Here is a 114,812-nt window from a genome sequence, read left to right as displayed (position 1 = left end):
GCACACGGCGCTGGACGCGGCCCACGCCGCCTACGAGACCCGATTCGGACACGCGTTCGTCATCTGCCTCGACGGTGTTCCCCAGGAGGAGTCCCTGGACCACGTCCTGGCGGGTATCCGGTCACGATTGGCAAACGATCCCGAGGACGAACGGGTCGTGGCGGCCGAGGAACTCAGGCGACTGGCGAGGCAACGGCTGATGCGCCTCGCCTGAGGATCGGGGCGGTGGGCATGGGGCTCCGCCGCCGGGCGCGACCAGCCACGACGGCGCCACATCCGGACCCAAACGGGACACTCCGCCCCAGATGCCGCAACGCTCACCCATCTGCGTGCCACTTTGATCACACAGGTAGGCCCGACGTAAGCCGAGCGCCAGTGCCTCGCTACGATGCTGGGGGCCGGTGGACCGTACCCGGCCGGGCCCGTCCGACACCCCAAGCCGGCAGGCCCCAATCCCCGCTCCCGGAGGGTTCTTCCGTGCCGGCTGGAACGCTGTACCGCGGCCGGGAAGGAATGTGGTCCTGGGTGGCTCATCGAGTCACCGGCGTCCTCATCTTCTTCTTCCTGTTCGTTCACGTGCTGGACACCGCCCTCGTGCGTGTCTCCCCCGAGGACTACGACAAGGTCGTAGCCACCTACAAGACGCCGGTCGTGGCGCTGCTGGAGTACGGCCTCGTGGCCGCCATCCTCTTCCACGCGCTCAACGGCCTGCGCGTCATCGCCGTCGACTTCTGGTCGAAGGGCCCGCGCTACCAGAAGCAGATGCTCTGGAGTGTCGTGGGCCTGTGGCTGCTGCTGATGCTCGGGGCGATCTACCCCGTGCTCGGCCACGCCGCTCGTGAACTGTTCGGGAGCTGAGACCGATGGCCACCACTGAAACCACCGCGGCCGGGATCGGCCCCGTCGAGGGCGGCTCCGTCTACGACGTGGACAACCCCGCGCCCCTCATCGAGGCCCCGCGCCGGCGCACCAAGAAGACCCCCCGGTCCACCCGGGGCAATTTCGAGATGGGCGCCTGGCTGTTCATGCGCCTGTCCGGCGTCGTACTGGTCGTCCTGGTCCTGGGCCACCTGCTGATCCAGCTCGTCCTGGACGGCGGCGTCTCCAAGATCGGCTTCGCCTTCGTGGCCGGCCGCTGGGCCTCCCCGTTCTGGCAGGTCTGGGACCTTCTGATGCTGTGGCTCGCCATGCTGCACGGGACGAACGGCCTGCGCACGGTCATCAACGACTACGCGGAGCGCGCGAACACCCGGCTGTGGCTGAAGGGCCTGCTCTACACCGCCGCGGTGTTCACCATCCTGCTGGGCACGCTGGTGATCTTCACCTTCGACCCGAACATCCGCTAGGCGCACGGGACCGAGGGACTGAGAGAAACACTCATGAAGATCCACAAGTACGACACAGTCATCGTCGGCGCCGGCGGCGCCGGTATGCGCGCCGCGATCGAGTCGACGAAGCGCAGCCGCACCGCCGTGCTGACCAAGCTCTACCCCACCCGCTCCCACACGGGCGCCGCGCAGGGCGGCATGGCCGCCGCGCTGGCCAACGTGGAGGAGGACAACTGGGAGTGGCACACCTTCGACACGGTCAAGGGCGGTGACTACCTGGTCGACCAGGACGCCGCCGAGATCCTGGCGAAGGAGGCCATCGACTCCGTCCTCGACCTGGAGAAGATGGGCCTGCCGTTCAACCGGACGCCCAACGGCACGATCGACCAGCGCCGCTTCGGCGGTCACAGCCGCAACCACGGCGAGGCCCCGGTCCGCCGGTCCTGCTACGCGGCCGACCGCACCGGTCACATGATCCTCCAGACGCTGTACCAGAACTGCGTGAAGGAGGGCGTGGAGTTCTACAACGAGTTCTACGTCCTCGACCAGCTGATCACCGAGGTCGACGGTGTGAAGCGGTCCGCGGGTGTCGTCGCGTACGAGCTGGCGACCGGCGAGATCCACGTCTTCCAGGCGAAGGCCGTCATCTACGCCTCCGGCGGCACCGGCAAGTTCTTCAAGGTGACCTCGAACGCGCACACGCTGACGGGTGACGGCCAGGCGGCCGTGTACCGGCGCGGGCTGCCGCTGGAGGACATGGAGTTCTTCCAGTTCCACCCGACCGGCATCTGGCGCATGGGCATCCTGCTGACGGAGGGCGCCCGCGGTGAGGGCGGCATCCTGCGCAACAAGGACGGCGAGCGCTTCATGGAGAAGTACGCGCCGGTCATGAAGGACCTCGCGTCGCGTGACGTCGTGTCCCGCTCGATCTACACGGAGATCCGGGAAGGCCGCGGCTGCGGCCCCGAGGGCGACCACGTCTACCTGGACCTCACCCACCTCCCGCCGGAGCAGCTGGACGCGAAGCTCCCGGACATCACGGAGTTCGCGCGCACCTACCTCGGCATCGAGCCGTACACGGACCCGATCCCGATCCAGCCCACCGCGCACTACGCGATGGGCGGCATCCCGACGAACGTCCAGGGCGAGGTCCTGAGCGACAACACGACGGTCGTCCCGGGCCTGTACGCGGCCGGCGAGGTCGCCTGTGTGTCGGTGCACGGCGCCAACCGTCTGGGCACCAACTCGCTGCTGGACATCAACGTGTTCGGCAAGCGGGCGGGCATCGCCGCCGCCGAGTACTCGCAGAAGGCGGAGTACGTCGAGCTGCCGGAGAACCCCGCGCAGCAGGTGATCGACCAGGTGGAGCACCTGCGCTCGTCCACCGGCACCGAGCGGGTGGCGGAGCTGCGCCGCGAGCTGCAGGAGACCATGGACGCGAACGTCATGGTGTTCCGCACCGAGCAGACGATCAAGACGGCGGTGGAGAAGCTCGCCGAGCTGCGCGAGCGCTACCGGAACGTCTCGATCCAGGACAAGGGCCGACGGTTCAACACGGACCTGCTGGAGGCCATCGAGCTGGGCAACCTGCTCGACCTGGCCGAGGTCATGGCGGTGTCGGCGCTGGCCCGCAAGGAGTCCCGCGGCGGTCACTACCGCGAGGACTACCCGAACCGCGACGACGTCAACTTCATGCGCCACACCATGGCGTACCGCGAGGTGGGCGACGACGGCACCGAGTCCATCCGTCTCGACTACAAGCCGGTCGTCCAGACCCGCTACCAGCCGATGGAGCGTAAGTACTGATGGCAACTCCCGTTCTGGACAAGGTCGAGGCGGAGTCCGCGGCCTCTCCGTACATCACGGTCACCTTCCGGGTCCGCCGGTTCAACCCCGAGGTCTCCGCGGAGGCCGTCTGGCAGGACTTCACGCTGGAGATCGACCCGAAGGAGCGCGTTCTCGACGGTCTCCACAAGATCAAGTGGGACGTCGACGGCACGCTGACCTTCCGGCGTTCCTGCGCCCACGGCATCTGCGGTTCGGACGCGATGCGGATCAACGGCAAGAACCGCCTCGCGTGCAAGACGCTGATCAAGGACATCAACCCCGAGAAGCCGATCACGGTCGAGCCCATAAAGGGCCTGACGGTCCTGAAGGACCTGGTCGTCGACATGGAGCCGTTCTTCCAGGCGTACCGGGACGTCATGCCCTTCCTCATCACGAAGGACACGAACGAGCCCACGCGCGAGCGCTTCCAGACCGCCGAGGACCGCGAGCGCTTCGACGACACGACGAAGTGCATCCTCTGCGCCGCCTGCACCTCGTCCTGCCCGGTGTTCTGGAACGACGGCCAGTACTTCGGTCCGGCCGCGATCGTCAACGCCCACCGCTTCATCTTCGACTCGCGCGACGAGGCGGGTGAGCAGCGCCTGGAGATCCTGAACGACAAGGACGGCGTCTGGCGCTGCCGTACGACGTTCAACTGCACGGACGCCTGCCCGCGCGGTATCGAGGTCACGAAGGCGATCCAGGAGGTGAAGCGAGCGCTGATCACGCGCCGCTTCTGAGCCTCCCGGCTCCCTGGTTCCGCACACGGCGAGGGCCCCGCTCCTTCAAGGAGCGGGGCCCTCGCCGTTGCCGTGCCGATGTCGGCCGGTGTCAGCCGCGCAGGACGCGACCCTGCTTGTCCGTGCGGTCGTTGCTCGTGAGGAACAGGATGCCGTCGATCAGCGCCCAGATGCCGAGGCCGCCGCAGGTGAAGAGCTGCGCGACGCCCACGCCGACGGAGCCGACGTAGAAGCGTCCGATGCCGAGGGTGCCCAGGAAGAGCTGGAGGATACCGGCGACGATCTTGGACTTGTCGGAGTACGGACGACCAAGCGGGTCGACCCCGTAGGGGGCCTGCGGGGTGGGGACGGTCATGAGAACTGCTCCTGAAATGCCTGCGGGAGGCCGGTGCGGCCTGCTCCGAAATGGGGAGTCCAGGAGGGACGCGACGCGACAACCACACGCGTCGACCGACGTCGACCGATCTCGACCCACACCCTCGCACGGCTCCGCCATGCCAGGACGTCCCCCCTGTGACTGGTGAGCCTAGAGAAAACAGAGGGTAAAAAGGGAGTACAGATGATCCATCGTTCCTGATCCGTGATCAAAATCAGTCAACTACGTTCCGGAGCACCGTCCATGCCACCGCGACACCGAGGACGACCGTCATACCCCTCGGCCCCAGGCGTGGATTCCAGGTGCGGCCGTGCAGGCCCGCCCACATCCAGCGGACCAGCAGAGCGAGCGCGTACGGCGAGGCGAGCAGCAGGACACGGTTGTCGAGCCAGGCCTGCGCGAGGTGACCGTGCATCAGGTCGTACACCATGCGGGTACCGCCGCAGGCGGGGCAGAGCAGGCCGGTGACGAGCCGGAACGGGCACCTCGGGAGCCAGTGGCCGGGCTGGTGCGGGTCGGTGACGTAGAGATACGCGGAGCCGGCCGCGCCGGCGGCGAGCACCGCGACGGGAGCCGTCGCCGGGTGCCGCAGGACGGCCGGGCACCTCGCGGAGAGGCGCTCCGCGTCAGCCACGCAGGATCCGCCCGTTGGAGTCGGTCTTGTCGTCGCTGACCAGCAGGATGATGCCGTCGATCAGCGCCCAGATGCCGAGGCCGCCGCAGGTGAAGAGCTGGGCGAGGCCGATGCCGACGTCACCCATGTAGAACCGGCCGACGCCGAAGCTGCCCAGGGTGAGCTGGAGAACGCCCGCGACGATCTTCGACTTCTCGGAGTAGGGACGGCCCAGGACGTCGTACCCGTAAGGGGCCTGGGGGTCGCCGGTGAAGGTGCCGGGAGGTATGTAGCCGGGAGCGGCATAGCCCGGGCCCGGGTAACCGGGGTGGGCGTAGCCCGGGTACGGCTGGCCGGGCTGGGGATAGCCGTAGGGGCCGGGGTCCGGCTGACCCGGACCCGCGTCCTGCGGGCCGCCGGGGTACCCGTAGCCGGGCGGGGGCGCCTGCGGCGGCTGCTGGGGTTCCTGCGGCTGCTGTGGCTGCTGTGGCGTTTCGGACAAGGTGAGTTCCCCCGAGGTCTGGTGATCGGATGATCCGCTGATGAGACGAGTGCGGATGAATGCAGAACATCTTGCAGCAGAAAACCCGCCACGCGGAGACCGGGGTGCTCTTGACCGGTTTTCGGGCCCCCTACACCTAATCTGACGGCATGTCAGATGACCAGTCGTACGAGCTGCTCGGATTCGACAACCTCCTGCTGCCCGTCGGGGACCTCGGCGAGGCGGTCGACTTCTACGAGCGGGCCGGGTTCACGGTGGGGCTGCGGTTCGACGAGGCCGGGATCGCGCTGCTGAAGGTCGGAGTCGAGACACCGGGGGTCCTCCTGCGGTACGAGGAGGCCCTGGGACACCGGCCGCCGCCCTGGCCGTCGCCACGCGTCTGGCTGGAGGTGCCGGACGCGCGGGCGGCGGCGCGACGGCTGACCGAGGCGGGCGTCACCCCCCTGGACCGGCCGTTCTCCACGGCCACCGGCTGGACCGTCGAGATCGCCGACCCGTGGGGGAACGTCCTCGGGTTCACGGACTACCTCAAGCGGCCCGAGCTCGCGAGGCGTTAGGGCGGACAGACGGCGGCATCCCGCCCGCCCTCCTTCAGTTGAACGTGTTCAAAACAAGCGCTACAGTCAACTCCGACAGCGTTTTGAACGCGTTCAAGAAAAGGTGGGGAACATGGACCGCACGGTCATCGCCTACGTCGTCTACCTGATCGTCAGCATCGGCCTGACCGTCTGGGTGGCCAGGACCCTCAGCAGCAACGGACGGATCTTCCTCGCCGACGTGCTCCAGGGGAACGAGAAGCTCGCCGACGCCGTGAACCACCTCCTGGTGGTCGGCTTCTACCTCGTCAACCTGGGCTTCGTCGCCCTCTACCTGAGCGGCGACGACACCATCGAGGACACGCGCGGCATCTTCGAGGCCCTGTCGACCAAGGTGGGTGTGGTGCTGCTGGTGCTCGGCGCCATGCACCTGGCCAACGTGTACGTGCTCAACCGGATCCGGCGGCGCGGGGTCATGGAGCGGGAGCAGGTCCCGCCCGTCGCCCCCCAGGCCTGGGCCGCCCCCTCGGCGCCCACCGCCGGGGCGTGAGCACGATGGCCGCCGACCGGGCCGCCGCCGACCGGGACGCCCGACGCGTCCCGGTCCGCCGGCTCACCGTGCTCCACGACGCCGAGTGCTCCCTGTGCGGCTTCCTGCGCGACTGGCTGGGCCGGCAGCCGCAGTTGGTGCCGCTGGAGTTCGTCCCGGCGGGGTCCGCGCAGGCCGCCGCCCGCTTCCCCGGCCTCGATCATCGCGCGACCCTCGACGAGATCACCGTCGTCGGCGACTCCGGCCAGGTCTACCGCGGCACCGCCGCCTGGATCGTCACGCTGTGGGCGCTGCGCGAGTACCGCGCGCTGTCCCACCGGCTGAGCACCCCCGCCGGGGCGAAACTGGCGCGGGGCGCCGTTCTCGCCGCCGCCAGGTGGCGCGATGGGCAGGGGCGGTCCGTGGGCTGGGGCGGGGGCGTCTACCGCCGCGGCGACGGCTGGTCGTACGACCCGCAGCTGGGCTGGAGCTACCAGCCGCCCACCTGTGCGGACGGCACCTGTTCCACTGGCTAGGCTCCTGTACGTGCCCGCGAACAACGACGGTCCCGCCGAGGCCGCATCCCCGTCCGAGCCCCATGAGGCCGCCGCCGCGACCGAACGCCCTGAGGCCGCCCCCACGTCCAAGTCCGAGCAGACCCGCGCTCTGATCCTGGAGACGGCGATGCGGCTCTTCCAGGAGCGCGGCTACGACAAGACGACGATGCGGGCCATCGCCCAGGAGGCCGGCGTCTCGGTCGGCAACGCCTATTACTACTTCGCCGGCAAGGAGCACCTGATCCAGGGCTTCTACGACCGGCTCGCCGCCGAGCACCGGGAGGCCGTCCGGGACGTCCTGGCCCGGGAGAGCAGCCTGGAGGCCCGGCTGGCGGGGGTGCTGCGGGTGTGGCTGGAGGTGGCCGAGCCGTACCACGAGTTCGCGGTCCAGTTCTTCAAGAACGCCGCCGACCCGGACAGCCCGCTCAGCCCCTTCTCCGCCGAGTCGGAGCACGCGCGCGTGGAGGCCATCGCCGTCCACAAGGAGGTGCTCGCGGGGTCGAAGGCGAAGGTCCCGGAGGAGCTGCGGGAGGTGCTCCCCGAGCTGATGTGGCTCTCCCAGATGGGCCTCGTCATGTACTGGATCTACGACCGTACGGAGGGACGCGAGCGCAGCTACCGGCTGGCCGGCCGGGGTGCCCGCCTCACCGCGCGGGGCGTGGCGCTGGCCCGGTTCCGGGTGCTGCGGCCGCTCGTCCTCGAGGTCCACGACCTGTTCACGGACTTCCTGCCCGGCATGACCAACGCCCTGCCGGACCCCACGAAGAAGAGCCCGCCGGGCCGGGCGGGCTCTTCGGGCGCTGCGGGCGCTGCGGGCGCCGCGGGCGCTGCGGGCTCTGCCTCGGACTGAGTCAGCCGACCTCCGCGCCCTCCTCCAGTTCCACGTCGTAGACCAGGGGCTCTCCCTCGACCGTCAGCCGGCGGGCACGCTTCAGCAGGGGCGGCGCGGCCGTCGTCGCCAGCAGATACGTTCCCGGGGCCGGGACGGAGAGGATGTACGAGCCGTCCGCGAGGGAGGTCACGCGGTCCAGTTCCCGTCCGCCCCGCGACAGCAGGGTGACGGTCGCGTCCTCGACCGGTTCACCGGCCGTGTTGCGGACGAAGCCGTGCACGACCGAGGCCGGCCCCTCGCCCGCCGAGGCCGTCGCCGGCGCCACCGCCTCCTCCTTGGGCTCGACCGCGAGATGCGGCAGCCGCTTCTCCAGCCACCCGGGCAGCCACCAGTTGGAGTCGCCGAGCAGGTGCATCGCGGCCGGGACCAGTGCCGTACGCAGGATGAACGCGTCCAGCGCGACCGCGGCCGCGAGGCCGACGCCCGCCATCGCCGCTCCGGCGTCGCCGCTGAGCACGAAGGCGAGGAAGACGCAGACCATGATCAGGGCGGCGGAGTTGATGACCCGGCTGGTCTCCGCGAGGCCCACCCGGACCGCTCGCGCGTTGTCCCTGGTGTGCACCCATTCCTCGTGCATCCGGCTGACCAGGAAGACCTGGTAGTCCATGGACAGGCCGAAGAGCAGGGACAGCATGATGACGGGCAGGAAGGCGTTGATCGGCCCCTCCTTGCCGAGGCCGAGCAGGTCGAGGCCCCAGCCCCACTGGAAGACCGCGACGAGCACACCGAAGGAGGCCGCGGCCGCGACCAGGTTCATCACCGCGGCCGTCAGCGGCACCACCAGGGAACGGAAGGCGACCAGCAGCAGCAGGAAGCCCAGGCCGATGATGGTGGCGATGAAGAGCGGCAGACGGTCGCCGGTGACCGTGGCGAAGTCCTTGGACACCGCCGTGACGCCACCCACGTGCGCCTGGGCCCCGGCCTCCGGGATCACGTCGTCCCGCAGCCGGTCGATCAGCGTGTCCGTCTCCTCGGACTGCGGCGAGGTCTTGGGCACCACCTGGATGACCGTGACCCCGCTCGCGGGCGGCAGGGCCGCCACCCGGGCGACACCGGGCGTGTCCTTGATGCCCCGGGTCAGGGCGGTGGCGTCACCGCCGTCCACGACCACCTGCAGGGGGCCGTTGAACCCCGGACCGAAGCCCTCGGCGAGCAGGTCGTAGGCCTTGCGGGTGGTCGTCGAGGCGTCGTCGTTGCCCTGGTCGGTGGCGCCGAGGCGGAGCGACAGCACCGGGAGCGCCAGGACGGCCATGACGACCAGCGCGAGCGCGGCGATCGTCCGGGGCCTGCGCTGCACACCCGTCGACCAGCGGGCCGCGGGACCGCTCGCCTTCTCCGGCTCCGGGCCGGTCGCGGCGAGCACGCGCCGCTGCTTGCGGCTCAGCACGCGCGCGCCGAGGAAGCCGAGCAGCGCGGGCAGCAGGGTCGTCGCGGCGAGGACGCTCAGCACCACCGTCAGGGAGGTGCCGATGACGACGCCGTCGAGGAAGCGCAGGTTGGTCACCAGCATGCCGGCGAGGGCGATGCACACCGTGCCGCCCGCGAACAGCACCGCCCGGCCGGAGGTGTTGAGGGCGACGACCGTCGACTCCTCCGGGTCCAGGCCGCGCAGGACGCCCTTGCGGTGCCGGGTGACGATGAACAGGGCGTAGTCGATGCCGACGCCGAGGCCGATCAGCGAGGACAGCAGCGGGGCCAGGTCCGGGATGTCGGTGACATGGCTGAGCAGCTGGGTCGAGAACAGGCCCATGCCGACGCCGAAGACCGCCACGGCGAGCGGCAGCAGCATCGCGTACAGCGAGCCGAAGGCCAGGAACAGGACCACCGCCGCGGCCGCGAGGCCGACCATCTCGGCGAGGCCGGTGGGCGGTTCCTGCACCCGCTGGATGGCCTGGCCGCCCACCTCGACCTCCAGGCCGTCCTGTCCGGCACCCCGCGCGGTGTCGACGACGTCCTGGACGAGTTCCTTGGGTACGGCGTTCGCCTGCTCGGTGAAGGTGATCTGGGCGTAGGCGATCCGCCCGTCACCGCTGATCTGCGCCGCGCCCGCCCCGCCCGCCGCGCCCGCCGCGTAGGGGCCGGTGACCCCGCCGACGCCCTTCATGGCCGCGATCTCGTCGAGCGCGGGCTGGATCCGGGACCGCACGTCCTGGTCCCGTACCGAGCCCTCGTCGACCTTCCACACGACCGTGTCGGTGTCGCCGGCGCTCGCCGGGAACGCCTTCTCCATCAGGTCGTACGCCTTCTTGGAGTCCGTGTCGGGGAGGGAGAAGACGTTCGCGTAGTCCGTACCCGCCGTCGAGGCCGAGAATCCCAGCCCGAACAGCGCCCCCACCCAGAGCAACAGGACCACCAGCCGGTGCCGATAGCACCAGCGTGCCAATGCCGCCACGCTCAATCTCCTTCACCAGATCGTCGGTCGGTCCCCCAGGTCCTGGGCAACAGGATCGGTGGCGCCACGCGTGCGGGGACATGTGATGACCATGACTCTCAAGGAACTCCAAAGCGTGAACCGGCGCGATCGTCGGTGGGTCCGCCGATACTGGGGGCATGACGACGGCTTCCGGCACCGTGCTGGTCGTGGAGGACGAACCGAGCATCGCGGACGTCCTGGCCATCGCCCTGCGCTACCACCGCTTCGAGGTCATGATCGCGGGCACCGTCCGCGAGGCCCTCGCCCTCGCCGACCGCACCCGGCCGGACGTGGCCCTGCTGGACGTGATGCTGCCGGACGGGGACGGCCGGGCGCTGGGGCGTGAACTGCGCTCGCGCAGGCCGGATCTGGCGCTGGTGTTCCTCACCGCGCGGGACGCGCCGACCGAGATCGTCGGCGCCCTCGGCTTCGGCGACGACTACATCACCAAACCGTTCGACATCGACGTGGTCGTCGCCCGCATCACCGCCGTGCTGCGCCGGACCCGGCCGGCCGACGTCCTGCCGCAGCGGCCGCCACTGCGGTACGGCGACCTGGAGCTCGACGAGACGACGTACAGCGTGCGCCGCGCGGACCGCTCGGTCGAGCTGACCCCCACCGAGTACGCGCTGCTGCGGTTCCTGGTGCGCAACGGCGGCCGGATCGTGCCCAAGGACCAACTCCTGCGCCATGTCTGGCAGTACGAGCACACCCCGCCGGAGTCGACGGTCGTCGAGACCTACATCAGCTATCTGCGGCGCAAGCTGGACGTCCTGGGACCGCCGGTGATCACCACCCGGCGGGGCGTCGGATACGGGCTGGCGTGAGGCGGATCCACCGGCACGGCATCCACTCGCTGCGGGCCAAGCTGACGGCGGCGAACGTGGGGCTGCTCGCGCTCGGCATCGTCGTGGCGACCGCCGTCAGCCTGATGGGGATGCGGCACTACCTGCTCGACCAGGTGGACGCCGAGCTGACCAAGATGCGTGACTCGCTGGGCAGTTCGCAGCTCACCCTGCGCCAGATCGACTCGCTGTCCGTGCTGAGCGTGGTCAGCGACCGCCTCGTGCCGCAGGACACGGACGACCGGCCGGCGCCGGACTCGATCTTCACCGCCGTCGACGGCCGGGGCACCGCCCTCACCATCTTCGACGTCAAGCCCACCGACGCCCAGCGCGGCCTCGCGGACGCGGTGCACGACCCGCTCGCCCTCACCACCGACACCGAACCGCACGACGTCACCGTGCACGGCGACACGTACCGCGTGACCGCGACCCGGCTGCCCGACGGCACCTACATCCTGCTGGCCACCTCCACCGAGGCCCTCCACCAGGGCATAGCGAAGGCGCTGAGGCTCGACCTCGCCGTCGGCACGCTGCTGCTGGCCCTGCTCGCCTGTCTGACCCTGTTCAGCGTGCGGCAGCGGATGCGGCCCCTGGAGGACATGGTGGAGACGTCGTCGGCGATCGCCGAGGGGGACCTGACCCGGCGGGTGCCGTCCAGCCACCACCCCACCCAGGAGGTCGAACAGCTGCGGCTCGCCCTGAACTCCATGCTCCACCAGGTGGAGACGGCGTACCGCACGCGCGAGCACAGCGCGGCCCAGCTGCGCCGCTTCGTGGCCGACGCCTCGCACGAACTGCGCACCCCGCTCTCCGCGATCCGCGGCTATCTCCAGCTGTACGACCAGGGCATGCTGGTCGAGCCGGAGGAGCGCCGGCGGGCCTGGGACCGGATGAACGGCGAGGTGGACCGGATGGGCCGGCTCGTCGACGAGCTGCTCACGCTGGCCCGCCTCGACCAGCGGCCCGAACTGCGGCTGCGGGGCGTCGACGTGAGCCGACTGGTGCGGGACTCGGCGCAGGACCTGCGCGCGCAGCAGCCCGGACGGCCGGTGACGGTCGAGGCCGCGGGGGCCGTACTGGTGCGGGCCGACGAGTCGGGGCTGCGTCAGGTGCTGGGCAACCTGGTGGCCAACGTGCGCACGCACACGGCGGCCGAGGTGCCGGTGCGGCTCGGTGTGGAGCGGGTGGACGGGGTCGTACGGCTGTCGGTCGAGGACGAGGGTCCGGGGCTGGGACCGGAGGACGCGGCGCGGGTCTTCGACCGCTTCTTCCGGGCCGGGGGCGGCGCAGGAAGCGGCCTCGGCCTGGCGATCGTGCAGGGGGTCGTCCGGGCGCACGGCGGCGAGGTGAGCGTGCGGACGGCACCGGGCGAGGGGCTGGCCGTCACGGTGACCCTGCCGGCCCGGCCGAAGGCCTGCGTCTGAGCCCCTGCCGGCGTGCGGCCGGCCCGGGGGCCTGCCCGAGCGGTCGGCTCCCGGAGCTGACCGAAGGGGCCTGCCCGAGCGATCGAACCGCGGAGTCGGCCCGAGGGGCTCGTCCGAGCGCTCTGCCCGTGGGGGCGGCTCAAAGCATGGGGCCGGGCCAGGTCGGGGTCGTGACCAGGGCCCATACCGTCTTGCCGTGTCGGCCCCTGCTCCAGACGCCCCAGGCGGCGGCGAGGTGCTCCACCAGGTGCAGCCCGCGGCCGTGTTCCTCCGCCTCCCCGACCTGCCGCGGGCGGGGTTCGAGCCGGCCCTCGTCGGAGACCTCTATGAGACAGGAACCGTCACCGAGGGCGGTGACGGCCACCTCGAACTCCCGCTCCAGGAGAGGGCCGTGGCGTACGACGTTGGTGGCCAGCTCGGACACGACGAGGACGGCGTCGGCCAGCGCCGGGGCGTCGGGACCGTGTCCCCAGTCCACGAGATGGTCCCGTACCCGGCGCCGGGCGAGACCGACGGACGCCGGATGCCGGGGCAGCCGGAAGGAGTTGCGTCTCAGCACGTCTGCTCCTCATCCCGTACACACCTCCGTCACATGGTGCCGCTTCGGGTGCCTGCCCGGTGCGACGGGGGCGCATGCCCGGCTCGCGGGATCAAGTCCGCGAGCCGGGTGGGTACTCCGGATCAGATCCAGTCGAGTTTCCAGAGGCGGAACACGCCGTTGCCGTCCGCCAGGAACTGGCCGCCGCCGATGTCCGCGCTGGTGACGATGTACTCCTTGCGCTGCCACAGCGGGACGACCGGCACCTCCCGGGCGATGACCTGCTGGAGGTCGCGGAAGTCGCCGGCGGCCCGGCTGCGGTCGGCGAACTGCCGGCTGCCGGCGATGTACTTGTCGACGGCCTCGCTGCTGTAGCCGGTGTTCATGGTGGAGCCGGTGCCGACGAGCGGGCCCGCGAAGGTGTCGGGGTCGGGGTAGTCGGCGACCCAGCCGACCGCGTACGCGTCGAGTCTGCCGGTGGCCCACCGCTTCTGGAAGTCGGTCCACTCGTAGCCCTTGACGTCCACCTGGAACAGGCCGCTCGCCTCCAGCTGCCGCTTGAGCTCCTGGGCCTCGGCGGCCGCGGCGCCGCTGCCCAGGCCGTAGCCGTAGGTGAACTTCACCGGGATGCTCACGCCGGCCGACTTCAGCAGCTTGCGGGCCTTCTCGGCGCTCCGGTCCGGGTAGCTGTCGAAGAACGAGGTGGCGTGCCCGGTGATGCCGGTCGGGATGAGCGAGTACAGCGGGTCGACGGTCCCGTCGTACACGCTCGCCGCCAGCTGCTCGCGGTCGATCAGCCAGGCCACCGCCTTGCGGACGTCCGTCTCGTGCAGCGGGGAGCCGGAGCGGGTGTTGAAGTACAGGTTGCGGGTCTCGGAACCGTCGGCCTCGTAGACGCGCTGGCCGGGGTCGCTGGTGTCGAGGGCGGCCAGCACCGCGGGCGGCAGCTGACGGGCGGCGGCCTTGATCTTCTTGGCCTTCCAGGCCTCCTCCAGGGCCTCGGGGTCCGCGTAGTAGCGCAACTCGATCGGGGAGCCGGTCGACACGGCGCCCTTGTAACGCGAGTTGGGCGACAGCAGGACCTTCTTGCCCTTCGTGTAGCCGGTCAGCCGGTACGGGCCGGTGCCGTCCACGCCGCTGCCGACCCGCAGCCCGTCCGCCGGGTAGCGGGTGTGGTCGACGATCGAGCCGGCTCCGGTGGCCACCTTGAACGGGAAGGTGGCGTCCGGCGACGACAGGTGGAAGGTGACCTTCAGGCCGCTGGCGTCGACCGACTTCAGGGTGGAGAAGAGGTCCGCCGGGCCGACATCCGAGTTGATCTTCTTGACCCGGTCGAAGGAGTACTTCACGTCCTCGGCGGTCACCTTGGAGCCGCTGTCGAAGGTGAGGTCGTCACGCAGCTCGCAGCTGTACGTGACGAGGCTGCCCTTGTCGAAGGCACAGCTCTCGGCCGCGTCCGGTACGGGCGAGACGCCGCCCGGCTCGTAGGTCAGCAGCGACTGGAAGACGTTGCTGAACAGTGCCCAGGATCCGGCGTCGTAGGCGCCCGCCGGGTCGAGCGAGGTGACGGTGTCCGTGGTGCCGACCGTGATGGTCGCACCACCGCTGTCCTGCGACGGCAGCAACTGCCAGCCGCCCACTCCGACGACCGCGAGAACCAGCAGCGTCAGGAGAATCCGCATGCGAACAGATCGCATGGTGATGCCCTGCCTCCCCAGGCCCGCCGGACGGGCCCAGTCCACAGAAGAAAGCGCCGCCCCCCTTGGCGGCGGGCTCACCTAATCACACGTGTTTCGCCAGGGGGAAGAGGATTCTGACGAGATGGGAAAGAAGTTGCCGTCGCCTTGTTTCGGGCGGGTTTCACAGCCTGTCCACAGGCTTCTGACCGACCGTCAGGCGTGCGGGGAGGCCAGTTCGACGACGGTGATGTCGGAGGGGGCCCCGACACGGGTGGGCGGGCCCCAGGCGCCCGCGCCCCGGGACACGTACAGCTGGGTGTCGCCGTAGCGCTCCAGCCCCGCCACGGTCGGATTCGCGGCGGCGGCGAGGAGGCTGCCGGGCCACAGCTGGCCGCCGTGCGTGTGCCCGGAGAGCTGGAGGTCGACGCCATGGCGTACGGCGTCATGGATCTGGACGGGCTGGTGGGCGAGGAGGACGCACGCGCGCGTGGTGTCACGGTCGCCGAGCGCGCCGGCGAAGTCGGGCCCCTGGCCCTCGCTCTCGCCCGCGATGTCGTTGACGCCGGCCAGGTCGAACCAGGGCAGCTCCGTGCGGGCGTTCTCCAGCGGGTTCAGGCCGAGCCGCCGCACCTCCTCGACCCACTGTTCGGCGCCCGAGAAGTACTCGTGGTTGCCGGTGACGAAGAAGCTGCCCTGCCGGGCCCTCAGCCGCGCGAGCGGGGCCGCCGCCGGGCCCAGGTCCTTCACGCTGCCGTCGACCAGGTCGCCGACGACCGCGATCAGGTCGGGCTGCGTCGCGTTGATCGTGTCGACGACCTTCTGCGCGAAGTCCCGGCCGAGGACCGGGCCCAGATGGATGTCGCTGACGACCGCGATCCGGTAGCCGTGGGCGCCGCGCGGCAGCTTGGCCAGGGGTACCGTCACCCGCTTGACCCTGGGGCCGCGCAGCACGCCGTAGGTGCCGTGGCCGACCGTGCCGACGGCGGCCGCGGCCGCCGCACCGGCCACGACCCGGGACACGAAGAGCCGGCGGGAGGGAGCGGAGGCGGGCGGTACCGGGGCCTCGGGCTCCGGTGCCCCGGGGGCGGGCCCGCCGACCGGGAGCGGGCTGGGCTCGGGGTGCGTCGCGGGCGCCTGTGCGGGTGCCTCGGCGGGTGCCCGCTTCGCCCGCTTCTCCAGGACTCGGCGCAGCAGTGGCCGTACGGCCTCGCCGACGATCAGGGCCAGCAGCAGGTAGACCGACAGGGCCAGCCAGAGGAAGCCCGGCCAGGCCAGTACGCGCTGGAGCCAGAAGGGGGCGCCGGTGCGTTCGGCGACCAGGGCCCCGATCGCCAGCGCCCAGCCGCCCGCGACCAGCACCGCGCCACCGCGGCGCGCCAGGCCGGGGCCGCGGGTGGTGTCGCGGAACAGCCGCCGCCACAGGTACCAGTTGGCCGTGACCAGCACGGTCAGGGCGAGCAGGGCGAAGACGATCACCATCGCTATGACGCCCGCCGCAGTGCGCGCAGACCGCGCAACCCGATGGCCCCGACGACCGTCCCCAATACGAAGGAGACGACAGCGAGCGTCAGGTGCACCCAGAAGTACGCCGTGGGATCGCCGTCGTCGAAGGCGAGCCCGCTGCTGTCCTTGACCAGGTTCTTGACGAAGGTGACCCAGATGACCCAGCTCCACACCCCGAAGGCGAGCAGGAACCAGGAGACGGGGCGGCTGAGCTTCATGGGTTCAGTATCTCCGGCGGTTGTCCGGTTCCGTGACCGGGGTGGGGAGGGTGACGGGACTTCCCGTCGCGTGCCAGGTACGTTCTCCGTCGTGCCCGCACCCATGAAGCAGACCGTCAGGCGATCCCTGCTGGTCACCTCCGCGACCCTCGCGTCCCTCGCGCTCACCACGCCCGCCTCGCTCGCGGCGCCGAGCCCGTCACCGTCCCCGGCGGCGTCCGGATCGCCGTCCGCGTCGGCCTCGCCGTCCGGGTCCGCCTCGCCGTCGGTCACTCCCCCGGCGAACATGTCGTCCGTGGGCGGTGCACGGCTCGGTCGGGCCGGGACGCAGGTGGCGATCGCGGGTGGCGCTCCGGTGCTGCCGAAGGACCTCACCGCGCGGTCGTGGATCGTCGCCGACGCCGAGTCCGGGGACGTGCTCGCCGCGCACAACGCGCACTGGCGGCTGCCTCCGGCGAGCACGATGAAGATGCTCTTCGCCGACACCGTGCTGCCGAGGTTCCCCAAGGCCACCGTGCACAAGGTCGAGGCGAAGGACCTCGCCGGTCTGGGGGCGGGTTCCAGCCTCGTGGGCATAAAGGAGGGCGAGACGTATACGGTCCACGACCTGTGGCTCGGCGTCTTCCTGCGCTCCGGCAACGACGCGGTGCACGTCCTGTCGCAGATGAACGGCGGCATCGCCGAGACCGTCAAGGACATGAACCAGCACGCCGAGGAACTCCAGGCCCTCGACACGAACGTCGTCTCCCCGGACGGCTACGACGCGCCACGCCAGGTCTCCTCCGCGTACGACCTGACGCTGTTCGCCCGCTCGGGACTGCAGAAGCAGGACTTCCGGGAGTACTGCTCGACCGTCACGGCCAAGTTCCCCGGCGAGACGACGAAGAAGAAGGGCAAGACGCGCCGCGGGAGCTTCGAGATCCAGAACACCAACCGGCTGCTCAGCGGCGACTACGACATCTCCCAGTACCCGGGCATCGCGGGCGTCAAGAACGGCAACACCACCAACGCGGGCGCCACCTTCACCGGCGTGGCCGAGCGCAACGGCAAGGTGCTGCTCGTCACGGTCATGAACCCGGAGAAGACCGACCACAACGAGGTGTACAAGGAGACCGCCGCCCTGCTGGACTGGGGCTTCCAGGCGGCCGGCAAGGTGACGCCGGTCGGTGAGCTGGTGGCGCCGAAGGGCACCGCGCAGGCCAGCGCGCAGCCCGGCGCCAACCCGTCGGCCTCCGAGGGGTCGGGGCAGGCGGGCGGCGCCGGTGAGGTGTCGGCGAAGCCGGTGGCGGGCGCGGTGACGGAGAACGGCTCGGGCGGCATGTGGATCGCGCTGGCCATCACCGGCGGACTGCTGGTGCTGCTCGCGGGCGGCGGGTATCTCGTCAACCGCCGTTGGCCGCTGCCGGACCTGGTACGACGTCGTCGCTGACGTCGATGTCCCGCGCGTTGTCGGGGACGCTGCCCGTCGCCGTCCAGGCCGCGCAGTACAGGACCAGCTTCGAGGTGAAGTTGATCCACAGCAGCAGGGCGATGGGCACGCCGAACGCGCCGTACATGCTCTTGGCGGCCACGCCCTGCATGTATCCGCTCAGCAGCAGCTTCAGCAGTTCGAAGCCGACGGCGCCGATGAGCGCGGCGACGACGAGGCGGCGGCGCGGGGGCTCGACGCCGGGCAGCAGGGTGAGGACGTAGAGCAGGAGCAGGAAGTCGGCGAGGACGGCGACGGAGAACGCGGCGACGCGCAGCAGCACGCTGCCCCAGCCCTCCTTGTCGATGCCGGACTGCTCGATGATCCAGCCGACCAGCGCCGAGGCGACGGTGGAGATGGCGAGGGTGAGCAGGACGGCGCCGCCGAAGCCGACGAGGACGCCCGTGTCCTTGACCTTGCGCAGGACGGGGTTCTCGTCGTCGTCGGGCCGCTCCCAGACGGCGCGCAGACAGTCCCGCATCTGGCCGACCCAGCCGATGCCGGTGAGCAGCAGCAGCGCTCCGGCGATGAGACCGATGGCGCCAGCGTTCTGGACCAGGCCGTTGATGTCCAGCTGGTCGGAGATGCCGGGTACCTGATCGGCGATCTTGTCCTGCAGCTCCTGCTGCTGGGACTCGCTCACCGTGGCGGCGGCGACGGCGGCGGCCACGGTCAGCAGCGGGAAGAGCGCGACGAAGCTGACGAACGTCATGGCGGCGGCGAGCCGCGTCCACTTCACCCGGTCCAGTCGCTCGTACGACCGCCACGCGTGCGTGGCCATGAGACGCGCGACCCACGGCCCGATGCCGGGGAGCTTCTTCAGCCAGTCCATGATCCGACTCTGCCCCTGTCCGGAGGAAAGACGCGGATATCGCCGATGCGGATATCTCGGAACGCCAGAATTCGGGTACCCCGGAATCGCGGAACGGTGGCCGGCGCCGGGCCATCCGGTGGCGGCACGCGCGTGGCTCACCAACCGGCCACGGCCAGCGCGTACATGGCCAGCCAGGCCAGGCCGATGAGGGCGAGGGCGCGGTCGCCCAGGACGACCTCCTCGGGTTCGCCCGCGGTGCCCCGGTCGGCGAAGACGGCGTACCGCAGGACGGCCAGGATGAACGCCACCACGGACAGCTGGCGCCAGGGCAGCAGGCCCGGGTGCGGGACGCCGCCTTCCTCCAGGGCCCACAGGCAGTAGCCGAGCACGGCGACGCCGGCCGCCAGCTGCCAGACGAAGCGCAGGTAGCCGGTGGTGTACTCGGTGAGCAGCACGCGTGTGGCGCCCGCCGCTCCGGCCAACTGGACGGCCTCGGAGTAGCGCTTGGCCGCGACCATGAACAGCGCCCCGAACCCGGTGGTGATCAGGAACCAGCGGGAGAGCGGGATGCCGAGGGCGAGTCCGCCCGCCATGGCCCGCATCAGGAAGCCGGTCGTGACGACGACGAGGTCGATGACCAGGACGTGCTTCAGGCTGACGCAGTACGCCAGTTGCATGCCCAGGTAGGCGGTGAGGAGCAGCGCGACGGCGGGTGTCGTCAGCCGGGCCGCGGCGGCCGGCGCGAGGACCGCGAGGGCGACCGCGACACCGTACGCGACGGGCACCGGGACCTGTCCGGCGGCGATCGGACGGTGCCGTTTGGTGGGGTGGGCGCGGTCGGCCTCGGCGTCACGGGCGTCGTTGACCAGGTAGACGGCGGCGGCGCAGGCGGTGAACAGGGCGAAGACGAGGGCGAGTCGGGTGACCGCGTGCAGGGAGAAGAGCCGGCCGGCCGCGGCGGGGGCGGCGACGACCAGGATGTTCTTGACCCATTGCTTGGGGCGGGTGGTCCGCAGGAGGCCGCCGACGAGGGTGCCGGGGCGGTGGCTCGGGGGCCGGGGGGCCGACGGGCGGTGCGTGCGCTGGTGGTGGAGCAGTGCCTCAGCCATGGTGGCCCTCTCTCATCCAGCGCGCCCCCAACCGCGCGGTGACCGCCCCCAGGGCGGCGCCCGCCGCCACGTCGGAGGGGTGGTGGACGCCGACGACCAGGCGGGAGAGGCACATCGCGGCGGCGAGCGGCGCGGTGGCGTGCGCCCCGAGCGAGCCGTAGGCGACGGCGGCGGCCGCGGCGGAGGTCGCGTGCGAGCTGGGGAAGGAGTGCCGTCCCGCGGTGCGCACGCGGGGCTCGACGTGGGCGGGGCGCGGGCGTCGGACGATACGTTTCATCCCCATGCTGGCGGCGTGCGCGCCCGCGGTGAGCGCGGTGGCGCGCAGCCAGGCGCCGCGCCGGGGGCCGTCGACGGCGGCCCCCGCGACGCCCGCCGCGAGCCACAGGGCGGCGTGCTCGCCCGCCCAGGAGAGGGCGCGCGCGACGCGGGCGACGCGTGGGTCCGCGCCCCGGGCGTGGAGCGCCGAGAGGATCCGGTGGTCCAGGTCGTCGAGTTCGTCCATGCGGACTCACTGTTCACGCCTGCGCCGTCGGAACTCCGGCAATATTGAGCGACATCCCATTAATCACCCATTTCGGGGAGTAATGCATGTTTCAAAATTAATCGCCCATATAGAGGCGATACGGTCACCGGCATGTCTGCCGAGACCACTGCCGAGAACGTCACCGTCACGGGGTGGGGCCGCACCGCCCCCACCACCGCCCGCCTGGTCCGCCCCCGGACCTACGCGGAGGCCGTGACGGCGGTCCGGGACTGCGGACCTCGCGGAGGCATCCCCAGGGGCCTGGGGCGGGCCTACGGGGACGCGGCGCAGAACGCCGGCGGGGCGGTGATCGACATGACCGGGCTGGACCGGATCCACGTCATCGACGCCGACGACGGGAGCGTCCTGTGCGACGCGGGGGTCTCCCTGCACCGGCTCACGGAGGTCCTGCTGCCGCTCGGCTGGTTCGTGCCCGTGACCCCCGGCACCCGGTACGTGACCGTGGGCGGCGCGATCGGGACCGACATCCACGGCAAGAACCACCATGTGTCGGGGTCCTTCGCCCGGCATGTCCCGGCCTTCGAACTGCTCACGGCGGACGGCACGGTCCGCACGGTGGAGCAGGGCACCGACCTGTTCGACGCGACCACCGGCGGCATGGGCCTGACCGGAGTCGTCCTGACGGCCAGGATCCGGCTCCAGCCGGTGGAGACGTCCCTGATGTCGGTCGACACCGAGCGGGCCGCCGACCTCGACGACCTGATGGACCGGCTGACGAGCGGCGACCACCGCCACCGCTACTCGGTCGCGTGGATCGACCTCCTCGCGCGCGGCGCGGCCACCGGACGCGCGGTCCTGACCCGCGGCGAGCACGCGCCCCTGGACGCGCTGCCCGCCCGCGCGCGCAGGGCGCCGCTCGCGTTCCGCCCGTCCCGGCTCCCGGCCGCTCCCGCGTTCCTGCCGAGCGGCCTGCTCACCCGCGCGACCGTCGGACTGTTCAACGAGCTCTGGTACCGCAGCGCGCCCCGGGCGCGTACCGGTGAACTCCAGAGCCTGTCCGCCTTCTTCCACCCCCTGGACGGCGTCCCGCACTGGAACCGTGTCTACGGCCGCGACGGCTTCGTGCAGTACCAGTTCGTCGTCGGGTACGGCCGCGAGGACACCCTGCGCCGGATCGTGGGCCGCCTCTCGGCCCGCCGCTGCCCGTCCTTCCTGGCCGTCCTCAAGCGGTTCGGGGAAGCCGACCCCGGCTGGCTGTCCTTCCCGCGCCCGGGCTGGACCCTCGCCCTGGACATCCCGGCCGGACTGCCCGGCCTCGCCGCCTTCCTGGACGAGCTGGACGAGGAGGTGGCCGCCGCGGGCGGCCGCGTCTACCTCGCCAAGGACTCCCGGCTGCGCCCCGAACTGCTCACCGCGATGTACCCGCGCCTCGACGACTTCCGCGCGCTGCGCGCGGAGCTGGACCCGCGCGGGGTGTTCGTGTCGGACCTCGCCCGCCGGCTCAACTTCCAGGAGTCACCATGAAGGACGCCTTCGGCCTGCCCCAGTCCCTTCTCGTCCTCGGCGGCACGTCCGGCATCGCGCTGGCCACCGCACGCCGGCTGATCGCCCGCCGCACCCGCACGGTGTGGCTGGCCGGGCGCCCGTCGCCCGCCCTGGAGTCGGCCGCCGCCGAGCTGCGCGCCCTGGGGGCGGACGTCCACACCGTCCCCTTCGACGCGCTCGACCCCGGGTCCCACGAGACGGTCCTCGGCAAGGTCTTCACCGAGGGCGACGTCGACGCGGTGCTGCTCGCCTTCGGGGTCCTCGGCGACCAGGCGAACGACGAGCGCGACCCGGCGGCCGCGGTGCGTGTCGCGCAGACCAACTACACGGGGGCGGTGTCGGCGGGGCTGGTCGCCGCGCGCGCCCTCCAGACCCAGGGCCACGGCTCCCTGGTCGTCCTCTCCTCCGTCGCCGGCGAGCGGGCCCGCCGCTCGAACTTCATCTACGGCTCCAGCAAGGCGGGCCTCGACGCCTTCGCGCAGGGGCTGGGCGACGCGCTGCACGGCACGGGCGTGCACGTCATGGTCGTCCGTCCCGGGTTCGTCCGGACGAAGATGACCGCCGGGCTGCCGGAGGTGCCGCTGGCGACCACCCCGGAGGCGGTCGCCACGGCCGTCGAGCTGGGGCTGCGGCGCCGCTCGGAGACGGTGTGGGTGCCGGGGGTGCTGCGCGTGGTGATGTCGGCGCTGCGCCACGCGCCCCGCGGGGTGTTCCGCAGGCTGCCGATCTAGCCAGCCGCCGCGGCGGGCCGCTAGCGCTGTGGCCTTTCCGGTCGCAGCACTAGCGCGTCGGCAGCGAGCCTCGGTCGACGTGGGCCGCCTGCGGGGGTACGACCGCGCCCCCGAAGTCGTAGTCGCGCAGCTTGCGCCAGACGCCGTCGGCGCCCTGCTCGGCGAGGGCGAAGCCGGTGCAGGACCATGCGGCCTCGTAGTGGGCGAGCTCGTCGAAGGCCCGGTCCATCGCCGCCTCGTCGATGCCGTGCGCGACGGTGACGTGCGGGTGGTAGGGGAACTGCAGCTCGCGGGTCAGCGGCCCGGAGGCGGCCCGGATCCGCTGCTGGAGCCAGGCGCAGGTCTCGGCGCCCTGGACGACCCGCACGTAGACCACCGGCGACATGGGCCGGAAGGTGCCCGTGCCCGACAGCATCATCGGAAAGGGGCGGCCGGCCGCGGCGACCTCGCCGAGGTGCGCTTCGACGGCGGGCAGCGCGCCCGTCCCGATCTCGGTCGGCGGCAGCAGTGTGACGTGCGTGGGGATGCCGTGAGCCGCGGCGTCGCCGAAGCCCAGGCGCCGCTCCTGGAGCAGGCTGCCGTGAGGCTCCGGGACCGCGATCGACACACCGATCGTTACGGTCCCCACGTCTTCTCCTGTCGTCATGTCGTCATGGCGGGGTGTGTTGCCGGGTTCGTACTCAGTCGTACGGCTATCGACTGTACGGCCACAGCTGTGCTCTGGGCAGGCGCAGGGAAAGTGATGTGCAGCGCTCTGCCCAGAGGAACAGGTGTGCGGTGCGCCCCGAGTGCTTCCGAGCGCCGCTCAGTGCTTCGCGGGCAGGAAGCCCACGCGCTCGTACGTCCGGGACAGGGTCTCGGCGGCCACGGCGCGTGCCTTCTCCGCGCCCTTGGCCAGGATCGAGTCGAGCGTCTCGGGGTCGTCCAGGTACTGCTGGGTGCGGTCCCGGAACGGCGTCACGAAGTCGACGACGACCTCGGCGAGGTCCGTCTTGAGCGCGCCGTAGAGCTTGCCCTCGTACCGCTGCTCCAGCTCGGGGACGCTCGTGCCGGTCAGGGTCGAGTAGATGCCGAGCAGGTTGCTGACGCCGGGCTTGTTCTCGGTGTCGTAGCGGACGACCGTGTCGGTGTCCGTGACCGCGCTCTTGACCTTCTTCGCGGTCGCCTTCGGCTCGTCGAGCAGGTTGATGAGGCCCTTCGGCGTGGACGCCGACTTGCTCATCTTGATCGACGGGTCCTGAAGGTCGTAGATCTTGCCCGTCTCCTTCAGGATGTGCGGCTTCGGGATCGTGAAGGTCTCGCCGAAGCGGCCGTTGAAGCGCTCCGCGAGGTCGCGGGTCAGCTCGATGTGCTGGCGCTGGTCCTCACCGACCGGCACCTCGTCGGCCTGGTACAGCAGGATGTCCGCGACCTGGAGGATCGGGTACGTGAACAGGCCCACGGAGGCGCGGTCGGCGCCCTGCCGGGCGGACTTGTCCTTGAACTGGGTCATCCGGCTGGCCTCGCCGAACCCGGTGAGGCAGTTCATCACCCAGGCGAGCTGGGCGTGCTCGGGAACGTGGCTCTGGACGAAGAGCGTGCAGCGGTCCGGGTCGAGACCGGCCGCGAGGAGCTGCGCGGCGGCCAGCCGCGTGTTCGCGCTGAGCTCCTTGGGGTCCTGCGGAACCGTGATCGCGTGCAGGTCGACGACCATGTAGAACGCGTCGTGGGTCTCCTGGAGCGCCACCCACTGGCGGACGGCGCCGAGGTAGTTGCCGAGGTGGAACGAGCCTGCGGTGGGCTGGATTCCGGAGAGCACGCGGGGTCGGTCTGAGGCCATGTCCATCATTGTCTCAGAGCGCGGAGACCGCCCGGAACGGGTCCCGGGCGGCCACCGGGCCGCCCGGGGTGCCGCCGGGGTCAGCCGAGGTCGATCTCCGGGTACAGCGGGAAGCCCGCCACCAGGTCGGTCGCCCGCCGGGAGATCTCGTCCGCGACCTTCGCGTCCAGGACGTGGGCGGCCTTCGAGGGGGCGCCCGACTTCGTGGTGCCCGGCTCCGTCGTGGTCAGGACCCGGTCGATCAGGGACGCCACCTCGTCCATCTCGGCCGTGCCCAGGCCCCGGGTCGTCAGCGCCGGGGTGCCGATGCGGATGCCGGAGGTGTACCAGGCGCCGTTCGGGTCGGCGGGGATGGCGTTGCGGTTGGTGACGATGCCCGAGTCGAGCAGCGCCGCCTCGGCCTGGCGGCCGGTGAGCCCGTAGGAGGAGGCCACGTCGATCAGGTTGAGGTGGTTGTCGGTGCCGCCGGTCACCAGGGTCGCGCCGCGCCGCATCAGGCCCTCGGCGAGGGCGCGGGAGTTGTCGACGATGCGCTGGGCGTAGTCCTGGAAGGACGGCCGGCGGGCCTCCGCGAGGGCGACGGCCTTGGCGGCCATGACGTGCGGGAGCGGGCCGCCGAGGACCATCGGGCAGCCGCGGTCGACCTGGTCCTTGAGGGAGTCGTCGCACAGGACCATGCCGCCGCGCGGACCGCGCAGGGACTTGTGGGTGGTGGTCGTCACGATCTGGGCGTGCGGGACCGGGTCGAAGTCGCCGGTCAGGACCTTGCCCGCGACCAGGCCGGCGAAGTGCGCCATGTCGACCATGAGGGTCGCGCCGACCTCGTCGGCGATCTCGCGCATGATCCGGAAGTTCACCAGCCGGGGGTACGCGGAGTAGCCCGCGACGATGATCAGCGGCTTGAAGTCACGGGCCGAGGCACGCAGCGCCTCGTAGTCGATCAGGCCGGTCGCCGGGTCCGTGCCGTACGAGCGCTGGTCGAACATCTTTCCGGAGATGTTCGGGCGGAAGCCGTGCGTGAGGTGGCCGCCGGCGTCCAGGGACATGCCGAGCATGCGCTGGTTGCCGAAGGCCTGGCGCAGCTCGGCCCAGTCGGCCTCGGAGAGGTCGTTGACCTGGCGGACGCCCGCCTTCGCGAGGGCCGGGGCCTCCACACGGTCGGCGAGGACGGACCAGAAGGCGACGAGGTTGGCGTCGATGCCGGAGTGCGGCTGGACGTACGCGTGGCGGGCGCCGAAGAGCTCACGGGCGTGCTCGGCGGCCAGCGCCTCGACGGTGTCCACGTTGCGGCAGCCGGCGTAGAAGCGGCGGCCGACGGTGCCCTCGGCGTACTTGTCGCTGAACCAGTTGCCCATCGCGAGGAGGGTGGCCGGGGAGGCGTAGTTCTCCGAGGCGATCAGCTTGAGCATCTCGCGCTGGTCGTGGACCTCCTGGCCGATGGCGTCGGCGACGCGCGGCTCGACGGCGCGGATCACGTCGAGTGCGGCACGGAAGGCGGTGGACTCGTTGGAGAGGGGCTGCTGCTCAGACATCTGTCGGCCTCCGGGTGGCGTGGCGTGCGAGCGGTCACGGTCTCGGTCTGGCCCAGGCGCACGGCACTCTGTCACTCCCAGGCCGCTCCCCGATGGTCCGTCCCATCCCAGCGCGCCAGTCACGGCCCGCTCGCCAGCCTACCGGTCGGGCCCGAATCCCAAGGTCGGGCGTCCACCATGCGAGCGACGCCGGACCCGCGCGGGAGCACGCCCGCCGTACCCCGCAACAGCCGTCGGACCGGGGTTGCGGGGCCCAGGCCGGACCCGGCCTAGAGGATCACGTGGGGCAGGAAGCGGGCGTACTCGTCGGTGATCGGGCCGGAGGACTCACGGATGCCGAGGCCGGCCGACTCGTCCCGCACCGTCCACGCGCCGAGGACGACATGGTTGCCGTCGAACGTGGGCAGGGGCGCCAACTGCTGGTAGCAGCAGGCTTCGTCGGTGCGCGGGCCGGGATCGCCGCCCGGTGGGTGCAGGGTGACGCCGGCGCCCTCGCGGCCCAGCAGTGGCTTGGCGGCATAGCCGGTGGTGGTGGCCAGCTCACGGGGGCCGTCCAGGTAGGCGGGGAGCAGGTTGGGGTGTCCGGGGTACAGCTCCCACAGGACGGCCAGCAGGGCCTTGTTGCTGAGGAGCATCTTCCAGGCCGGTTCGATCCACAGGGTCGTGCCGGTCCCGCCGCCGTTGTCGAGGGTGTCGAGGACATGACCCGCGAAGCGGTCGGTGGTCAGCCACTCCCAGGGGTAGAGCTTGAAGCAGCTGCGGATGAAGCGGAGCTGACGGTCGACGAAACGGCCGGACAGCGGGTCCCAGCCGATCTCCTCCATGGAGATCCAGTCGGTCTCCAGGCCGGCCTGCTCGGCGGTCTCCTTGAGGTAGGCGACCGTCATGAGGTCCTCGCCCAGCTCGTCCTGCGAGGAGTGCGCGAAGTACAGCGGACTGCCGGGCGGGAGCAGGGGGGCCTGCTTCTCCCAGGCGGCGACCAAGCGTTCGTGGAGGGAGTTCCACTGGTCGGCGCCGGGGAATCGTTCCTCCATCCAGAACCACTGGGGGGAGGCCGCCTCGACGAGCGAGGTGGGGGTGTCGGCGTTGTACTCCAGGAGCTTCGCCGGGCCGGTGCCGTCGTAGTGGAGGTCGAAACGGCCGTACACGGAGGGGAGTTCGGCCCGCCGGCGCCAGGCCTCGGCGACCGCCGCCGCGATCGGCGGGTCGGTGATGCCGAGGTCGGCGAGACGGTCGGTCCCGACGAGGTGGTCGGCGGCCGCCAGGCACATGGCGTGCAGTTCCTCGACGGTCTCCTCCAGCGCCTCGACCTCGTCGAGGCTGAAGACGTAGTAGGCGCTCTCGTCCCAGTAGGGACGCAGCCGGCCGTCGGGGTGGCGGGTGAGGGGATAGACGAGTCCCTGGTCCTCGACGGTCCGCTGCCAGTCGGGACGGGGTTCGATGGTGTGACGTCGCACGGTGCCGGTGTCCTGTTCAGCCGCTCGGGGGCTCAGCCGCCGGAGCTGCCCTTGCCGACACCGCTGCCGCTGTCGCTGTCGCCGCCGAACCCGTTCCGGTCGACCCCGCTGCCCCCGCTGCTGCCGCTGCCGCCTCCGCTGCTGCTGCCTCCGCTGCTGCTGCTCGAGCCGGTCGAGCCGCTGGAACCCTTGCCCGGCTCGGTGAAGGAACCGCCGTCGACCCAGGAGCCCTTCTTGTCGCCGCCGTAGTACCAGGCGGCGTCGGTGGCGGCCGTGGCGGACTTGCCGACCTTGCCGGCCGCGCCGGTCTTGCCGGTCTTGCCGGACTGCGTGGACTTGCAGTTCTTGTCTGCGACGACCTTGTAGCCCTTGGTGAGGTTGTAGCTGTCGCGGTCGACGCACCGCTTGTCGGGGTCGGAGGAGCAGGCCGACAGGGCCGCCGCGAGCACTCCCATGCCGCCGAGTACGACCGTGCCCGAACGAAGTCTGCGACGCGCGTCCGCCATGTTCCGTCTCCCCGTTTTCGCATCGCCCCTACGACGATTTCCGGCCGTCAGCCTAGACACCGTGCCGAGGGCGGCCGAAGGCGGCCCGCCCACCAGCCGCTCCCCTACAGTCCTTTCGTGCTCTTCGGAATGGTGTGTGCCCTCGGCGCGGCGGTCTGTTTCGGTACGGCGACGGTGTTGCAGGCGATGGCGGCGCGGTCCGCCGCCGGCGGGAGCGGCGGGGACGCGGCACTGCTGCTGCGGGCGGTGCGGGAGTGGCGGTATCTGGCGGGGCTCGCGCTGGACGGGCTGGGGTTCCTGTTCCAGATCGCCGCGTTGCGCTCGGTGCCGATCTACGCCGTGGGGGCGGCCCTCGCGTCGAGCCTGGCGGTGACGGCGGTGGTCGCGGCGCGGCTGCTGCGGGTACGGCTGAGCCGGACCGAATGGGCGGCGGTGGGAGTGGTGTGCGCGGGGCTGGCGATGCTGGGCCTGGCGGCCGGGACGGAGGGCGAGGAGAGCGGACCGCCGGCGCTGCCGTGGGTGATGCTCGGCGCGGCGGGCGGGGTGCTGCTGCTGGGACTGGCCGGACGGCGGCTCGCCGGGCGCGGACGGGCGCTGGTGCTGGGCCTCGGGGCCGGTTTCGGGTTCGGGGTGGTGGAGGTGGCGGTGCGGCTGATCGACTCGCTCGACCCGTCGGAGCTGCTCACCGACCCGGCGCTGTACGCGGTGCTGCTGGGCGGCGGTGCCGCGTTCCTCCTGCTGACGACGGCTCTGCAGCGCGGGTCCGTGACGACCGCCACGGCCGGGATGGTGATCGGGGAGACGATCGGGCCGGCGCTGGTGGGCGTGGTGTGGCTGGGCGACCGGACCCGGGAGGGGCTCGGCTGGCTGGCCGTGCTCGGCTTCGCCGTCGCCGTGGCGGGAGCGCTGGCACTGGCCCGCTTCGGGGAGGCGCCCGAAGCGGCTCCCGTGGCGGAGGCGGCACCGGAACCGCCGGTCAGGCCATCGCCTCCGTGATGCCGTCCCACAGCCGGGCCCTCGCCTCCAGCGCGAGGGTGGCCGTCTCGACGGCCTCCTGCCAGCGCGTGTCGTCCGTTCCGCACAGGTCGGCGACCATCTGCATCGCCATGGGCGTGTGCTCCTCGCCGTCCACCTCGATGTGGCGGGCCAGGTAGTCGCAGAAGAGCGGGAACCGGCCGGTGCCCTCCTTCTTGATCACCTGGTCGAACATGTCCGGGATGAGGTCCTCCCGGGAGAAGGCGAAGGCGGCGGCCCGGCAGTGCGGCGGCCGGTCGGCGATGATCCGGAAGGTCGTGCGCACGAACTCGGCGGCGGGGGCGGGGACCTGGGCGGCCCGCAGCGCCGAGGGCACGTCGTGGCCCTCGCCGATCAGTGCGAGGAAGGTGTCGATCCGGGTGGTGTCGGCGTCCGCCTCGGCCATGCCGGCCCGGTACAGCTCGAAGTGGCTGGTGAAGCCGCCGTTCAGCTCGTCGCTCTCCTCGACGAGGACGATGTCGTTGATGAGCCGCCGGCCCGCCTCCGAACCGCGCGGCACCCAGGGGACGTCGACGCAGGTGAGGTCGCGCTGGAGCGACTTGAGCAGGGACATGAAATCCCAGACCGCGAACACGTGGTGCGCCATGAAGACCGCCATGTGTTCCCGGCTGCTCATCCGTTGGTAGATCGGATGGGCGGTCACTTCTTTTCGGACCGGTTCTATTGCGGAACGGGCGCTTTCGATTCCCTCGTGGGTCAGATTCCAGTCGTACCTGGACATGGTTCTCCTTCGACGGGGGAGCTCGATCGTGCACTTATCCCGACGCACCGGCAAGCGCTTCCGGAAATCCCGGAGAAGTTACCGGCAGTATCGCTCGACAGATGGAGCCAAGACCGCCGAAAAGGAGATTAAAAGCCGTGTTCCGGACAGTCGAAGACGATTGTAGAAGTTTGAAGAACCTGTGAACGCAAGCGCTCTCTCCCGCGTACTCCACGGTGTGACCAGTAATCCCGTCACCGTCACCGCCGCATATCGCGTGGTGCTGGGCCGCGAGGCCGACTTCCACTCCTGGGGGTGGGCCATGCTGGGCGCGAGCGCACGGCAACCCGGCTTCCTGGGGGGCGGTGTACTTGTCGATGGAGAGGCGGAGTGGCATGTGGTGTATCGCTTCGCGACCGAAGACACGGCCCGGGCCTGGGAGGACTCGGCCGCCAGGGTGGAGTGGGACGACCGGGCGCTGGGCATCGCCCGGCAGACGGACCGCAGAAGCGTGCGCGGCTCCAAGGCCTGGTTCGACGCCCAGACCCCCGCACCGAAGGCGCCGGCCCCGCCGTCGAAATGGAAGTTATGGTTCGTGAATATGAGCGCGGTTTTCCCGCCGGTGCTCCTTTTCAATCTGATCGTGCTTCCCTATCTCGGTGACCTCAATCCGTTCATTCGCACACTGCTGCTCTGCCTGTGTGTGACGGCCCTGGTCACCTGGATTCTCATGCCTCGCCTTCAGCGTTTCTTCAAGAAATGGCTGTATCCGCCGCTCCAGGCGCTTCGCGGACGACACAAAAGACGGACCGCATAGCACCAGAGAACGACCCCAAGGAGGTGGGCGGGTGAAGACCCTGCTCATCGACAATTACGACTCGTACACGTACAACCTGTTCCAGCTGATCGCCGAGGTCAACGGCGAGGAGCCGGTGGTGGTCCTCAATGACGCCCCCGCGGACGCCGTTCCCGATCTCTCCGCCTTCCACAACGTGGTGGTGTCGCCGGGACCCGGTCGTCCGTCGAGGACGCGGGACTTCGGCATCAGCGCCAGGGTGCTCGCCGAGTCCCCGGTGCCGGTGCTCGGGGTCTGCCTCGGCCACCAGGGCATCGCGCACGGGGAGGGCGGCCGGGTGGTGCCCGCCCCAAAACCGCGGCACGGGCATCTGTCGGCCGTCCGTCACGACGGCCGGGACCTCTTCCAGGGCCTGCCGCAGAACTTCACCGCGGTCCGCTACCACTCGCTGTCCGTACGGGAGCCGCTGCCCGACACCCTGGAGCCGACCGCCTGGGCGGAGGACGGCGTCCTCATGGGGCTGCGGCACCGCGAACGGCCCCTGTGGGGCGTGCAGTTCCACCCGGAGTCGGTGCTCACCGAGTACGGCCACCGGATGCTCGTCAACTTCCGGAACCTGACGGCCGAACGGGCCCGCAGACCACGCACCAAGAACACCGCGGTCACCCCGGCCGCGGCGGCGATGCCGAGCCCCCGGGTGACCGTCCCCCGCCCGCGCCGGACCGACCGGCCCGCCCTTCGCCTGCACACCCGCCGCATCGCCGGGGCGATCGACGCGGAGGCCGCCTTCACGCGGCTGTACGCCGACTCGCCGCGGGCGTTCTGGCTGGACAGCTCACGGGTCGAGCGGGGACTCTCCCGCTTCTCGTTCTTCGGCGACGACAGCGGTCCGCTCGCCGAGTTCGTGCGGTACGACGTCGAGGCCGGCCTCTGCGAGATCGAGCGGGCGGGACGGCCGACCCGCAAGGTCCGGGCGAGCGTCTTCGACTATCTCAAGCGGCAGCTGGCGAACCGTCGGGTGGACGCCACCGGGCTCCCCTTCGACTTCACCGGCGGCTATGTCGGCTACTTCGGCTACGAGGCCAAGGCCGACTGCGGCTCCCCGAACCGGCATCGCTCCCCCACCCCGGACGCCTGCTGGCTGTTCGCCGACCGGCTGATCGCGGTGGACCACGAGAGGGGCTTCACCTACGCGGTCTGTCTGGCTGAGGACAACCCCCAGGCCGACCGCGAGGCCGGCGACTGGCTCGAGACGACCCTGGCCCGGCTCACCTCGCTGCCCGCCGAGCCGGACGTGCCGTCCGCCGGGCCGGCGGACGGCACGCTCGCGGTGAGCGGGGCCGGCCCGGGCAGCGGCGATCCGGGCGGCGGTGATCTAGGCGGCGGTGACGTCGAGCCCTGGCTGGTGCGGGACCGGGCGACGTATCTCGCGGACATCGCGGCCTGCCGGCGCGAGCTCGCCGCGGGCACGAGTTACGAGATCTGTCTGACCGACGCCGCGGTGTTACCCGCCCCGGACGACGCGTACGGCTTCTACCGGGTGCTGCGCAGGGTCAACCCCGCGCCGTACGCGGCCTTCCTGAGATTCGGCGACCTCGACGTGGTCGGCTCCTCGCCCGAACGGTTCCTGCGGATCACCCGGGACGGTGTCGCCGAGGCCAAGCCCATCAAGGGGACCGCGCCGCGCGGCGCCGGTCCGCTGGAGGACGCCCGGCTCAGGGACGGGCTGGCGGCGGACGCCAAGACCCGCGCCGAGAACCTGATGATCGTCGACCTGCTCCGCAACGACCTGGGGCGGGTCAGCCGGACCGGGACCGTGCGGGTCTCCCGTCTCATGGCCACCGAGACGTACGCCACCGTGCACCAGCTCGTCTCCACCGTCGAGGGCCGGCTGCGCGAGGGCACGGACGCGGTGGACTGCGTGCGCGCCTGCTTCCCCGGCGGTTCGATGACCGGGGCGCCCAAGCGGCGCACCCTGGAGATCATCGACGGTCTCGAGACCGAGGCGCGCGGTGTGTACGCGGGGGCCCTGGGCTACCTGGGGTGCAGCGGCGGCGCGGACCTCAACATCGTCATCCGCACGGCCGTCCTCGCCGACGGCCTGATGCGGATGGGGGCCGGGGGCGCGATCGTCCTGGACTCCGATCCGGCCGCGGAGTACGACGAGATGCTGCTGAAGACGGCCGCGCAGATGCGGGCCCTTCGGGAGTACGGCGCGGCCGCCCGGGCTCCGGGCGGGCCCGATCGGGCCGAGGCGCGGGCGGGCGCGGGCCACGCCCGGCGCACGCCCCCCGGACCCGGCCCGGCCACCACGAGGGGGACCACCCGATGACGACGTCCCAGCCCACGACGTCACCGTCCAGGACGTCACAGCCCACGACGTCCCCGTGCATGACGTCACCGTCGACGACGTCACCGTCCAGGACGTCACAGCCCGCCACGGCTGCGCCCCTCACGGCAGGCTCACCCGGTGACCCCGGGGGTCCGGGTGCCGGGGCCGGGAATCTCGCCGTGGAGCTGAGCGCGCTCGCCGAGCGGAGGGGGTGGGGTGAGCGGGCCGCGTTTCATCAGGGGCACCAGGTGTGGACCCACGGTGAGGTGCACGAGCTGGGGGCACGGGCTGCCGGGGTGCTCGCGGAACTCGGGGTACGGGCCGGGGACCGGGTGCTGCTGGCGCTGCCCGACGGGATCGCGTGGGTCGCGGCCTTCCTCGGCGTCGCCCGGCTCGGGGCCGTGGCCGTCCTGGTCAATCCCGAACTGCCCGCGCCGGAGCACGCGTTCATGGCCGTGGACGTCGACGCCGTGCTGTGTGTGACCGGGCCGGGTCTCGAGGACCGCTTCCCGGACCGGGCATGCCTCGGTGCCGACCAGTTCCTCGCGCTCGCCCCCGCCGCCGAGCCGGCCGCCGCCCACCCGGTGGACGCGCGGACGCCGCTGTACGTGCAGTACACCTCCGGCACCACGGGCCGCCCGAAGGGGGTCGTGCACACGCACGGCGACCCGGCGACGTACCACGACCTCATCGGCCGACGGCTGCTCGGGATCACCGAGGAGGACGTCACGCTGTCGGTGTCGAAGCTGTACTTCGCGTACGGCTTCGGCAACGCCTTCGTCTTCCCGCTCTTCTCCGGCTCCAGCGCCGTCCTGGTGGACCGGCGTCCGACACCCGCCGCCGTGGACGAACTCGTCGCCCGGCACCGGGTGAGCCTGCTCTACTCCGTGCCCTCGGCGTACGCGGCGCTGGTCGCCGACCGGGGCAGCGGTCACGCGGCCTGTTTCGCCTCGGTGCGCGCCGCGGTGTCGGCAGGCGAGGGCCTGCCGGACGGGCTCGGCGGACAGATCACCGAGCTGCTCGGCGCACCCGTGCTGGAGCAGATCGGTTCGACCGAGGCCGGTCACGCCTTCTGTGCGAACAGTCTCGGCCACGACCGTCCGGGCACCGTCGGACGTCCCGTGCCGGGGTTCGAGGTGGAGCTGCGCGACCGCGCCGGACGGCCCGTGCCGGACGGTACGGAAGGGGAACTGTGGGTGCGCGGGCCGACGGTGACACCCGGATACCTGAACCGGCCCGAGGAGACGCGGCGCACGCTGGTCGGCGGCTGGCTGGCCACCCACGACCGGGCGCGCCGCGAACCGGACGGCACCTACCGGCACCTGGGCCGCACCGACGACATGGAGATGGTCGGCGGGATCACCGTCTCCCCGCTGGAGGTGGAGGCCGTCCTGCGCACCCACCCGGCGGTCCGCGAGGTCGCGGTCGCCGCCGTCCCGGACGGGCTGGGCCGCACCCGCCTGCGCGCCTTCGTCGTCCCGACCACCTCCGCCACCCCCACCAGCCCTACCAGTCCCACCAGTCCCACCAGCCCCGGCGTGCCGGCCCGGCTCACCCGGCTGGAGGCCGAGCTCGTCGCACTGGCGCGGGAGCGGCTCGCCGCGTTCAAGGTGCCGCGGGGCGTCAGCTTCGTCGCGTCGCTGCCCCGCACTCCCACCGGCAAGCTCCGTCGGCATCTGGTGCGCCAGGGGGCGTGGTGACCGCGTCCGCCTCCCTGTCCCCCTCTCCGTCCGCGTCCCCGTCCTCCTCTTCGTCCCCGTCCCCGAGCGGCTCCCGGCCCCCGTGTGCCGCCTCCCCCATCCGCCTCCCCCATCCGTGTCCCCGTCCGTGTCTGAGAGGAACAGCCACATGTCGCAGCAATCCCTGCTCGCCGACCGCGGGTTCTACCTGGGTCCGTTGTTCCGGCGGGCTGCCGAGCGGCACGGAGCCGTCTTCGTCACGCTGGACCGGCCGCTGGACACCCACCCCTCCCTCGGGGTCGACCTCGACTACCGGAAACTGGCCGACGTGGTCGAGGAGTTGTCGGGCCGGCTGTGGGCGGCGGGGGTACGGCCCTCGGAACAGGTGGTCGTACACAAGACGGACAACGTCGACATCGTTCTGCTGACCTGCGCGGTCTCCCGTATCGGCGCCGTCCCGGTGCTCCTCTCCCCCGGCCTGGCCGGCCCGGTCGTCGGGCAGCTGCTCGAACGGCTGCGACAGCCCTGGCTCATCACCGACCGGGCCAAGCTGGACGGGCCGCTGAAGGACGCCGGCATCGCCTCGCAGGTGCGCCGGACCCTCTCCGTCGACGACGCGCCCGGCGCCGAACCCCTGGCGAAGTACGCAGGCTCCGAGCCGCCCGCCCCCGTCCGGCTGCACCCGCGTGAGCCCGCCCTGATCACCCACAGCTCGGGCACGACCGGCGTCCCCAAGCTGGCCGTGCACTGCCCGAACACCATGTGGAACCGGTTGGTGCCGCAGAAGGCGATGGGCCGGCCCACCCGGGGCGAGACCGCCGCGCTGCACATGTCGTTCGTGCACTCGCGCTTCTATCATCTGCTCGGCGTCCTGCTGCACTTCGGCAGCCCGCTGGTGCTGATCACCGACCCGGAGCCGGCGAGCGTGGGACCGCTGCTGGCCCGGCACCGCCCCGGCATCGTCGAGACGCACCCCAACACCTTCGTGCTGTGGGAGGAGCTGGCCGACGCACCCGGGGCTCCGCTGTCCCGGGTGAAGTCGTACGGCTCCACGTTCGACGCGATCCATCCGCGCACCGTACGGCGGCTGCTGGGCGCCTCGCGTCGCCGTGCGCCGTGGCTGATCCAGCTGTACGGGCAGAGCGAGACCGGGCCCGTCGCGTTCCAGTGGTTCACCCGGCGCAGCGTGGAGCGGGCGGACGGGCGGCGGGTGGGGATCGGGATCCCCGGCTTCACCCGGGTCCGGGTCACGGACCCCGACGGCAGGCCGGCCGCGCCCGGCACTCCCGGGCGGATCGAGGCCCGTACCCGGGGACGCATCCTCACCTACCTCGGCGCGCGGGCGCAGTACGAGCGTCAACTCGACGGCGGCTGGTGGCAGATGGGCGACATGGGATACATGAGCCGCCTGGGCGCCCTGCATCTGATCGACCGGGAGGTCGACCGGATCGACGCCGTGCACAGCAATCTGGCGGTCGAGGACGCGCTGATGGAGCGGCTGGAGGAGCTCCGCGAGGTCGTGATCGTGGCCGGCGCGGACCGTGAGCCGGTGCCGGTGGTGTGTGTGCGGGGCGAACAGCCGCTCGACCCGGAGCGCTGGCGGGAGGCGACCGCCGATCTGCCCGCGATGGCCGAGCCGCGCCAGTGGCGGTTCGAGGAGCTGCCGATGACGGCGACCTGGAAGGTGAAGCGGGTGGAGATCACCCGGATGCTGGCACGGTCGGCGCAGATCCGAGCGGGCGTGCGCGCGTGAGCCCCGTGATCGTGGTGGGCGCGGGTCCGGTCGGCCTGTCGGCCGCGCTGGCCCTGCGCGCCCACGGGCTGCCGGTCGTGCTCCTGGAGGCGGACCCCGCGGACCGTGAACGGCCGGGCAGCCGGGCCCTGTTCGTGCACCGGGAGACCCTGCGGCTGCTCGACGCGATGTCCCCGGGCCTGGCCGCCGAGATCACGGCGTACGGCCGGACCTGGCACACCCGGCGCACCCTCTACCGGGGCCGCGAGGTGTACGCGCGCACCTTCCCGCCTCCGTCCGGGCTGCCGCCCTTCACGAGCCTGCGCCAGCTCGACACCGAGCGCTTCCTGCGCGCCGCGTGCGAGCGGGCGGGGGTGGACTTCGTCTGGGGCGCGCGGATCGAGGGTGTCCGCGTCTCCGGGTCCGGTGTCACGCTCGTCGGCGAGGGCGGACGGGAGTGGAGCGCCGGGTACGTCGTCGCCGCCGACGGTGCCCGCTCGGCCGTCCGGGGAGGGCTGGGCATCCCCATGGAGGGCGTGCGCGGCGAGGGCTTCCACGTCGTCGTCGACGTGGCGGACGTGCCGGACGCCGAGCTGCCGCTGGAGCGGGTCTTCCATTACGAGCATCCGGGCGCCGGGGGCCGCAGTGTGATGCGGGTGCCGTTCACCGGCGGCTTCCAGGTGGATCTCCAGTGCCGCGACGACGACCCGGAGGAGGCCTTCGGCACCGAGGACGCCGTGCGGGAGTGGCTGCCGGGGGTGGTGGGCGACGGGTACGCCGACCGGATCCTGTGGGTGTCGGCCTACCGCTTCCTGCGCAAGGTCGCGGCCTCCTTCACGGACCCGCACGGGCGGGTGCTGCTCGTCGGCGAGGCCGCGCACCTGTTCCCGCCGTTCGGCGCGCGTGGCATGAACAGCGGGATCGCCGACGCGGCGGCGGCCGCGCGGGCCGTGGCCGCCGGAACGCCGGAGGCGGTGGCCGCGTTCGCGGACGTACGGCGGGCCGCGGGGCTGTTCAACAGCGAGGCCGCCGGACGGGCCCTGGAGCATCTGCGGCCGCGGCGTCGGACCGTGCGGCTCGGACAGCGCGCGGCGGCGGCCCTCGCGCCCGTGCTGCCCGCCTGCGGCTCATGGCTGGAGCACGCGCCGTACGGACCCCGGGGCGGGGCGCCGGCGGTGGCGGGCGGGAAGTACTGAGGAGGACCGAGTGGGTGCACGACCGGCCTTCGGTGAGGGGCTGTTCACGTGGACGCCCGGCCGTGGGCTGACCGCCGCCGCGGGGTCCGTGGCGGACGGGCCGCTGCTGGTGGCGGACTCGTGGCTGGTGCGCGAGGGCCGGGTGCGCGGGTACGGCCGGCACCGGGAGCGGTTTCTGCGGGCCTGCGCGGAGTGCGGCGGCCCGGAGCCGCGCCGGCTCGTCGAGTTCTGGCAGGACGTGACCGCGGCGCTGCCGCGCACCGGCGACTGGTTCCCCCGGGTCGAACTCATCTTCGGCGCAAGGGAGTTGCGACTGCGGCTGCGGCCGGCCCCGCCGCTCGGCACGGAGGTGCGCCTGTGGTCCGTCGGCCAGCCGGACCGGCGGACCGCGCCCCGCCGCAAGGGCCCGGATCTCGACGTTCTGGCGCGGGTGCGGGGGCGGGCCGTCGACGAAGGGGCGCAGGAAGGGGTGCTGGTCGGCCCGTCCGGGACGGTGCTGGAGTCGGCCACCGCGAGCCTGCTGTGGTGGGAGGACGACCGCCTGTGCCTGCCGCCGCCCCGGCTGCCCGTCCTGCCCGGTGTGACCGTGGGACTGGTCCGGGAGCGGGCCGAACGGTCCGGGATCACCGTCGCCCGTCGCGAGCGGACCCTCGCCGAGCTGGACGGCCGGGAGGTGTGGACGGTGAACGCGCTGCACGGACTGCGACCCGTGACGAGCTGGATCGGTGAGCCGATGACGGCCGGGCCCGCGGTACGGGCGCCGGAATGGCGCGAATGGCTGGAACGCCTGCCGGAGCCGCTTCCCGGTCGATAGAGCGCGGGGCGGATGAAGCAGAGAGAGGGGACCGCGGCGCGGGTGTGACACAGGGCGAGGAAACAAATAGACGGGCACCGGCAAATATCGCCGATGCCCCTGTTCCGCATTGCCCGGAATCCCTTTCTCGGGAATCCCTTCACCCGGAGCGCCTCTGCCCGGAATTACTTTGTCCGGAATTACTTCCCGGCCGGCTGATAGGCCCCCGGCACCATGCGCGTCGCGATGGCGATGCGGTTGTACGCGTTGATGACCGTGGCCGCCCAGATCAGCGCCGCCACCTGGGCCTCGTCGAAGACCTCCGCGGCCTCGGCGTAGACCGCGTCCGGCACCTGCCCGTCGTGCACCAGGGTCACCGCCTCGGTCAACGCCAGTGCGGCGCGCTCCCGGACGGTGAAGAAGGGGGTCTCCCGCCAGGCGTTCAGCGCGTAGATCCGCTGTTCGGCCTCGCCCTGGGCGCGGGCGTCCTTGGTGTGCATGTCGAGGCAGAACGCGCAGCCGTTGAGCTGTGAGGCGCGGATCCTCACCAGTTCCAGGATCTCGGGTTCGACCTTGGCGTCCAGGGCGGCGGAAACGGCGGCACCGTGCAGGGATCCCATCGCAGCGGAAACATCGGGGGTTGTCTTCTTGAGGGCCACGCGGGAAACGGAATTGTTGTTCGTCATGGGGTGACTCTAACCCTTGCGACCGGGAATCTATCCGGGAAAAGGAATTCCGGATCCGTTCTCTCCGAAAGGAAGCGCCGCGCACAACGCGTCCAGGGCGCCGGACCAGGCGTGGTCCGGCGGGGTCCCGTAGCCGACGACCAGGGCGTCGAGGGGCTCCGTGACCGCGCCGGGGTGGCGGTAGCGGGGGGTGAGGCCGTCGACCGCCAGGCCCTGGTAGGCCGCCGCCCGCAGCACCGCCTCCTCCGTGCCGGGCGGCAGCCGCAGCACGGCGTGCAGGCCCGCCGCGATGCCGGTGACGCGGATCGCGGGGGCGTGCGCGGCCAGGGCCGCGACCAGCGCGTCACGGCGCCGCCGGTAGCGGGTACGGGCCGCCCGGACATGACGGTCGTACGCGCCCGAGGTGATGAACTCCGCCAGCGTCAACTGGTCCAGCACCCCCGAGGTGTCCACCCCGCCCTTGGCCGCGAGCACCTCCTCGGCGAGGTCCGGCGGCAGCGCCATCCAGCCCAGACGCAGGCCGGGAGCCAGTGACTTGCTCGCGGTGCCCAGGTACACCACGTGGTCGGGGTCCAGGCCCTGGAGCGCGCCGACGGGCTGGCGGTCGTAGCGGAACTCGCCGTCGTAGTCGTCCTCCAGGACCAGCCCGCCGGTGCGCCGCGCCCAGTCCACGACGGCCGCCCGCCGGTCGTGGTGCAGCGGTACGCCCATCGGGAACTGGTGGGCGGGGGTGAGCAGGACCGCGCCCGCGCCCTCCGGCAGCCCGGGGTCCGTCAACAGCCGCGTGTCCGTGCCGCGTTCGTCGACGGGCAGCGCGGTCGTGACCAGCCCGGCCGCCGCCAGCAGCCTCCAGTGCTCGTCCAGGCCGTACGAGTCGACGGCGATCGTGCGCACCCCGCGCGCCCGCAGGACGGTGGTGAGCAGTCCCAGACCGTGCGCGAACCCGGCGCAGACCACGAGGCGTTCGGGGTCGGCGCGCACGCCGCGGGCACGGGCGAGGTAGCCGGCGAGGGCGGTGCGCAGTTCGGCCCGGCCGCGGGGGTCGCCGTAGCCGAGGGCGTCGGAGGGGGCGGCGGTGAGGGCGCGGCGGGCCGCCCTGAGCCACTCGGCGCGCGGGAAGGACCCGAGGTCGGGGGTGCCGGGGCGCAGGTCGTAGGCAGGCCGGCGGCGCTCGGGGCGAGCGGGAACCGCGCCCGCGGCCGGGACGGTCCTCCCCTCGGCCACCCGCGTGCCCGAGCCCTGGCGGGCGGTGAGCCAGCCCTCGGCGACGAGGCCGGCGTAGGCGTCGGCGACCGTGTTGCGGGCGATGCCCAGGTCGGCGGCGAGCGAGCGCGAGGAGGGGAGCCTGGTACCGGAGGGCAGCCGGCCGCTGCGGACGGCCTCGCGCAGGGCGTCGGTCAGGCCCCGTCGCAGATGCGGCCCGGTCGGTTCCAGATGCAGGTCGACGCCGAAAGTGGCCCAGGATCTCGCCATGGAAATGGACCATACTCCTGGGCTGCCCCGCTCCTAGGGTCGAGGGCATGACGACGCACGCAGACCCCACGACCACCGACGGACAGGTTCCCCACGCCCCCGAGCACACCCCCCGGCTGGACTGGTCGGCGCACGCCCCCGAGGTCCTCAAGGCGATGCTCCGGCTCGACGCCGCCGCCCGCAAGGGCCTCGACCCGAAGCTGGTCGAGCTGGTGAAGGTCCGCGCCTCGCAGATCAACCGCTGCGCGCTCTGCGTCGACATGCACAGCAAGGACGCGCTCGCGGCGGGCGAGAGCGTCGAGCGGATCATCCAGCTCAGCGCGTGGGAGGAGTCGGAGCACTTCTACACCGAGCGGGAACTCGCGGCGCTGGCCCTCACGGAGGCGGTGACCGTGCTGACGGAAGGGTTCGTGCCCGACGCGGTGTACGAGCGGGCCGCCGGGCACTTCGAGGAGGCCGAGCTGGCGCAGCTGATCGCCGTGATCACGGTGATCAACGCGTGGAACCGGTTCGGCGTGACCTGTCGGCTGGTGCCGGGCCACTACCGGCCGGGGCGGCACGCATGAGCCGTACGAACCTCCTCGACCGCGAGGTCGGCCGGGCCATGTCCGCGCTCAGCGCGGCCGCGAAGCAGGGTCTCGGCGACCCCGCGCTCGCCGAGCTCGTGGTGATCCGCGCCTCGCAGCTCAACCACTGCGCGTTCTGCCTCGACATGCACCTCACGATCGCCCGCGAGCACGGGGTGAGCGAGAAGCAGCTCGATCTGCTGAGCGCGTGGGAGGAGGCGGGTGACGTCTACGACGAGCGGGAGCGGGCCGCGCTCGCGCTCACGGAGGCGGTGACCGTGCTGACCGGGGGCACCTCCCAGGCCTCCGGCTCCGGGGCGGGCTTCGTGCCCGACGCGGTGTACGAGCGGGCGGCCAGGCACTTCGACGCCCCGCGGCTCGCGCATCTCCTCGCGCTGATCACCGCCATCAACAGCTGGAACCGGGTGATGGTGGCCCGCCGTATCCCGCCCGGGGGTTACACACCATGAGCGAGGTGGACGCCGTGAGCGAGGTGGACGCCGTGAGCGAGGTGGAGGCCATGAGCAAGGTGGACGTCTTCCGCCGGCTGCACCACGGCCGGCTGCCGGACGACCCGCTCGTGCTGCCCGGCCCCTGGGACGCGGCCGCCGCCCGGGTGTTCGCCGAGGCCGGGTTCCCGGCGCTCGCGACACCCAGCGCGGGCGTCGCCGCCTCCCTCGGGTACGCGGACGGGCGGACCCCGGCCGACGAGATGTTCGCGGCGGTCGCCCGGATCGCCCGGGCGGTGGACGTGCCGGTGTCGGCGGACGTCGAGGGCGGGTACGGGCTGCCCCCGAAGGAGCTGGTGGAACGGCTCCTGGAGACGGGCGCCGTCGGCTGCAACCTGGAGGACTCGGCCGACGGCGTCCTCAAGGACCCGCGGGAGCACGCCGAGTGGCTGGCCGAGGTGCGGCGCGCGGCGGGCGACCGGCTGTTCGTCAACGCGCGCGTCGACACCTTCGCTTACGGCGACGGGGATCCGGACGACGCCATCGCACGGGCGGCGGCGTACGTGGCGGCGGGCGCCGACTGCGTCTATCCGATCGGCGCCCCGGCCGCCGTCCTGCCGTTGCTGCGGTCCGGGACACAGGGGCCGCTGAACGTGTTCGCGCAGGTCGGCGCGGGCCCCTCGCCCACCGCACTCGGTGAACTCGGGGCCACCCGCGTCACGTTCGGACCGGGACTCCAGCAGCGGGCGACGGCCCTCCTGCGGGACCTCGTCACCGAGCTGCGGCCGTGACCGTCAGGACAGCCACGCCTTCCACGTCGACGCGTGGCTGTCCACCCACTTCTTGGCGGCCGCCTCCGGAGTGAGCTTCTGGTCCGCGATCATCAGCGACACCTCGTTCTGGTCCTCCGTCGTCCACTTGAACTTCTTCAGGAAGGCGGCCGCCTTGCCACCGTCCTTCGAGAAGTCCGAGTTGAGGTACTTCTGGAGCGGGGTGTGCGGGTAGCCGCAGGCCACCTTGTCCGGCTCCGCGTCGCAGCCCTCCTTGTAGGCGGGCAGCTTCACCTCGGTCATCGGGACCTTCTCGAAGAGCCACTGCGGGGCGTACCAGTAGGTGAGGAAGGGCTTCTTCTCCTTGGCGAACTGCCTCATCTGGGTGATCTGGGCGGCCTCGGAACCGGCGAAGACGACCTGGTAGTCGAGCTTCAGGTTCTCCACCAGGGCCTTGTCGTTGGTGACGTAGGACGGGGAGCCGTCCATGAGCTGGCCCTTGCCGCCGCTCTCCGCGGTGCGGAACTGCGACGCGTACTTGTTCAGGTTCTTCCAGTTCGTGACGTCCGGGTGCTGCTTGGCGAAGTACGTCGGGACGAACCAGCCGATGTGCCCGGTGACGCCGAGGTCGCCGCCGCGCGCGATCGTCTTCTTGTCGTCGACGTAGCGCTGCTCCTGGTCGGGGTGACCCCAGTCCTCCAGGATCGCGTCGACCCGGCCCTGGCTGAGGGCGTCCCAGGCGGGCACCTCGTCGACCTGGACGGTGTCGACGCGGTAGCCGAGCTTGTGCTCCAGGAGGTACTGGGCGACGGCCACGTTGGCCTGCGCGCCCACCCAGGACTGGACCGAGAGCGTCACGGTCTTGGCGCCCTGCGCGTTGGCGAAGGGCGAGGCCTGCTTGGTCATGTCGGCGGCGCCGCAGCCGGTGAGCAGCAGGAGCGCGGACGCCCCGGCGGTCATGGCAGTCGTACGAAGCCGCAGGTCACGAAGTCGCATGTCACGCTCCCTTCTTCACGCGGCGGTCGGCCGGCTGGGTCACCCGGTCGAGCATCAGGCCGAGGCAGACGATCGCGGCACCGGCCACCAGACCGGTCGCGAGGTCGCCCTGGGCGAGCCCGAACACGGCGTCGTAGCCGAGCGCGCCGCCGCCGACCAGACCGCCGATGATGACGACGGCGAGGACGAGGACCACACCCTGGTTCACGGCGAGCAGCAGCGCGGGCCGGGCGAGCGGGAGCTGCACCTGGCGCAGTTGCTGTGTGCCGGTCGCGCCGAGGGACCGGGCGGACTCCATCGCCGCCGGGTCGACCTGGCGCAGGCCCTGGGTGGTGATGCGGACGACGGCGGGCAGCGCGTAGACGACGGCCGCCGCGACGGCGGGGGCGCGGCCGACGCCGAACAGGGCGACGACCGGGATCAGGTAGACGAACTGCGGCATCGTCTGGAACACGTCCAGGACCGGGCGCAGCACCTGTTCGACGCGGTCGATGCGGGCGGCGGCGATGCCGGTCGCGAACCCGAGGACGAGGGTGACGGCGACGGCGGCCAGCACCTGGGAGAGGGTGTCCAGGGACGGTTCCCACACGCCGAGCACACCGGTCGCGGCCAGCGCGAGGACGGCGGTCAGCGCGGTGCGCCAGGTGCCGATCGGCCAGGCGATCGCGGCGACCAGCAGCAGCACGGCCCACCAGGGCAGGCCCTGGAGCCCGGACCGCAGGGGGTCGAGGACCCAGGTGGTGAAGTGGCCGGCCCAGTCGGCGGTGCCGCCGATCACGGGCACCCCGGAGTAGAGGTGGTCGGTCATCCAGTCGACGGCGTCGTTGACCGGGGCGGCGATGCCCACCGTCCAGGTGTCGGGCCAGTCGAGCCGGCCGGCCACGCGTCCGACGAGCGCCACGGCCACGGCGGCTGCAGCGGCGTAGAGCCAGGCGGCCCGGTGGCTGCCCGGTTCGCCGTCGCCGGCGCGGCCCGCGGCGGCCGTGACCCGGTCCAGGACGACCGCGAGGAGCACGATCGGGATGCCGGCGGCGAGGGCCGCGCCCACGTCGACCGAGGCCAGCGCCTGGTAGACGCGGTCACCGAGGCCGCCCGCGCCGATCACCGACGCGATGACGGCCATGCCCAGCGCCATCATGATCGTCTGGTTGAGGCCGAGGAGGAGTTCCTTGCGGGCCAGCGGGATCCGGGCGGTCAGCAGGCGCTGCCGGGCGGTCGCGCCCAGCGACTCCACCGCTTCCAGGACCTCCTTGTCGGCGCCGCGCAGTCCGAGCGCGGTGAGCCGGGCCATGGGCGGGGCGGCGTAGACGACGGTGGCCAGGACGGCCGCCGGGACGCCGATGCCGAAGACGAGCACGACCGGGAGCAGGTAGGCGAAGGCGGGCAGCACCTGCATGGTGTCGAGGACCGGGCGCAGAGCGCGGTCCATGCGCTCGGAGAGACCGCCGGCCAGGCCGAGCACGACGCCCACGACGACCGACACGAGGACGGCGACGATCATCAGGGCCAGTGTCTGCATGGTCGGCACCCACATGCCGAGCAGGCCGCAGGCCAGGAACGCGGCCGCCGTGCCGAGCGCGAGCCGCACCCCGGCCACCCGCCAGGCGACCAGCGCGGCCGCCGCGGTGACCCCGGCCCAGCCGGCGCCGAGCAGCACCAGGTAGACGGCGCGCACCGAGAGGACCACGCCGTTGCTGAGGTAGCCGAAGAAGTAGAGGAACAGGGGGTTGCTGTCGCGGTTGTCGACGATCCAGTCGCTGGCTCCGGTGAGCGGGTCGGTCAGGTCGACGGTGAGCGCGTGCGGCCAGGTGCCGCTGGACCACCGGGCGTTGGCCAGGGGGACGAGGATCGCGGCCGCGAGCGCGAGGAACAGCAGCTTGCGGACGGCCTGGTGTTTGAGGAAGCCCGGGAGGGCGACCCGGGGGGCGGGTGTGCTCAGCGTGGCCATCAGACCGCCTCCTTGCGGGGCTCCGTTCCGACGGCGACGGATCCGGCCCCCCGTCCGGCCGGGACGGCCGCGGGGCCCGTGCCCGCCACCACGCCGAGCAGTCCCTCGTGGTCGACGACGCCCAGGCAGCGCCCCGAGTCCATGACCCGTACCGGGACGCCGGCCCGGGCGACCGCCTCGATCGCCTGGGACACCGTGGCGTCCGGGGACACGGCCGGGCCTGCGCCCGCCTCCTCCGCGGAGGCGGACCGCATGGCCGTACGCACCGTCAGGACCTGCTCGCGCGGCACGTCCCGGACGAACTCGCGGACGTAGTCGTCGGCCGGGGAGCCCACGATCTCCTCGGGGGTGCCCAGCTGCACGACCTCGCCGTCGCGCATCAGGGCGATGCGGTCGCCCAGCTTCAGCGCCTCGCTGAGGTCGTGGGTGATGAAGACCATCGTGCGGCCCTCCTCGCGGTGCAGCCGGACGACCTCCTCCTGCATGTCGCGCCGGATGAGCGGGTCGAGGGCGCTGAAGGGCTCGTCGAAGAGGAGCACCTCCGGGTCGACGGCCAGCGCGCGGGCCAGGCCGACGCGCTGCCGCTGGCCGCCGGAGAGCTGGGCGGGCCTGCGCTGTTCCATGCCGTCCAGGCCGACCTTGTCGACGACCTCCTTGGCGCGGGCGCGTCGCTCGGCGCGGCCCATGCCCTGGATCTCCAGGCCGTAGGCGACGTTGTCGAGGACCGTGCGGTGCGGGAGCAGGCCGAAGTGCTGGAAGACCATCGCGGCGCGGTGGCGGCGCAGTTCGCGCAGCCGGGTGCGGTCCATCGCGCGGACGTCCTCGCCGTCGACGACGATGGTGCCGGCCGTCGGCTCGATCAGGCGGGTCAGACAGCGCACCAGGGTGGACTTGCCGGAGCCGGACAGGCCCATGACGACGAAGACCTCGCCCTTGCGCACGTCGAAGGAGACGTTGCGGACGGCGGCGGTGCAGCCGGTGCGGGAGCGGAGTTCGGCGGGCGGGAGCGCGGCGAGTTCCGGGTCGGCCGGGACGCTCTCGCACTTGGGTCCGAAGACCTTCCACAGACCGTCCACCGAGAAGACGGGGGCGTCGGTGTCCGTGGTGGGCGGCTTACGGGTGGCGGGCATGATCGTCATCGCGCATCGTCTCCGATCAGGTCGACGGCTTTCTCGCCGACCATGAGCACCCCGATCATGGGGTTCACGGCGGTCATGGTGGGGAACACGGAGGCGTCCGCGATGCGGATGCCCTCCAGGCCTCGGATCCGCAACCGTGGGTCCACCACGGCCAGTTCGTCGTCCTCGGCGCCCATGCGGCAGGTGCCCGCCGGGTGGTAGACGGTGTGCGCGACCTTGCGGGCGTACTCGCTCAGTTCCTCGTCGCCCGTGACGTCCGGGCCCGGCGCCACCTCGCGCTTGAGCCAGCCGGCCAGCGGCTCGGTCTTCGCGATCTCGCGGGCGATCCTGATCCCGTCGACGAGGGTGCGGCCGTCGTAGTCGTCCTCGTCGGTGAAGTAGCGGAAGTCGAGGGCGGGCTTCACGGACGGGTCCGCGCTCTCCAGGTAGAGCCGGCCGCGGGACTTCGGCTTGGGGATGTTGGGGGTCATCGAGACGCCGTACGGCGGGCGTTCGTAGCCGAGGCGTTCCGGGTTGTCCGTGAAGGGGACCTGGTAGAAGTGGAACATCAGGTCGGGGCCGTGGTGGGCGGGGTCGCGGCGCACGAAGAGACCGGCGTCGGAGTCCATCGCGGAGTTCTCCGGGATCGGACCGTGGGTCTCCCAGACGATCACCGACTCGGGGTGGTCGAGGAGGTTCTCGCCGACGCCGGGCAGGTCGAGCACGACGGGTATGCCGAGCGCGTCCAGGTCGGCCTTCGGGCCGATGCCGGAGTGCAGCAGCAGCCGGGGCGTGTCGACGGCGCCCGCGCACAGCACGACCTCGCGCCGGGCCCGTACGAGGATCTCCTCGCCGTCCTTGGTGCGGACGTGCACGCCTTCCGCGCGCGTGCCGTCGAGCTCCAGGCGGTGGGCCCAGCTCTCCAGCAGGATCGTCAGGTTGGGCCGCTCGTCCATCACCGGGTGCAGATAGGCCACCGAGGCGCTCGACCGCTTGTTGGTCTCCGGGTGGTAGGCGAGGTCGAAGAAGCCGACGCCGTCGTCGAAGGGCTTCTGGTTGAAGCCCTCGATCCGCGGCACTCCGGTCGCCCGCTGCGCGGCGTCGACGAAGTCGCGGGCTATGGCGTTCCGGTCCTTCTCGTCGACCGGGACGATGTTGTTCAGCAGGCGTGCGTAGTACGCCTCCATCGGGACCGCACCCCACCCCTCGGCGCCGGCCGCCTCCCACTCGTCGAAGTCGGACGGCAGCGGCTTGAAGGCGATGAGCGTGTTGTGGGAGGAGCATCCGCCGAGGACGCGGGCGCGGCTGTGCCGGATGTGGGAGTTGCCGCGCGGCTGCTCGGTGGTCGGGTAGTCGTAGTCGAGCTCGCCACCGAGCAGGCCCATCCAGCGGCGCAGGGTGAGGACGTCGTCGCGGCCGACGTCGCTGGGGCCGCCCTCGATGACGGCGACGGTGGTGTCGGGGTTCTCGGTCAGCCGGGAGGCGATGACGGAACCGGCGGTTCCGCCTCCGACGACGACATAGTCGTAGACATGTGCGTTCTCTGGCATGGGGGGTACTCCAGGGGCGTGCGAAGTCTTTCGGGCAGGCTCGGGGCGGGAGGTCAGCCGGCGAACCAGCGGACGGGGCGCGGGGCGAGGTTCTGGTAGATGTGCTTGGACTCGCGGTACTCGGCGAGCCCGGCGGGGCCGAGTTCGCGGCCCACCCCGCTCTTTCCGAAGCCGCCCCACTCCGCCTGCGGCAGATAGGGGTGGAAGTCGTTGATCCAGACGGTGCCGTGCCGCAGCCGGCCGGCGACCCGGCGGGCCCGGCCCGCGTCGGCGGTCCAGACGGCGCCCGCGAGGCCGTACTCGGTGTCGTTGGCGAGCGCGACGGCTTCGTCCTCGGTGCGGAAGGTCTCGACGGTGAGGACCGGTCCGAAGACCTCCTCCCGCACGACCCGCATCTCGCGGTGGCAGCGGTCGAGGACGGTGGGCTCGTAGAAGTAGCCCGACTCCGGCCGCTGCGGGGCGGGTTCCGGACGGCGGCCGCCGGACCGCAGCACGGCGCCCTCCGCGAGCGCGGAGGCGACGTACTCCTCGGTCTTGGCGCGCTGCTGCTCGGAGACGAGCGGGCCGCACTCGACGCCGTCCTCCGTGCCGCGGCCGAGCCGGATCCGCTCGGCCCTGCGGGCGAGTTCGGCGACGAAGCGGTCCCGGACCGACTCCTCGACGATGAGCCGGGAGCCCGCCGAGCAGACCTGGCCGCTGTGGATGAAGGCGGCGTTGAGGGCCTGGTCGACGGCGGTGTCGAAGCCCTCGTCGGTGGCGCAGGCGTCGGCGAAGACCACGTTGGGGTTCTTGCCGCCGAGTTCGAGCGCGACCTTCTTGACGGTCGGGGCGGCCGCCTGCGCGACCTTCGTGCCGCTGACCAGGCCGCCGGTGAAGGAGACGAGGTCGACGTCGGGGTGCTCGGCGAGCCGGGCGCCGACCGTGTGCCCGGGTCCGGTGACGATGCCGGCGACCCCGGCGGGCAGTCCGGCCTCGAGGAGCAGGTCGATGAGCGCGATCGTCGTCAGCGGGGTGATCTCGCTGGGCTTGACGACGAAGGTGTTGCCCGCGGCGAGCGCCGGGGCGATCTTCCAACTCGCCTGCAGCAGCGGGTAGTTCCAGGGCGTGATGAGCGCGCACACGCCGACCGGCTCGTGGACGACGACGCTGTGGACGTCGGGCGAGCCCGCGTCCACCACCCGGCCCGGGGACTCGGCGGCGACGAGTCCGGCGAAGTAGCGGAAGGCGTCGGCGACGCAGTCGATGTCGACGCGCCCTTCCTCGACCGTCTTGCCGGCGTCCCGGCTCTCCAGCAGGCCGAGCCGTTCGCGATCGCGCACGAGAAGATCGGCGACGCGGTGCAGCAGGGCGGCGCGTTCGGCGACGGGGGTGTGCGGCCAGTCGCCCTCGTCGAATGCGGTGCGGGCGGCCGCGACCGCGAGGTCGGTGTCCTTCTCGTCGCCCTCCGCGACCACCGCGAAGGGGCGGCCGTCCGCGGGGTCGAGGATCTCGCGGGTCGCGCCGGAGACGGCTTCCAGCCACTCTCCGCCTGCGTGGATCGTCCGGTGGTCGCGCTGTTCCGGCTGTTCCGTCCTGTCGGCCATGATCGCTGTCGCCTTCCGTTCCTGTTCAGTCCCCCTGTGTCACCTGTGGTTCCGTCTCGGCGACGGCGTCCACATGCCCCCAACCTCTCATTGCATGCGCAATGTTTGGCCGAAAGTGCGCTGCATCACTGAAGTTATGGACATAAAGCGACAAACCGTACGTGTACTCAGGGAGGGCGGTCCGGACGGACCATGGACGCGGCCGGAACCTTTGACTAAAGTCAAAGAACTATGGAGCCAGTGCAGGCAGAGCAGGTGGCGGCCTTCCGCCGCTTCAACCGCTACTTCACGCGCCGGATCGGCGCCCTGGACGACCACTACCTGGGCCAGGGCCGCCCCCTGGGCGAGGCCCGGCTGCTGTTCGAGGTCGCCGACGCCGAGGCCGGCGTGTCCCTGCGCACGCTGCGCGCCCGGCTGGGCCTCGACGCCGGGTATCTGAGCCGGATGGCGAAGGCCCTGGAGGCGCAGGGCATGGTCCGGATCAGCGTGCATCCCGAGGACAACCGGCTGCGGACGGTCGAGCTGACCCCGGCCGGACACGTCGAGCTCAAGGAACAGAACCGCCGTGCCGACGTGCGCACGGCCGACCTGCTGACCGGACTCGACGCGCGACAGCGCACGGAACTGACCGAGGCGATGGCCACCGCACGCCGCCTGCTGCGGCTGGCCGCCATCACCGTCGAGCGGGTCGACGGCGCCGCGCCGGACGCCCGCGCCTGCCTGGAGGCCTACGCCGCCGACCTCACCGCCCGCTTCGGCAGCTTCACGGCGTCCGACCTGGTCGGCCCGGAAGAGGTCTCCGCGCCGACCGGCGCCTTTTTCGTGGCCTACGAAGAAGGACGGGCGGTGGGCTGCGGAGGACTGCGCACCCTGGAACCCGGCGTCGGCGAGCTCAAGCACGTCTGGGTGCACCCGGACGCCCGCCGCCTCGGCCTGGCCCGCCGGCTCCTCGAACGGCTGGAGGAAGCGGCGGCCGAGCTCGGCCTCGACGTGCTGCGCCTGGACACCAACGCGTCGCTCACCGAGGCACAGGCGATGTACCGGGCGTGCGGGTACCGGGAGATCCCGGCCTACGTCGACCACGTCTACGCCGACCACTGGTTCGAGAAGCGGCTCACGCCCTCCGCCCCGCTGCGCTGACTACCCGGCGAACAGCTCCCGCACCACGCCGCGCAGCCAGGCATGGGCCGGGTCGGCGTCGTGGCGCGGGTGCCAGGCCATGCCCAGCCGGAGCGGGGGCAGCGGCAGCGGCACCTCGAAGGAGACCAGGCCGAGGCTCTCCGCCAGCGGCAGCCCCCAGGCGGTGTTGAGGCCCACCAGATCGGTGTCGCGGATGACGAACAGGGACGAGGGCAGGGAACCGACGGTCCCCACCACCCGCCGCTCCAGGCCGAGTCCGGCGAGCGCGGCGTCGACCGGCCCGTGCAGCTTGCCGCGCCGGGACACGATGATGTGGTCGGCCTCCCGCGCGTACCGCTCGGGCGTCAACTCGCCCTCCAGCAAGGGGTGTCCGGCTCGGGCGACCCCCACCATGCGGTCTTCGTAGAGCTGTTCGCGGTGCACCTCGGGGGCGGCCGTGTCGAGGACACCCACCTCCAGATCGGCGGTGCCCTCCCGCAGGAACGGCGCGTCGATATGACTCTCGCTCAGGAAGCGCAGCCGGACACCGGGCGCCTCGGCGGCGGCGCGGGCGTAGAGGGCCGGGCCGTGGGCGGCCGCGATGGCGTCGTGGCCGAGGATCGTGAAGGAGCGGACCACCGTCCTCAGGTCGGTGCCCTCGGCCGGCGCGAACAGCGCCCGCGCCCGCTCCACGACCGCGCTCACCTCGGCCCGTACGGCGATCGCGCGGGGCGTCGGCACCATCCGCCGCCCGGCCCGCACCAGGACCGGATCGCCGAGCGCCTTGCGGATCCGGCCGAGGGTACGGCTCATGGCCGGTTCCGACAGGTGCAGGCGCCGGGCCGCGCCCTGCACGCTCTGCTCCTCCAGCAGCACATCCAGCGCGACCAGCAGATTCAGGTCCAGCCCCGGGGATCCGCCCGCAGCCGCCCTCACGGATTGCGTCATACGCATTCGTCCCTTGCAAAGGTTGCACTGGAAAGCAGGTCAGCGGCGAGCCTACGGTGACAGGGCCCGAAAAGGGCATCCCACCCCAACGAGCTCCCCGGGAGGAGCCGTGCCCTCGCACGCCCTGAAACGGTCCACCCTCCTCGCGCTGTGCGCCTGCGTGCTGGTCGCGCAGAGCATGGTCGCCGCGATCAACCTCCTGATCCCGCAACTGGGTTCGTCGTCCCTGCACCCCTCGCACACCGAGATCCTGTGGACCGTCGACGCCTACGTCATCGCGTTCGCCGGCCTGCTCATCCCGGCCGGCGCGCTCGGCGACCGCCACGGCCGCAAGGGCGCCCTGCTCACCGGGCTCGGCCTGTTCGCCGCGGGCGCCGCCACCAGCGCGTTCGCGCCCGACCCCGCGGTGCTCATCGCGGGCCGGGGCATCTCGGGAGCGGGCGCCGCACTCATCACCCCGACGACGATGTCGATCCTCGTCCATCTCGCCGGTCCCCGGCACAGGGCCCAGGCGATGGCGTCCTGGACCCTCGCCCTCGGCCTCGGCGGCCTGGCAGGCAACCTGGGCGGCGGTCTGGTCGGCCAGTTCCTGACCTGGCGGGCCCTGTTCGGCGCGATGGTCCCGCTGGCGGCGCTGCTGGCGCTCGCCGTGGCACTGACCACGCCGCGCACCGACCGCTCCCCGCGCAGCAGCCTCGACCCGCTGGGCACCCTGCTGCTGACCGCCGGGCTGGTCGCCGTCCTCTTCGGCATCATCGAGGGACCGGACCACGGCTGGACCTCGCCGCGCATCCTGGGCTCGTTCGGCGCGGGAGCCCTCCTGGTCGCCGCCTTCACCCTCCGGGCCCTGCGCTCCCGCACCCCCCTCTTCGACCCCCGCGTGTTCCGCTCCCCCGCCCTGCGGGCGAACAGCCTCGGCCTGATGACGGGCTTCTTCGGCCTGTTCGCGCTGTTCTTCGTCAACTCCCAGTACCTGCAGGACGTGAAGGGCTACGGGCCCGCCGTCACCGGGATCGCGATCCTCCCGGTGGTCACCGGCATGGCCCTCGTCCCGAAGCTGGCCGCCCGCTGGTCGGCGCACCCGCGCCCGGTCGTCGGCACCGGGCTCGCCCTGATCGGCCTGGGACTGCTCGGCGCGTCCACCGCGGACGCCGGCACGCCCTACGCGCTGTACGCCTGCTGGCTGCTGGTCATCTCGGCGGGCACGGGCCTGTCGATGCCCGCCCTCACCCTGGGTGTCGTCACCTCCCTCCCCCAGCACCAGGCGGGCCTCGGCTCCGGCCTCGGCACCTCCGCCCGGGAGATCGGCGCGGCGCTGGGCGTCGCGGTCACCGGCACGGTCCTGGCCGGTCACACCGACTTCCCTGGCGGCATGGGCCCGGCCCTGCGCACGGTCGCCGTCGTGGTGCTTCTCGCGACCGCCGTGGTCGTGACGGGCCTGCGCGGCCGGAAGCCGGCCGCCGACCAGGCAGTACCGGCGAACCGCCTGATCCCGGAACGGCGTTGAATTGCTCCGCGTGTTCCAGGGGTTGCACGAGGAGCGCGCGATGCCATCGCGACGGGTGGTCACCGGACGGAGCCGGGAACCACGCCACCGGTTCGCCGAGGAGCTGCGGCTGCTGCGGCCGGCGCGGCTGCTGCGCGGCGCACGCGGGGAGAGCCTGACCAGGTCGGCGAGCGGCTGGGCCGGAACCACTGGCGGCAACCGACTCGAAGTCGCCGAAGGCATCCCCGCTGTCGTCCCCGTCCCCGTGCGGGACGGCAAGGCCCCCGCGCGGAGCGCTCGTGTTCGATGAGGGGGTCTGGTCCGTTTTCGTCTCGTCGATCACAATGGCCGCGTGGCCGAACCCATGAGCGCAGAGGCAGAGTTGGACGACGGGACGCCCGTCAGATTCCTCCTCACGTCCGGGGCCGCGCCGGTCCCGGCGGGCGGTGACGGCCTCCCCGAGGGCATGGGCCGGGCCGTCCCCGTGGCCACCGGTGGCGCCGCCGTCGCGAGTTTCGCGGCGGGGGCGCTGAAGGCCACGCTCAAGCCGCTCGGGCCGCTGCTGCAAGAAGTGCACGACGTCGTCTCGGCCGTGCCGGACCCGCCGGCCGAGCTGAGCGTCACGTTCGGTGTCCAGATCGGGCAGGACCTGAAGCTCGGGATCGTGGGCGGGAACGGGCAGGCGCATCTGACCGTCACCGCCTCCTGGAAACCGGCGCCCGGCGCGGAGTGAGCCATGGGCTGGTTCGGGGGGACGCAAGGACACGGGGACGGTGCGGAACCGGCCCCGGTGTCCGTCGGCGGGGCGGACGACGGCAACTGGTCGGGGGCAGGTCTCCTGCTCGGCGACGACCTGGTGCTCACCTGCGCCCATGTCGTGAACGACGCCCTCGGCAGGTCCCTGTGGGAGACCCGGCCCCCGGGCCCCGTGGCGCTGCGTGTCGTCCTCCGGGGCGAGTGGGACACCGCCGAGCACTGCCCCGCCCGGGTCGCGCACTGGATTCCGCCGCGTGACCGGGACGGCGGCCCGGTGTCCGAGAGCGCCGACGTGTGGTCCGGCGACCTCGCCGTACTGCGGATCGACGCCCCGTCCGGCCGCGCCCCCGCGCCACCCCGCCGGGCCCCGCTGCGGGCCGGACAGGCGGTGCGCGCCTGGCATGGCGGCGGCCGCGAGGACACGTTCGCCGATCTGCAGGTCAAGACCGACCGTGGGCCGGTCGCCTACCTCGACGGCGAGGCCACCGGCATGGCGGTCAGCCGCGGCTTCAGCGGCGGACCGCTGTGGTCGCTGCACGACGAGGCGGTCGTCGGCCTGCTCGTCGCCCACTACTTCGTACCGCCCGTGGACACCGCCGGGCGGCCCCGCCCGTTCAACCCCCAGGACCTGATCCGCCGCAGCTGGGGCTACTCCTGGCAGACCGTCCAGGCCGAACTGCGCGCCGTGGGCGCCCTGGAGAGCGCGGACCCGGCGCCCGTCGGCCTGGACGATCCGGCGTTCGTGGTGCTCATGCAGGAGATCGACAGCGCCGTGCCCACGGCGAGCGAGCGCGGCGGCATCGCCCGCCGGCTGGCCTGGGAATGCGGTGTCCCGCCCGGCAGCGAGGTCACCCCGCCCACGGTCGAGGAGTTCGTGTCCTTCCTCCTGAGCCGGCCGCGGGCGCTGCCCGCCCTGATCGGGCTGCTGCGCCGCGACCGGCGCGACCCCGAGGCCGTCGACCGCATCCAGGCGGCGGGCCACCTCTCGCGCGTGCCTCGGCTGCTCTCCACGCGGGAGCTGCACGGGCTGCACGAGCTGCTGCGCCGCCTCGACCACGAGGTGGTGGGCCGGTTCGCCGAGGCGGTACGCGCCGCGCTGCCCCTGGCGGCCGCGTTCCCGGGCGGCGGGACGCTGGACGCGCTGATCGACCATCTGGAGACCCTGCCGGGCGACGGCCGCGCCGAGGACGGCGAACCGCGGGTCCCTGCGCTGCTGCGCGCGGTGGAGTACTTCGGCGAGCTCTGCGGGGCACAGCGGGCGGGCGTGCGCCTGTGGTCGGACGGGGTGGCCGCCCGGCTCGGCATCCCGCGCTCCGCGATGGGCGAGCGGCGCGCGGACGCCCAGGAGTGGGGCCGGGTGCTGCGCGGCCGCTCCCTGCGCACCCGTGTCCTGGTACAGGTGAGCCGGGCCGAGCCGGGCCGTCACCGGCTGCGGATCTGGTGCGACGAGGGGGCCGGTCCGCGCCAGGTGTCCACGGACACGTCCGTTTCGTACTCGGCGTCCGGGGCGGCCCGTGAGCTGCTGCGTGTCCTGGAGACCCTGGGACCGTCCGCGGGGGACGGGCAACGCCCGCTGGTGGAGGTGCTGGTGGACCGGACCGGCCTCAACCTGCCCATCGACGAGTGGGAGGGGCACACCCCGGACCAGATCGTGCCCGGCGTCCTCGGCGTCGAGTTCCCGCTCGTCGTGCACTGTCCGGAACTTCTGCGCCGGCATGAGCGTTTTCTCCCCGACTGGCGGCGCCGCTGGAGCCGCCTCGACTCCGGCACGACGCTGGTCGTCTCGGACGCCACGCTCGATCCGAACAAGATCTACTACGAACTGATGGGCCGTCTCGACACGGTCCGTGTCTCCGTCGCCGCCGATCCGGCCCTCCGGGACCGCGTCGTGCAGATCTGCCTGGCGGTGGGCGTCCCGGTCGTCGTGTGGGACCGCGGCCGGGACGCCGACGGCCATGTGGTGGAACGCCTGGCGGAGGTGGCCACCCGTGAGCTGCCCGACGGGGTGCGCTCGTACCGCGCCAACACTCTGGCCCGCCCGCTGGAGTATCCCGGTCGGCCCGTCCTGGCCTGGGCCGACGCCGACCGCACCGTGCCCCGGCTGCACCTGACCGAACCCCAGGAGAGCACATGACTTCCGCCGCCGAAGCGGACTGGCGCCTGTTCCGCGGCGACGGCGTGCCCCGTGCCGTCGCCCTGCCCGCGGCCCCGCCGTGGCGCCGCTTCGGGCCCACCGGGGCCGGGCGCCAGGAGCTGCCGTACCTCATCGAGCCGAAGCACGCGGACGTCGTCAACGCCGCGCTGCACCTGCGCCGCCCGCTGCTGGTCACCGGACCGGCCGGCACCGGCAAGTCCTCCCTGGCGCGGGCCGTCGCGCACGAGCTGCGGCTGGGCGAGCTGCTGCGCTGGCCCGTCAACAGCCGTTCCACCGTGAAGGAGGCCCTGTACCAGTACGACGCGATCGGGCGGCTGCGCGAGACCACCCTCAGCCGGGACCGGGGCGAACGCGAGCCGTCCATCGGCACGTTCGTCCGGCTCGGCCCGCTCGGTACCGCCCTGGTGCCGTCCCCGGTGCCGCGCGCCCTGCTCATCGACGAGATGGACAAGGGCGACGTCGACCTGCCCAACGATCTGCTCACCGTCTTCGAGGAGGGGGTCTTCGAGATCCCCGAGCTGACCCGGCTCCCCGAGGACGTCACCGACATCGAGGTGCAGACCGACGACCACCGCGGCACGGTCCGGGTGCACCAGGGCCGCGTCCAGTGCGCCGAGTTCCCCGTCGTCGTCATCACCAGCAACGGCGAGCGCGACTTCCCGCCCGCCTTCCTGCGCCGCTGCATCCGCCTGGACCTGCCGGTGCCCGACGAGGAGCGGCTGCGCAGGATCGTCGCCGCGCATCTCGGACAGGACGCGCTGCGGGCGGCCGACGACCTGCTGGAGGCGTTCCTGCGGCGGCGCGTGCCGGGTGAGCTGGCCACCGACCAGCTGCTCAACGCCGTCTTCCTGCGCGCGGGCGGGGTCGACCTCGACGCGGAGGGCCTGCTCGACGCCGTGCTGCACCAGCTCACCGGGTCGATGTGAGATGTCCGGGGGCAGCGGGCTCGCCGAGGCGCTGCGGGTCCTGCGGGCCTGCGGCCACGACCTGGACGCGGAACAGGTCCTCGACGTGCTCTGGCTCGCCCGCCGGCTGCCGGCCGGTCCCGACGCGCCGCTGAGCCGGGGGCTGCGTCCGGCCGAGGAGCCGCCACCTCCGCCGCCTACCGCCCCGGCGGGCGACGAGACCCCGCCGCGGTCGGCGCCGCCACCGCACGGCGAGGACCTGCCCGACCTCACGTCGTCCTCCCTGTACGCGTCGGCCCGCCGTCCGCCGGCCCCCGCCCGGCCCGAACCGCGGCCCGCCCGGCAGACCGAGCCGCGCTCGGCGATGCCGGTGCGGGTGCCGGAGGGCAAGGCCCTCACCGACGAGCTCGGACTGGGCCGTGCGCTGCGGCCGTTGCGGCGCAGACAGGCCAGTCGGCGGCGGCGCGAGATCGACGAGGAGCGCACGGCCGTGGAACTCGCCGAGACCCGGCTGCCGGACGTGGTGCTGCGGCCGGTGCAGGAGCGCTGGCTGCATCTCGTCCTGCTCGTCGACGACGGCCTGTCGATGCTGCTGTGGCACCGGCTCGGCGCCGAGCTGCGCGTCCTGCTCGAACGCCTGGGCGCCTTCGCCACCACCCGCGTCCTCGGCCTGGACACCCGCTCCGCGGGCGAGCCCCGGCTGCACGCACGCCCCTTCCAGCCGGACAGCACGCCCGTGCCCACGACCACCGTCAACGACCCGACGGGCCGCACCCTGGTGCTCGTGGTCAGTGACGGCATGGGCCGGGCCTGGCGGCACGGGGCCCTGTACGCGCTGCTGCACTCGTGGGCGGCCCGCGGCCCGGTGGCTCTGCTGCACACCCTGCCGCAGGAGATGTGGGAGGCGTCCGGCATCCACGCCGAGCGCTGGCAGGCGACGACCCGGCGCATCGGCGGCGCCAACACGTCCTGGCGGATCACCGATCCGGTGCTGCCACCCGATCTGGCCCGCTTCGCCGACGTACCGGTACCGGTCCTGGAGCCCTCGGCCCGGGCGCTCGGCGACTGGGCGCGGCTGCTCGCCTCGCCCGGCACCACCGTGGAGCTGCCGTTGCTGTCCCGGCCGACCCGGCACGCGGCCGTGACCGCCGCCCGTGACCTGCAGAGCGCCCAGCACTTCCGGGACGCGGCCACCCCGGAGGCGTACCGGCTGGCGGCGCATCTGGCGGCGGTCTCGCCGCTGTCGGTGCCGGTGATGCGTCTGGTGCAGTCGGCGGTGCCGTGGCCGGCGACGACCTCGCACCTCGCGGAGGTGTTCCTGGGCGGGCTGGTGCGGCCCGCGCCGGCCCCCGTGCCCGGTCCGCTGCCCGCCAAGCACCTGGTCTTCGACTTCACCGAGGAGTCCAAAGCGGTACTGCTGGACGCCGTTCCGCAGGCCGAACTCCTCGGTACCAGCCGCAGCATCGGACGGCGCCTGGAGCAACTGGCGGGCAACTCGCCCGACTTCCCCGCCTGGCTGGCACATCCGGACGGCTCGGCCGAACTCCCGGGCTCGCACCGGCCGTTCACCTCGGTGGAGCGGCGGCTGCTGGCCCGGCTCGGGGTGTCGACCGTACGGCGCGACCGCGGGGCGGGACCGTCCGGGCCCGCGCAGCCGTCCGACCCGGGCGACGACTGGGGGCAGCTGACGGACGCCGACCCCCGGCGCATCGGCCCATACGAGCTGCGGGGGCGGCGACGCGGTCGCCGCACGGTGGCGTACCTGGGCGTCACCGAGCGGGCCAACGGCAGCCGGCAGTGGGCCGTCGTGCGTACCCCGCGACCCGATCTGCCCGCCGCCAACGCGCGGTTGATCGAGGTGGAGGCCCGGGTGCTCGAACGGCTGGGCGGGCAGTACGCGCCCAAGCCGCTCGGCACCGGTCTCGACGACAGTCCGCCCTGGCTGGCGATGGCCCCGATCGCCGACGAGGGCGGTGTGCGGCGGCAGCCGCCGCGTCTCGCCGAACTGCTGACCGCGGCCGCCGAGGACGGCAGCGCCCCCTTCGACCTGCTGACCGGACTCCTCGTCGGCTGGCATCTGTCGAGCGCGCTGAGCGTGTGCCACCTCAACGGGCTGGTGCTCTGCGACCTGAGCGCCGACGGTGTGTTCGTGCTGCGGCGCACCGTGGTGCTCGGCAACCTGTCGGACTGCGTGGTGGACGGCCGCTACGAAGGCACCGGCTCGGCCCCCACCGTCAAGGACAACATGCGCTCGCTGGGCGAGCTGCTCCAGCTGATCAGCAGCAGGGTCGGGGTGAACACCCCGGGCCTGCCGGACGGCATGCACCTGTGGCAGGGCGACGGCTGGGAGAGCCTGCGCCTGCTGGTCCTGCGCTGCTTCGACCCGCTTCCCGCCGCGCGCCCGGCGGCGGGCGAGATCGCGGACGTGCTCGCCCGGTACATCAGCCTGGCGCGTGCGGTGCGGGACTCCTCGCCGTCGCGGGTGCCGATCCGCCTCGCCCCCCGGGTGCCGCTGCGCCCGCCGCCCGCCGAGCCCGTGCCCGCCGAGACCGTGAGCCCGCTGCGGCTGCCCCGCTTCGGCACCGCCCGCCGGGACAGCGAGGCGCTGCTGGAGCGGCTGCGCGTCCCACTGGGCCAGGGCCGCCGGCTGACCCTGCTCGGCGCCCACGCGGGCACCGGGCGGACCGTCACGACGGTGGTGCTCGGCTCCCTGCTGGCCACCGTGCGCGGCGAGCCCGTCCTCGCCCTCGACGGACCGCCCACCGAGCGGGCCCTGAACCGGTATCTGCGAGACCGGGAACGGGCCGCGACCCGGGACATCGCCCTGCTGCCGCCCGACACCCCCTACGCGGGGATCCGGGCCCTCACCACGCGTCTGGACTCCGGCCTGGAGGTCGCCGGGTACGGCGCCCGGGCCGACCTCAATCCCGCACACGCGCAGGAGTACGCCCGGGTGCTGACCCTGGCCGATCCCTACTACGCGTTCGTGCTCACCAACTGCCTGCCGTCCCGCGCGGACCGGCCCGCCGAAGCGGTCCTGGATCTGACGGACCAGCTGATCCTGTGCTGCACCGCGTCCGAAGCGTCCCTCGGCGACGCGCGACACCTGCTCCGTCGGCTGCCCGACCGGTCACGGGGCCTGATGAGGGACGTCGTCGTGGTGGTCGGCGGCCCGGCGAACGCGAGCCGCCGGCTGCCCGCGGACTTCCCGCAACGCCTGGGCGTGGACGCCGAACGGGTCGTCCGCATCCCGTCCGACCCGGCGCTGCGCAACTCCGGCTTCGACGGCCTCGGCCGGCTGCGCCCGGCGACCACCCGGGCGTACCTGAAGCTCGCGGAACTCGTCACGGACCCCGCAACGCGGTGATGCCGGGGGCACGGTGATGCCCGGAACGCGCCGATCCCCGGGCAGCTGGAGCAGCCACCCGGGGATCGGAAAACAGTCGGCGGCGGTCGGAGACCGGCCGGCAGGACTCAGATGAGGCCGAGCGCGCGGACCGCCTCGCGCTCCTCCGCCAGCTCCTGCACCGACGCGTCGATGCGGGCGCGGGAGAACTCGTTGACGTCCAGGCCCTGGACGATCTCGTACGAGCCGTCCTTGGTGGTGACCGGGAAGGAGGAGATGAGGCCCTCCGGGACGCCGTAGGAGCCGTCCGACGGGATGCCCATGGAGGCCCAGTCGCCGTCCGCCGTGCCGTTGACCCAGGTGTACACGTGGTCGATGGCCGCGTTGGCGGCGGAGGCGGCGGAGGACGCGCCACGCGCCTCGATGATGGCCGCGCCGCGCTTGGCGACGGTCGGGATGAAGTCCTCGGCCAGCCACTTCTCGTCGTTCACGGTCTCGGCGGCGTTCTTGCCGGCGATCGTGGCGTGGAAGATGTCCGGGTACTGGGTCGCGGAGTGGTTGCCCCAGATGGTCAGCCGCTTGATGTCGGCGACCGTCGAGCCCGTCTTCTTCGCGAGCTGGGTCAGCGCGCGGTTGTGGTCGAGGCGGGTCATCGCGGTGAAGCGCTCGGCCGGTACGTCCGGGGCGGCGGCCTGGGCGATCAGGGCGTTGGTGTTGGCCGGGTTGCCGACGACCAGGACCTTGATGTCGTCCGCGGCGTGGTCGTTGATGGCCTTGCCCTGCGGCTTGAAGATGCCGCCGTTGGCCTCGAGGAGGTCACCGCGCTCCATGCCCTTGGTGCGGGGGCGGGCGCCGACGAGGAGGGCGACGTTGGCGCCGTCGAAGGCGACGTTCGGGTCGTCGCTGATGTCGATGCCCTGGAGCAGCGGGAACGCGCAGTCGTCGAGCTCCATGGCGGTGCCCTCGGCGGCCTTCAGCGCGGGGGTGATCTCCAGCAGGCGCAGCTTGACCGGCACGTCCGCGCCGAGCAGCTGGCCGGAGGCGATGCGGAAGAGCAGGGCGTAACCGATCTGGCCGGCCGCGCCGGTGACGGTGACGTTCACGGGAGTGCGGGTCATGGCGTTCTCCGTATGACAGCTGTCGGTGGGGCGTCCCTGCCCCTGGTGGGACGTACAAATGATCGATCTCTTGGTATCAAGAGATCCAACCAGCGGTCAGGCTATCGCGCCGCCGGGATCCCGGGCGGCCGGGGTTGTGTGGCCCGTCCCACAGAGCGGCCCGAACTGCCCCGACGGAGCGGCCCCCGACGGCGCCGGCGGACCGCCCCGGCCGGACAGGGGGCGGCGGCCGCCGGTCCGGGAGAGGTGGAACCGCGCGGCCGCCGTGGAGGGGGTACCGGGTCGCGCCGGACTCCCGTGGGGGTACGGTTCGCGTGCCCGGGGCGGAGACAGGTATTCCTGCCCGCTCCGAGTTTTTTGCGCCGGGTCCCGCCGACGCCACCCACCCCACCCATTCGGCCCAACCCGGCACCCGGCGCCCGACACCCGGTCACCTGCCCAACCCGGCACCCGGCCACCTCGGCATGCACCCGACCGCCCCAGGGGGACGCCCGGCTCATCCCAGGGCGCGCGCCCGGCCTCCTCAGGGCCTGCGCCTGGCCGCCCCAGGGCCTGCGACTGGCCGCCCCAGCCGGACATCCTGCGCGCCTCAGGGCCTGCGCCCGGCGCTCGGGAGCGTGCCGCCCGGCCCGTCTCAGGGAGTGCAGCCGCCCGCGCCAGGGCATGCGCCCGGCCACGTCAGGGCGGACGCCTGGTCGCTCCAAGGCGTGCGCCCGGCCGCCTCGGGGCATGCGCGGCCGTCTCAGGCGGACGTCCGGCCCGACTGAGGGGGCGCATCCGGCCGCTTGAGGGTGCACCCGGCGAACTCAGGCGGGCGCCCGGCCCGTCTCAGGGCGTGCAGCCCTGCTGTCCTGATGCCAGCGCCGCGCACGCCGTCGCGTCCGTCGCGCTCTTCACCGCCACCATCGGGGTGTACGCGATCGTGTCGCCGGCCACCGTGATGGCGCCGGTCTGCCGCACCGGACCCACGGTCACCCGCACCTCGTCGCCCTGCGCGGCCCCTGTGATCCGGCCCCAGGCCGCCCCGCACGTCCTGCTGTAGCGGACCTCGACCAGGGTCGTGCCCACCGTCGCGGTCTTCGCCGTCGTCGCGAGGTCGCCGCTGCACCCCGTCTCCTCCGCGTCCCGGCCCGTGCAGTCGGCGCCGGCGCACAGCACCCCGGAGGGCAGCGCGGTGCCCGGCGCGGCCGAGGCGGGCGACGGCGACCCGGTGGTGCCCACCGCCTGCTGCGGGTCTCCGCCGTCGGTCAGCAGGAACGCGCCCACGACGATCGTCACCACCCCCACGACCCCCGCGAGGAACAGCGTCGTGCGCCGCGGGCCGGAACCACCCGGGCCGGAACCCGGGCCGGAACCGCGCGGGGCGCCGCCGGCCGAGCCGCGCGCGTCCCGCGACGGCGGCAGCGTCGGTGACACGCCCGCCGGACCTGCGACGCCCGGGGTCACCGCGATCCGGCCCACATCCCTCTCGCGCACATCGGGTGGCGGCCCGAACTCCCCCAGCGCGGCCCGCGCCTGGGAGATCCGGACGGCCTCCATGGTCCGGTCGTGCCGCATCTCCGAGCGGCTCCAGGCCCGCTCGGCCAGTTCCCACATGGTGGTGAGATGGATGGGAGGCGTGCCGGTGACCTCGGCCAGCGCGACGATCGCGCCCTTGGGGGCGAGCAGCCGGCCGTTGAGATACCGCTCCCAGGACGTCTTGCTGTAGCCCGTACGGTCCGCCACCGCCGCGACACTCAGTCCCGTGCGGTCCACGACCCGCCGCAACTGCTCGGCGAACTCCCGCACCTGCGGGTCGAGTTCACCGGGCAAAGCCCTCCAGCGAGCCATCGAACCCCCTCCCTCCGCCAAGTCCCCCCATTGGCCACGTTAGACCCGATGACGAGACGATTCGGGACACATACCCGAACTGTCAACGTATCGACACGACGAGCGCACATCCGCACGCCGAACGCGCATCAGCCGAAGACGACCGCTCCCCCGACGGCGGTGCACAGCAGGGCCAGCAGAAGCAGGGCCGCGTACAGCAGCAGGCGTCCGGCGGGCCGGGGCGCGGCCTGGGGAGCGGGCTCCTCCAGACTGTCCCACCAGGGGATCGTCGGGTCCTCCCGGTACTCCTCGGCCGGGTTCGCCGGCGCCGGCCGAGGCCAGACCTCGACGGCCAACTCCCAGCGCACGACGTGCCGTTCGGCATCCGCGCCGGACAGGCCCGCCACCCGGCACAGCGCGGCGACGGCCTGCCGGGGCGGCGGCTGGACGGCGTTGAGATAGCGCTGCCAGGAGGACTTGCTGTACGCGGTGCGCGCGCCGAGCGAGGCAAGACTGAGGCCCGTACCGTCCTTGAGCTGCCGCAACTGCTCCACGAAGTGCCGTACCTCCGACGGCAGCCCGTCCGGCAGCGGCTGCCAGGCGCCCATCCCGCCCACCTTTCCTTCGATCCGTTGGGGGGACGACGCGGGACGGCCGGACGGTTCCCGCGGCGGGGGCGGCTGTCGCGGGGCGCGCACACCGTGGCGGAACGGTCACTTCCGTGCCACAGCGCCCTGACAGCTGTTGAACAGGCAGGTCAGGAGGGTGGAACGTGGAACGCGTCGGCGGCCCGCCCTCCTCGGGGGATGGGGACGGGCCGCCGACGCGTCGCGCTGCGCCCAACTCGGCTCAGCTCGGATCAGGTCAGGTCAGCTCAGGTCAGCTGCTGACCGTGAAGTGCAGGGTGTCCTTCAGGAAGGGGATCTGCAGCCACGGGTTGGGCTGGGCCATCAGCGCCAGCAGGACGATCGCCGTGCCCAGCACGGTGTACGTCACGATGTCGGTGAAGCGGGAGCGTACGGCGAGCATGCCGACCCCGGGCAGCAGCCAGCGCAGGCCCGCGCCGACCAGCAGCCCGACGCCGATCAGAATCGTGCCGATCCGGAACACGTCGAGCGCGGTCACCAGCAGGCCGAGCGCGACGATGCCGAGGACGACGATGATCGGCCACTGCCGGGCGGCCAGCGCGTCACCGGGCGCGGCCCGGCCGCCGCCCTCGGGACGCGCGGTGTCCCGGGTGAACAGCGGGAAACGGCGGGTGGTGCGGCGCGGCACCCCGTCGGCGTCGGGCGCGCTGACCGGGTCCCGCACCTCGATGCCGTCGACACCCTCCGTGACGTCGGCGCTGGTGGTGCCGGTGGTGTGGGTGGTGCCGGGGGTGTCTGTCGTGTCGGGGGTGCCGGGGGTGCCGACGCCTTCGGTGACGTCGGCGCTGTCGGTCTCGTCGAGGTTCCCGGCCTTGCCGGTGGTTCCGTCAGTGGGCACTGCGCTCCGCCGCCTCCACCACGTTGACCAGCAGCTGAGCACGGGTCATCGGGCCCACGCCGCCGGGGTTGGGGGAGACCCAGCCGGCCACCTCACGGACGTCCGGGTGGACGTCGCCCACGATCTTCCCCTCCGCGTTGCGGGAGACGCCGACGTCCAGCACGGCCGCGCCCGGCTTGACGTCCTCGGCCCGGATCAGGTGCGCCGAACCGGCCGCGGCGACGATGATGTCGGCCCGCTTCAGGTGCGCCGAGAGATCCCGGGTGCCGGTGTGGCACTGGGTCACCGTCGCGTTCTCGCTGCGCCGCGTCAGCAGCAGCGGCATCGAGCGGCCGATGGTGACCCCGCGGCCGACGACCACGACCTCGGCGCCCTTGATCTCGACGCCGTACCGGCGCAGCAGCGTGAGCACGCCGTTGGGGGTGCAGGGCAGCGGGGCGGGCTCGTTGAGGACCAGCCGGCCGAGGTTCATCGGGTGCAGGCCGTCGGCGTCCTTGGCCGGGTCCATGAGTTCCAGGATCCGGTTCTCGTCGATGCCCTTGGGCAGCGGGAGCTGGACGATGTAGCCGGTGCAGTCGGGGTCGTCGTTCAGCTCGCGGACGACCGCCTCGATCTCCTCCTGGGTGGCCGTGCCGGGCAGCTCGCGCTGGATGGAGGCGATGCCGACCTCGGCGCAGTCGCGGTGCTTGCCGGCGACGTATTTCTGGCTGCCGGGGTCGGTGCCGACGAGGATCGTGCCGAGTCCGGGCGTCACGCCCTTCTCCCTCAGCGCCGCCACCCGGGCGGTCAGATCGGACTTGATCGCGGCTGCGGTGGCCTTGCCATCGAGAATCTGGGCGGTCATGGACCCATCCTCCCGGATGACGGGCCCCCGGTTCCAATCCGGAAGAACCCGGGCACCCGCGAACCGGGTCCCGGCCGCAGCCCTCGCCGCCCCCGGCGGGTCCGCCCGATGCCGTTTCGGCCATGATCGGGAAGGTTGCACTTGCACAAAGCCTGCGGAATGCGGCTGGACAGGAGCACACCTGTCCAAGAACGATGGGTCTCCGCAGTATGCGGTCGGTGTTGGGGGGCAAACCGCTCATCTGAAGATGTTCCTCCGCGCACTCCGCGTCGTCCCCGCTTGTGCAACGGAGGAAAATCGCCATGAGCTTCGGCCCGCCCAACGACCCCTACGGTCAGCCGCAGAACCCCCAGCAGGGGCAGCCCGGTTACGGCTACCCCCAGCAGGGCCAGCCCGGTTACGGCCAGCAGGCGCCGCAGGGCGTCCCCCCGCAGGGTTACGGCCAGCCGCAGCAGCCCGGCTACCCCCAGCAGCCCGGCTACCCGCAGCAGCCGGGATATCCGCAGCAGGGTTACGGCTACCCGCAGCAGCCCGGCTACGGCGGTCAGCCGCCGTACGCGAACTGGGGCCAGCGGTTCCTGGGCACCCTGGTCGACATGCTGGTGTTCGCGGTGCCCTACGCGCTCGTCATCATCGGCAAGGACACTCCGGCACTGATGGCCCTCGGCGCCATCGCCCTGCTCGGCCTCGCGATCTGGCAGCTGATCCAGGAGGGTCGCACCGGCCAGACGGTCGGCAAGAAGGCGCTGGGCATCCGTCTGGTGCGGGAGATCGACGGGCAGCCGCTCGGCGTCGGCATGGCGTTCGTCCGCCGCCTGGCCCACTTCCTGGACAGCCTGGCGTGCTACCTCGGCTGGCTGTGGCCCGCCTGGGACGCCAAGAAGCAGACGTTCGCCGACAAGGTGTGCAGCTCGATCGTGATCCGCACGCACTGACCCACGCGCTGACCCACGCCCTGACACACGCGCTGCCCCACGCGCTGCGCCGCGGATGAACGCACGTCGGCCCCGGTCCCCCTCCTGGTTGCGGGAGAGGCGACCGGGGCCGCGGCGTTGATCGGGGAAGATCAGTGGAAGAAGTGGCGCGTCCCCGTGAAGTACATCGTCACGCCCGCCTTCTTCGCGGCCTCGACGACCAGCTCGTCACGGACCGAACCGCCGGGCTGCACCACGGCCTTGACACCCGCCTCGACCAGGACCTCCAGCCCGTCGGGGAAGGGGAAGAACGCGTCGGAGGCGGCGTACGAGCCACGCGCCCGCTCCTCACCCGCCCGCTCGACGGCCAGCTTGGCCGAGTCGACCCGGTTGACCTGCCCCATGCCGACACCGACCGAGGCGCCGTCCTTGGCGAGCAGGATGGCGTTGGACTTGACGGCCCGGCAGGCCCGCCAGGCGAACGCCAGGTCGGCCAGCTCGGACGCGCCGAGCGCCTCGCCGGTCGCCAGGGTCCAGTTCGCCGGGTCGTCGCCGTCGGCCTGGAGCCGGTCGGTGACCTGGAGCAGCGCGCCGCCGCCGACGGGCTTGAGCTCGACGGCGCCCGCGGGGCCCTGCGGCGCCCTGAGCACCCGGATGTTCTTCTTCTTGGTGAGGGCCTCGAGCGCCCCCTCCTCGTAGCCGGGCGCGACGATGACCTCGGTGAAGATCTCCGCGACCTGCTCCGCCAGCTCCTTGCTGACCGGCCGGTTGACGGCGATGACGCCGCCGAAGGCCGACAGCGGGTCACAGGCGTGCGCCTTGCGGTGCGCCTCGGCCACGTCCGCGCCGACGGCGATCCCGCACGGGTTGGCGTGCTTGATGATCGCGACGGCCGGCTCGGCGTGGTCGTACGCGGCACGGTGCGCGGCGTCCGTGTCCGTGTAGTTGTTGTACGACATCTCCTTGCCGTGCAGCTGCTCGGCCTCGGCGAGACCGCCGCCGCTGCCGTCCACGTAGAGCGCGGCGGGCTGGTGCGGGTTCTCGCCGTAGCGCAGGGTGCTCTTGCGCTCCCAGGTGGCGCCGAGGAAGTCGGGGAACCGCGACTCGTCCACGGGCGCGTAGGAGGACGCGAACCAGGAGGCGACCGCCACGTCGTAGGCGGCGGTGTGCTGGAAGGCCTCGGCGGCGAGCCGCTTGCGGGCGGCCAGGTCGAAGCCGCCGGACCGCACGGCCGAGAGGACGTCGGCGTACCGCGCCGGACTGGTGACCACGGCCACCGACGGGTGGTTCTTCGCGGCGGCGCGCACCATGGACGGCCCGCCGATGTCGATCTGCTCGACGCACTCGTCCTCGGAGGCGCCCGAGGCGACGGTCTCCCGGAAGGGGTAGAGGTTCACGACGACGAGGTCGAACGGCGCGACGCCCAGCTCGTCCAGCTGCTGCCGGTGGCTGTCGAGGCGCAGGTCGGCGAGGATGCCGGCGTGCACCTTGGGGTGCAGGGTCTTGACCCGGCCGTCCAGGCACTCGGGGAAGCCGGTGAGCTCCTCGACCTTGGTGACGGGGACGCCGGCGGCGGCGATACGGGAGGCGGTGGACCCGGTGGAGACGAGCTCGACGCCGCTCTCGTGCAGCCCGCGCGCGAGCTCTTCCAGACCGGTCTTGTCGTAGACGCTGACGAGCGCGCGACGGATGCCCCGCTTGCTGCTCTCTGCCGTGACAGTGCTGTCGGCGGTCACTGGATAACTACCTTTCGTCCCTCAATGCGATAGCCGTTGCGGGCGAGCCGCCCCACGACCTCGACGAGCAGCCTTCGCTCGACTTCCTTGATGCGCTCGTGCAGAGCGCTCTCGTCGTCCTCGTCCCGGACCTCGACCACGCCCTGGGCGATGATCGGTCCGGTGTCGACGCCGTCGTCGACGAAGTGGACGGTGCAGCCGGTGACCCGGGCGCCGTACGCGAGCGCGTCCCGCACCCCGTGGGCCCCGGGAAAGCTGGGCAGCAGGGCCGGGTGCGTGTTGACGAACCGCCCCCCGAACCGCGCCAGGAATTCCTTCCCCACGATCTTCATGAACCCGGCCGAGACGACGAGGTCCGGCTCGTGGGCGGCCACCGCCTCGGCGAGCGCGGCGTCCCACTCCTGCCGGCTCCCGAAGTCCTTGACCTTGCGCACGAAGGTAGGAATCCCGGCGCGCTCGGCCCGGGCGAGCCCCTCCACGCCCTCCCGGTCGGCTCCGACGGCCACGATCTCCGCGCCGTAGGCGTCGACGCCGGTGGCCGCGATGGCGTCGAGGAGAGCCTGGAGGTTCGTACCGGATCCGGAGACCAGCACGACGAGGCGCTTGGCCACGGGCTTGGCGGCCACGGTGGGGGCCCTTTCTCGGGGAAGCGTTTGCACGGCCGGTTTATACATTCGTACGAATGCTTCGCGCCCCGGGATACGGGGAAGTCTACGAAGCGGCCGACCGTCAGCAACGATACCGGCACACCGGACGGCCCCCACGGGACGGGGGCTTGGCCGGAAGGTAGCGTCTGGGGCGAGCGGGCTCGGGAACGCGGTGGCGACGCGGTGCGTTCTGCAAGTGACGGACCAGCTAGGCAGTACCAGCCCAAAACCGTTCATTATCAGCCAAAGCCGATCACTAGCCGATCACTAGGGGAAGACGCCCACTTGATGCCGGACCGCAGTCTGCGACTCCTCACGCTCCCCCCGCAGTCACGGCAGGGAGGGGAGCGCGGCGCCGTGCTGCTGCGAGAGCGCCCAACCTCTCCCCCCGACGCCCCCTCGGGCGACAACTCGGGCGACAACCCGCCCCCCGAGGACGACAACCCCTTCGCCCCGCCCCCCGAGGGCACCCCGGACCGTCCCTGGCAGCCCCGGCGCCCGGCGGGCGGCGCCCCCGAGGGCGGGCGCACCCCCTGGGGCGGCCAGTGGAGCGACCAGCAGCCCGGCCGCTCCCCCGGCGGCTTCGGCGAGCGTCCCGGCGGCACCCCCGAGGGCGGCGGCCCGGGCCCCGACCCCGCCAAGCGCTGGGACCCGACCGACCCCGCCCAGCGCCACGCGCGCTACGCCCTGCTCTGCGGGATGTGGGCCTTCTTCTTCGCGCTCTTCGGCTGGCCGTACGTGGCCCTGCTGCTCGGCGCGCTGGCCCTGAACTGGGGAATCAGCGCCCTGCGCGCCAAGCCCCGCACCCCCGACCCGGACGCCCCGCCCACCCCGGAGCCCGCCGGCCGCCCCCAGCGGACCGCCGCCGTCAGCGGCCTGGTCACCGCGTCCCTGGCCCTGGCCCTGGTCGCCGCGAGCTTCACCGCGCAGCTGGTCTACAGCGACTACTACACCTGCACGAAGGACGCCCTCACCAACGAGGCCAAACAGTCCTGCGACGACCTGCTCCCCAAGGAACTGCGGAACATCCTGGGCGCCAACGCCTGACGTCCGGCCCGGCCCAACACACCGTCAGCCCGTCCGGCGCCTGAGGGCGAGGCCCTTTCGGGGCCGAAGCGGGGGCCCGGGGGCGGCGCCCCCGGGGACGGGGACGGCAGCCCCCGGGGACGGGGAGGGAAGGGGCGGCGGGGGCGAAACCCTCCGGACGGTCACCGCCCCGCCCCACCCCTCTCACTCCCCTCACTCCCCTCCGAACCGTCGGCCCCCTCGTCCTCCCCCGCCTCCCGCAAGGCCGCCCACCGGGCCTCCCGACCCACATCCCCATGCCACACCGGCTCCGCGTAACCGCCGGGTGCCCTGGGGTCCATGGGCTCGATGAGGTCCCGGGGCCGCATGGAGCCCCAGGGGTGCAGGGCCTCCCGGGGGTCCATCGCGTCCAGAGGACCGATGGGATCAACCGGCTCGACAGGCGCGGGCGCCACCTCGGGTACGGGCGGCACGGACGGCGCAGTCGGCGTGACCTGCCCAGCCGACGTGACCTGCCCGGTCGGCGTGACGTGCCCCGTCGGCATGGGCGGCACAAGCGGCATGACCGGCACGGCCTGCACGGACACGGTGGTTTCGGCCGTTTCGGCGGTGTCGCCGTACGCCGTCGCACCGCCGTGCTCCACCGGCGAGAAGTCATACACCTCGGCGCCCGCCACCAACGCGGCGGCCGCGGACCCAGCGGACCCCGCAGACCCCGCAGACCCCGCAGACCGCGCAGACCCCGCAGACCCCGCAGACCGCGAAGAACACTTCTTCCCCGCCCTCGCCGCCACCCAGCGCCGCCACCCCCGCACCACCAGAGCCACCGGCACCCCCATCCCCACGGTCCACAACGCCACCGCACCCCCCACCTGCCACCACACCGGCCCGAACCGGACCAACGCGGAAACACCCAACGGCCCGCCGGCCAACCCCGCCAGCGCCCCCATCAGCACCCCGCACAGCACCCCCGCCAGCACCACGCCCCCCGCGGTACGCCCGCGCGACCAGCCGCCCCCGACCCCCGCCCCCCGAGCCACGAACACCCCGACCGTCACTCCGGCGACCACCGGCACGACGCCCACCGCCCAGTTCCACGGCGTCCCGCCACCCGCCTCCGGCACCGCCGCCAGCAGCGGGAACTGCGGCAGCAAGGGCGCCGGGTCGGAGGACAACGGCGCGACCACATGTCCGGCGCCGAGGGCGTACCCCGGCCCGAGGGCGTACGCCGCCCCCCACACCGCCGCGTTCGGCACCAGCGCGACGCACAGCAACAGCACCGCGAACCGCCCCGACCAGCCCTCCGTCAGCTGGAGGAACGCCGCACGGGCCGCGCCCAGGTGCCACACCGACGACACCGCCACCAGCGCCGCCCCGCCCCCGAAGAGCACCGCGGCCCCGGCCCCCGCCGCCCGTCCGGCGACCCCGAGCCGCTCCCGCCCGTCCGGCTCGAGCAGCAGTCGGCGCACCCCGCGGGGCAGCACGAGCAGCGCGCTGTCGACGGGCCCGCGCGGACAGCCGTAGGCCGACCACACCCCCGCCCCGGCGGCCAGCGCCGCGACCGCCGGGACGCACACCGCCGTCCACACCCACGAGGGCCGCAGCGCGCCACCGGTGGCGGCGTAGCAGGCGGCGCCCGCCCCGACGGCGAGGTAGCCGAGGACGACACCCGCCCACGCCGTACGGGCATTCACGAACACCGCGCCGTCGTCACCGCCGCCTCCGTCCACCGCGTCCCGCGCGGCGCGCCGCACCAACCACACGGGCAACACGAGCAGCAGCAGCGGGGTGACGCCGACCGGGGCCGGGACCCCGGACAGCGTGTCGACGCGGACCAGTTCCGCGCCATGGGCCAGCAGCCACAGCGCGGCGGCGACATGCAGCGCGCCGTCCGGCCCGCTGTCGGGATACGGCGAGCTGATCCACAGCACCATCACGAGCACGGCGAACGAACCGAGCCCGAGCCCGGCCGCGAGCGCACCGCCCAGGAGGCCGGCGGCCAGCCCGGAAGATCGGTCACGCATCCGGCCGAGCAGGGGCGACAACGACAGTCGGCGAGCGGTCATCTGGGTCACGCCCGTCATGCTCCCAACGACACGCGCTTTCCCGTCGTAACAGGCGAAGTACCGTTGTGTCGCTCAATATATGTTTATGTACATTTTCGTGCGAAGGGTTCCCCTGTGACGCAGAGCCCTGCCCCACTCCCCCCGCCCGAGCTGCGCCGACACCTGCGCGAGGCGGCCTCGCTGACACCCGATCAGGTAGCCGAGCGGGTGGGCGTCGCCCGGGAGACGGTGCGCGCGTGGGAGTCCGGACGCACGACACCGCGCGGCCGCAGGCGGGAGGCGTACGCGAAACTGCTGGCATCGCTGACCGAGGCGGACATGGTGACGAACACCCAGCAGGCAGCGGCGCCTGGGCCGCTTGGGGCTCTCGGAGCCCCTGAAGCCTCTGGAGCCCCCGGGGGCCGGCCCGCCGGGACCGTCCTGACGCCCGCTCAGGCCTTCGACGCCCTCTACGCCTTCTGCGCCCCCGCCCTCGTACGGCAGGCATACCTGCTGTCCGGCCGCCGCGAACTCGCGCGCGAATCGGTCGAACGCGCCTTCCAACTGGCCTGGCAGCGCTGGCCCGAGGTGGCAGTGGACCGGGACCCGGCGGGCTGGGTGCGGGCGACGGCGTACGAGTACGCGCTCTCGCCCTGGCACCGGTTCCGCCCCCGTTACCGGCACCCGGAGCCGCCCCCGTCGGACGCCGCCGACCGCGCGCTGCTGGACGTCCTGCTGACCCTCCCCGCGCCCTACCGCCGCACGCTCCTCCTCTACGACGGTGTCGGCCTCGACCTCCCGGAGACGGCGGCGGAGACGGAGGCGAGCACCCCCGCGGCGGCGAACCGGCTGCTGCACGCCCGGGAGGCGGTGGCCGCGCGGCTGCCCGAGCTGGCGAGCCCCTCGGCACTGCACCGGCGGCTGGCGGAGGTGGCGTCCGCCGAACGGCTGCGTGCGACCAAGCCGACCGCCGTGCGGGCGGGCAGCGAACAGCGGGCCCGCTTCTGGACCAGGGCGGCGATCGCGTTCACGGTCGCGATCATCGGCGCGACCGCACTGACCGTCCGTACGGCCCCCACCCGCTACGAGCCCGCGGTGCCCCCCGGGGAGACGGTGCAGGGCGTCCCCCCGCGATCCGCCCCCGGAACGCTCTCGGACGCGGAACTGAACCTGCGCGCCAAGCTGAGGTCCGGGATCCGGCACGGCCCGCAACGGCTGCTCCCGCTGGCCGAATGAACCCGGCCCGGCCCGGCCCGACCCGGCTCCCGTGAGCCGGAAAGGCCGGTGGGCCCGCTCCCCACGAGGGGGAGCGGGCCCACCGGTACCCGGCCTGGAACTCAGCCGGCCGCGAGGATCTCGCGGGCCAGCTTCGCCGTCTCGGTCGGCGTCTTGCCGACCTTGACGCCGGCGGCCTCGAGGGCCTCCTGCTTCGCCTGGGCGGTGCCGGAGGAACCGGAGACGATGGCGCCGGCGTGGCCCATGGTCTTGCCCTCGGGCGCGGTGAAGCCCGCGACGTAGCCGACGACCGGCTTCTTCACGTTGTCCTTGATGAAGGCCGCGGCCCGCTCCTCGGCGTCGCCGCCGATCTCACCGATCATGACGATCAGGTCGGTGTCGGGGTCGGCCTCGAACGCGGCGAGCGCGTCGATGTGCGTCGTACCGATGATCGGGTCGCCACCGATGCCGACGGCGGACGAGAAGCCGATGTCACGCAGCTCGTACATCATCTGGTACGTCAGCGTGCCGGACTTCGAGACCAGACCGATGCGGCCCGGCTTCGTGATGTCGCCCGGGATGATGCCGGCGTTCGACTGACCCGGGGTGATGAGACCGGGGCAGTTCGGGCCGATGATCCGGGTCTTGTTGCCCTGCGACACGGCGTACGCGTAGAACGCGGCCGAGTCGTGGACGGCGATGCCCTCGGTGATGACGACGGCCAGCGGAATCTCCGCGTCGATCGCCTCGACGACGGCGGCCTTCGCGAAGGCCGGCGGCACGAAGAGGACGGACACGTTGGCGCCCGTCTTCTCCATCGCCTCGGCGACCGTGCCGAAGACCGGGATCTCGGTACCGTCGATGTCGACGGACGTGCCCGCCTTACGGGGGTTCACGCCACCGACGATGTTGGTGCCGTCCGCCAGCATGAGCTTGGTGTGCTTCATGCCCGTGGCACCGGTCATGCCCTGGACGATGACCTTGCTGTCCTTGTTCAGGAAGATAGCCATGGCTGTTCTGTCCCTCTTCCCTTACTTCGCAGCCGCGAGCTCGGCGGCCTTGTCGGCCGCGCCGTCCATGGTGTCCACGCGCTGGACCAGCGGGTGGTTGGCGTCGGAGAGGATCTTGCGACCCAGCTCGGCGTTGTTGCCGTCGAGACGCACGACCAGCGGCTTGGTGACTTCCTCACCCTTGTCCGCGAGCAGCTGAAGCGCCTGGACGATGCCGTTGGCGACCTCGTCACAGGCGGTGATGCCACCGAAGACGTTGACGAAGACGGACTTGACGTCCGGGTCGCCGAGGATGATCTCCAGGCCGTTCGCCATGACGGCGGCGGAGGCGCCACCACCGATGTCGAGGAAGTTGGCGGGCTTGACCCCACCGTGCGCCTCACCGGCGTACGCGACGACGTCCAGGGTGCTCATGACGAGACCCGCGCCGTTGCCGATGATGCCGACCTCGCCGTCGAGCTTGACGTAGTTGAGGTTCTTCGCCTTGGCGGCGGCCTCGAGCGGGTTGGCCGACGCGTGGTCGACGAACTCCTCGTGTCCCGGCTGACGGAACTCGGCGTTCTCGTCCAGCGAGACCTTGCCGTCGAGGGCGATGACGTCGCCGGAGGCGACCTTCGCCAGCGGGTTGACCTCGACGAGGAGGGCGTCCTCCTCGATGAAGGTCTTCCACAGCGTCACGAGGACGTTGGCCACCTTGTCGGCGACCTCGGCCGGGAAGTTCGCGGCCTCGACGATCTCACGGGCCTTCTCGGGGGTCACACCCTCGTTGGCGTCGATCGGCGTCTTGGCGACGGCCTCGGGGCGGGTCTCCGCCACCTCCTCGATCTCCATGCCGCCCTCGACGGACGCGATGGAGAGGAAGGTGCGGTTGGCACGGTCGAGGAGGAAGGAGACGTAGTACTCCTCCAGGATCTCCGGGGCCGTCTCGGCGATCATCACCTTGTGGACCGTGTGGCCCTTGATGTCCATGCCGAGGATGTCCGTCGCACGGGCGACGGCCTCGTCGGGGGTGGCGGCGAGCTTCACGCCGCCGGCCTTGCCACGCCCGCCGACCTTCACCTGGGCCTTGACGACGGACTTGCCACCGAGACGCTCGGTGGCTGCGCGGGCCGCCTCAGGCGTGTCGATGACTTCACCGGCCAGCACCGGTACATCGTGCTTGGCGAAGAGGTCCCTCGCCTGGTACTCGAACAGGTCCACGCGCTTCCGTCCCTATCAGTGATCTCGCGGTTCGTTGTCTGCGTGGGCGTGCCGCGAGGGCAACGTGACGTCCGCCGTCTGTCAGTCACAAGGGAGGCGCACACGGTGTCCGAGCGCGCGGCATGTCCGTCTCGCAGGTTATCGCTGCTTGCAGGAGGCCCCTAAATCGAGGGTCACACCTGAGCGGTGATACCTGTCACATGATGCCGGGATCACTGGCACCCGGTGCCGGGTGTGAGGAGATCCGGCGGAGACGGGAAGGGCCTCACCGGGTTGGGGTTGACCCGGTGAGGCCCCCTGAACAGCCCCTTAGGGGCTCAGGTCGGTCGATCCTCACCCCAATGAGGAACACTCGACCCTTTCCGTGAGGTTTCGGTCGGACGAACCGGTGGCTTTCGGCCGTCCGGGGGCCTGCCGCCCCACGGAGTCAACCGGTCAGACGCGTGACGCGCTGCCGTAGAACGTGGTTCGCGCGATCTGCGCAAAGCCCCGAACACCGGAAGACCCGGTGGCCTCAGGAGCCTCAGGGACCTCATGGATCTCGAGGTCCCCATGGGCCTCGGGGGCCTCAAGGGCCTCAGCGCCCTCGGGGACCGCAGGGACCTCATGGACCTCGGGGGTCCCTCGATGTTCGGGGAAGGAGGGGTGGCTTGTCCCTAGCCGGGGAAGACCGGGATGTTCCGGTGCGTGTCCCGGATGCCGGCCGCCTCGGAGCGCGCGGCACTGCCGGGCGGCAGTCGCAGCGGGATCCGGTGACGCGTTGTGACGGCATGGGTGTCGCCGTGCCGTGAGGCACTGCCGTCGAGCACCGACGCCCCGCCGGCCAGCACGCCGTCACGGTCACCGGCGGGCCCGCGGCGCACCGGCCCGGGAGCGTGGGCAGGAGTGTGAACGGGAGCGTGACCGGTGCGGGCGGACGCGCCGCGGTGACCGGCGTCGACCGAACCGCCGACTCCGGTGCTCACCGGGCCGTACGACGCCGTCTCCGCATCGGCCGCCGCGTCCGCCGCCGACCCGGTCGCGGTCACCGGCACCGCGCCGGCGGCCTTCCGGTCGCCGGGCCCGAGCCCCGGCCCGGGCCCGTTCCCGTCGGGCGACGAGGCCGCCCCGGAACCCTGCGCGGGCACCTCCCCGGCCGGCACCGGAAGCGTCCACACCGGAACCGACGGAAGAACCGGCAGGACCGGAAGACCGGGGAGACCGGGGTAATCGGCGAGATCGGGGAGCACGGGAAGTGCCGAAAAGTCGGAGAGGGCGGGCAGCGCGGGCAGGGCCGACAGATCGGGGAGGGCCGGGGAGCCCGGAAGCCTCGTGAGGTCGGTCAGGCCGGAGACGTCAGGGGGAAGCTCGGGAAGGGCCGGCGCGATCGGCAGCCTCGGCGGCGACGCGGCGCGCGGCGGCGACGCCTGCGCCGAGAGCCGTTCACGCTGCTCACCCGCGGCCGCCACCACGACTTCGCCGACCGCCGGAACCGAACGCACACTTTCGACCGGGTCGGTTTCCTCGACCGGGTCGGTCACCCCGACCGTCGCGGACACCGCCGACGGCAGGACCGGAGCCGACAGAGCCGGTGTGGACACGGCCGTTGCGGACACGGCCGTTGCGGAAACGGCCAGTTCGGAGACAGCAGGCGCGGACACGGCAGCCACGGAATCAGCCCGTACGGAAACAGCAGGCGTAGACACGGCAGTTACGGAAACAGCCGGTGCGGACGCGGCCTCCGCCGCGTGTGCCTGTTCCCCGCAGAGAAACCCGAGCGCGAACAACCCGCCCACCAGGAGAGCCAGTTGCACCACGCGCCGCCCGGCCGCGCCGCGCAGGACGCGCAGGATCCGCAGAGCGGCACCAGGCAGGGCGGTGAGCCAGGTCAAGGGGGGAGGTTCCTCCCGTGCGGCGACTACGTGGCCCCGATCCTTGCATGTGCGTCCCGCGTCGCGTCAGGCGGTGTCCGGCACGGGCAGCGGGCGCTTCTCGATCGCCGCCGCCATGACGTCCGGGAACAGATCGGGCGTGCAGGCGAACGCCGGTGCGCCCAGCGCCGCGAGGGCCGCAGCGTGCTCCCGGTCGTAGGCGGGCGTCCCTTCGTCCGACAGCGCGAGCAGCGCGACGAACTGCACGCCGGACGCCTTCATCGCCGCGACCCGCTTGAGCATCTCGTCCCGTATGCCGCCCTCGTACAGGTCGCTGATGAGCACCACCACCGTCTCGGCCGGCCGGGTGATCTGCGTCTGGCAGTACGCGAGCGCCCGGTTGATGTCCGTTCCGCCGCCGAGCCGGGTGCCGAACAGGACGTCCACCGGGTCGTCGAGGAGGTCGGTGAGATCGGCGACCGCGGTGTCGAAGACGACGAGCCGGGTGCTGATCGACCGCATCAACGCCAGTACCGCCCCGAAGACCGACGCGTACACGACCGACGACGCCATCGAACCCGACTGGTCGATGCAGAGGATCACCTCCTTCTTCACGGACCGCGACGCCCGCCCGTACCCGACGAGCCGCTCCGGCACGACCGTGCCGTACTCGGGCAGGTAGTGCTTGAGGTTGACGGCGATCGTGCGGTTCCAGTCGATGTCGTGATGGCGCGGACGCTGCACGCGGGTGCCGCGGTCGAGGGCGCCGGTGAGCGCGGCCCGGGTGCGGGTGGCGAGCCGCTTCTCCAGGTCCTCGACGACCTTGCGGACCACGGCCCGCGCCGTCTCCTTCGTCGTCTCCGGCATCGCCTTGTTCAGCGAGAGCAGCGTGCCCACGAGGTGCACGTCGGCCTCCACCGCCTCCAGCATCTCCGGTTCCAGCAGCAGCGCGGACAGCCCCAGCCGGTCGATGGCGTCGCGCTGCATGACCTGTACGACGGAGGAGGGGAAGTACGTGCGGATGTCCCCGAGCCAGCGGGCCACCGACGGTGCCGAGGCCCCGAGCCCCGCCGTGCGGTCCCGCCCGGACCGCGCCCCGCTCTCCTTTCCGTAGAGCGCGGTGAGCGCCCCGTCCATCTCGGCGTCCCGCCCGGAGAGCCCGTGGCCGGTGCCGTCGGCGGCGTCGCCCCCGAGCACCAGCCGCCAGCGCCGCAGCCGCTCCTGTGCGGCCTCGGTCGTCGCCGCGTCGGTCGTCGTCATGTGCCCACCTCCGCAAGCTCGTCGTCGTCGGCCGGGCCGGAATCGGGTACCTGGGCCGGTGCCGGCAAAGGTCCCGGCCCAGGTCCCGGCCAGGGTTCCAGCCCCAGCAGCAGCCGCACCACCGGCAGGACGGCGTCCGCGCGTCCCTCGTCGAGCCCGGCCGCGAACCCGGCCGGTGTCCCGGAGCCCCTGCCCGGTCCGCTGTCCCGCTGCCCCGGGCCGCGCCGGACCAGCTCGCCGAGCGTTCTGCGCACCCCCGGTTCGTAAGCCGAGAACGTGCGCCTCAGCAACGGCAGTACGTCCGTGAACGCGTCCGCCGCCACCGCCGTGAGCCATCCGTCGACCAGCCCGAGCAGCCGTTCGTCGTGGACGAGGAGCAGTCCGCTCCCGGAGCCGCCTCCGACGAAGCCCTCGATCCAGGCGGCCGCGTCCGCCGGTGGTGTCCCCGGTGACAGGGCGAGCCCCATGAGCCGTGCGGCCTCGTCCTGGTCCAACTCCCCCTCGTCCAGAAGCAGCCGCACGGCCCGCCCCCGGATCACCCCGGGCACGGTGTCCCGCCCGGAGAGCACCCGCAGCACCCCCCGCCAACGCTCCCGCAGACCGCCGCGAGCCGCGCGGAACTCACCGCCGAGATCCAGGCGTTCCTCCTTGGAGGCACCCGGCCGCGCCTCGCCCCCGTCCGCCTCCACAGCCCCGGGCACACCGCCGCGAGCCGGGCGACGTCCACCGTCGAGGCCCCGGTCGCCCGCGACGGAGGCATTCGGCCGCCCCCCGGCCCCGTCCGCCTCCAAAGCCCCGGAGCGATCCCCCGCTCCCCCGGCCGGTGTGCAGGCCGGTGTGCCAGTCGGCGTGCAGGCCTGTGCGTCGGCCCGTCCCGGGGGTGTCGCCTTCTCTTCCAGCAGCCCCACCGCTCCGTGCACCGCGTCCACATGGCGGCGCATCTCGTCCGCCGCGTCGGCGTCCAGCGAGGTGCAGGCCTGGGGGAGGCCGACGAAGACCCGTTCGGCGAGTCCGGCGGCCACCTCCGCCAGCGCTCGGGTGTCGGTGCCGCGTACATCGCCGTAGCGGAGCGAGCGCACCAGCGCGGGCAGGGCCTGGGCGAGATGGCCGACGTCCGTGTCGAGTGCCGCCCGGTCGGCGAGGACGCGCATCACCGTCGGAAGCGCGTCCGGCAACCCGGCCAGGAGGCAGCGCTCGGCGAGCCCGGTCACCTCGGAGAGGCCCCGCGCCGCGACGGCGTCCGCTTCCGCCTTGGCGGTGGCCGCGGCGAGCACGGTCGTCCCCCACACCCCGGCCTCGGCGGTCCGCACCGACAGCTCCGGCTCCCACCGCAACCGCCATGCCTCCCGGTAGGTTCCCGTGCTGCCGGGCGAGGCGGCCGGATCGCCCCACTCGATACGCAGCAGCCGCAGCCGGTGCAGGAGCCGGCTGCGCTCGGCGTCGTTGCCCTTGCGCAGATCGAGCGCCAACTCGCGTGCGGCCGCCTCCGGTTTGAGCCGCAGCCGACGCTGCAGCCGGTCGAGGTCACGCTGCAACGGCACGGCGGGCGCCCCCGTCGGCACCTCACCCAGGACGTCCCCGACCACCAGCCGGTCGCGCACCAGCGCCAACGGAACGTCGGAGCCCTCGCACAGCACCGCGCGCACGGCGTCGGACGTCTCGCTCAGACCGGGCAGCGGCCGGCCGCGCAGCGCGGCGAGCGTCTCGGCCAGCCGGACCGCCTCGATGACGTGCGCCGAGGACACCATCCGGTCCTCCGCACGCAGCAGGACCGCCACCTTCGTCAGCCAGCGCTCGACCGGCCGGTCCGGCGCATCGAACAAATGCGCGTACCAGCCCGGCGAGTCGATACCCGCCCCGTACCCCCCGGCCCGGGCCAGTCTGCGGTGGGTCCACGGCACCCAGGTCAGATCGGTCCTGACCTTGGGCAGTCCCTTGAGCAGCGCCCGGTCGGCGGCGACGGCGACCTTCCGGCGCAGTGCGGGCACATGCCACGCCCCGCACACCACGGCGACCCCGTCCGCCCCGAACTCCCGCTGTGCCGCCCGCACCTGGATGCGCATGTAGGCCTCCCGCACGAGATCACGGCCGTCGCCGCGCTCCCCTGCTTCGGTTGCGCACGCCTCCCTCAGCGCCCCCATGGCCTCCTCGATCGCGGCGAACGGCGCGAACGGATCCTTCGACCCCGTCGACCGGTGCTCGACGACGTCCTCCCACCACCGCTCGGGATCGTCGTACCCCGCGACCGCGGCGAGCCGCCCCAGCGGATCCCCCCGCACCCCCTCCCAGACACGGGGCGCGTCGTCCCCGCTCACTCCCCCGCCCCGGTCGTCGTCCCCGCTCGCGCCCCCGTCCCCGCCCCGGTTGCCGTTCGCGTCCTCGTCCTCCTTGTGTCGCTCGGGTCGCGGCCTCTTCTCCGGTGCCTCCTGGTGGCCCTCCTTGTCCCAGGCCTCCGCGGCCTCCCAGGCCAGCGTGTGGGAGGCCGGGAGATCGATGAAGCGGGCGGGGACGCCGTGCTCCAGGGCCCAGCGCAGGGCGACCCATTCCGGGGAGAACCCGGCCATCGGCCAGAAGGCCGAACGGCCGGGTTCGTCCACGGCGTGGGCGAGGAGCGCGACCGGCGGCCGCATGTCCTCGTCGGCGGCGAGCGGGATCAGCACGTCGGCCTCGGGCGGCCCCTCGACCAGTACGGTCCGGGGCCGGGCGGCGTCGAGCGCCGCCCGTACCGCCCGCGCCGACCCCGGCCCGTGGTGGCGCACCCCGAGCAGCAGCGGCCGGCCCCCCTCCGGGCCCTGGCCGCCGCCCTCCGCGACCCCCGTCATCCCCTGCCCTCGCACCTGCGGGGCCACCTCGTGTCCTCGTCCACGGCCACCCTCCACGCTTCGCGGGCCCACGCCCGAATCTCCTCGTTCCCGTTGTTTGCGCCGCTCCCGTTCACGCGCTCACCTCCCGGCAGGCCCGGTAGAAGTCCGTCCATCCGGCGCGTTCCCGGACGACCGCCTCCAGGTACTCCTGCCAGACGACCCGGTCGGCGGCCGGATCACGGACGACGGCGCCCAGGACACCCGCGGCCACGTCCCCCGCCCGCAGCACGCCGTCGCCGAAGTGCGCGGCCAGCGCGAGGCCGCCGGTGACGACGGAGATGGCCTCGGCGGTGGACAGCGTGCCGCTCGGCGACTTCACCTTCGTACGCCCGTCGGAGGTGACGCCCGCGCGCAGTTCGCGGAAGACCGTCACCACCCGGCGGATCTCGTCGATACCGTCGGGAGCGGCCGGCAGGTCGAGGGAGCGGCCGATCTGGTCGACGCGCCGGGCGACGATGTCCACCTCGGCCTCGACGCTCTCGGGCAATGGCAGCACCACCGTGTTGAAACGGCGGCGCAGGGCGCTGGACAGCTCGTTGACCCCGCGGTCGCGGTCGTTGGCCGTGGCGATGAGGCTGAACCCGCGGACGGCCTGCACCTCCTGCCCCAACTCCGGTATCGGCAGTGTCTTCTCGGACAGGATGGTGATGAGGGTGTCCTGCACGTCGGCCGGGATCCGGGTGAGCTCCTCCACCCGCACCGTCGCCCCCTCCGCCATGGCCTTCATGACGGGGCTGGGCACCAGCGCGTCCCGGCTCGGACCGTGCGCGAGCAGCTGCGCGTAGTTCCAGCCGTAGCGGATCGCTTCCTCCGGCGTGCCCGCGGTGCCCTGCACCAGCAGCGTCGAGTCACCGCTGACCGCCGCCGCCAGGTGTTCGGAGACCCAGGTCTTGGCGGTGCCCGGGACGCCGAGCAGCAGCAGGGCGCGGTCGGTGGCGAGGGTGGACACGGCGACCTCGACGAGGCGGCGCGGCCCCACGTACTTCGGCGAGATCACCGTGCCGTCCGGCAGGACGCCGCCGAGGAGATAGGTGGCAACGGCCCACGGCGACAGGTTCCAGCGGGCCGGGCGCGGGCGGTCGTCCTGCGCGGCCAGCGCGGTGAGTTCGTCGGCGAAGGCGTCCTCGGCGTGCGGACGCAATGCTTCCGCCGGCTCGTTCCCACTCGGTTGCGCGGACGTCGGATCTGTCGTGGGATCTACGGACACGGACATGGCTGAGGCCCCCTCCAGCTCGGCCGGTTCGGCATCTGGTGTCCACCGTGCACCACGCCACTGACAATGCGATCCGACCTGCGAAAACGTCCTCCCGGCCACCCGTGGGGGACGGCCCGGCGACGGTCGCGGGACGCTCGCCGGGCCGATTGTCAGTGGGGGGATCTACCTTCGATGGCATGACTCAGCAGGGGGTGCGCTGGACGGCGGACCAGGTGCTGGCACTGGCGCCTGACTCCACGTCACGCAAAGCGGGAAGCAAACTCGGCACGGCCGATCCGTGGTCGGGCACGGGCAGTTCGCGGGGGGCGGTGTGGGGATTGTGCGAGGGCAGCGGCGGCACGCCGTACCGGACGGTCGTCGACACCGCGGACGGGACCGATCCGGCGTACAGGTGCAGTTGTCCGAGCCGTAAGTTCCCGTGCAAGCACGCGCTCGGGCTGCTGCTGCTCTGGTCGGGCGGCGAGGCGGTGACGCCGGCCGGGCGGGCGCCCGACTGGGCCGAGCAGTGGATCGCGGGACGCAGGCGCACACAGGAGAAGCGGGAGGCCGGCCCCACGGGTTCCGGATCCGGCCCCGCCGACCCGGAGGGGGCGCGCCGCAGGTCCGAGCGACGCGCCGAGCGGATCACCGCGGGGGCGACGGAACTTGAGGAGCGGCTCGCCGACCTCCTGCGCTCGGGCCTGGCCACCGCCGAGCAGTCGGGGTACGCGCTCTGGGAGGAGACGGCGGCCCGCATGGTCGACGCGCAGGCGCCCGGACTGGCCTCTCGCGTACGGGAGTTGGGGGCGATCCCGGGGTCCGGGCCGGACTGGCCGGTGCGGTTGCTGGAGGAGTGCGCGCTGCTCCATCTCCTCGACCAGGGCTGGTTGCACCGTGAGCGACTGCCGGAGGCCCTGGCGGCGACGGTCCGCGCCCGCGCGGGTCTGCCGACCTCCCCGACGGGTCCGCCGGTCCGCGACCACTGGCTGGTGCTCGCCCAGTACGACACGCCGGACCCGAAACTGACGACCCGCCGCATCTGGCTGTACGGCACCGCGTCGGACCGCACGGCGCTCCTCCTCTCCTACGGCGCCGCGGGCCGCGCGCCGGAGCTCACGCTGCCCGTCGGCCTCGCCCTGGACGCCGAACTGTCGGCACACCCGGGCGCCGGCCGCCAACGCGTCTCCCTGGGCGAGCAGTTCGCCCCGCCCGTCCTCACCGGGACCCGCCCCCCGGGCATGACGACGACCGAGGCGACCGCCCGCTACGGCGAGACCCTGCGCCACGACCCCTGGCAGGACTCCGTCCCGGTGACGCTGGACCACGTCATACCGACGCCGGTCGGCGACTCCTGGCAACTGGCGGACACCGAAGGCGACACGGCGCTGCCGCTCACCCCTGCGGCGGTCTCGCGCCCCGGCCTGTGGCGCCTGGTCGCCCTCTCGGGCGGCGGCCCCGTCAAGGTCTTCGGCGAGTGCGGCCATCGTGGCTTCACCCCGCTGACGGCCTGGCCGACGGGCCCGGGAGAGGCGGTACGCCTGTGCTGAACGGACGCCCGGCATCAACGACGACAACCGCACCACGCGCACCAGGCGCGACACCCGACACACCGACGGCAGCAGAAGGGAGCCTCGTGAACGCCACCCCGCCCCTCCCCCCACCTACCTCCTGGGAGGACCTGGTCACCGCCGCCCTGCTCGGCACGGACCGCCGTACGCCGCCGGGCGCGTCCCCCGGCCGGACCGCGCCGGCCGCGCTCCTCGACATGGCGGCCGCGGAGACCGTACGCCGGCGGGCCGGCCTGCGCCCGGGGCGGGCTGCCGCCCGGCCCGCGCCGGCCGCCGAGGATCCCCGTCCGGCACTGCCCGTCGCGGCGGCCCGCCGGCTCGCCTTCCTGCTGGCCGACCGCCCCGGCACCGGCACCGGTGGCCGCAGAGGCACCGCACCGGATCTCATGGAGCTGCTGCCCCAGTGGCTGACGGCGGTGAACGCCCGGGGGTTCGCCGCGCCCGCCGAGTCCCTGCCCGCGCTGCTCGACGCGGCGCGCGGGCGTACGGACCTGCGCCCGGCGGCGCTGGAGTTCGCCGGGCCGCGCGCCCTGTGGCTGGCCCGGCTGAACCCCGACTGGCGGTTCGCACTGCGCGCGACGCCGGGCGGCGGCACCTCGCTGCCGGGCCCCGCCGAGACCGAACGCACCGAAGCCCTCTGGCAGGAGGGTCTCTTCGCCGAGCGGGTGGCCCTCCTGGCGTCGATCCGCTTCCGCGACCCCGACGCCGCCCGCGAACTGCTGGCCGCGTCCTGGTCGACCGAGCGTGCCGAGGACCGGCTGATGTTCCTCGACTCGCTGCGCACCGGCCTCGGCCCACGGGACGAGCCGTTCCTGGAGCAGGCCCTGACCGACCGGAGCCGCAATGTGCGGGCCACCGCCGCGGAGCTGCTCTCGGCGCTGCCGGGTTCGGCGCTCGCCGCGCGGATGGCGGTCCGGGCCGGGGCGTGCGTGGCCGTCGACCACACCCTGGACACCCCGACGCTGCTCGTGGAGGCCCCGCACGAGTGCGACGCGGCCATGGAGCGCGACGGTGTGTCGGCGAAGGCGCCGCCCGGCCGGGGCGAGCGGTCCTGGTGGTTCGGCCAACTCGTGGAGGCGGCCCCGCTCGCCACCTGGCCGGCGCGCCTGGGCGGGCGTACGCCGGAGCAGATCGTGGCGTTGCCGGTGGCCGACGACTGGCTGGGCGAACTGCACGCGGCGTGGTGCCGGGCCGCCGTCCGGCAGCGCGACGCCGACTGGTCGCGGGCGCTGCTCGGCCTGCCGTCGGCGCCCGGCGCGGGCGGGCCGGGAGCGGTCTCCCTCGCCGAACGGGCCAAGCTGCTGGGCACGCTTCCGGTGGCCGAACGGGCCGAGTGGGTCGCCGGTTTCATCGCCGCCCACGGCCTCTCGGAGGCGTTCCAACTGCTCGGCGTGTGCCCCGTGCCGTGGGCCACACCGCTCGGCCGTTCCGTCGTGGACGCGCTCAACATCGCACGAGACGCGGGCAGTTACCCCTGGAGCTTCAGCGGCGTCATGGGCCTGGCCGAACGCTGCCTCGACCCCGAGGAGGCGACCCGCCTGGACGCCCTCCTGGCCGTACCGGACGAACCGGAGGACGCCTCCCCGGGCGCCGGCGGCTACTGGGCGGAGGCATTCCAACGACTGGGAAGAACACTGCGCCTGCGAGCGGTGATGGCAGCCGAACTAAATCCCTAGAAACAGCACCCGAGACCCCCGGCCCAGACCATCCAGAGCCCGCCCGCCACCTCAGAACCGCCGACCCACACCATCCAACCCCTCCGGCACCTCAGGAATGCCGGCCCGCATATCCGGCCCGTCCTACGGCACCTCAGGAACGCCGACCCGCAAATCCAGCCCGTCCTCCGGCGCTTCAGGAACGCCGGCACGGATGTCCAGCCTGTCGTCCGGCGCCTCGGGAACGCCGACTCGCATATCCAGCCCGTCCTCCGGCGCCTCAGGAACGCCGGCCCGCAAACCCAGCCCGTCCGGCGATTGAGGACGAGGCCCGTTCAGGGCCGATCGGGGGTCTGGGGGCAGCGCCCCCAGGGACCGGCACACCGACCCACCCGCACAACCCCCCGCAGAAAGACTTACGCGCCGGCAGGCTGCCGCACGTTCGCCCGGACCCAGTCGACGATCGAAGCGGTGGTCGCCCCCGGCGTGAAGATCTCCGCGACCCCCTTCTCCTTCAACGGCGCGATGTCCGCCTCCGGGATGATGCCCCCGCCGAACACCAGGATGTCCGCCGCGTCCCGCTCCTTCAGCAGCTCGATCACCGCGGCGAAGAGCGTGTTGTGGGCCCCGGACAGGATGGACAGACCGATCGCGTCGGCGTCCTCCTGGATCGCCGTGCCGACGATCTGCTCGGGCGTCTGGTGGAGCCCGGTGTAGATGACCTCCATACCGGCGTCACGCAGCGCCCGCGCGATCACCTTGGCCCCGCGATCGTGGCCGTCGAGCCCCGGCTTGGCCACCACCACGCGGATCGGACCGGCTGCCACACCCATCACTGCCTCCATGAAGCGACTACGTCCATCCTCAACGGCACGGACACCCCGTGCCAGACCGCCCGGGGAAGTGAACGAACGTTATCGCCAGCATCCCGCAACCGGCAGTTTCACGGTGTGGACCGAGGGGGAAATCACACGAAGGGACACTTTCACCGCGCACCGATCCCCCGTGCCACGGGGGAACAGGCGCACCGGGAGCCGCAGAAGGGGTCGCCGTACCGTCACGCCACAGGCCGCTGGCGTGGCGGTACGGCGCATCGGCAGGCACGATGGGCACGTAGGACAGGTAAGGCACGACAGCGGGGAGCCTCGTCGCCAGACCGGCAGGGTTCCTTGTCGTCATCGGTGTAACGGGTGTCACACAAGCCGTACACGCCCCGCACGCCAGGCCGCACCCGCCCCACTCCCTGCCGTGCCCGATCGACCTCCTCCACCGCGACTTCCACGAGGGCACACGGGGGACAGAGAAGTCCTCAGCGTGCCGACAGGAGGTCGGCCATGAAGGTCACCCGGGCACTTCTGCCCTTTCTTCCGCTGTGCCAGCGTCTGCTGCCGGACATGCGGACCGTTCCGGGCATCCTGAACCTCTCAAGCCTGCCGAACCTCCCAGGACTCCCAGGACTCCCCGGCCTGCCCGGCAAACTGGCCGGGCTGTCCCTGACGCTCCTCAAGGCGACCGCCCTGGAGCTCGCGATCCTCGCGGGCCACCTGCTCCTCTACCCCTCCGGCATCGCCCAGGAGCGCCGTGCCACAGCCCGCCCCGCGCTGCCGAGGGTGGCCGGCGTCGAGGACCCGGCACAGCTGCCGACCAAGGCCCCGCTCCCGGTCGTCCTGCTGCACGGGTTCATCGACAACCGTTCCGTGTTCGTCCTGCTGCGCCGCAGCCTCGCCCAGCACGGCAGGCACCGGGTGGAGTCGCTCAACTACTCCCCCCTGACCTGCGACATCCGGACGGCCGCCGAGCTGCTCGGCCGGCACATCGAGGAGATCTGCGAGCGCACCGGCAGCGCTCAGGTCGACGTGGTCGGACACAGCCTGGGCGGCCTCATCGCCCGCTACTACGTGCAGCGGCTGGGCGGTGACGGCCGGGTCAGGACCCTGGTCACGCTGGGCACCCCGCACTCCGGCACCCGGGTGGCGCCGCTGGCGAACGCGCACCCGATCGTGCGCCAGATGCGCCCGGGCTCCGAGCTGATCGAGGAACTCTCCCGGCCGGCGCCGGGCTGCCGTACGCAGTTCGTCAGCTTCTGGAGCGACCTCGACCACCTCATGGACCCACTGGAGTCCGCCTGCGTCGACCATCCCGACCTGCTGGTGCAGAACGTCCGGGTGACCGGGATCGGTCACCTCGCCCTGCCGGTCCACCCGGCCGTCGCCACCGGCATACGGCAGGCTCTCGACACGGCTCGTACGGGCGGGTCCGCCGTCGCCCGGACCGGCAGCCGAGCCGGCACGCGCACAGACACCCAGGCCGACGGCCTCACCGTGGCCTGACGCCACCCGACACCACTCGGCAACGCCTGACATCACCCTGCTACGTCCCTGCCGACACCTTCACGGCACCCGTCACCACCGCCCGACCGCCGCTCGACCGCCGTCCACGGCCGTCCGAGACCCCTCGAGCGCCGTCCGACCACCTCCCGAGCGCCCTCCGAGAGCCCTCCGACCGTCGCCCGACCCTCGCCCGAGCGTCACCTGATATCGAACGTCATTCGAACGTAGGGCCAAACCCGCGCCCGCCGTCCCCCGAAACACGGCCGAATGCCCCTTTCCCGCAGGCACGAAACCTGCGGAAGATTGTCGTGCCCGCGTACTGCCGGGTACAGTCGCCGCACTGCTCTGGCAGCCCCTGTTGTCGGCGAAAGAGAAGTTGGTGAACGACCGTCACCCGTCGGGGATCATGACCACCCCGACCCCGGCTTCCGACGCCGCTTCGGCGCACTACGCGTCGTACGGCACCCAGGAAGCCCAGTACGACGGCTTCACCACGTACAACGGCTACGAGACCGGTGCGTTCGACGCCGGGGCCCACGCCACCGGCCACTTCACGCCTGCCGACCCGCTCTTCGGCGAGCTGCCGGGCGACGGCACAACCGCCACGACCGGCACGTACGACAACACCCAGTGGGGCACCGGCGGCCACCAGGTCCCGGACACGGGCAGTCACCAGACCCTGAACTACGACGGGTACGCGGCCCAGCACCACGCCGCCTACGACACGGGCGCCTACGACGCCACCGCCTGGTCCACGGATCACCACCAGCAGCTGAACGCCGTCCCGCAGCAGGGAACGGCACCGGATGTCAGCGGACAGTGGGACGCGAGCGCCTGGCTCCAGCCCGACCAGGCCACGAGCCCCGCCGACCGGACCCAGCAGTGGGAATGGGGCACGCAGGCCTTCGACACCGGCGCCTACGACGCCACGCAGTGGAACTCCGACAGCGGCGAGGGCACCCGTCAGGCCTCCGACGAGCACGAGCAGCAGGCCGAGGTCCCGTTCGACCAGCAGGCCACCGCCACCTTCGAACAGGTCACGCTCGACGAACACGCCCCGGCCGAAGGCGAGTTGTCCGACGGCACCCCGCCGCTCCTCCTCGACGACCAGGAGGAGGCGGCCCCGGCCCCCGCGCCGGGCGGACGGGCGGCCGCCCGCAACGCGAACCGTTCCCGGCGCCGGATGCCCGCGAGGCGCTCCGCGCTGCTGACGGTGGCCGTTCCCTCGGCCTGTGTCATGGGGGTCGCCGGGATCGCCGCGGCCTCGGTCGGCACCCTGACCGGCGGTGACGACAAGGACACCACGGCCTCCGCCTCGGACGCGCAGCCGGTGAAACCGGTCGCCGCCAACAACAAGCTGGACGCCCAGCTCGAGACCCTCAGCGCCGGGGCCGACGACTTCGCCGACCGGGCCAGCCGGACGCAGGAACGTATCGACCTGAAGACGCAGCAGGAAGCCGAGAAGAAGAAGGCGGCAGCCGAGGCGGCCCGCAAGGAGCGGCTGCGCCCCAAGTACGCCCTCCCGGTCGCGCAGCACGGCCTCAGCGCCTACTTCGGCCAGGCCGGCATCAACTGGATGTCCCAGCACACCGGTATCGACTTCCCCGTCTCCTACGGCACGACCGTGATGGCGGCGACCGACGGCACCGTACGGACGCAGTGGAACAGCGCCTACGGCAACATGATGATCGTGACGGCGAAGGACGGCACGGAGACCTGGTACTGCCACCTCTCCAGCTACCGCGTCTCCTCCGGTACGACGGTCAAGGCCGGCGACCCGATCGCGTACTCCGGCAACTCCGGCAACTCCACCGGCCCGCACCTGCACTTCGAGGTCCGGCCCGCGGGGGGCTCCGCGATCGACCCGCTGCCGTGGCTGCGCAGCCACGATCTCAACCCGACGTAGCAGCCCGGCCCGACCGACGTGGCGGCCCGGCCCGAGGCAGCCGCCCGACCCGGCCTCGGGCCCGAGCGCGACTGCGATCGCTCGCCGTACAAGCGTGAAGTGGGCCCCCGCCGTCGAAGCGGGGGCCCACTTGGTGTGCACAGCCACAAGCGCGGGCGAGGCCCCGCCCGCTACAGCTTCTCCACCGGCGCGTACCGCAGCAGCAGACGCTTCGGCTTGACGTCGCCGAAGTCGACCGTCGCCTCCGCGTTCGCGCCCGTGCCCTTCACGCCGACGACCGTGCCGAGACCGAACTGGTCGTGGGTGACGCGGTCGCCCACGGCCAGCGTGACCACCGGCTTGTCGGCGGACCGGCGTGTCGCGAAGCCGGACGCGCCCGCGGCCGAGGAACGCGAGCGGGACGAGGACAGCGAGGCCGCCACACCGGAGACGGGACCGGAGGACACGGGCGCGGTCGCCCCCGTCCGCTTCCAGTCCACATGCGTCGGCGGGATCTCCTCCAGGAACCGGGAGGGCGGGTTGTACGACGGCTGCCCCCAGGCGCTGCGCAGCGCGGAGCGCGTGAGGTAGAGCCGCTCCCGCGCGCGGGTGATCCCGACGTACGCCAGGCGGCGCTCCTCCTCGAGCTCCTTGGTCTGGCCGAGGGCGCGCATGTGCGGGAAGACGCCGTCCTCCATGCCGGTGAGGAAGACGACCGGGAACTCGAGGCCCTTGGCGGTGTGCAGGGTCATCAGGGTGATGACGCCCGAGCCGTCGTCCTCGTCGGGGATCTGGTCGGAGTCGGCGACCAGGGCGACCCGCTCCAGGAATGCGGAGAGCCCGACCGGCGTCGTACCGTCGCCCTCCGCCTCGCCGGTCTCCTGCTCGAACTCCAGGGCGACGGCGGCGAGTTCCTGCAGGTTCTCGATCCGTGTCTCGTCCTGCGGGTCGGTGGAGGCCTGCAACTCGGCGAGGTAGCCGGTGCGTTCGAGCACGGCCTCCAGGACCGTCGCCGGACCGGCGCCCGACTCGACGATCGTGCGCAGCTCCTCCATGAGCGCGTTGAACCGCTTCACGGCGTTCGTCGACCTCGAGGCCATGCCGTACGCCTCGTCGACGCGCTTCAACGCCTGCGGGAAGCTGATCTTCTCCCGCTGGGAGAGGGCGTCGATCATGGCCTCGGCACGGTCGCCGATGCCCCGCTTCGGCACGTTGAGGATCCGGCGCAGTGGTACCGAGTCCTCCGGATTGGCCAGCACGCGCAGGTAGGCCAGGACGTCCCGGACCTCCTTGCGCTCGTAGAAGCGGACCCCGCCGACGACCTTGTAGGGCAGGCCGACGCGGATGAAGATCTCTTCGAAGACACGGGACTGGGCGTTGGTGCGGTAGAAGACGGCGACATCGCCCGCCTTGGCGTCGCCCGCGTCCGTCAGTCGGTCTATCTCGTCGGCGACGAACTGCGCCTCGTCGTGCTCGGTGTCGGCGACGTAACCGGTGATGCGCGCGCCCGCGCCCGCGTTGGTCCACAGGTTCTTGGGGCGGCGGGACTCGTTGCGCTCGATGACGGCGTTGGCGGCGGACAGGATCGTCTGCGTGGAGCGGTAGTTCTGCTCCAGCAGGATCGTCGTCGCGTCCGGGTAGTCCTCCTCGAACTGGAGGATGTTGCGGATGGTCGCGCCGCGGAAGGCGTAGATCGACTGGTCGGCGTCACCGACGACACAGAGCTCGGCCGGCGGTACGTCGTACTCGCCGGGCGGCACGTCGACCGGGTGCTCGGAGGTGCCGACCAGCTCCCTGACCAGGGCGTACTGGGCGTGGTTGGTGTCCTGGTACTCGTCGACCAGGACATGACGGAACCGGCGACGGTAGTGCTCGGCGACGTCCGGGAAGGCGCGCAGCAGATTGACCGTCGTCATGATCAGGTCGTCGAAGTCGAGGGCGTTCGCCTCGCGCAGCCGGGACTGGTACATGGCGTAGGCCTGGGCGAGGGTCTTCTCGAAACCGTCGGCGGCCTGGGCGGCGAAGTCCTCCTCGTCGATCAGCTCGTTCTTCAGGTTGCTGATCTTGGCGCTGAAGGACTTGGGCGGGTAGCGCTTGGGGTCGAGGTCCAGGTCGCGGCAGACCAGGGCCATCAGACGCTTGGAGTCGGCGGCGTCGTAGATCGAGAACGACGACGTGAAGCCGAGCCGCTTGCTCTCGCGGCGCAGGATGCGCACGCACGAGCTGTGGAAGGTCATCACCCACATCGCGTTCGCGCGCGGGCCGACGAGCGCTTCGACGCGCTCCTTCATCTCGCCCGCGGCCTTGTTGGTGAAGGTGATCGCGAGGATCTGCCCCGGGTGCACATGCCGCTCGGCCAGGAGGTGGGCGATGCGGTGGGTGAGCACGCGCGTCTTGCCGGAACCGGCGCCGGCCACGATGAGCAGCGGGGAGCCCGCGTGGGTGACCGCCGCGCGCTGGTTCTCGTTCAGCCCCTCCAGGAGCGCGGCCGCGTCCAGGACGGGGCGCGGGGCGCCGTCGCGGTAGTGGGTGTCCCGGTCGGGGGGCAGGTCGAACTTCCCGCCGAACAGATCGTCCGGAACCGACTCCGGTCCGTGATCGTCCTCGGGCGGTGGCGGGGGTTCCTCCTCGTGGGCACGGGGGCCCTGGAGGTTCGCCAGGAAGCTGTCGTCAAAGAGGCTGCTCATCGCTCTCCGAGTCTAGGGGGCGCCACTGACAACCGGCCGCCGTCCCGGGAACATCTCCCGCCCTCACCCTCCGGGACACCCTTGTCACGATCCGCGACCCGCACGACGGCGACACGGGCTTCCGACCGAAGGTCACGAAAATGTATCGGGCATATCGCCCATCAACCTTCACACGGGCCACACGAGTTGGCTACCGTGCCGAAAGGCCGTACGACCCCCACCGGCGAACCCCGCCGGACCGCACGGCCGCCGCCGAGTCCGACGCGTCCGCTCACGCCGACGGAACCGGGGAGTCACCGAGACCTTGGGGTGAATCGGCCCAACGCCCCGCAGGGGACGGGCCGTAGGGCAACCCTTCCGACGTACCTGCCCGAACCCTCCCCCAGTGCCCGACCGGCCTGGGAGAGTCCCCCACCGCTGACCCGGCAGGCGGAGCACTGGAAGGAGTCGCCTCCCTTGGCGTCGCACCACCGCAAGCCGCGCTCCGCGGGCACGCGCGTGGCGGGGATCCGCACCCCCGCCCTCGCCACCGCCGCCCTCACCTCCGTGGCCCTGCTCTCGCAGACGGCGAACGCCGCTCCGTCGGACGACGGCAAGCCGAGTCTGGAGGAGGTCGAGAAGAAGGTCGACGACCTCTACCGCCAGGCGGAGTCGGCGACCGAGAAGTACAACGCCGCCAAGGAGAAGACGACCAAGCAGCGCAAGCGCACCGACGGCCTCATGGACGACGTCGCCCAGCGCACCCAGAAGCTCAACGAGGCGCGGGAGGAACTGGGTTCCTACGCCGCGGCCCAGTACCGCACCGGCGCCTCCGCGCCCGACACGGCGGCCTTCCTGCTCGCGGACACCCCGCAGGACTACTTCGACCAGAACCAGCTGATGAGCAGGCTGACCGCCCGCCAGAAGGGTGCGGTCGACGACTACGTCACCGAGCAGTCCGCAACGATGAGGCAGCGCCAGGAGGCCACCGAGAGCCTCGCGACGCTCACCGACGCGCAGAACGACCTGAAGATCGCCAAGGCCACCGTCCAGAAGAAGCTGAGTGACGCGCGCGAGCTGCTGTCCCGGCTGACCGCCCAGGAGAAGGCGCGCCTCGCGGCGATCGAGAAGCAGCGCCAGGAGGAGGCCGCCCGCGAGGCGGCGGAGCTCGCCCGGCAGCAGGCCGCGGAGCAGGCCGCGGCCCGGCAGGAGAGCGGCGGTACGTCGGCGGGCACGGGATCGTCCTCGACCGTCCCCTCCGCCTCCCCCTCCGATGACCCCTCGTACGCCACCAAGGCCGAGAAGGCGCTCGCCTTCGCCCGCGCGCAGATCGGCAAACCGTACGTCTGGGGTGCCACGGGCCCCGACTCCTACGACTGCTCGGGCCTCACCCAGGCCGTGTGGAAGGCGGCCGGCGTCACCCTCCCACGCACCACCTACGACCAGGTGAACGCGGGCACCACGGTCTCCCTCGCCGACGCCCTGCCCGGCGACCTGATCTTCTTCTACGACGACGTCAGCCACGTCGGCGTCTACATCGGCAACGGCATGATGATCCACGCCCCGAAGCCGGGCGCGTACGTCCGCGAGGAGTCCGTCTTCTACGACGGCGAGTCGAGCATCCACAGCGTCGTACGCCCGGCCTGAGGACGAGGACCCGCAGGACGACGCAGCGGGCACGCGCGCGGGGCACACGGGGCACGCGCGCGTAGGACACACAGGACACGTCCGCGCGGAACATGCGGGCACGCGCGCGTGGGACGCAAAGCCACCCCTACGCGCAGGACACGCGGCACACGCGCGCGGGGCTTCGCTCTCGAGCGACATGATCCGTCGCACCCCTGAACCCTGCACCCCTGTCCCCGGACCCGCACGCCCACCCCGCAACCGCACCTCCGCGCACATCCCGGCCCTGCACCCGCGCGTATTTCTGCGCGCCCGCGCGCGTGCCCCGCTTCCGCAGCGCGCCGGGCTCCTTAGCATCGGCCGCATGTCAGGCTCCCCCGCCCTCCCGTCGCCGGCCCCCTCCCCGGGCTCCCCACTCCGCGTCTGGTGGGCGCAGCGGCCGCCCGCGGCGGGGGCCGCGGTCATGGCGACGGGCATCCTGTCGATCGGACTGCACCTGACGGGGTACGACGTCCTGTCCCGCGTCACCCTGGTGATGGCGGGCGTCGCGTGGGTGGCGCTGGCGGCGGACTTCGTCGTACGGCTGGTGCGCAGGCGCGAGCGGTGGCTGGCCGAGGCGGCCACGCCCGGTGCGCTGAACGCGGTGGCGGCGACGACCGTGCTCGGCACGCGGCTGTCCACGCTCGGCCGGCACACCCTCGCCGAGGCGCTGCTGGCGCTGGCGGCGGTGCTGTGGCCCGTGCTGCTCGTGACCGTCGTACGGCAGTGGAAGCGGGGCATGCCGGGGGTGGTGTTCCTGTGCTGTGTGGCCACCCAGGGGCTCGCCGTGCAGGGAGCGGTCCTCGCCGAGGCGGAGGCGGTGGCCTGGCTCGCGCACACCGCGCTCGTGCTGTTCTGGCTCGGGCTCGCGCTCTACGGAGTCGCCCTGGCCCTCTTCGACCTGCGGCAGGTGGCCGAGGGCGCCGGGGACCAGTGGGTGGCGGGCGGTGCGCTCGCCATCTCGGCGCTGGCGGGGGCGAGTCTCCTCGCCGCCGACGACGGGGGCATGTACCTGTGGAACGCCGACGACACCGGCGTCCTGCGCACGGTGACCGTGGCGCTGCTGGTGCTCGCCCTGGCCTGGTACGCCGTCCTGCTCGTCGCCGAGGTGCGCTGGCCGCGGCCCCGCTACGACATGTGCCGCTGGGCGACCGTGTTCCCGATGGGCATGACGGCGGCGGCGACCCTGTCCGTCGCCGCCGCTGTCGACGTGCCGTCTCTGGAGGGACCCGGAGAGGTGCTGCTGTGGGTCGCCGTGGCGGCCTGGCTGGCCGTCGCCGCGGCGGCCCTGGCCGTGGCCCGCGTCTCCCTCAGGTCCAGAGCACCGCGATGAAGATGTTCGTCACGGTCAGCAGTCCGACCAGGGCGAACAGGGGCTTCTTCACCGCCGTCTCGTCCCGCTTCACGTAGACGAGGGCGAGGATCACGATCAGCAGGGCCAGCTTCACGCCGATCTTGGCATTGTCGACGTCCTGGTCGTCCGCCCGGTTGAGGCTGACCAGGATCACCCCGGTGACCAGCATGGTCACCGCGCCGCGGAGCATCAAGGGCGTGAAGCGGGCCGTGTCCTGGCCGCCCAAGGCCTTCAACTGCGTGAGGTAGCCGCCCAGAAGCGAGGCGATGCCGATGATGTGCAGGCCGACGAAAAGATGAATGAGTAAGTTCATGAGGCCGGATGCTATTGCGCCGTGGAGGTGTCCCGACAGCCGCTCTCCGCCAAGGCTCAAGCCGCATATATGCGCCCCATAGCATCCGGCCCCTTTCCCTTGTCTCGAAATAGCCGTTTCGGTCAACGCGCCGCGCGAACCCGACGGCCCGGGTCCGGTCTTTCGGGCATTTGCGATCATGACGCGGTCCCCTGGTGTCACTTCCGCACTTCGCGTTACCGGACTGTCACAGCCGGGCCTAGCGTCCTCCCCCAGGTGACCGGCTCCCCACCGCCGCCCGGGCCAGGGGCGGCAGTCGGCCACCACCGCCGAGAAGGTCCGGCGGCGTCCCGCTCCCCCTGTGCGGGCCGTCGCCGGACGCGTCAACCGCCCTCCGGGGCCGTCCGTCCGCTCCCACGACGGCTCTCCGGTAGCAGTACGGACGGACGAGGCGGTCGTACGAAAGGACGTGCAGTCCCACGTGGCAGCGCACCGCAAGCCCCGACAGCGCTCGCTCGGCGGCCAGACGGCCCGCACGGCGTTCACCCTCGCTCTCGCGGGCGCCGCGACGGCGACGGCCTTCGACGGAACCGGACAGGCCGAGCCGAACCTGACTCCGGGCCAGGTCAAGGCGAAGGTGGCGAAGCTCTACCAGGAGGCGGAGGAAGCCACCGAGAAGTACAACGGCGCCCAGGAGAAGGCGACGGCGGCCGAGCAACGGCTGCAGAGCCTGCGGGACGAGGCGGCGCGCAAGGAGGAGAAGCTCAACACGGCACGGGAGACGCTGGGTTCGATGGCGGCGGCGCAGTACCGCAGCACCGGGCTCGACCCGGCCGTGCAACTGGCCCTCTCCGACGACCCCGACCGCTATCTCGACGGCGCCGCCTTCGCCGAACGGGCCGGGGACCGCCAGTCGGCCGCCGTCACCCGAGTACGCAGACAGCTGCGGGAGATCGAACAGCTACGCGGCGCCGCGCGGGTCGAACTGACCTCGCTCAAGACGCGCCAGGCCGAGCTGAGGACCCACAAGAAGACGATCACCGGCAAACTCGACGCGGCGCGCCGCCTGCTGAACCGGCTGACGGCGGCGGATCGGGCCCGGATCGGCGAGGGAACGAGCGGCTACACCGCGAGCGGCCGCGCCTCACGCTCCACGGCCGACGGACGCGACGGCCTCCAGGCCCCCGGCACCGCCACCACCACCGACCGAGCTCCCGACTCCCGCGCCGCGGACGCCGTTTCCTACGCCTACTCCAAGCTCGGCAGCCCCTACGTGTGGGGCGCGACCGGGCCGAACGCCTTCGACTGCTCGGGCCTGGTCCTCGCCTCGTACCGCTCCGCCGGCGTCTCCCTGCCCCGCACCACGTACGCCCAGATCGGCGCGGGACAGCGTGTCTCCCGCTCCGAACTCCTCCCGGGCGACCTGGTGTTCTTCTACTCCGGCATCACCCACGTCGGCCTCTACATCGGCGACGGCAAGATGATCCACGCACCGAACCCGTCGGCTCCGGTGCGCGTGGCGCCCATCGACGAGATGCCCTTCGCGGGCGCGACGCGCGTCGTGTGAGACCCCCGCGCGCGACGCTCGCGCGAGAGACCCCCGGTGAGGCAGCCCGCCCCTCGGACCGGCCGCCCCTCAGACCAGCCGGCGTGCCGTCGCCCAGCGGGTCAGCTCGTGCCGGTTGGACAGCTGGAGCTTGCGCAGCACCGCCGACACATGCGACTCGACCGTCTTGACGGAGATGAAGAGCTGCTTGGCGATCTCCTTGTAGGCGTAGCCCCGGGCGATGAGCCGCAGCACCTCGCGCTCACGCTGGGTGAGACGGTCCAGGTCCTCGTCGACCGGCGGGGCGTCCGTCGAGGCGAAGGCGTCGAGGACGAACCCGGCCAGCCGCGGCGAGAACACGGCGTCGCCCTCCTGCACCCGGAAGATGGAGTTCACGAGGTCGGTGCCGGTGATCGTCTTGGTGACATAGCCGCGGGCGCCGCCCCTGATCACCCCGATCACGTCCTCCGCAGCGTCCGACACGGACAGGGCGAGGAAGCGCACCGGCTGCTCGGCGTCAGCCATCAACGGAGCACAGCGGCGCAGCACTTCGACCCCGCCGCCACCCGGCAGATGGACGTCGAGGAGAACCACCTCGGGCCGGGTCGCGGTGATCACCGTGACCGCCTGGTCGACGTCCGCCGCCTCACCGACGACCTCGACGCCGGTCTGCTCGGTCTGCCCGATCTCGGCCTGTACTCCCGTACGGAACATGCGGTGGTCGTCGACGAGGACCACGCGCACATGGCGCCCGCCCGCGCCGCCGCCGGAGGGCTGTGCCGGATCGGCCGCCTCCGCCGCTCCCCCTGTGCCGTTCATGTCGGTCGGGTCGCTCATGACGTCTTCTCCGCCCTCTCCATCTCCAGTTCGACCTCCGTGCCGCCGTCCGGGACGGCCCGCAGTCGCGCCGTGCCCCCGTGGCGCTCCATGCGGCCGATGATCGATTCTCTGACGCCCATGCGGTCGGCGGGTATCGAGTCGAGGTCGAAGCCGGGTCCGCGGTCCCGGACGGACACGAAGACCGTCCTGCCCTCGACTTCGGCGTAGACCTGCACGGCGCCGCCCTCGCCACCGTACTTGGCCGCGTTCACCATCGCCTCACGCGCGGCCTGCATCTGTGCCCCGACCCGCTCGTCGAGCGGGCAGTCGCCGACGACCACGACCTCGATGGGAACGCCGTGCTTGTCCTCCACCTCGGCGGCGTTGCGCCGCACCGCGTCGGCGACCGTGGTCGGCTCGTCGGCCTCCTCCTTGCCGGTGCCCTCGGGCTTGTAGAGCCAGGTACGCAGGTCACGCTCCTGGGCGCGGGCGAGGCGGCGCACCTCCCCGGCGTTCTCCGCGTTGCGCTGGATCAGCGTCAGGGTGTGCAGCACGGAGTCGTGGACGTGAGCGGCGACCTCCGCGCGCTCCTGCGCCCGGATGCGCATCAGGCGCTCCTCGGAGAGGTCCTGGGTCATACGGACCAGGTAGGGACCGGCGAGGAGCGTGATGCCGACGAGCACGGCGAGTGCCGCCTGGAGCACGGAGCCGAGGTGGGCGGCGGAGCCCTGGAGGACGAAGATGCCGGAGACACCGGCCGTCACGAGCAGCACGCCGGCGCCCGCGCGCAGGAGCGTGAGCGTACGGCGTCTGCGGCCGACCTCGACCCAGCGGGCGCGGCGCGCGTTGTCCGCCTGGCGCCAGACGAGGGCGACGCCCGCGCCGACCAGGACGGCGGGCAGCAGATACGCCTTGGCGCCGCTGCCCAGATTCACATTGCCCACGAAGACCATGGCGATGACGACCATGAGGAGCAGCGCGACGATCTGCCCCTTGTCCGGTTTGCGGGCGACGAGTCTGCGACGGCCGTCGGGGGCGGTCTCGGTGCCGACGAGCGACGGGGGTTTCTGGCCGCCGACCCCGCCGACGCCGAGCGGCACGAAGAACCAGAAGGCCGCGTAGAGAAGGGCGCCGAGACCGTCCGCCATGAACAGGCCGGCGAAGACGAGCCGCACCCAGACCACGGGCAGCCCGAGATGCCCGGCGAGCCCCCGCGCCACGCCCCCGAGCCAGCGTCCGTCACTGCTGCGGTAGAGCTTGCGCGGCGGCCGCGGTTCGACGAGTGGCACTGCTGCGGCTTCCGGCATGCCAACGATGGTCACACGGGCGCCGGTCCCGGGCATCAGGGTTCTCCCCCGAGACTCCCCTGATCTACGAGGTCCTCGCCCCTCGAACGCCTCCCCCGCCCCGGATCAGGGCCGATATCAGGGTCCGACCAGGGTCATTCCGGCTGCCGCGAGGGCGGCACGCCCGCCACCATGGACTCATGACAGATCACCAGCACGCCGCGGACGCCGTGCCCGACGGGGGCACCGCGCCCGACGCGGCCGCCCCGTCCTCCGGCGCCCGGGGCGCCGCGGGTGAGGATCCTCGCGCGCACGAGCGGGCGGGCGCGCACGGAAAACAGGGAGAGGGCGCAGGACACGGCCCGTCGAACGGCCCCGACCCGGCCGCGGGCACGGACGCGGACGCTGACGCTGACGCTGACGACAGGACAGTGGTGGAGGCGGCCACCGAGGCCGCGACCGCCGCCGCGGCGGCGGCCCGCGCCGACGCGGCGGCCAACGGCGGGGCGGCGGCCAACGGCGACGCGGCGGCCAACGGCGGGGCGGAATCCGACGACGGTTCGCCGGACGGAACCCGGGGGCGGGCAGAAGGTCAGGGCCCAGGAGGAAACCAGGCCCCTGGAGCAGGCCAGGGGGCGGGCGAAAGCGGGGGACCGGGCGGAAGGGGATCGGGTGGTCCCCGGGCAGGGCAAGCGGCCGGAGCGGTCGGGCCTTCCGCCGGGCCTCCGCCCAGGTTCCGGCGGGACCGCGAGCACAAGGTGCTCGCCGGGGTGTGCGCGGGCCTCGGGCGGCAGTGCGACATGGATCCGGTGATCTTCCGGATCACGCTCGCCGTGCTCTCCGCGACCGGCGGCATCGGCCTCATCTTCTACGGCTTCGCCTGGCTCTTCGCCCCCTACTCCGACGACGAGCAGAACGAGGTGCGCAAGCTCCTGACCGGCCGGGTCGACGGCCAGGCTCTCGCGGCCGTGCTGTTCGCACTGGTCGGCTGCGGGGTGTTCCTGTCGATGCTGAACAACGGCAGCGTGCTGACCTTCGCCGTCGTCGTCTCGTTCCTCCTCGCGGGCGCCGGCTACTGGTCACGGCACCGGGACTCCTCGGACCCCGACCCGCTGGCCGCGCAGGCCGTGGCCGACGCCCCGCCGGAGGCGCAGGCACCGCCCGTCCCCTCCGCCTACCCCTCCTGGTGGCGCGACCCCATCGTCAAGGACGGCACCCACGACGGCGGCACGGGCTATCTGTGGGGCCCGTGGGACGCCCGGGCCCGGGACTTCACGGCGACCATCGACGTCGACCTCGTCGGCCACACGCGACGCCCCGATGACATACGCACCCTGCGCAAGCCGTACACCGGACCGCGCGGCCCGCGCTGGATCGGCGGCTGGCTCTTCCTGCTGGCCGCGCTCGCGGCCGGCCTCGTCACCCGGCTCACCTGGGACGACCACCCGCTCGGCACCAGCCTTCAGGCGGGGCTCGCCGCCGCGCTCATCGTTCTCGGCGTGGGTATCTCGGTCAGTTCGTTCCTGGGGCGCACCGGAGCGGGATCGGTGTTCCTGGCGATCGTCACGGCGGGTCTGCTGGCCGGTACGACCGTCCTGCCCAAGGACATCGGGACGCACTGGATCGACACGGTGTGGCAGCCCGCCGCGGTGGCGGACGTACGGACGGCCTACGACCTGGGCACCGGGGACGGCACGCTGGACCTGTCCCGGCTGGAACTCGCGAAGGGACAGACGGTGAGCACCGATGCCGAGGTGGGGGCGGGCCGACTGCGGGTGATCGTCCCGCCGGACGTGACCGTGAAGGTGAGGATCGACGTGGGGCTGGGGGACATCCAGCTGCCGGGCGACGACAAGAAGGATGTGGACGTGCAGCCGGGCAAGCACAAGGAGGTGACCCTGTCGCCGACCTCGGGCGCCAAGGACGCCGGGACCATCGACCTCGACCTCCAGGTCGGCGTGGGACAGGCGGAGGTGGCCCGTGCTGCGTCATGAGTTCCGGCCCGGCAGGCTGGTCGCCGGCGCCTTCTTCACCCTCGCGGGCGTCATCTACGCAGGTGACGCGGGCGGCCTCTGGGAGACGCCGTGGTTCGTGGTGATCCCGGTCGTCACGGTCGGCCTCTGTCTGGCGGGCGCGACGGGCCTCGTGGCGAGGAGCATACGCAGACGACGAGGCCCGTCCCGCGGGACCACCCCCACCGGAACAGGCCCGGACCCGGCCGGCTGACCGGTAGAGGAGGCGGACGGGCGGACGGGCGGACCGGCTCGCAGACAGGGGGCCGACGAGCGGACCGACTCACCAACGGCGCGGGCATACGGGCCGACCGGCCCACCCACCGCCGCGCGGGCTTACCGGCTCACCGACGGCGCGGGCTCACCGGGCTTACCGGCTCACCGACGGCGCAGGCATACGGGCTGACCGGCTCACCGGGCTTACCGGCTCACCGACGGCGCGGGCTTACCGGCTCACCGCATGGTCTGCGCGGCGGTGGGTGGCCGGGGGCAGGTCGCCCTACCTGGCTCGGGTTCCCGCTCGCTGTCGCCGCCTGGAGCGCCAGGCGGCGTCGAGGGAGAGGACGGGCGCGCCGGCGAGAACCAGGGGCAGCCAGGCCATCAGGTAGGCGAGGTCGTTGCCGTAGTAGTAGGGGTCCGAGGCCCAGCTCACCGTGAGCCAGAGGCTGAGCGAGATGAGCGCGCCGCCGAGCGCGGCGAGCCGGGTGAGGACGCCCAGCAGGGTGCCGATGCCGACGGCGAGTTCACCGAAGGCCATCGCGTAGCCGAAGCCGACCGGGCTCTTCAGGGCCATGTCGACCAGGGCCGGGATGGCCGAGGAGTCACGGACGGCGCGCATGGTGTCGCCGATCGAGCCGGCGCCGCTGTCCTTCAGGAACGCACCGTCGGTGAGTTTGTCGAGGCCGGCGTAGATGAAGGTGACACCGAGGAAGATGCGCAGGGGAAGGAGGGCGTACCGGGTCGCGGTGTCCCGCCAGTCGCGTCCGCCTCCGTCGAGATAGGGGGGGTAGGTATCCGTCCGCATGCCGTGAGTCATCGCCCGTAGCCGCCTCTCGCCCGGTGGTGGGACCCCTCAACAGACCATACGTACGAAATGGGGGGTGCGCTCAACTGTTGGCACGAGCTCTCGGCGCCGCTGGTTCACTTCGCACGACCGATTCACTACGGCCCGTCTGCCCACCCGAGTCCGAGGGCCCCTCCACCCTCACCGGTTCGGTCCCGTTCGGTCCCGTTCGGTCCGGCGCGGTCAGGTCAGACCCGGGGGGTCGGCCTCGGGTCATGTCCGGTCGGTTGGGGTCATGTCCGGGTCATTCCGGTCAGGTCAGGTTCAGTCCGTGACGTCGATGGCGTACCGGTTCGTCTCCGCACCCGCGGCCGTGACGACCTGTACGTCCACCCGGCCCGGTTCCACGTCCGCCGGGACGGGGACGGTGAGGACGGCGTCGGTGGGGTTGCTGAAGCCGCCGGTGACCGGCACGAGGGGGACATGGACATGGACCGGGCCGACGCGGACGACCATGCGGGAGAGCCGGTCGGCGGTCTGGGCGCCCGGCGGGACGAATCCGGCGCCGCGGATCTCGATGTCGTCGCCGGTGCGGATCGGGGCGTCGAGGTCACCGGCCTCGCGGGAGCGGACGACGGACAGGATGACCGGACGGCCGCCCTCCGCGTACTTGCCGGCGAGGTAGGTCGCGGCCGAGACCAGGACGACGACCGCCAGGCCCCAGGGGAGGTCGGGCAGCTGGTCGGGGCGGCGGGCCAGCCGGACCGCGGCGAAGGCCAGGGCGACGGCGCAGATCACGACGTACTGGATGTCGGCGAAGGTACCGCGGCCGGCGTCGTCGGTCAGCAGGTCGGCCGCCCGGGGGCGGTGGGCGCGGACCTTCTGGAGCCGCTGGCCGAGGACCCGCAGGCCGACCACCCGGCGCACCAGCACGGCGATCCCGCAGACGACGGCGAGGACGGTCACCACGCCGGCGCCACGGGAGAGATCGAGCCCGGCGAGCAGCGCGTCGCGTTCGGCGTGGCCGGAGGCGGCGGCGAGCCGGCCCACCAGGACCAGCACGGCGTAGGCCACGAACAGCACCCAGCCGACGGCGACCGCGCGGGAGGTGGAGAGGCGGTTGTCCTCGCCGATCACGGGTGCGAGGGCCCCGCCGCGCGCTCGGTGGAACCAGGAGGCCGCGGTCAGCGCGCCGGCGACGACCAGCGCGGCGAGGAGTCCGGCGGTGCGGGCGTCGGTCCAGCCCGCGCCGATGGCGGTGAGGGACTGCACCAGCGACAGCGCCACGACCGCTCCCCACACGGTCAGCGCCGTGCGGAGCCACAGGCGTGACAGCCAGGCCTCTCCCTCGGCACGGCCGCGTTCGGCGACGAGTTCCGCGGACTGGGTGAGCTCCTCGGAGACCCACTGGCGGGAGGCCGAGACGGAGTGGGCGACGGCGGCCGGCAGGCCGTGCCCGGCCGCGAACCCGTCCCGCTGCACCAGGAACTCCGCGACCGCCCGCCGGTGTCCCGCGCGGGCGCCGTGCGGGCAGTCCCCGCAGGTGCAGCCACCCTCGTGACCGCCCGGCCCCCTGCTCGACCCCGCGCTCTGTCTCGCCTCCTGCACCGCCATGTCCGACGCCCGCCTTCCCCACGACCCGATCGGATGGCGACCCTCGAAGGACCCGGTTGGATCCCGGTCGCCGCACTGTGAACAACTCCCCCGCAATGACAGCGAATTGTGCCCTACGGCACACCCCCTTGTTCCCGGCAGGTCTGGTCAGCGCGGGTGAAGCGGGCAGGGCCGTGTTGACCCGGCTGCGAGAATTTCCGTATGGCCGAGATCATCCAGCGTGACGGGACCTGGGCCTTCGACGGCACATCGGTCAGGATCACTCCGGGCCTGCACCGCTCCGTACCGCTGTTCCGGCAGACGTACGGGGAGATCACCGTGCCCCTGGAGGCGGTCGCCGGGATCGTCTACGAACCCGAACGCAAGCGCGGGCGGCTGCGGATGCGACTGCGCGAGGGGGCCGATCCGCTGCTGCACGCGACCGGCGGCCGGCTGCCCGATCGTGCCGATCCCTACCGGCTCACCGTGGACGTGGACCGTTCCGGGGTGGCGGAGTACCTCGCCGAGGAGATCCGGCACGCGCTGCTCCTCGACCAGGTCCCGGGCGAGCCGACCAAGGCCTACCTCCTGCCGGGTCCGCCGGTTCCGGTCTCCGTGCGTTCCTCCGACGGCACCGTCTCCTTCGACGGCATCCAGGTGCGGGTCGACTGGGCGGACACCTCGGACCGGGTGAAGCGCGCGACGGGTCCACGCGTGATCAACGTCGGCGATGTCATGCGGGTCGAGTGGCTGCCCAACTCCGGCCTGGAGGACGGCTTCCTGCGCTTCGTGACCCGCGAGACGGTGTTCTCGAAGCTGCCGGCCGAGAAGGACCCGTACGCACTGGATCTGTGGGGGAACGTGAGCCGCGACCTGCTGACGGCCCTGGTGGCGACCGCGGTCACCGCGCGTCTCCCCCATCCCTCCACCCACTCGGGTGCGGAGCGGCAGCACGAGCGCGACCAGGAACGGGCGCAGGTACGCGAGTACGGGGACCTGGCGCGCGGGCGCGGGCGCGCGGCTTCCGTCCCGCCCCCGTCCGACCATCACGACGTCCTGCTGCGCCGGCTCCGCGAGTTGGGCGAGCTGCACCGGGACGGGGTGCTCACGGACGAGGAGTTCGCCCGGACGAAGGCGGTCGTCCTTCGCGGCTTCTAGAACGCCACCGGCCCACGGCATCCATCCGGCCCACGGCATCCGTCCGGCGCCCGGCTCCCCGTCAGCACCCGGCTGCGGACACGGCGTCACCACGGCGCCGGCACACGGCCTGCGGGCACGGCATCGGCGTCAACGCACGGCCTGCCGACACGGCGTCCGGACGCGGCCTGCGGACGCGGCCGCCGGGGTGGGTCTCAGGTCAGCAGGTCCGGTTCGCCCCGGCTGATGTCCTGCCACAGCGGCTGGTAGTTGATCCACGCCACGAGGTCGCCGCCGAGTTGTTCCCGGGTCGCGACCGCCGCGCGGTGGTCGATCAGGACGGGCCGGCCCGCCGCCCGCGCGGTCAGCTGGACCTGGCTGGAGCGTTCCATCGACAGGAACCACCAGGCGGCCGCGTCCACCGAGTCGCCGACCGTCAGCAGCCCGTGGTTGCGCAGCACGAGCGCCTTGCGAGAGCCGAGCGCGGACGCGATTCGCCGCCCCTCCTCCGCGTCGACGGCCACGCCGGTGTAGGCGTCGTAGAGCGCGTGGTCCTCGTAGAAGGCGCAGCTCTCCTGGGTGATGGGATCGAGCAGCTCGCCGAGCGCGGCGAGGGCGCGGCCGTGCACCGAGTGGCAGTGGGCGACCGCGACGACGTCCGGTCGGGCGGCGTGCACCTGGGCGTGCACGGTGAAGGCGGCCTGGTTGACGTGGTAGCGGCCCTCGACGACCTGTCCGTCGGCGTTGGCCAGCACCAGGTCGCCGACGGTGACGTGCTTGAAGGGCATCCCGAACGGGTTGACCCAGAAGCAGTCGTCGAACTCCGGGTCGCGGGCGGTGATGTGCCCCGAGACTCCGTCCTCGAAGCCGAGCCGCCCGAAGATGCGTACCGCGCCCGCCAGGCGTTCCTTGCGGTGTCGGCGCTCGTCCTCCACCGAGTCGTGCATCGGCGGCATCGCGAACTGAAGCCGGTCGGTGGGCAGGGGGGCAGGCGGCGTGGGCCCGTGCATCGGTCCTCCAGCACTGGTTGCTTTACGACGCGGAAGTTACCGTCGGTCAGTGCAAAAGGGCAGAGCCGTTATGTAAAGATGACGATTTCCGTCACCTTCGGAGCACACCGTGAGTCTCACCGACAGACACATTGCCGCCCTCATGCGTCAGATCGCGACGCAGAACGCCATCGAGCTCGTCCATCCCTTCGCGGAGCTGGAGACGTTCGGCTCGCTGGTCTACCTCGCCGAGTGCTACGGCTTCCGGTACGAGAGCGTGCGTCTGGTCGGCAAGCACCGCGTCATGCACGTCCAGCTGGTACGCGACGCGGGCCCCTGGGCCCGGCAGCGGGCCGCGGCGAACTCGGCGGCCTTCCCCGACCCGGGCCCCGGCCGCCCGGTGCCGGGCATGTACCTGGGCTCGCTCACCCCGGTGCCCGAGGTGCAGCCGGAGGTCGACGTGATCACGGCGCTCATCCGCCACGACGCCCTCGGCGCGGCCGCCAACCGCAAGCAGATGCTGGCCATCGGCTGGGGCTCGGCGGTGCTGTTCCTGCTGATGGCCGTGCTCACCGGAAAGTACGCCGTCCTGCTCCCGCTCGCCGTGCTGATGCCGCTGTTCATGCTGGGCTCCCTCCGGATCAACGCGGCCCGGCGCGCGAAGCTGGCCCGGCGGCTCACGGCGGCCGGCTGCACGCCGGTGCGGGACGCGGCGGGGCTGGAGCGGTACGTCCGGCCGGTTCCGCAGGGCTTCTGACCCACGGCCCGGCGATACCGGACAGCAGATGTCGGGTATGAGGGCCACACTCGCCGTATGACAGCGAACTGGGCGGCCTTCGCCGCAGCCGAACCCGCACTCGCGAAGATCACCGAGGAACGCTTCGGGGCCTTCACGCATCACGTCCTCGCGACGCTGCGCAAGGACGGCTCCCCCCGCACCACCGGTATCGAGGTCCGCTTCCTCGGCGGTGAGCTGTGGCTCGGCATGATGCCGGACTCGCTCAAGGCCCTCGACCTGCGCCGTGACGCCCGCTTCTGCCTCCAGGCCAACCCCGGCGAGGGCACCGGGATGGGCGGGGGCGACGTACGGGTCGCGGGGCGGGCCGTCGAGGTGGCGGACGGGGACGCGAGGGCCGCGTACGTGAAAGAGGTGGAACCGCCGCAGCCGTTCCACCTCTTCCGCACCGAGCTGACGGAGGTCGTACGGACCTACGTCGAGGACGACACCTATCTGGTCGCCCAGGTCTGGCACCCCGGAGAGCCGGTGCGCACGCTCAGACGGACCTGAGCCCTTCCCCCGGAAGGGCCTGCCGGCCTACTCCCACTCGATGGTGCCCGGCGGCTTCGAGGTCACGTCGACGACGACCCGGTTGACGTCGCGCACCTCGTTGGTGATCCGGGTGGAGATCTTCGCCAGGACGTCGTACGGGAGGCGCGACCAGTCGGCGGTCATCGCGTCCTCGGAGGAGACCGGGCGCAGGACGATCGGGTGGCCGTAGGTGCGGCCGTCGCCCTGCACGCCGACGCTGCGCACGTCGGCGAGGAGGACCACCGGGCACTGCCAGATCTCACGATCGAGACCGGCGGCCGTCAGCTCCTCGCGGGCGATCGCGTCGGCGTCGCGGAGCAGGTCCAGACGGTCCTTGGTGACCTCGCCGACGATCCGGATACCGAGGCCGGGGCCCGGGAACGGCTGGCGCTGGACGATCTCCTCCGGCAGGCCGAGCTCCTGGCCGACCATGCGGACCTCGTCCTTGAACAGCTTGCGCAGCGGCTCGATCAGCTGGAACTCGAGGTCCTCCGGCAGACCGCCCACGTTGTGGTGGGACTTGATGTTCGCGGTGCCGGTGCCGCCGCCGGACTCGACGACGTCCGGGTACAGCGTGCCCTGGACCAGGAACTCCACCGCCGGACCGGCGTCCGCGATGATCTCCGCCTGGGCCTGCTCGAAGACCCGGATGAACTCGCGGCCGATGATCTTCCGCTTCTCCTCGGGGTCCGAGACGCCCTTGAGGGCGTTGAGGAAGCGCTCCTCCGCGTCCACGACCTTCAGCTGGACGCCGGTCGCGGCCACGAAGTCCTTCTCGACCTGCTCGGTCTCGCCCTTGCGCATCAGACCGTGGTCGACGTACACGCAGGTCAGCTGGGAGCCGATGGCCTTCTGGACGAGGGCCGCGGCGACCGCCGAGTCCACGCCTCCGGAGAGACCGCAGATGGCGCGCCTGTCGCCGACCTGCTCACGGATGGCCGCGACCTGCTCGTCGATGACGTTGCCGGTGGTCCAGTCCGGGGTGAGGCCCGCGCCGCGGTACAGGAAGTGCTCCAGCACCTGCTGGCCGTGCGTGGAGTGCATGACCTCGGGGTGGTACTGGACGCCGTACAGCTTCTTCTCGTCGTTCTCGAAGGCGGCGACCGGGACGACGTCCGTGGAGGCGCTGACGATGAAGCCCTCGGGGGCGGCGGAGCAGGCGTCGCCGTGCGACATCCACACGGCCTGCTCGTCCGGGGTGCCCTCGAAGAGGGTGGAGGCCGAGCGGGAGACGTGCAGCTCGGTGCGGCCGTACTCCCGGGCGCCGGTGTTGTCGACCGTGCCGCCGAGGGTCTGCGCCATCAGCTGGAAGCCGTAACACATGCCGAAGACGGGAACGCCGGCCTCGAAGATCTCGCGGTCGAGGCGGGGGGCGCCCTCCTCGTACACGGACGAGGGGCCGCCGGAGAGGATGATCGCCGCCGGGTTCTTGGCGAGCATCTCCCGGACCGGCATGGTGCTCGGCACGATCTCGCTGTAGACCCGCGCCTCGCGGACTCGACGGGCGATGAGCTGGGCGTACTGCGCGCCGAAGTCGACGACCAGGACGGTGTCGGGGGCGGCGGCAGTAGGAGTCGCTGATGACACGGGGGCCTTCCGGCGGTGGGGCGGGGTCTCTGTGTAACCCGATTCTACCGAGGTGGACGTGGGACCGGTCCCGGCACCGGTCGGGACCGGCCCAGCACCGGTCGGGACCGGCCCAGCACCGGACGCAGGACCGGACCCAGCGCCGGACCCAGCGCCGCGTCTCAGGATGCGAACCGCCCCACGAACCGCCTTGGACCTCACCCGGCGACCCTGCATACTTGCCCCATGCTCACGCACCCGACCTTCGTCTTTACCTATGGCAACCGGCCCACCGGCTGCCATGGTCGTGCTGCTTGAGCAACTGACAAGCGACTTCCCAGGCGCCCCGGGCCGACAAGGCCCGGGGCGCCTGTCGTTTCTCCCGGGTCCTGCCGCTCCGGGGCACCCGTAGCCACCACAGGAGCCCCCATGACCACCATCGACCTGACCGGCGCCCGCACCCCCGAGGCCGCCGACGTGATCACCGGCGCCCGTGAGCGCATCGACTCGCTCGACGACCGGATCATCGGTCTGATCCAGGAACGGATGGCCGTCTCCGCCGTCATCCAGGAAGCGCGGATCACCTCCGGCGGCCGGCGCGTGAACCTCTCCCGCGAGATGGAGATCCTCGGCCACTACCGGGACGCCCTCGGCAAGCCCGGCACGTCCCTGGCGATGACGCTGCTCGAACTGAGCCGGGGCCGCGTCTGAGGTCGGACGTCGCTTCGGCCCCCGTCAGCCCCGTCAGCCCCCGTTGGCAGTCAGCTCCCGTCAGCCCCCGTCAGCTCCCTTCTCACCCGTACGGGCGCGTGACCGCCTCCCGGACGGGTTCGTTGGTCCCGGTGTCCGTTCCAGCCAGGGGCGGGCCCGGAATAACCACGCGTGGCTCGCCGGAGCGATGAGGCGTACGGATCGTGCCGTGCGCCGTGGGACCTCGCTCCGGACAAGTGACCGGACGGCAGGGGACAGCAGCCCGGTCACCCCAGAGAACGGCCGGCCCCGGGGACGCCCGGGGCCGAGCCGACCGGTGAAAAATGCAAAAATGCACAAGGGCTGGGTCAAACGGTTGCGGGGGCCGCGCTCATCCAGCACGATGCGTAGAAGGCCCCGACCAGCCCAAGTCCCCCTCCGGGCAACCATCTTCGGTGCGCTCTCCGCACTGCTGAAGGTCCAGGCCAGCGGCGCGACCCCCCGGCGCCGCTCCCAGGCACCGGCGCTGCCCTGACGCCGGTGCTGACGATAAAGAAGGGCCTCGCGGATCCGTCCCGCGGGGCCCTTCGTCATGCCCCCGCACCTCTGCGCGCCCCGACGCGCGCGCCTCCGCGCGCCCCGACGCGATACGGGACGCGACAAGGGACGGGCACGGGACGGACAGGGGACGGGCACGGGACGCCACGCCGGACGCGATACGCGACGCCGCCTTATACGGGATACGCGGACAGAGAGCGAATGATTTCCGAATGCTTTCACCGCCCTTTCACGCTATGAACACATTCGGCCTCTTGCGGGTCGCTTCAAGCCAATCAACGCTCGGTCAACTTTTGGCCAGTACTTGATCCCGTTAGATCACCCCCAACCGCCCCACGCTCACCGGAACTTCCGAGGAGAAACACAGGAGGCGGACAGATAGGGGGGATCGCCAGTGGCGATCAAACGGAGGAGTGTCTTCGTCATAGGGGTGGCGACGACAGCCCTGGTCGCGGGCACCACCATGGTCCAGGCCGCGCTGACCGACAACATGTACCCGACCGGGAACTACTTCCACACGTGCGTCGACGGCGAGATGGGCGACGGGTTCTGCCAGACGGACAACAAGACCCTCACCATCTACCGGGAGGGCAGCCTGTCCTCGGCCGAGAAGAACACCATCTCCCGCGCGGCGAGGGACTACTTCGGGCCGACCGACCTCGTGGTGAAGATCCAGTCCTCCGGCGTCTACCGGGGCAGCGCCGAGACGGACGTCGTCTACAAGGCGAAGACCCTGTCGCGCGGCAAGATCGGCATCACCTGGTGCGACGACGCCTCCAGCACGAAGAAGTGCGACCAGCACTACATCGTCTTCAACAAGGACCACACGGGAATCGGCTCCGTCAACAAGTCGGACGCGTGCCATGAGACCGGGCACGCCGTCGGCCTGACGCACGGCCCCGAAGCCAGCCCCCGCCTCGGTCTGTACGACGACCGCCTCGGCTGCATGTCGTACAACGACGTCTACAAGCTCGGCGCCAACAACAAAGAAAACATCAACGCGACCTACTGAGATCCGACCAGGGGGAATCTCGTGGCAATGAGCACCGGAAAGAAGATAACGGGGACCGTGCTGGGTGCCGCCATAGCCGGCGTCCTGATCGGTTCGGCCGCGCTCGTCCCGTTCACGGACGACGCGCGCGCCACCGAAGCGGGCCGGCAAAGCGACGTCGTCCTCGGCGAGTCGAAGGACGCCATCCCGTCCCGGACGGCGAGCGACTGGGTCTCGTACGGCGACCAGGCGGCGGTCGTCCATGTGGCCGCCGAGCACGAAGGGGTCGCCGACAGCGAGGAGATCGCGGCGGGCGAGGGCTACCTCTCCCGGACGATCGACCTCGAGGTCAAGGAACGGGTGTGGTCCCGCTCGGGCGCCACGGCCCTGCCCGACACGCTGTCGATCATCGCGGACGGCTGGGAGTTCAAGGACGAGGGCAAGCTCCGCGTGAGCTCGCAGGACACCTCCCGCATGGAGGTCGGGCACGACTACCTGGTCTCGTTCGCCCACTTCTCCGACGGGGAGTGGTCGACGCTGGGAACCGGCGCCATCCTCCCCTACGAGAACAGCGAGGTGGGCCAGGGCGAGTACCAGGGCTCGACGGTGACCGCCTCGGCGTATCGCTCGACCATGGCGTCGCGGCTGGTCAGCGGCGTGGCCGAACCCCTGACCTACCAGGCGGCGGGCAAGACCGCGGCCGGCGTCAAGGCGCTCCTGACCAGTGCGACCCCCGATGCCACCGCCGCCCAGAACTACGCCCTCGACGCGGTCGCCCGGGCCCGGCTGGTCGCCAAGGCCGCCGCGGCGGCGGCAGCGGCGGCGGACACCTTCTGCCGGGTGGCGGCGCCCCTCGCGACCGACGCCGACAGCAGGTACACGGCGAGCGAGCTCGCGGACGTCCTGGGCGACCTCGCCGGCATGTCGGAGGCGGCGGACAGCACGATCCTGCGCGCCTACGCGGCGCAGCTGCACACCGGGGACGACTCGAACTGGACCGCCAGCACCATCCGCAAGACCGCGGCCACCCGGATCGCGCGTGCCTGCACCATCGACGTCGGCGACCTCCTGCCGAACGACACGGGCGACGCGGAGTGACCGACCCCCGCTGACGGACGCGCGGTGACCTGCCCGCGGTGACCGACCCCCGTTGACCGGGCGGACCGCCTTCCCCCGGCGGTCCGCCCCCTACGGAGGGACCCGAACGAACAGGGGCCGCGCGGCGTCACAGTGATGACCTTCCGAACCGACCCGAGGGGGAGTCCCGTGGCCATGACCACGCGAACGAAGATCGCGGGGGCCGTGCTGGGCGCGGCCGTCGCCGGTGCGCTCGCGCTCGTCCCGTTGACCGACGACCACTCCGGAGGCGACGCCGAGAGCTCGAACGCCGACAGCTCGGGCGTCGTGCTCGGCTCCTCGGAGAAGGAGGCGGTGCCGTCCTTCACCGCGACCGACTGGGTGTCGTACGGGGACCGGGTCGCCGTCGTCCGGGTCACGGCCGAGCACGAGCGGCGGGACCCCGGCGAGGAGACCGGCGAGGAGACCGGGGAAGAGGAGTATCTGTCCCGGACGGTCGACCTCCAGGTCAGGGAGCTCGTCTGGGCCCGGTCCGACGCGCCGGCCCTGCCGTCGACGGTGTCGTTCACCGCCGACGGATGGCAAGTGAAGGACGGCACGAAGAAGGAACTGGCGTCGCCCGACACCTCGCGGCTCGAGGTCGGCCACGACTACGTGATCACGTTCGCCCGCTTCTCCGACGGCGCCTGGTCGCCGCTGGGCTCGGGCGGTGTCCTGCCCTACGACCACGGCCGGATCGGCGAGGGCGAGTTCCAGGGGGAGACGGTCACCGCCGACGCCTACCGCTCGACGTGGGAGGAGCGGCTGGTCCCCGGCGACGAGGAACCGATGGCGTTCCGGACCGCGGGGAAGCCGGCCACCGGCGTCCAGGGGATCCTGCGGAGCGCGACCCCCGACGCCACGGCCGCCCGGTACTTCGCCCTCGACCCGGCCGCCCGGTACGAGAAGGTCGCGGGAGCCGGCGAGCCGGCCGACACCTTCTGCTCCGTCGCCGCGCCGCTCGCCGTGTCCGAGGACAGCCGTCTCACGCCGGACGAGCTCGCCGCCGTCCTCACCGACCTCGCCGGCCTCGCCGGACCGGGCGGGAAGGACGACGCCTCGGCGCTGCGCACGTACGCGACCTCACTCGAAGCCGGCGCCGGCGACTCCGCATCGGCCGACGACACCGCCCGCAAGGCCTCGGCCGCCGGGATCGAGCGGAAGTGCGGGACCGACGTGGGAGAGCTGCTCCCGACGGACACGGAGGTGGACGCGGAAGGGGGCGCGGGCACCGACGGGGGCACGAAGGGCTGAGCGGGGTACCTGCGCCCGGGGGTGTGACGGGTGCCACATAAAGATTCTGTGAGCCCCGTACAACTGTTCACAGCTTTGGTCTGTCACACCTACCGAACCAAAGGCCACATCCCAACCCCCATGCGGAAGGCCTCCCACCGGATCCACCGAGGTCTCCATGAAGCTTCGCCGAACGCTCGTCACCATGGCTGCGACGGCCGTCATCGCGCCGCTCGCCCTGCTGTCCGCGCCCGCCGCCTTCGCGGAGGAGAGCGGTTCGCCGTCCGCGAGCACGTCCGCGTCCGACGACACCTCCGCCTCGCCGTCCGACTCGAGCGGCTCGAGCGCCTCCGCCTCCGCGTCCGAGTCCGACACCACGTCCCCGTCGGCGTCCGGGTCGCAGAGCGGCAGCGCCTCCAGCTCCCCGTCCGGCGACTCGTCGCCGTCCGCCTCCGGCTCGGGCACCACCTCCGCGAGCCCGTCGGCGAGCGAGAGCGAGGACGGGTTCGACCCGTACACGGACTGCAAGTCCTTCGAACTGGACGAGAAGCTCACCGCCCAGATCAAGGGCCTGCCGAGCAAGATCGTCGCCGGTTCCGGCTGGCACGACTTCGAGTTCGTCGTCAAGAACGGCTCCGACCAGGACCTGAAGAACGTGTACATCGACTCCTTCATGGAGTACGGCGACGACACGGACGCGTGGCTGTCCGAGGGCCTCGCCGTCATCCAGGTCAAGGAGGACGGCAAGTGGACCGACGGCTTCCAGGACTACTACGAGGACGAGGACGGCACGAAGGTCAACGTCACCGGATCCTTCGTGGGCCTGCTCGACTCGCTGGAGCAGGGCTCGTCCGCCACGCTCGACCTGCGGGTGAAGATCAAGGCGTCCGCGCCGGCGGGCTCCTCGTTCGCGCTGAGCGAGGCCGTCTACGCGGGCAAGAACTCCGCCTGCTACGGCAACGGTGACTACTACGACGTCGAGATCCTCGCCGCCGGCAGCTCCGCGGACGACGTCGACGACGCCGAGCCGAACGGTGACAAGCCCACCGACGGCGCCAAGCCCCAGGGCGGCGCCAAGCCGATCAGCGGCAGCCTCGCCTCGACCGGTTCGAACTCGGCGCTGCCGATGATCGGACTCGTCGGCGGAGTCGCCGTGGTGGCCGGCGCCGGCGCGGTGTTCGCGGTCCGTCGTCGCAAGGCGGGCACGCACGCGTAACGCGCGTACAGAC

99 protein-coding genes (1 of these 99 only partly in view) are annotated in these 114,812 nt (G+C 72.3%); 51 read left to right on the top strand and 48 right to left on the bottom strand.

Translation table 11 applies throughout. The features are described from left to right. The 5 genes from ASD48_RS20230 to ASD48_RS20210 all read left to right on the top strand — a co-directional run. A protein-coding gene (locus ASD48_RS20230) for a 2-oxo-4-hydroxy-4-carboxy-5-ureidoimidazoline decarboxylase (protein ID WP_057603021.1) crosses the window boundary here: on the top strand, nt 1-214 show its 3' end. It extends 326 nt beyond the left edge of the window; the window shows 214 of its 540 coding nt (coding positions 327-540); the start codon falls outside the window, past its left edge; it ends in the stop codon at nt 212-214. Between the two features lie 263 nt (nt 215-477). Next, nucleotides 478-858, top strand: coding sequence for a succinate dehydrogenase, cytochrome b556 subunit (gene sdhC / locus ASD48_RS20225; protein ID WP_078615861.1), 381 nt, complete (start codon nt 478-480; stop codon nt 856-858). Between the two features lie 5 nt (nt 859-863). Further along, on the top strand, nt 864-1,346 hold the full coding sequence (locus tag ASD48_RS20220) for a succinate dehydrogenase hydrophobic membrane anchor subunit (RefSeq protein WP_057603019.1): 483 nt from the start codon (nt 864-866) through the stop codon (nt 1,344-1,346). A gap of 33 nt (nt 1,347-1,379) precedes the next feature. Beyond that, nucleotides 1,380-3,134 carry a succinate dehydrogenase flavoprotein subunit gene (gene sdhA / locus ASD48_RS20215; RefSeq protein WP_057603018.1) on the top strand — a complete coding sequence of 585 codons (1,755 nt, stop codon included), beginning with the start codon at nt 1,380-1,382 and terminating at the stop codon, nt 3,132-3,134. After that, the gene (locus ASD48_RS20210) at nt 3,134-3,895 is read left to right on the top strand and encodes a succinate dehydrogenase iron-sulfur subunit (RefSeq protein ID WP_020131049.1); all 762 of its coding nucleotides are present in this window, start codon (nt 3,134-3,136) and stop codon (nt 3,893-3,895) included. Before sdhA ends, ASD48_RS20210 begins: the two co-directional genes overlap by 1 nt. 91 nt (nt 3,896-3,986) lie before the next feature. Here ASD48_RS20210 and ASD48_RS20205 read toward each other — a convergent pair whose 3' ends face one another. The 3 genes from ASD48_RS20205 to ASD48_RS20195 form a co-directional block, all read right to left on the bottom strand. Continuing rightward, nucleotides 3,987-4,250 carry a TM2 domain-containing protein gene (locus ASD48_RS20205; protein WP_020131050.1) on the bottom strand — a complete coding sequence of 88 codons (264 nt, stop codon included), beginning with the start codon at nt 4,248-4,250 and terminating at the stop codon, nt 3,987-3,989. Between the two features lie 235 nt (nt 4,251-4,485). Further along, on the bottom strand, nt 4,486-4,905 hold the full coding sequence (locus tag ASD48_RS20200) for a DUF2752 domain-containing protein (protein WP_057603016.1): 420 nt from the start codon (nt 4,903-4,905) through the stop codon (nt 4,486-4,488). Further along, nucleotides 4,898-5,386, bottom strand: a complete 489-nt coding sequence (locus tag ASD48_RS20195) for a TM2 domain-containing protein (RefSeq protein WP_057603014.1) — start codon at nt 5,384-5,386, stop codon at nt 4,898-4,900. The genes ASD48_RS20200 and ASD48_RS20195 overlap by 8 nt, the downstream gene beginning before the upstream one ends. Nucleotides 5,387-5,535: 149 nt before the next feature. On the opposite strand from ASD48_RS20195, the gene ASD48_RS20190 reads away from it, so the two are divergent. The 4 genes from ASD48_RS20190 to ASD48_RS20175 all read left to right on the top strand — a co-directional run bounded on the left by ASD48_RS20190 (nt 5,536) and on the right by ASD48_RS20175 (nt 7,858). Then, complete coding sequence (locus ASD48_RS20190; RefSeq protein ID WP_057603013.1) at nt 5,536-5,943, top strand: VOC family protein; 408 nt, start codon at nt 5,536-5,538, stop codon at nt 5,941-5,943. A gap of 112 nt (nt 5,944-6,055) precedes the next feature. Further along, nucleotides 6,056-6,472: a hypothetical protein gene (locus tag ASD48_RS20185; protein WP_057603010.1), complete on the top strand. Its 417-nt coding sequence runs from the start codon at nt 6,056-6,058 to the stop codon at nt 6,470-6,472. A gap of 5 nt (nt 6,473-6,477) precedes the next feature. Further along, nucleotides 6,478-6,987 carry a DCC1-like thiol-disulfide oxidoreductase family protein gene (locus ASD48_RS20180; protein WP_057603008.1) on the top strand — a complete coding sequence of 170 codons (510 nt, stop codon included), beginning with the start codon at nt 6,478-6,480 and terminating at the stop codon, nt 6,985-6,987. Between the two features lie 10 nt (nt 6,988-6,997). Continuing rightward, nucleotides 6,998-7,858, top strand: coding sequence for a TetR family transcriptional regulator (locus ASD48_RS20175; RefSeq protein ID WP_057603006.1), 861 nt, complete (start codon nt 6,998-7,000; stop codon nt 7,856-7,858). A 1-nt stretch (nt 7,859) separates the two neighbouring features. Here ASD48_RS20175 and ASD48_RS20170 read toward each other — a convergent pair whose 3' ends face one another. After that, nucleotides 7,860-10,283, bottom strand: coding sequence for an MMPL family transporter (locus ASD48_RS20170; protein WP_057603005.1), 2,424 nt, complete (start codon nt 10,281-10,283; stop codon nt 7,860-7,862). 167 nt (nt 10,284-10,450) lie between these two features. Here ASD48_RS20170 and ASD48_RS20165 point away from each other — a divergent pair, with 167 nt between their 5' ends. Beyond that, nucleotides 10,451-11,140, top strand: a complete 690-nt coding sequence (locus tag ASD48_RS20165) for a response regulator transcription factor (RefSeq protein ID WP_057603004.1) — start codon at nt 10,451-10,453, stop codon at nt 11,138-11,140. Next, a complete protein-coding gene (locus tag ASD48_RS20160) occupies nt 11,137-12,582 on the top strand; it encodes a HAMP domain-containing sensor histidine kinase (RefSeq protein ID WP_057603003.1) in 1,446 nt (481 codons plus the stop codon). Before ASD48_RS20165 ends, ASD48_RS20160 begins: the two co-directional genes overlap by 4 nt. A 139-nt stretch (nt 12,583-12,721) precedes the next feature. On the opposite strand, the gene ASD48_RS20155 is transcribed toward ASD48_RS20160, so the two are convergent. The 4 genes from ASD48_RS20155 to ASD48_RS20140 form a co-directional block, all read right to left on the bottom strand. Further along, complete coding sequence (locus ASD48_RS20155) at nt 12,722-13,141, bottom strand: ATP-binding protein (protein WP_057603002.1); 420 nt, start codon at nt 13,139-13,141, stop codon at nt 12,722-12,724. Nucleotides 13,142-13,263: 122 nt separating this feature from the next. Continuing rightward, on the bottom strand, nt 13,264-14,802 hold the full coding sequence (locus ASD48_RS20150) for an ABC transporter substrate-binding protein (RefSeq protein ID WP_242432664.1): 1,539 nt from the start codon (nt 14,800-14,802) through the stop codon (nt 13,264-13,266). A gap of 210 nt (nt 14,803-15,012) precedes the next feature. Further along, nucleotides 15,013-16,278 carry a metallophosphoesterase gene (locus ASD48_RS20145; RefSeq protein WP_057603000.1) on the bottom strand — a complete coding sequence of 422 codons (1,266 nt, stop codon included), beginning with the start codon at nt 16,276-16,278 and terminating at the stop codon, nt 15,013-15,015. 2 nt (nt 16,279-16,280) lie between these two features. After that, the gene (locus ASD48_RS20140; protein ID WP_057602998.1) at nt 16,281-16,520 is read right to left on the bottom strand and encodes a hypothetical protein; all 240 of its coding nucleotides are present in this window, start codon (nt 16,518-16,520) and stop codon (nt 16,281-16,283) included. Nucleotides 16,521-16,611: 91 nt separating this feature from the next. On the opposite strand from ASD48_RS20140, the gene ASD48_RS20135 reads away from it, so the two are divergent. Next, nucleotides 16,612-17,949, top strand: coding sequence for a D-alanyl-D-alanine carboxypeptidase (locus ASD48_RS20135; protein ID WP_057602996.1), 1,338 nt, complete (start codon nt 16,612-16,614; stop codon nt 17,947-17,949). Here the strand turns inward: ASD48_RS20135 and ASD48_RS20130 are convergent. From ASD48_RS20130 to ASD48_RS20120, 3 genes are all read right to left on the bottom strand, one after another. Beyond that, entirely contained in the window at nt 17,903-18,820 is a 918-nt protein-coding gene (locus tag ASD48_RS20130) for a YihY/virulence factor BrkB family protein (protein WP_057602995.1), read from the bottom strand. The two genes, ASD48_RS20135 and ASD48_RS20130, sit on opposite strands and share 47 nt — an antisense overlap. A 137-nt stretch (nt 18,821-18,957) precedes the next feature. Next, a complete protein-coding gene (locus ASD48_RS20125; protein WP_057602993.1) occupies nt 18,958-19,911 on the bottom strand; it encodes a decaprenyl-phosphate phosphoribosyltransferase in 954 nt (317 codons plus the stop codon). After that, a complete protein-coding gene (locus ASD48_RS20120; RefSeq protein WP_057602992.1) occupies nt 19,904-20,413 on the bottom strand; it encodes a phosphatase PAP2 family protein in 510 nt (169 codons plus the stop codon). Before ASD48_RS20120 ends, ASD48_RS20125 begins: the two co-directional genes overlap by 8 nt. A 132-nt stretch (nt 20,414-20,545) precedes the next feature. Here ASD48_RS20120 and ASD48_RS20115 point away from each other — a divergent pair, with 132 nt between their 5' ends. Both ASD48_RS20115 and ASD48_RS20110 read left to right on the top strand, forming a co-directional pair. After that, nucleotides 20,546-21,919, top strand: coding sequence for an FAD-binding oxidoreductase (locus ASD48_RS20115; protein ID WP_057602990.1), 1,374 nt, complete (start codon nt 20,546-20,548; stop codon nt 21,917-21,919). Next, on the top strand, nt 21,916-22,671 hold the full coding sequence (locus tag ASD48_RS20110; RefSeq protein ID WP_057602989.1) for a decaprenylphospho-beta-D-erythro-pentofuranosid-2-ulose 2-reductase: 756 nt from the start codon (nt 21,916-21,918) through the stop codon (nt 22,669-22,671). Before ASD48_RS20115 ends, ASD48_RS20110 begins: the two co-directional genes overlap by 4 nt. Before the next feature lie 49 nt (nt 22,672-22,720). On the opposite strand, the gene ASD48_RS20105 is transcribed toward ASD48_RS20110, so the two are convergent. The 5 genes from ASD48_RS20105 to ASD48_RS20085 form a co-directional block, all read right to left on the bottom strand. Next, the gene (locus ASD48_RS20105; protein WP_057602988.1) at nt 22,721-23,299 is read right to left on the bottom strand and encodes a 2'-5' RNA ligase family protein; all 579 of its coding nucleotides are present in this window, start codon (nt 23,297-23,299) and stop codon (nt 22,721-22,723) included. Between the two features lie 177 nt (nt 23,300-23,476). After that, nucleotides 23,477-24,490: a tryptophan--tRNA ligase gene (gene trpS, locus ASD48_RS20100; RefSeq protein ID WP_057602987.1), complete on the bottom strand. Its 1,014-nt coding sequence runs from the start codon at nt 24,488-24,490 to the stop codon at nt 23,477-23,479. An 80-nt stretch (nt 24,491-24,570) separates the two neighbouring features. Then, entirely contained in the window at nt 24,571-26,022 is a 1,452-nt protein-coding gene (locus tag ASD48_RS20095) for a glycine hydroxymethyltransferase (RefSeq protein WP_057602986.1), read from the bottom strand. A 269-nt stretch (nt 26,023-26,291) separates the two neighbouring features. Continuing rightward, a complete protein-coding gene (locus ASD48_RS20090) occupies nt 26,292-27,479 on the bottom strand; it encodes a glutathionylspermidine synthase family protein (protein WP_057602985.1) in 1,188 nt (395 codons plus the stop codon). A gap of 32 nt (nt 27,480-27,511) precedes the next feature. Continuing rightward, the gene (locus tag ASD48_RS20085) at nt 27,512-27,985 is read right to left on the bottom strand and encodes a hypothetical protein (RefSeq protein ID WP_057602984.1); all 474 of its coding nucleotides are present in this window, start codon (nt 27,983-27,985) and stop codon (nt 27,512-27,514) included. Between the two features lie 129 nt (nt 27,986-28,114). On the opposite strand from ASD48_RS20085, the gene ASD48_RS20080 reads away from it, so the two are divergent. Next, entirely contained in the window at nt 28,115-28,981 is an 867-nt protein-coding gene (locus ASD48_RS20080) for a DMT family transporter (RefSeq protein ID WP_057602983.1), read from the top strand. Here ASD48_RS20080 and ASD48_RS20075 read toward each other — a convergent pair. After that, nucleotides 28,962-29,741, bottom strand: coding sequence for a DUF3050 domain-containing protein (locus ASD48_RS20075; protein ID WP_057602982.1), 780 nt, complete (start codon nt 29,739-29,741; stop codon nt 28,962-28,964). The two genes, ASD48_RS20080 and ASD48_RS20075, sit on opposite strands and share 20 nt — an antisense overlap. Nucleotides 29,742-29,958: 217 nt before the next feature. Here ASD48_RS20075 and ASD48_RS20070 point away from each other — a divergent pair, with 217 nt between their 5' ends. The 6 genes from ASD48_RS20070 to ASD48_RS20045 all read left to right on the top strand — a co-directional run bounded on the left by ASD48_RS20070 (nt 29,959) and on the right by ASD48_RS20045 (nt 38,269). After that, nucleotides 29,959-30,537: a hypothetical protein gene (locus ASD48_RS20070; protein ID WP_057602981.1), complete on the top strand. Its 579-nt coding sequence runs from the start codon at nt 29,959-29,961 to the stop codon at nt 30,535-30,537. Nucleotides 30,538-30,568: 31 nt separating this feature from the next. After that, nucleotides 30,569-32,848: a chorismate-binding protein gene (locus ASD48_RS20065; RefSeq protein ID WP_057602980.1), complete on the top strand. Its 2,280-nt coding sequence runs from the start codon at nt 30,569-30,571 to the stop codon at nt 32,846-32,848. A gap of 59 nt (nt 32,849-32,907) precedes the next feature. After that, entirely contained in the window at nt 32,908-34,548 is a 1,641-nt protein-coding gene (locus tag ASD48_RS20060) for an AMP-binding protein (RefSeq protein ID WP_079073867.1), read from the top strand. Nucleotides 34,549-34,696: 148 nt separating this feature from the next. Then, the gene (locus ASD48_RS20055; protein WP_057602978.1) at nt 34,697-36,280 is read left to right on the top strand and encodes a class I adenylate-forming enzyme family protein; all 1,584 of its coding nucleotides are present in this window, start codon (nt 34,697-34,699) and stop codon (nt 36,278-36,280) included. Further along, nucleotides 36,277-37,455, top strand: coding sequence for an FAD-dependent monooxygenase (locus tag ASD48_RS20050; protein ID WP_057602977.1), 1,179 nt, complete (start codon nt 36,277-36,279; stop codon nt 37,453-37,455). Before ASD48_RS20055 ends, ASD48_RS20050 begins: the two co-directional genes overlap by 4 nt. 10 nt (nt 37,456-37,465) lie before the next feature. Beyond that, entirely contained in the window at nt 37,466-38,269 is an 804-nt protein-coding gene (locus ASD48_RS20045) for an aminotransferase class IV (RefSeq protein WP_057602976.1), read from the top strand. 179 nt (nt 38,270-38,448) lie between these two features. Here ASD48_RS20045 and ASD48_RS20040 read toward each other — a convergent pair whose 3' ends face one another. Together ASD48_RS20040 and ASD48_RS20035 are read right to left on the bottom strand one after the other, a co-directional pair. Further along, nucleotides 38,449-38,934: a carboxymuconolactone decarboxylase family protein gene (locus ASD48_RS20040; protein WP_057602975.1), complete on the bottom strand. Its 486-nt coding sequence runs from the start codon at nt 38,932-38,934 to the stop codon at nt 38,449-38,451. Between the two features lie 30 nt (nt 38,935-38,964). Then, nucleotides 38,965-40,407: a PLP-dependent aminotransferase family protein gene (locus ASD48_RS20035; RefSeq protein ID WP_057602974.1), complete on the bottom strand. Its 1,443-nt coding sequence runs from the start codon at nt 40,405-40,407 to the stop codon at nt 38,965-38,967. 47 nt (nt 40,408-40,454) lie between these two features. Between ASD48_RS20035 and ASD48_RS20030 the strand changes: the two genes are divergently transcribed. Genes ASD48_RS20030 through ASD48_RS20020 form a run of 3 tightly spaced genes read left to right on the top strand, consistent with a single transcriptional unit; the run spans nt 40,455 to nt 42,213 of the window. Further along, nucleotides 40,455-40,973, top strand: a complete 519-nt coding sequence (locus ASD48_RS20030; protein ID WP_057602973.1) for a carboxymuconolactone decarboxylase family protein — start codon at nt 40,455-40,457, stop codon at nt 40,971-40,973. After that, entirely contained in the window at nt 40,970-41,443 is a 474-nt protein-coding gene (locus ASD48_RS20025; protein WP_057602972.1) for a carboxymuconolactone decarboxylase family protein, read from the top strand. Before ASD48_RS20030 ends, ASD48_RS20025 begins: the two co-directional genes overlap by 4 nt. 50 nt (nt 41,444-41,493) lie before the next feature. Then, nucleotides 41,494-42,213, top strand: a complete 720-nt coding sequence (locus ASD48_RS20020) for an isocitrate lyase/phosphoenolpyruvate mutase family protein (RefSeq protein ID WP_057603540.1) — start codon at nt 41,494-41,496, stop codon at nt 42,211-42,213. Nucleotides 42,214-42,216: 3 nt separating this feature from the next. Here ASD48_RS20020 and ASD48_RS20015 read toward each other — a convergent pair whose 3' ends face one another. From ASD48_RS20015 to ASD48_RS19995, 5 genes are read right to left on the bottom strand one after another with little or no spacing between them, the layout of a single operon-like run. Continuing rightward, on the bottom strand, nt 42,217-43,188 hold the full coding sequence (locus ASD48_RS20015; protein ID WP_199875877.1) for an ABC transporter substrate-binding protein: 972 nt from the start codon (nt 43,186-43,188) through the stop codon (nt 42,217-42,219). Nucleotide 43,189: 1 nt separating this feature from the next. After that, entirely contained in the window at nt 43,190-45,136 is a 1,947-nt protein-coding gene (locus ASD48_RS20010; protein ID WP_057602971.1) for an ABC transporter permease subunit, read from the bottom strand. After that, nucleotides 45,136-46,275, bottom strand: a complete 1,140-nt coding sequence (locus tag ASD48_RS20005) for a glycine betaine/L-proline ABC transporter ATP-binding protein (RefSeq protein WP_057602970.1) — start codon at nt 46,273-46,275, stop codon at nt 45,136-45,138. The genes ASD48_RS20010 and ASD48_RS20005 overlap by 1 nt, the downstream gene beginning before the upstream one ends. Next, on the bottom strand, nt 46,272-47,804 hold the full coding sequence (locus ASD48_RS20000; protein WP_057602969.1) for a GMC oxidoreductase: 1,533 nt from the start codon (nt 47,802-47,804) through the stop codon (nt 46,272-46,274). Before ASD48_RS20000 ends, ASD48_RS20005 begins: the two co-directional genes overlap by 4 nt. Nucleotides 47,805-47,857: 53 nt before the next feature. Then, nucleotides 47,858-49,387, bottom strand: a complete 1,530-nt coding sequence (locus ASD48_RS19995; protein ID WP_057602968.1) for an aldehyde dehydrogenase family protein — start codon at nt 49,385-49,387, stop codon at nt 47,858-47,860. Between the two features lie 231 nt (nt 49,388-49,618). Here ASD48_RS19995 and ASD48_RS19990 point away from each other — a divergent pair, with 231 nt between their 5' ends. Further along, nucleotides 49,619-50,527: a MarR family winged helix-turn-helix transcriptional regulator gene (locus tag ASD48_RS19990; RefSeq protein WP_079073866.1), complete on the top strand. Its 909-nt coding sequence runs from the start codon at nt 49,619-49,621 to the stop codon at nt 50,525-50,527. On the opposite strand, the gene ASD48_RS19985 is transcribed toward ASD48_RS19990, so the two are convergent. Further along, nucleotides 50,528-51,454 (bottom strand): LysR family transcriptional regulator, encoded by a 927-nt coding sequence (locus ASD48_RS19985; protein WP_079073865.1) that lies wholly within the window; start codon nt 51,452-51,454, stop codon nt 50,528-50,530. It lies immediately after the preceding gene. 109 nt (nt 51,455-51,563) lie between these two features. Between ASD48_RS19985 and ASD48_RS19980 the strand changes: the two genes are divergently transcribed. From ASD48_RS19980 to ASD48_RS19955, 6 genes are read left to right on the top strand one after another with little or no spacing between them, the layout of a single operon-like run. Continuing rightward, complete coding sequence (locus tag ASD48_RS19980) at nt 51,564-52,961, top strand: MFS transporter (protein ID WP_057602965.1); 1,398 nt, start codon at nt 51,564-51,566, stop codon at nt 52,959-52,961. Between the two features lie 40 nt (nt 52,962-53,001). Beyond that, the gene (locus ASD48_RS19975; RefSeq protein WP_157880657.1) at nt 53,002-53,250 is read left to right on the top strand and encodes a hypothetical protein; all 249 of its coding nucleotides are present in this window, start codon (nt 53,002-53,004) and stop codon (nt 53,248-53,250) included. Nucleotides 53,251-53,304: 54 nt separating this feature from the next. After that, nucleotides 53,305-53,673 carry a CU044_2847 family protein gene (locus ASD48_RS19970; RefSeq protein ID WP_057602963.1) on the top strand — a complete coding sequence of 123 codons (369 nt, stop codon included), beginning with the start codon at nt 53,305-53,307 and terminating at the stop codon, nt 53,671-53,673. A 3-nt stretch (nt 53,674-53,676) separates the two neighbouring features. Beyond that, nucleotides 53,677-55,830 (top strand): trypsin-like peptidase domain-containing protein, encoded by a 2,154-nt coding sequence (locus ASD48_RS19965; protein WP_057602962.1) that lies wholly within the window; start codon nt 53,677-53,679, stop codon nt 55,828-55,830. Beyond that, nucleotides 55,827-56,777, top strand: coding sequence for a MoxR family ATPase (locus ASD48_RS19960; protein WP_057602961.1), 951 nt, complete (start codon nt 55,827-55,829; stop codon nt 56,775-56,777). Before ASD48_RS19965 ends, ASD48_RS19960 begins: the two co-directional genes overlap by 4 nt. A gap of 1 nt (nt 56,778) precedes the next feature. Then, nucleotides 56,779-60,123 (top strand): SAV_2336 N-terminal domain-related protein, encoded by a 3,345-nt coding sequence (locus ASD48_RS19955; RefSeq protein WP_057602960.1) that lies wholly within the window; start codon nt 56,779-56,781, stop codon nt 60,121-60,123. Nucleotides 60,124-60,230: 107 nt separating this feature from the next. On the opposite strand, the gene ASD48_RS19950 is transcribed toward ASD48_RS19955, so the two are convergent. From ASD48_RS19950 to ASD48_RS19930, 5 genes are all read right to left on the bottom strand, one after another. Beyond that, a complete protein-coding gene (locus ASD48_RS19950) occupies nt 60,231-61,220 on the bottom strand; it encodes a malate dehydrogenase (RefSeq protein ID WP_057602959.1) in 990 nt (329 codons plus the stop codon). 828 nt (nt 61,221-62,048) lie between these two features. Further along, a complete protein-coding gene (locus tag ASD48_RS19945; RefSeq protein ID WP_057602958.1) occupies nt 62,049-63,050 on the bottom strand; it encodes an XRE family transcriptional regulator in 1,002 nt (333 codons plus the stop codon). Between the two features lie 128 nt (nt 63,051-63,178). Next, entirely contained in the window at nt 63,179-63,637 is a 459-nt protein-coding gene (locus ASD48_RS19940; protein ID WP_057602957.1) for a helix-turn-helix transcriptional regulator, read from the bottom strand. Between the two features lie 271 nt (nt 63,638-63,908). Next, nucleotides 63,909-64,514: a DUF3017 domain-containing protein gene (locus ASD48_RS19935; protein WP_079073863.1), complete on the bottom strand. Its 606-nt coding sequence runs from the start codon at nt 64,512-64,514 to the stop codon at nt 63,909-63,911. Next, the gene (locus ASD48_RS19930) at nt 64,504-65,358 is read right to left on the bottom strand and encodes a bifunctional methylenetetrahydrofolate dehydrogenase/methenyltetrahydrofolate cyclohydrolase (protein ID WP_057602956.1); all 855 of its coding nucleotides are present in this window, start codon (nt 65,356-65,358) and stop codon (nt 64,504-64,506) included. The genes ASD48_RS19935 and ASD48_RS19930 overlap by 11 nt, the downstream gene beginning before the upstream one ends. A 302-nt stretch (nt 65,359-65,660) precedes the next feature. Here ASD48_RS19930 and ASD48_RS19925 point away from each other — a divergent pair, with 302 nt between their 5' ends. Next, a complete protein-coding gene (locus ASD48_RS19925) occupies nt 65,661-66,293 on the top strand; it encodes an RDD family protein (RefSeq protein ID WP_057602955.1) in 633 nt (210 codons plus the stop codon). Between the two features lie 131 nt (nt 66,294-66,424). Here ASD48_RS19925 and purH read toward each other — a convergent pair whose 3' ends face one another. Together purH and purN are read right to left on the bottom strand one after the other, a co-directional pair. Beyond that, a complete protein-coding gene (gene purH, locus ASD48_RS19920; RefSeq protein WP_057602954.1) occupies nt 66,425-68,008 on the bottom strand; it encodes a bifunctional phosphoribosylaminoimidazolecarboxamide formyltransferase/IMP cyclohydrolase in 1,584 nt (527 codons plus the stop codon). Beyond that, nucleotides 68,005-68,634, bottom strand: a complete 630-nt coding sequence (gene purN, locus ASD48_RS19915) for a phosphoribosylglycinamide formyltransferase (protein WP_054242420.1) — start codon at nt 68,632-68,634, stop codon at nt 68,005-68,007. The genes purH and purN overlap by 4 nt, the downstream gene beginning before the upstream one ends. Nucleotides 68,635-68,943: 309 nt before the next feature. Here purN and ASD48_RS19910 point away from each other — a divergent pair, with 309 nt between their 5' ends. Further along, nucleotides 68,944-69,702, top strand: a complete 759-nt coding sequence (locus ASD48_RS19910) for a hypothetical protein (RefSeq protein ID WP_057602953.1) — start codon at nt 68,944-68,946, stop codon at nt 69,700-69,702. A 161-nt stretch (nt 69,703-69,863) separates the two neighbouring features. On the opposite strand, the gene ASD48_RS19905 is transcribed toward ASD48_RS19910, so the two are convergent. Beyond that, nucleotides 69,864-71,765 (bottom strand): DUF6350 family protein, encoded by a 1,902-nt coding sequence (locus tag ASD48_RS19905; protein ID WP_057602952.1) that lies wholly within the window; start codon nt 71,763-71,765, stop codon nt 69,864-69,866. Between the two features lie 96 nt (nt 71,766-71,861). Here ASD48_RS19905 and ASD48_RS19900 point away from each other — a divergent pair, with 96 nt between their 5' ends. Then, nucleotides 71,862-72,962 (top strand): helix-turn-helix domain-containing protein, encoded by a 1,101-nt coding sequence (locus tag ASD48_RS19900; protein ID WP_057602951.1) that lies wholly within the window; start codon nt 71,862-71,864, stop codon nt 72,960-72,962. 101 nt (nt 72,963-73,063) lie between these two features. Here the strand turns inward: ASD48_RS19900 and sucD are convergent, their stop codons facing one another. The 6 genes from sucD to ASD48_RS19870 form a co-directional block, all read right to left on the bottom strand. Further along, nucleotides 73,064-73,951: a succinate--CoA ligase subunit alpha gene (gene sucD, locus ASD48_RS19895; RefSeq protein WP_057602950.1), complete on the bottom strand. Its 888-nt coding sequence runs from the start codon at nt 73,949-73,951 to the stop codon at nt 73,064-73,066. Between the two features lie 21 nt (nt 73,952-73,972). Further along, the gene (sucC, locus tag ASD48_RS19890; protein WP_057602949.1) at nt 73,973-75,151 is read right to left on the bottom strand and encodes an ADP-forming succinate--CoA ligase subunit beta; all 1,179 of its coding nucleotides are present in this window, start codon (nt 75,149-75,151) and stop codon (nt 73,973-73,975) included. 656 nt (nt 75,152-75,807) lie between these two features. After that, nucleotides 75,808-76,791 carry a hypothetical protein gene (locus ASD48_RS19885; protein ID WP_199875875.1) on the bottom strand — a complete coding sequence of 328 codons (984 nt, stop codon included), beginning with the start codon at nt 76,789-76,791 and terminating at the stop codon, nt 75,808-75,810. A 297-nt stretch (nt 76,792-77,088) separates the two neighbouring features. Further along, nucleotides 77,089-78,261: a VWA domain-containing protein gene (locus ASD48_RS19880; RefSeq protein ID WP_057602947.1), complete on the bottom strand. Its 1,173-nt coding sequence runs from the start codon at nt 78,259-78,261 to the stop codon at nt 77,089-77,091. After that, nucleotides 78,258-81,083 (bottom strand): DUF5682 family protein, encoded by a 2,826-nt coding sequence (locus ASD48_RS19875; protein ID WP_057602946.1) that lies wholly within the window; start codon nt 81,081-81,083, stop codon nt 78,258-78,260. The genes ASD48_RS19880 and ASD48_RS19875 overlap by 4 nt, the downstream gene beginning before the upstream one ends. Before the next feature lie 112 nt (nt 81,084-81,195). After that, nucleotides 81,196-82,338: an AAA family ATPase gene (locus ASD48_RS19870; protein WP_079073862.1), complete on the bottom strand. Its 1,143-nt coding sequence runs from the start codon at nt 82,336-82,338 to the stop codon at nt 81,196-81,198. A 179-nt stretch (nt 82,339-82,517) separates the two neighbouring features. On the opposite strand from ASD48_RS19870, the gene ASD48_RS19865 reads away from it, so the two are divergent. Further along, nucleotides 82,518-83,867, top strand: a complete 1,350-nt coding sequence (locus ASD48_RS19865; RefSeq protein ID WP_057602944.1) for an SWIM zinc finger family protein — start codon at nt 82,518-82,520, stop codon at nt 83,865-83,867. An 86-nt stretch (nt 83,868-83,953) separates the two neighbouring features. Beyond that, nucleotides 83,954-85,564: a DUF5691 domain-containing protein gene (locus tag ASD48_RS19860; protein WP_057602943.1), complete on the top strand. Its 1,611-nt coding sequence runs from the start codon at nt 83,954-83,956 to the stop codon at nt 85,562-85,564. Nucleotides 85,565-85,959: 395 nt separating this feature from the next. Here the strand turns inward: ASD48_RS19860 and ASD48_RS19855 are convergent, their stop codons facing one another. Further along, nucleotides 85,960-86,376 carry a cobalamin B12-binding domain-containing protein gene (locus tag ASD48_RS19855; RefSeq protein ID WP_020132112.1) on the bottom strand — a complete coding sequence of 139 codons (417 nt, stop codon included), beginning with the start codon at nt 86,374-86,376 and terminating at the stop codon, nt 85,960-85,962. Between the two features lie 501 nt (nt 86,377-86,877). On the opposite strand from ASD48_RS19855, the gene ASD48_RS19850 reads away from it, so the two are divergent. Together ASD48_RS19850 and ASD48_RS19845 are read left to right on the top strand one after the other, a co-directional pair. Next, nucleotides 86,878-87,873 (top strand): alpha/beta fold hydrolase, encoded by a 996-nt coding sequence (locus ASD48_RS19850; protein WP_057602942.1) that lies wholly within the window; start codon nt 86,878-86,880, stop codon nt 87,871-87,873. Nucleotides 87,874-88,252: 379 nt separating this feature from the next. Next, entirely contained in the window at nt 88,253-89,779 is a 1,527-nt protein-coding gene (locus ASD48_RS19845) for a M23 family metallopeptidase (RefSeq protein ID WP_079073860.1), read from the top strand. A 170-nt stretch (nt 89,780-89,949) separates the two neighbouring features. On the opposite strand, the gene pcrA is transcribed toward ASD48_RS19845, so the two are convergent. Next, nucleotides 89,950-92,445 carry a DNA helicase PcrA gene (gene pcrA / locus ASD48_RS19840; RefSeq protein WP_057602941.1) on the bottom strand — a complete coding sequence of 832 codons (2,496 nt, stop codon included), beginning with the start codon at nt 92,443-92,445 and terminating at the stop codon, nt 89,950-89,952. Between the two features lie 456 nt (nt 92,446-92,901). Between pcrA and ASD48_RS19835 the strand changes: the two genes are divergently transcribed. Together ASD48_RS19835 and ASD48_RS19830 are read left to right on the top strand one after the other, a co-directional pair. Then, a complete protein-coding gene (locus tag ASD48_RS19835) occupies nt 92,902-94,071 on the top strand; it encodes a C40 family peptidase (RefSeq protein ID WP_057602940.1) in 1,170 nt (389 codons plus the stop codon). Nucleotides 94,072-94,414: 343 nt separating this feature from the next. Further along, on the top strand, nt 94,415-95,422 hold the full coding sequence (locus ASD48_RS19830) for a tellurite resistance/C4-dicarboxylate transporter family protein (RefSeq protein ID WP_079073859.1): 1,008 nt from the start codon (nt 94,415-94,417) through the stop codon (nt 95,420-95,422). On the opposite strand, the gene ASD48_RS19825 is transcribed toward ASD48_RS19830, so the two are convergent. Then, nucleotides 95,400-95,756 (bottom strand): hypothetical protein, encoded by a 357-nt coding sequence (locus tag ASD48_RS19825; RefSeq protein WP_054242407.1) that lies wholly within the window; start codon nt 95,754-95,756, stop codon nt 95,400-95,402. The two genes, ASD48_RS19830 and ASD48_RS19825, sit on opposite strands and share 23 nt — an antisense overlap. Before the next feature lie 460 nt (nt 95,757-96,216). Between ASD48_RS19825 and ASD48_RS19820 the strand changes: the two genes are divergently transcribed. After that, complete coding sequence (locus ASD48_RS19820) at nt 96,217-97,302, top strand: C40 family peptidase (RefSeq protein WP_057602938.1); 1,086 nt, start codon at nt 96,217-96,219, stop codon at nt 97,300-97,302. A gap of 69 nt (nt 97,303-97,371) precedes the next feature. On the opposite strand, the gene ASD48_RS19815 is transcribed toward ASD48_RS19820, so the two are convergent. Both ASD48_RS19815 and ASD48_RS19810 read right to left on the bottom strand, forming a co-directional pair. Continuing rightward, a complete protein-coding gene (locus ASD48_RS19815; RefSeq protein ID WP_057602937.1) occupies nt 97,372-98,118 on the bottom strand; it encodes a response regulator transcription factor in 747 nt (248 codons plus the stop codon). Further along, complete coding sequence (locus tag ASD48_RS19810; protein WP_057603536.1) at nt 98,115-99,407, bottom strand: ATP-binding protein; 1,293 nt, start codon at nt 99,405-99,407, stop codon at nt 98,115-98,117. Before ASD48_RS19810 ends, ASD48_RS19815 begins: the two co-directional genes overlap by 4 nt. A 179-nt stretch (nt 99,408-99,586) precedes the next feature. On the opposite strand from ASD48_RS19810, the gene ASD48_RS19805 reads away from it, so the two are divergent. Beyond that, nucleotides 99,587-101,380, top strand: coding sequence for a PspC domain-containing protein (locus ASD48_RS19805; RefSeq protein WP_242432662.1), 1,794 nt, complete (start codon nt 99,587-99,589; stop codon nt 101,378-101,380). Continuing rightward, a complete protein-coding gene (locus tag ASD48_RS19800) occupies nt 101,367-101,612 on the top strand; it encodes a hypothetical protein (RefSeq protein ID WP_057602935.1) in 246 nt (81 codons plus the stop codon). The genes ASD48_RS19805 and ASD48_RS19800 overlap by 14 nt, the downstream gene beginning before the upstream one ends. A 285-nt stretch (nt 101,613-101,897) precedes the next feature. On the opposite strand, the gene ASD48_RS19795 is transcribed toward ASD48_RS19800, so the two are convergent. Together ASD48_RS19795 and ASD48_RS19790 are read right to left on the bottom strand one after the other, a co-directional pair. Then, a complete protein-coding gene (locus tag ASD48_RS19795) occupies nt 101,898-102,434 on the bottom strand; it encodes a DoxX family protein (protein ID WP_079073857.1) in 537 nt (178 codons plus the stop codon). Nucleotides 102,435-102,725: 291 nt separating this feature from the next. Then, complete coding sequence (locus ASD48_RS19790; RefSeq protein ID WP_057602933.1) at nt 102,726-104,015, bottom strand: hypothetical protein; 1,290 nt, start codon at nt 104,013-104,015, stop codon at nt 102,726-102,728. 201 nt (nt 104,016-104,216) lie between these two features. Between ASD48_RS19790 and ASD48_RS19785 the strand changes: the two genes are divergently transcribed. Then, nucleotides 104,217-105,152 carry a DUF4429 domain-containing protein gene (locus tag ASD48_RS19785; protein WP_057602932.1) on the top strand — a complete coding sequence of 312 codons (936 nt, stop codon included), beginning with the start codon at nt 104,217-104,219 and terminating at the stop codon, nt 105,150-105,152. Between the two features lie 194 nt (nt 105,153-105,346). Here ASD48_RS19785 and ASD48_RS19780 read toward each other — a convergent pair whose 3' ends face one another. Beyond that, the gene (locus ASD48_RS19780) at nt 105,347-106,141 is read right to left on the bottom strand and encodes a class II aldolase/adducin family protein (RefSeq protein WP_057602931.1); all 795 of its coding nucleotides are present in this window, start codon (nt 106,139-106,141) and stop codon (nt 105,347-105,349) included. Nucleotides 106,142-106,283: 142 nt separating this feature from the next. On the opposite strand from ASD48_RS19780, the gene ASD48_RS19775 reads away from it, so the two are divergent. Together ASD48_RS19775 and ASD48_RS19770 are read left to right on the top strand one after the other, a co-directional pair. Next, on the top strand, nt 106,284-106,877 hold the full coding sequence (locus tag ASD48_RS19775) for a hypothetical protein (RefSeq protein WP_242432661.1): 594 nt from the start codon (nt 106,284-106,286) through the stop codon (nt 106,875-106,877). A gap of 57 nt (nt 106,878-106,934) precedes the next feature. Then, complete coding sequence (locus tag ASD48_RS19770) at nt 106,935-107,408, top strand: pyridoxamine 5'-phosphate oxidase family protein (protein ID WP_057602929.1); 474 nt, start codon at nt 106,935-106,937, stop codon at nt 107,406-107,408. Between the two features lie 27 nt (nt 107,409-107,435). Here the strand turns inward: ASD48_RS19770 and guaA are convergent, their stop codons facing one another. Next, nucleotides 107,436-109,016 (bottom strand): glutamine-hydrolyzing GMP synthase, encoded by a 1,581-nt coding sequence (gene guaA / locus ASD48_RS19765; RefSeq protein ID WP_057602928.1) that lies wholly within the window; start codon nt 109,014-109,016, stop codon nt 107,436-107,438. A gap of 408 nt (nt 109,017-109,424) precedes the next feature. Here guaA and ASD48_RS19760 point away from each other — a divergent pair, with 408 nt between their 5' ends. The 5 genes from ASD48_RS19760 to ASD48_RS19740 all read left to right on the top strand — a co-directional run bounded on the left by ASD48_RS19760 (nt 109,425) and on the right by ASD48_RS19740 (nt 114,799). Beyond that, nucleotides 109,425-109,706 carry a chorismate mutase gene (locus ASD48_RS19760; protein ID WP_057602927.1) on the top strand — a complete coding sequence of 94 codons (282 nt, stop codon included), beginning with the start codon at nt 109,425-109,427 and terminating at the stop codon, nt 109,704-109,706. Between the two features lie 931 nt (nt 109,707-110,637). Further along, nucleotides 110,638-111,255: a hypothetical protein gene (locus ASD48_RS19755; protein ID WP_242432660.1), complete on the top strand. Its 618-nt coding sequence runs from the start codon at nt 110,638-110,640 to the stop codon at nt 111,253-111,255. Nucleotides 111,256-111,282: 27 nt separating this feature from the next. Further along, complete coding sequence (locus tag ASD48_RS19750; protein WP_057602926.1) at nt 111,283-112,332, top strand: hypothetical protein; 1,050 nt, start codon at nt 111,283-111,285, stop codon at nt 112,330-112,332. 174 nt (nt 112,333-112,506) lie between these two features. Further along, the gene (locus tag ASD48_RS19745; protein ID WP_057602925.1) at nt 112,507-113,604 is read left to right on the top strand and encodes a hypothetical protein; all 1,098 of its coding nucleotides are present in this window, start codon (nt 112,507-112,509) and stop codon (nt 113,602-113,604) included. A 184-nt stretch (nt 113,605-113,788) separates the two neighbouring features. After that, on the top strand, nt 113,789-114,799 hold the full coding sequence (locus ASD48_RS19740; protein WP_242432659.1) for an LPXTG cell wall anchor domain-containing protein: 1,011 nt from the start codon (nt 113,789-113,791) through the stop codon (nt 114,797-114,799). Nucleotides 114,800-114,812: the final 13 nt, after the last annotated feature.

This window comes from Streptomyces sp. Root1310, assembly GCF_001426425.1.
In the GTDB taxonomy this organism is placed as follows: domain Bacteria; phylum Actinomycetota; class Actinomycetes; order Streptomycetales; family Streptomycetaceae; genus Streptomyces.
Note: the sequence above shows the minus strand (reverse complement) of the source record. Positions and strands in the feature narration are given on the sequence as shown.

Coding starts and splice junctions, on each gene's coding strand:
- ASD48_RS20220 (WP_057603019.1), top strand. CDS start 864: ATGGCCACCACTGAAACCACCGCGGCCGGGATCGGCCCCGTCGAGGGC.
- sdhA (WP_057603018.1), top strand. CDS start 1,380: ATGAAGATCCACAAGTACGACACAGTCATCGTCGGCGCCGGCGGCGCC.
- ASD48_RS20210 (WP_020131049.1), top strand. CDS start 3,134: ATGGCAACTCCCGTTCTGGACAAGGTCGAGGCGGAGTCCGCGGCCTCT.
- ASD48_RS20205 (WP_020131050.1), bottom strand. CDS start 4,250: ATGACCGTCCCCACCCCGCAGGCCCCCTACGGGGTCGACCCGCTTGGT.
- ASD48_RS20190 (WP_057603013.1), top strand. CDS start 5,536: ATGTCAGATGACCAGTCGTACGAGCTGCTCGGATTCGACAACCTCCTG.
- ASD48_RS20185 (WP_057603010.1), top strand. CDS start 6,056: ATGGACCGCACGGTCATCGCCTACGTCGTCTACCTGATCGTCAGCATC.
- ASD48_RS20180 (WP_057603008.1), top strand. CDS start 6,478: ATGGCCGCCGACCGGGCCGCCGCCGACCGGGACGCCCGACGCGTCCCG.
- ASD48_RS20165 (WP_057603004.1), top strand. CDS start 10,451: ATGACGACGGCTTCCGGCACCGTGCTGGTCGTGGAGGACGAACCGAGC.
- ASD48_RS20150 (WP_242432664.1), bottom strand. CDS start 14,802: ATGCGGATTCTCCTGACGCTGCTGGTTCTCGCGGTCGTCGGAGTGGGC.
- ASD48_RS20145 (WP_057603000.1), bottom strand. CDS start 16,278: ATGGTGATCGTCTTCGCCCTGCTCGCCCTGACCGTGCTGGTCACGGCC.
- ASD48_RS20140 (WP_057602998.1), bottom strand. CDS start 16,520: ATGAAGCTCAGCCGCCCCGTCTCCTGGTTCCTGCTCGCCTTCGGGGTG.
- ASD48_RS20130 (WP_057602995.1), bottom strand. CDS start 18,820: ATGGACTGGCTGAAGAAGCTCCCCGGCATCGGGCCGTGGGTCGCGCGT.
- ASD48_RS20125 (WP_057602993.1), bottom strand. CDS start 19,911: ATGGCTGAGGCACTGCTCCACCACCAGCGCACGCACCGCCCGTCGGCC.
- ASD48_RS20120 (WP_057602992.1), bottom strand. CDS start 20,413: ATGGACGAACTCGACGACCTGGACCACCGGATCCTCTCGGCGCTCCAC.
- ASD48_RS20115 (WP_057602990.1), top strand. CDS start 20,546: ATGTCTGCCGAGACCACTGCCGAGAACGTCACCGTCACGGGGTGGGGC.
- ASD48_RS20110 (WP_057602989.1), top strand. CDS start 21,916: ATGAAGGACGCCTTCGGCCTGCCCCAGTCCCTTCTCGTCCTCGGCGGC.
- trpS (WP_057602987.1), bottom strand. CDS start 24,490: ATGGCCTCAGACCGACCCCGCGTGCTCTCCGGAATCCAGCCCACCGCA.
- ASD48_RS20095 (WP_057602986.1), bottom strand. CDS start 26,022: ATGTCTGAGCAGCAGCCCCTCTCCAACGAGTCCACCGCCTTCCGTGCC.
- ASD48_RS20085 (WP_057602984.1), bottom strand. CDS start 27,985: ATGGCGGACGCGCGTCGCAGACTTCGTTCGGGCACGGTCGTACTCGGC.
- ASD48_RS20080 (WP_057602983.1), top strand. CDS start 28,115: ATGGTGTGTGCCCTCGGCGCGGCGGTCTGTTTCGGTACGGCGACGGTG.
- ASD48_RS20075 (WP_057602982.1), bottom strand. CDS start 29,741: ATGTCCAGGTACGACTGGAATCTGACCCACGAGGGAATCGAAAGCGCC.
- ASD48_RS20060 (WP_079073867.1), top strand. CDS start 32,908: ATGACGTCACCGTCGACGACGTCACCGTCCAGGACGTCACAGCCCGCC.
- ASD48_RS20055 (WP_057602978.1), top strand. CDS start 34,697: ATGTCGCAGCAATCCCTGCTCGCCGACCGCGGGTTCTACCTGGGTCCG.
- ASD48_RS20040 (WP_057602975.1), bottom strand. CDS start 38,934: ATGACGAACAACAATTCCGTTTCCCGCGTGGCCCTCAAGAAGACAACC.
- ASD48_RS20035 (WP_057602974.1), bottom strand. CDS start 40,407: ATGGCGAGATCCTGGGCCACTTTCGGCGTCGACCTGCATCTGGAACCG.
- ASD48_RS20030 (WP_057602973.1), top strand. CDS start 40,455: ATGACGACGCACGCAGACCCCACGACCACCGACGGACAGGTTCCCCAC.
- ASD48_RS20025 (WP_057602972.1), top strand. CDS start 40,970: ATGAGCCGTACGAACCTCCTCGACCGCGAGGTCGGCCGGGCCATGTCC.
- ASD48_RS20020 (WP_057603540.1), top strand. CDS start 41,494: ATGAGCAAGGTGGACGTCTTCCGCCGGCTGCACCACGGCCGGCTGCCG.
- ASD48_RS20015 (WP_199875877.1), bottom strand. CDS start 43,188: ATGCGACTTCGTGACCTGCGGCTTCGTACGACTGCCATGACCGCCGGG.
- ASD48_RS20010 (WP_057602971.1), bottom strand. CDS start 45,136: ATGGCCACGCTGAGCACACCCGCCCCCCGGGTCGCCCTCCCGGGCTTC.
- ASD48_RS20005 (WP_057602970.1), bottom strand. CDS start 46,275: ATGACGATCATGCCCGCCACCCGTAAGCCGCCCACCACGGACACCGAC.
- ASD48_RS20000 (WP_057602969.1), bottom strand. CDS start 47,804: ATGCCAGAGAACGCACATGTCTACGACTATGTCGTCGTCGGAGGCGGA.
- ASD48_RS19995 (WP_057602968.1), bottom strand. CDS start 49,387: ATGGCCGACAGGACGGAACAGCCGGAACAGCGCGACCACCGGACGATC.
- ASD48_RS19990 (WP_079073866.1), top strand. CDS start 49,619: ATGGAGCCAGTGCAGGCAGAGCAGGTGGCGGCCTTCCGCCGCTTCAAC.
- ASD48_RS19985 (WP_079073865.1), bottom strand. CDS start 51,454: ATGACGCAATCCGTGAGGGCGGCTGCGGGCGGATCCCCGGGGCTGGAC.
- ASD48_RS19975 (WP_157880657.1), top strand. CDS start 53,002: ATGCCATCGCGACGGGTGGTCACCGGACGGAGCCGGGAACCACGCCAC.
- ASD48_RS19970 (WP_057602963.1), top strand. CDS start 53,305: ATGAGCGCAGAGGCAGAGTTGGACGACGGGACGCCCGTCAGATTCCTC.
- ASD48_RS19965 (WP_057602962.1), top strand. CDS start 53,677: ATGGGCTGGTTCGGGGGGACGCAAGGACACGGGGACGGTGCGGAACCG.
- ASD48_RS19960 (WP_057602961.1), top strand. CDS start 55,827: ATGACTTCCGCCGCCGAAGCGGACTGGCGCCTGTTCCGCGGCGACGGC.
- ASD48_RS19955 (WP_057602960.1), top strand. CDS start 56,779: ATGTCCGGGGGCAGCGGGCTCGCCGAGGCGCTGCGGGTCCTGCGGGCC.
- ASD48_RS19950 (WP_057602959.1), bottom strand. CDS start 61,220: ATGACCCGCACTCCCGTGAACGTCACCGTCACCGGCGCGGCCGGCCAG.
- ASD48_RS19945 (WP_057602958.1), bottom strand. CDS start 63,050: ATGGCTCGCTGGAGGGCTTTGCCCGGTGAACTCGACCCGCAGGTGCGG.
- ASD48_RS19940 (WP_057602957.1), bottom strand. CDS start 63,637: ATGGGCGCCTGGCAGCCGCTGCCGGACGGGCTGCCGTCGGAGGTACGG.
- ASD48_RS19930 (WP_057602956.1), bottom strand. CDS start 65,358: ATGACCGCCCAGATTCTCGATGGCAAGGCCACCGCAGCCGCGATCAAG.
- ASD48_RS19925 (WP_057602955.1), top strand. CDS start 65,661: ATGAGCTTCGGCCCGCCCAACGACCCCTACGGTCAGCCGCAGAACCCC.
- ASD48_RS19910 (WP_057602953.1), top strand. CDS start 68,944: ATGCCGGACCGCAGTCTGCGACTCCTCACGCTCCCCCCGCAGTCACGG.
- ASD48_RS19905 (WP_057602952.1), bottom strand. CDS start 71,765: ATGACGGGCGTGACCCAGATGACCGCTCGCCGACTGTCGTTGTCGCCC.
- sucD (WP_057602950.1), bottom strand. CDS start 73,951: ATGGCTATCTTCCTGAACAAGGACAGCAAGGTCATCGTCCAGGGCATG.
- ASD48_RS19880 (WP_057602947.1), bottom strand. CDS start 78,261: ATGACGACGACCGACGCGGCGACGACCGAGGCCGCACAGGAGCGGCTG.
- ASD48_RS19875 (WP_057602946.1), bottom strand. CDS start 81,083: ATGACGGGGGTCGCGGAGGGCGGCGGCCAGGGCCCGGAGGGGGGCCGG.
- ASD48_RS19870 (WP_079073862.1), bottom strand. CDS start 82,338: ATGTCCGTGTCCGTAGATCCCACGACAGATCCGACGTCCGCGCAACCG.
- ASD48_RS19865 (WP_057602944.1), top strand. CDS start 82,518: ATGACTCAGCAGGGGGTGCGCTGGACGGCGGACCAGGTGCTGGCACTG.
- ASD48_RS19855 (WP_020132112.1), bottom strand. CDS start 86,376: ATGGGTGTGGCAGCCGGTCCGATCCGCGTGGTGGTGGCCAAGCCGGGG.
- ASD48_RS19850 (WP_057602942.1), top strand. CDS start 86,878: ATGAAGGTCACCCGGGCACTTCTGCCCTTTCTTCCGCTGTGCCAGCGT.
- pcrA (WP_057602941.1), bottom strand. CDS start 92,445: ATGAGCAGCCTCTTTGACGACAGCTTCCTGGCGAACCTCCAGGGCCCC.
- ASD48_RS19830 (WP_079073859.1), top strand. CDS start 94,415: ATGTCAGGCTCCCCCGCCCTCCCGTCGCCGGCCCCCTCCCCGGGCTCC.
- ASD48_RS19825 (WP_054242407.1), bottom strand. CDS start 95,756: ATGAACTTACTCATTCATCTTTTCGTCGGCCTGCACATCATCGGCATC.
- ASD48_RS19815 (WP_057602937.1), bottom strand. CDS start 98,118: ATGAGCGACCCGACCGACATGAACGGCACAGGGGGAGCGGCGGAGGCG.
- ASD48_RS19810 (WP_057603536.1), bottom strand. CDS start 99,407: ATGCCGGAAGCCGCAGCAGTGCCACTCGTCGAACCGCGGCCGCCGCGC.
- ASD48_RS19805 (WP_242432662.1), top strand. CDS start 99,587: ATGACAGATCACCAGCACGCCGCGGACGCCGTGCCCGACGGGGGCACC.
- ASD48_RS19795 (WP_079073857.1), bottom strand. CDS start 102,434: ATGACTCACGGCATGCGGACGGATACCTACCCCCCCTATCTCGACGGA.
- ASD48_RS19790 (WP_057602933.1), bottom strand. CDS start 104,015: ATGGCGGTGCAGGAGGCGAGACAGAGCGCGGGGTCGAGCAGGGGGCCG.
- ASD48_RS19785 (WP_057602932.1), top strand. CDS start 104,217: ATGGCCGAGATCATCCAGCGTGACGGGACCTGGGCCTTCGACGGCACA.
- ASD48_RS19780 (WP_057602931.1), bottom strand. CDS start 106,141: ATGCACGGGCCCACGCCGCCTGCCCCCCTGCCCACCGACCGGCTTCAG.
- ASD48_RS19775 (WP_242432661.1), top strand. CDS start 106,284: ATGCGTCAGATCGCGACGCAGAACGCCATCGAGCTCGTCCATCCCTTC.
- ASD48_RS19770 (WP_057602929.1), top strand. CDS start 106,935: ATGACAGCGAACTGGGCGGCCTTCGCCGCAGCCGAACCCGCACTCGCG.
- ASD48_RS19760 (WP_057602927.1), top strand. CDS start 109,425: ATGACCACCATCGACCTGACCGGCGCCCGCACCCCCGAGGCCGCCGAC.
- ASD48_RS19750 (WP_057602926.1), top strand. CDS start 111,283: ATGAGCACCGGAAAGAAGATAACGGGGACCGTGCTGGGTGCCGCCATA.
- ASD48_RS19745 (WP_057602925.1), top strand. CDS start 112,507: ATGACCACGCGAACGAAGATCGCGGGGGCCGTGCTGGGCGCGGCCGTC.
- ASD48_RS19740 (WP_242432659.1), top strand. CDS start 113,789: ATGGCTGCGACGGCCGTCATCGCGCCGCTCGCCCTGCTGTCCGCGCCC.